Origin of the sequence: Leptolyngbya sp. FACHB-1624 (assembly GCF_047649235.1) — a bacterium.
GTDB classification, from domain to species: Bacteria; Cyanobacteriota; Cyanobacteriia; order Leptolyngbyales; family Leptolyngbyaceae; genus Leptolyngbya; species Leptolyngbya boryana.
In genome coordinates, this window is sequence record NZ_CP180258.1 from 2,534,724 (window position 1) to 2,647,621 (window position 112,898).

115 protein-coding genes and 1 tRNA gene (1 of these 116 only partly in view) are annotated in these 112,898 nt (G+C 46.8%); 56 read left to right on the forward strand and 60 right to left on the reverse strand.

Features of this window, described 5'->3' with window-relative positions; all coding sequences use genetic code 11:
- From ACMUEV_RS11740 to ACMUEV_RS11755, 4 genes are all read left to right on the forward strand, one after another.
- Positions 1-4,812, forward strand: the 3' portion of a protein-coding gene (locus ACMUEV_RS11740; protein WP_190652077.1) for a DUF4347 domain-containing protein. It extends 81 nt beyond the left edge of the window; only the last 4,812 of its 4,893 coding nucleotides appear in the window; the start codon falls outside the window, past its left edge; the stop codon is at positions 4,810-4,812.
- A gap of 280 nt (positions 4,813-5,092) precedes the next feature.
- Positions 5,093-5,488 (forward strand): hypothetical protein, encoded by a 396-nt coding sequence (locus ACMUEV_RS11745; protein ID WP_190652076.1) that lies wholly within the window; start codon positions 5,093-5,095, stop codon positions 5,486-5,488.
- Positions 5,489-5,602: 114 nt separating this feature from the next.
- Positions 5,603-5,998 (forward strand): hypothetical protein, encoded by a 396-nt coding sequence (locus ACMUEV_RS11750; RefSeq protein WP_190652075.1) that lies wholly within the window; start codon positions 5,603-5,605, stop codon positions 5,996-5,998.
- Between the two features lie 115 nt (positions 5,999-6,113).
- The gene (locus ACMUEV_RS11755) at positions 6,114-6,509 is read left to right on the forward strand and encodes a hypothetical protein (RefSeq protein WP_199329568.1); all 396 of its coding nucleotides are present in this window, start codon (positions 6,114-6,116) and stop codon (positions 6,507-6,509) included.
- 351 nt (positions 6,510-6,860) lie between these two features.
- Here ACMUEV_RS11755 and ACMUEV_RS11760 read toward each other — a convergent pair whose 3' ends face one another.
- Both ACMUEV_RS11760 and ACMUEV_RS11765 read right to left on the reverse strand, forming a co-directional pair.
- Positions 6,861-9,638 (reverse strand): hypothetical protein, encoded by a 2,778-nt coding sequence (locus ACMUEV_RS11760; RefSeq protein WP_190652074.1) that lies wholly within the window; start codon positions 9,636-9,638, stop codon positions 6,861-6,863.
- A gap of 400 nt (positions 9,639-10,038) precedes the next feature.
- Positions 10,039-10,614 (reverse strand): HdeD family acid-resistance protein, encoded by a 576-nt coding sequence (locus ACMUEV_RS11765; RefSeq protein ID WP_017288902.1) that lies wholly within the window; start codon positions 10,612-10,614, stop codon positions 10,039-10,041.
- Between the two features lie 189 nt (positions 10,615-10,803).
- Here ACMUEV_RS11765 and ACMUEV_RS11770 point away from each other — a divergent pair, with 189 nt between their 5' ends.
- Entirely contained in the window at positions 10,804-11,172 is a 369-nt protein-coding gene (locus ACMUEV_RS11770) for a response regulator transcription factor (RefSeq protein WP_036044694.1), read from the forward strand.
- A gap of 62 nt (positions 11,173-11,234) precedes the next feature.
- On the opposite strand, the gene ACMUEV_RS11775 is transcribed toward ACMUEV_RS11770, so the two are convergent.
- On the reverse strand, positions 11,235-11,942 hold the full coding sequence (locus ACMUEV_RS11775) for a response regulator (protein WP_017288900.1): 708 nt from the start codon (positions 11,940-11,942) through the stop codon (positions 11,235-11,237).
- A 387-nt stretch (positions 11,943-12,329) separates the two neighbouring features.
- Between ACMUEV_RS11775 and ACMUEV_RS11780 the strand changes: the two genes are divergently transcribed.
- The 3 genes from ACMUEV_RS11780 (at position 12,330) to ACMUEV_RS11790 (ending at position 14,633) form a co-directional block, all read left to right on the forward strand.
- Positions 12,330-12,731 (forward strand): Npun_F0494 family protein, encoded by a 402-nt coding sequence (locus ACMUEV_RS11780; RefSeq protein WP_017288899.1) that lies wholly within the window; start codon positions 12,330-12,332, stop codon positions 12,729-12,731.
- 48 nt (positions 12,732-12,779) lie between these two features.
- Positions 12,780-14,249 carry a cobyric acid synthase CobQ gene (gene cobQ, locus ACMUEV_RS11785; protein ID WP_017288898.1) on the forward strand — a complete coding sequence of 490 codons (1,470 nt, stop codon included), beginning with the start codon at positions 12,780-12,782 and terminating at the stop codon, positions 14,247-14,249.
- A gap of 144 nt (positions 14,250-14,393) precedes the next feature.
- The gene (locus ACMUEV_RS11790) at positions 14,394-14,633 is read left to right on the forward strand and encodes a 2Fe-2S iron-sulfur cluster-binding protein (protein WP_017288897.1); all 240 of its coding nucleotides are present in this window, start codon (positions 14,394-14,396) and stop codon (positions 14,631-14,633) included.
- 107 nt (positions 14,634-14,740) lie between these two features.
- On the opposite strand, the gene ACMUEV_RS11795 is transcribed toward ACMUEV_RS11790, so the two are convergent.
- From ACMUEV_RS11795 to ACMUEV_RS11820, 6 genes are all read right to left on the reverse strand, one after another.
- On the reverse strand, positions 14,741-16,069 hold the full coding sequence (locus ACMUEV_RS11795; protein WP_190652073.1) for a tetratricopeptide repeat protein: 1,329 nt from the start codon (positions 16,067-16,069) through the stop codon (positions 14,741-14,743).
- A gap of 136 nt (positions 16,070-16,205) precedes the next feature.
- Entirely contained in the window at positions 16,206-17,456 is a 1,251-nt protein-coding gene (locus ACMUEV_RS11800; RefSeq protein ID WP_190652072.1) for a glycosyltransferase family 4 protein, read from the reverse strand.
- A gap of 76 nt (positions 17,457-17,532) precedes the next feature.
- Positions 17,533-19,026 (reverse strand): MFS transporter, encoded by a 1,494-nt coding sequence (locus tag ACMUEV_RS11805; RefSeq protein ID WP_415354769.1) that lies wholly within the window; start codon positions 19,024-19,026, stop codon positions 17,533-17,535.
- Positions 19,027-19,058: 32 nt separating this feature from the next.
- On the reverse strand, positions 19,059-19,964 hold the full coding sequence (gene recO / locus ACMUEV_RS11810) for a DNA repair protein RecO (protein WP_017288893.1): 906 nt from the start codon (positions 19,962-19,964) through the stop codon (positions 19,059-19,061).
- Positions 19,965-19,973: 9 nt separating this feature from the next.
- Positions 19,974-20,657 carry a deoxyribose-phosphate aldolase gene (gene deoC / locus ACMUEV_RS11815; protein ID WP_017288892.1) on the reverse strand — a complete coding sequence of 228 codons (684 nt, stop codon included), beginning with the start codon at positions 20,655-20,657 and terminating at the stop codon, positions 19,974-19,976.
- A 114-nt stretch (positions 20,658-20,771) separates the two neighbouring features.
- On the reverse strand, positions 20,772-20,972 hold the full coding sequence (locus ACMUEV_RS11820) for a hypothetical protein (RefSeq protein WP_148664733.1): 201 nt from the start codon (positions 20,970-20,972) through the stop codon (positions 20,772-20,774).
- Positions 20,973-21,509: 537 nt separating this feature from the next.
- Between ACMUEV_RS11820 and ACMUEV_RS11825 the strand changes: the two genes are divergently transcribed.
- Complete coding sequence (locus ACMUEV_RS11825) at positions 21,510-22,472, forward strand: DNA-methyltransferase (RefSeq protein ID WP_017288890.1); 963 nt, start codon at positions 21,510-21,512, stop codon at positions 22,470-22,472.
- 154 nt (positions 22,473-22,626) lie between these two features.
- Complete coding sequence (gene chlP / locus ACMUEV_RS11830; RefSeq protein ID WP_017288889.1) at positions 22,627-23,850, forward strand: geranylgeranyl reductase; 1,224 nt, start codon at positions 22,627-22,629, stop codon at positions 23,848-23,850.
- Here chlP and ACMUEV_RS11835 read toward each other — a convergent pair.
- The 18 genes from ACMUEV_RS11835 to ACMUEV_RS11920 form a co-directional block, all read right to left on the reverse strand.
- Positions 23,839-23,991, reverse strand: coding sequence for a hypothetical protein (locus tag ACMUEV_RS11835; protein ID WP_190652070.1), 153 nt, complete (start codon positions 23,989-23,991; stop codon positions 23,839-23,841). The genes chlP and ACMUEV_RS11835 overlap by 12 nt on opposite strands.
- Positions 23,992-24,131: 140 nt before the next feature.
- Positions 24,132-24,596 (reverse strand): BON domain-containing protein, encoded by a 465-nt coding sequence (locus ACMUEV_RS11840; RefSeq protein ID WP_190652069.1) that lies wholly within the window; start codon positions 24,594-24,596, stop codon positions 24,132-24,134.
- 88 nt (positions 24,597-24,684) lie between these two features.
- Positions 24,685-25,257 carry a signal transduction histidine kinase (STHK), LytS gene (locus ACMUEV_RS11845; protein ID WP_190652068.1) on the reverse strand — a complete coding sequence of 191 codons (573 nt, stop codon included), beginning with the start codon at positions 25,255-25,257 and terminating at the stop codon, positions 24,685-24,687.
- Positions 25,258-25,414: 157 nt separating this feature from the next.
- Positions 25,415-26,326 carry a hypothetical protein gene (locus tag ACMUEV_RS11850; protein WP_190652067.1) on the reverse strand — a complete coding sequence of 304 codons (912 nt, stop codon included), beginning with the start codon at positions 26,324-26,326 and terminating at the stop codon, positions 25,415-25,417.
- 580 nt (positions 26,327-26,906) lie between these two features.
- Positions 26,907-28,004 (reverse strand): site-specific integrase, encoded by a 1,098-nt coding sequence (locus tag ACMUEV_RS11855; RefSeq protein WP_190652066.1) that lies wholly within the window; start codon positions 28,002-28,004, stop codon positions 26,907-26,909.
- Positions 27,964-28,224, reverse strand: a complete 261-nt coding sequence (locus ACMUEV_RS11860) for a DNA-binding protein (protein ID WP_190652065.1) — start codon at positions 28,222-28,224, stop codon at positions 27,964-27,966. The genes ACMUEV_RS11855 and ACMUEV_RS11860 overlap by 41 nt, the downstream gene beginning before the upstream one ends.
- Before the next feature lie 71 nt (positions 28,225-28,295).
- Positions 28,296-31,490 (reverse strand): DUF3854 domain-containing protein, encoded by a 3,195-nt coding sequence (locus ACMUEV_RS11865; RefSeq protein ID WP_190652064.1) that lies wholly within the window; start codon positions 31,488-31,490, stop codon positions 28,296-28,298.
- A 122-nt stretch (positions 31,491-31,612) separates the two neighbouring features.
- Positions 31,613-31,852 (reverse strand): hypothetical protein, encoded by a 240-nt coding sequence (locus ACMUEV_RS11870; RefSeq protein ID WP_190652063.1) that lies wholly within the window; start codon positions 31,850-31,852, stop codon positions 31,613-31,615.
- Between the two features lie 39 nt (positions 31,853-31,891).
- Positions 31,892-32,056 carry a hypothetical protein gene (locus ACMUEV_RS11875; RefSeq protein WP_190652062.1) on the reverse strand — a complete coding sequence of 55 codons (165 nt, stop codon included), beginning with the start codon at positions 32,054-32,056 and terminating at the stop codon, positions 31,892-31,894.
- Positions 32,057-32,456: 400 nt separating this feature from the next.
- Complete coding sequence (locus tag ACMUEV_RS11880) at positions 32,457-32,732, reverse strand: hypothetical protein (protein ID WP_190652061.1); 276 nt, start codon at positions 32,730-32,732, stop codon at positions 32,457-32,459.
- On the reverse strand, positions 32,732-33,778 hold the full coding sequence (locus tag ACMUEV_RS11885; RefSeq protein WP_190652060.1) for a ParM/StbA family protein: 1,047 nt from the start codon (positions 33,776-33,778) through the stop codon (positions 32,732-32,734). The genes ACMUEV_RS11880 and ACMUEV_RS11885 overlap by 1 nt, the downstream gene beginning before the upstream one ends.
- Positions 33,779-34,067: 289 nt before the next feature.
- Complete coding sequence (locus ACMUEV_RS11890) at positions 34,068-35,897, reverse strand: hypothetical protein (RefSeq protein WP_190652059.1); 1,830 nt, start codon at positions 35,895-35,897, stop codon at positions 34,068-34,070.
- Between the two features lie 66 nt (positions 35,898-35,963).
- Entirely contained in the window at positions 35,964-36,815 is an 852-nt protein-coding gene (locus ACMUEV_RS11895; protein WP_190652058.1) for a hypothetical protein, read from the reverse strand.
- An 11-nt stretch (positions 36,816-36,826) separates the two neighbouring features.
- The gene (locus ACMUEV_RS11900; protein WP_190652057.1) at positions 36,827-37,243 is read right to left on the reverse strand and encodes a hypothetical protein; all 417 of its coding nucleotides are present in this window, start codon (positions 37,241-37,243) and stop codon (positions 36,827-36,829) included.
- Entirely contained in the window at positions 37,240-37,392 is a 153-nt protein-coding gene (locus ACMUEV_RS11905; RefSeq protein ID WP_190652056.1) for a hypothetical protein, read from the reverse strand. The genes ACMUEV_RS11900 and ACMUEV_RS11905 overlap by 4 nt, the downstream gene beginning before the upstream one ends.
- A 10-nt stretch (positions 37,393-37,402) precedes the next feature.
- Entirely contained in the window at positions 37,403-37,735 is a 333-nt protein-coding gene (locus ACMUEV_RS11910; RefSeq protein ID WP_190652055.1) for a hypothetical protein, read from the reverse strand.
- Positions 37,736-37,807: 72 nt separating this feature from the next.
- Positions 37,808-38,014 (reverse strand): hypothetical protein, encoded by a 207-nt coding sequence (locus ACMUEV_RS11915; protein WP_190652054.1) that lies wholly within the window; start codon positions 38,012-38,014, stop codon positions 37,808-37,810.
- Positions 38,007-38,204: a hypothetical protein gene (locus ACMUEV_RS11920; protein WP_190652053.1), complete on the reverse strand. Its 198-nt coding sequence runs from the start codon at positions 38,202-38,204 to the stop codon at positions 38,007-38,009. Before ACMUEV_RS11920 ends, ACMUEV_RS11915 begins: the two co-directional genes overlap by 8 nt.
- A gap of 501 nt (positions 38,205-38,705) precedes the next feature.
- Between ACMUEV_RS11920 and ACMUEV_RS11925 the strand changes: the two genes are divergently transcribed.
- Complete coding sequence (locus ACMUEV_RS11925) at positions 38,706-38,957, forward strand: hypothetical protein (protein WP_190652052.1); 252 nt, start codon at positions 38,706-38,708, stop codon at positions 38,955-38,957.
- A 620-nt stretch (positions 38,958-39,577) separates the two neighbouring features.
- Complete coding sequence (locus tag ACMUEV_RS11930; protein WP_190652051.1) at positions 39,578-39,733, forward strand: hypothetical protein; 156 nt, start codon at positions 39,578-39,580, stop codon at positions 39,731-39,733.
- 424 nt (positions 39,734-40,157) lie between these two features.
- Here ACMUEV_RS11930 and ACMUEV_RS11935 read toward each other — a convergent pair whose 3' ends face one another.
- The 3 genes from ACMUEV_RS11935 to ACMUEV_RS11945 all read right to left on the reverse strand — a co-directional run bounded on the left by ACMUEV_RS11935 (position 40,158) and on the right by ACMUEV_RS11945 (position 41,422).
- Positions 40,158-40,355 carry a hypothetical protein gene (locus ACMUEV_RS11935; RefSeq protein WP_190652050.1) on the reverse strand — a complete coding sequence of 66 codons (198 nt, stop codon included), beginning with the start codon at positions 40,353-40,355 and terminating at the stop codon, positions 40,158-40,160.
- 96 nt (positions 40,356-40,451) lie between these two features.
- On the reverse strand, positions 40,452-40,658 hold the full coding sequence (locus tag ACMUEV_RS11940; RefSeq protein WP_190652049.1) for a ribbon-helix-helix protein, CopG family: 207 nt from the start codon (positions 40,656-40,658) through the stop codon (positions 40,452-40,454).
- A 691-nt stretch (positions 40,659-41,349) separates the two neighbouring features.
- Positions 41,350-41,422: transfer RNA gene (locus tag ACMUEV_RS11945), tRNA-His, on the reverse strand.
- A 117-nt stretch (positions 41,423-41,539) separates the two neighbouring features.
- Here ACMUEV_RS11945 and ACMUEV_RS11950 point away from each other — a divergent pair.
- Complete coding sequence (locus ACMUEV_RS11950; RefSeq protein WP_017288884.1) at positions 41,540-41,932, forward strand: DUF4359 domain-containing protein; 393 nt, start codon at positions 41,540-41,542, stop codon at positions 41,930-41,932.
- 16 nt (positions 41,933-41,948) lie between these two features.
- Here the strand turns inward: ACMUEV_RS11950 and ACMUEV_RS11955 are convergent, their stop codons facing one another.
- Positions 41,949-42,314 carry a VanZ family protein gene (locus tag ACMUEV_RS11955; protein ID WP_190652047.1) on the reverse strand — a complete coding sequence of 122 codons (366 nt, stop codon included), beginning with the start codon at positions 42,312-42,314 and terminating at the stop codon, positions 41,949-41,951.
- A 793-nt stretch (positions 42,315-43,107) separates the two neighbouring features.
- Between ACMUEV_RS11955 and ilvC the strand changes: the two genes are divergently transcribed.
- The gene (ilvC, locus tag ACMUEV_RS11960; RefSeq protein ID WP_017288882.1) at positions 43,108-44,103 is read left to right on the forward strand and encodes a ketol-acid reductoisomerase; all 996 of its coding nucleotides are present in this window, start codon (positions 43,108-43,110) and stop codon (positions 44,101-44,103) included.
- A gap of 74 nt (positions 44,104-44,177) precedes the next feature.
- On the opposite strand, the gene ACMUEV_RS11965 is transcribed toward ilvC, so the two are convergent.
- Positions 44,178-44,390, reverse strand: a complete 213-nt coding sequence (locus ACMUEV_RS11965) for a hypothetical protein (RefSeq protein WP_017288881.1) — start codon at positions 44,388-44,390, stop codon at positions 44,178-44,180.
- Between the two features lie 98 nt (positions 44,391-44,488).
- Between ACMUEV_RS11965 and ACMUEV_RS11970 the strand changes: the two genes are divergently transcribed.
- The gene (locus tag ACMUEV_RS11970; protein ID WP_190652046.1) at positions 44,489-45,382 is read left to right on the forward strand and encodes an EndoU domain-containing protein; all 894 of its coding nucleotides are present in this window, start codon (positions 44,489-44,491) and stop codon (positions 45,380-45,382) included.
- Between the two features lie 73 nt (positions 45,383-45,455).
- Here the strand turns inward: ACMUEV_RS11970 and ACMUEV_RS11975 are convergent, their stop codons facing one another.
- Entirely contained in the window at positions 45,456-46,415 is a 960-nt protein-coding gene (locus ACMUEV_RS11975) for a Gfo/Idh/MocA family protein (RefSeq protein WP_017288879.1), read from the reverse strand.
- A gap of 118 nt (positions 46,416-46,533) precedes the next feature.
- Between ACMUEV_RS11975 and ACMUEV_RS11980 the strand changes: the two genes are divergently transcribed.
- Positions 46,534-47,517: a homoserine kinase gene (locus ACMUEV_RS11980; protein WP_190652045.1), complete on the forward strand. Its 984-nt coding sequence runs from the start codon at positions 46,534-46,536 to the stop codon at positions 47,515-47,517.
- A gap of 27 nt (positions 47,518-47,544) precedes the next feature.
- Here ACMUEV_RS11980 and ACMUEV_RS11985 read toward each other — a convergent pair whose 3' ends face one another.
- Positions 47,545-48,018 carry an SAM-dependent methyltransferase gene (locus ACMUEV_RS11985; RefSeq protein WP_017288877.1) on the reverse strand — a complete coding sequence of 158 codons (474 nt, stop codon included), beginning with the start codon at positions 48,016-48,018 and terminating at the stop codon, positions 47,545-47,547.
- Positions 48,019-48,204: 186 nt separating this feature from the next.
- Between ACMUEV_RS11985 and ACMUEV_RS11990 the strand changes: the two genes are divergently transcribed.
- Entirely contained in the window at positions 48,205-49,242 is a 1,038-nt protein-coding gene (locus ACMUEV_RS11990; RefSeq protein WP_190652044.1) for a helix-turn-helix domain-containing protein, read from the forward strand.
- Positions 49,243-49,311: 69 nt separating this feature from the next.
- Here ACMUEV_RS11990 and ACMUEV_RS11995 read toward each other — a convergent pair whose 3' ends face one another.
- Positions 49,312-49,872, reverse strand: a complete 561-nt coding sequence (locus ACMUEV_RS11995) for a zinc ribbon domain-containing protein (protein ID WP_190652043.1) — start codon at positions 49,870-49,872, stop codon at positions 49,312-49,314.
- Between the two features lie 141 nt (positions 49,873-50,013).
- Here ACMUEV_RS11995 and ACMUEV_RS12000 point away from each other — a divergent pair, with 141 nt between their 5' ends.
- The 4 genes from ACMUEV_RS12000 to ACMUEV_RS12015 all read left to right on the forward strand — a co-directional run bounded on the left by ACMUEV_RS12000 (position 50,014) and on the right by ACMUEV_RS12015 (position 53,631).
- On the forward strand, positions 50,014-51,444 hold the full coding sequence (locus ACMUEV_RS12000) for a circularly permuted type 2 ATP-grasp protein (RefSeq protein ID WP_017288874.1): 1,431 nt from the start codon (positions 50,014-50,016) through the stop codon (positions 51,442-51,444).
- A gap of 15 nt (positions 51,445-51,459) precedes the next feature.
- Positions 51,460-52,407, forward strand: coding sequence for an alpha-E domain-containing protein (locus tag ACMUEV_RS12005; RefSeq protein ID WP_017288873.1), 948 nt, complete (start codon positions 51,460-51,462; stop codon positions 52,405-52,407).
- A 99-nt stretch (positions 52,408-52,506) separates the two neighbouring features.
- Positions 52,507-53,124 (forward strand): MotA/TolQ/ExbB proton channel family protein, encoded by a 618-nt coding sequence (locus ACMUEV_RS12010; protein ID WP_017288872.1) that lies wholly within the window; start codon positions 52,507-52,509, stop codon positions 53,122-53,124.
- 105 nt (positions 53,125-53,229) lie between these two features.
- Positions 53,230-53,631, forward strand: a complete 402-nt coding sequence (locus ACMUEV_RS12015; protein WP_017288871.1) for an ExbD/TolR family protein — start codon at positions 53,230-53,232, stop codon at positions 53,629-53,631.
- A 35-nt stretch (positions 53,632-53,666) separates the two neighbouring features.
- On the opposite strand, the gene aqpZ is transcribed toward ACMUEV_RS12015, so the two are convergent.
- On the reverse strand, positions 53,667-54,446 hold the full coding sequence (gene aqpZ, locus ACMUEV_RS12020; RefSeq protein WP_017288870.1) for an aquaporin Z: 780 nt from the start codon (positions 54,444-54,446) through the stop codon (positions 53,667-53,669).
- A gap of 634 nt (positions 54,447-55,080) precedes the next feature.
- Here aqpZ and ACMUEV_RS12025 point away from each other — a divergent pair.
- The 4 genes from ACMUEV_RS12025 to ACMUEV_RS12040 all read left to right on the forward strand — a co-directional run bounded on the left by ACMUEV_RS12025 (position 55,081) and on the right by ACMUEV_RS12040 (position 58,338).
- Positions 55,081-56,511 (forward strand): form I ribulose bisphosphate carboxylase large subunit, encoded by a 1,431-nt coding sequence (locus tag ACMUEV_RS12025; protein ID WP_017288868.1) that lies wholly within the window; start codon positions 55,081-55,083, stop codon positions 56,509-56,511.
- An 86-nt stretch (positions 56,512-56,597) separates the two neighbouring features.
- Positions 56,598-56,978, forward strand: coding sequence for a RuBisCO chaperone RbcX (gene rcbX / locus ACMUEV_RS12030; RefSeq protein ID WP_017288867.1), 381 nt, complete (start codon positions 56,598-56,600; stop codon positions 56,976-56,978).
- Positions 56,979-56,993: 15 nt separating this feature from the next.
- Positions 56,994-57,341, forward strand: coding sequence for a ribulose bisphosphate carboxylase small subunit (locus ACMUEV_RS12035; protein ID WP_017288866.1), 348 nt, complete (start codon positions 56,994-56,996; stop codon positions 57,339-57,341).
- A gap of 181 nt (positions 57,342-57,522) precedes the next feature.
- Positions 57,523-58,338 (forward strand): abortive infection family protein, encoded by an 816-nt coding sequence (locus ACMUEV_RS12040; protein ID WP_190652042.1) that lies wholly within the window; start codon positions 57,523-57,525, stop codon positions 58,336-58,338.
- Between the two features lie 6 nt (positions 58,339-58,344).
- On the opposite strand, the gene ACMUEV_RS12045 is transcribed toward ACMUEV_RS12040, so the two are convergent.
- A complete protein-coding gene (locus tag ACMUEV_RS12045; RefSeq protein ID WP_190652041.1) occupies positions 58,345-58,590 on the reverse strand; it encodes a type II toxin-antitoxin system Phd/YefM family antitoxin in 246 nt (81 codons plus the stop codon).
- Between the two features lie 237 nt (positions 58,591-58,827).
- On the opposite strand from ACMUEV_RS12045, the gene ACMUEV_RS12050 reads away from it, so the two are divergent.
- The 4 genes from ACMUEV_RS12050 (at position 58,828) to ACMUEV_RS12065 (ending at position 62,462) form a co-directional block, all read left to right on the forward strand.
- A complete protein-coding gene (locus ACMUEV_RS12050) occupies positions 58,828-59,397 on the forward strand; it encodes a CDP-alcohol phosphatidyltransferase family protein (protein WP_190652040.1) in 570 nt (189 codons plus the stop codon).
- A gap of 107 nt (positions 59,398-59,504) precedes the next feature.
- Positions 59,505-60,422 carry a response regulator gene (locus ACMUEV_RS12055; protein WP_190652039.1) on the forward strand — a complete coding sequence of 306 codons (918 nt, stop codon included), beginning with the start codon at positions 59,505-59,507 and terminating at the stop codon, positions 60,420-60,422.
- A 93-nt stretch (positions 60,423-60,515) separates the two neighbouring features.
- The gene (ubiE, locus tag ACMUEV_RS12060) at positions 60,516-61,208 is read left to right on the forward strand and encodes a bifunctional demethylmenaquinone methyltransferase/2-methoxy-6-polyprenyl-1,4-benzoquinol methylase UbiE (RefSeq protein WP_190652038.1); all 693 of its coding nucleotides are present in this window, start codon (positions 60,516-60,518) and stop codon (positions 61,206-61,208) included.
- A gap of 24 nt (positions 61,209-61,232) precedes the next feature.
- Entirely contained in the window at positions 61,233-62,462 is a 1,230-nt protein-coding gene (locus ACMUEV_RS12065) for a DUF445 domain-containing protein (RefSeq protein WP_017288859.1), read from the forward strand.
- Here the strand turns inward: ACMUEV_RS12065 and ACMUEV_RS12070 are convergent.
- The 6 genes from ACMUEV_RS12070 to grpE form a co-directional block, all read right to left on the reverse strand.
- A complete protein-coding gene (locus ACMUEV_RS12070; protein ID WP_190652037.1) occupies positions 62,449-63,642 on the reverse strand; it encodes an AAA family ATPase in 1,194 nt (397 codons plus the stop codon). The genes ACMUEV_RS12065 and ACMUEV_RS12070 overlap by 14 nt on opposite strands.
- Before the next feature lie 147 nt (positions 63,643-63,789).
- A complete protein-coding gene (gene rsgA, locus ACMUEV_RS12075; RefSeq protein ID WP_190652036.1) occupies positions 63,790-64,887 on the reverse strand; it encodes a small ribosomal subunit biogenesis GTPase RsgA in 1,098 nt (365 codons plus the stop codon).
- A 4-nt stretch (positions 64,888-64,891) separates the two neighbouring features.
- Positions 64,892-65,125 carry a sulfurtransferase TusA family protein gene (locus ACMUEV_RS12080; RefSeq protein ID WP_017288856.1) on the reverse strand — a complete coding sequence of 78 codons (234 nt, stop codon included), beginning with the start codon at positions 65,123-65,125 and terminating at the stop codon, positions 64,892-64,894.
- The gene (gene dnaJ / locus ACMUEV_RS12085; protein ID WP_017288855.1) at positions 65,122-66,258 is read right to left on the reverse strand and encodes a molecular chaperone DnaJ; all 1,137 of its coding nucleotides are present in this window, start codon (positions 66,256-66,258) and stop codon (positions 65,122-65,124) included. The genes ACMUEV_RS12080 and dnaJ overlap by 4 nt, the downstream gene beginning before the upstream one ends.
- A 96-nt stretch (positions 66,259-66,354) precedes the next feature.
- Positions 66,355-68,304 (reverse strand): molecular chaperone DnaK, encoded by a 1,950-nt coding sequence (gene dnaK, locus ACMUEV_RS12090; protein WP_190652035.1) that lies wholly within the window; start codon positions 68,302-68,304, stop codon positions 66,355-66,357.
- Between the two features lie 184 nt (positions 68,305-68,488).
- The gene (gene grpE / locus ACMUEV_RS12095) at positions 68,489-69,172 is read right to left on the reverse strand and encodes a nucleotide exchange factor GrpE (RefSeq protein ID WP_017288853.1); all 684 of its coding nucleotides are present in this window, start codon (positions 69,170-69,172) and stop codon (positions 68,489-68,491) included.
- A 203-nt stretch (positions 69,173-69,375) separates the two neighbouring features.
- Between grpE and ACMUEV_RS12100 the strand changes: the two genes are divergently transcribed.
- The 4 genes from ACMUEV_RS12100 to ACMUEV_RS12115 all read left to right on the forward strand — a co-directional run bounded on the left by ACMUEV_RS12100 (position 69,376) and on the right by ACMUEV_RS12115 (position 74,562).
- Positions 69,376-71,376, forward strand: coding sequence for a GspE/PulE family protein (locus tag ACMUEV_RS12100; protein ID WP_017288852.1), 2,001 nt, complete (start codon positions 69,376-69,378; stop codon positions 71,374-71,376).
- 59 nt (positions 71,377-71,435) lie between these two features.
- Positions 71,436-72,539, forward strand: coding sequence for a type IV pilus twitching motility protein PilT (locus ACMUEV_RS12105; RefSeq protein ID WP_225885737.1), 1,104 nt, complete (start codon positions 71,436-71,438; stop codon positions 72,537-72,539).
- 111 nt (positions 72,540-72,650) lie between these two features.
- Entirely contained in the window at positions 72,651-73,874 is a 1,224-nt protein-coding gene (locus tag ACMUEV_RS12110) for a type II secretion system F family protein (RefSeq protein ID WP_017288850.1), read from the forward strand.
- Between the two features lie 109 nt (positions 73,875-73,983).
- Positions 73,984-74,562 carry a hypothetical protein gene (locus ACMUEV_RS12115; RefSeq protein WP_190652034.1) on the forward strand — a complete coding sequence of 193 codons (579 nt, stop codon included), beginning with the start codon at positions 73,984-73,986 and terminating at the stop codon, positions 74,560-74,562.
- A gap of 45 nt (positions 74,563-74,607) precedes the next feature.
- Here the strand turns inward: ACMUEV_RS12115 and ACMUEV_RS12120 are convergent, their stop codons facing one another.
- The 3 genes from ACMUEV_RS12120 to ACMUEV_RS12130 are packed head-to-tail and all read right to left on the reverse strand — an operon-like array spanning position 74,608 to position 75,726.
- Positions 74,608-75,087, reverse strand: coding sequence for a ferredoxin (locus ACMUEV_RS12120; RefSeq protein WP_190652033.1), 480 nt, complete (start codon positions 75,085-75,087; stop codon positions 74,608-74,610).
- Positions 75,088-75,474 (reverse strand): DUF1257 domain-containing protein, encoded by a 387-nt coding sequence (locus ACMUEV_RS12125; RefSeq protein ID WP_190652032.1) that lies wholly within the window; start codon positions 75,472-75,474, stop codon positions 75,088-75,090. It abuts the gene before it with no gap.
- 42 nt (positions 75,475-75,516) lie between these two features.
- Positions 75,517-75,726, reverse strand: a complete 210-nt coding sequence (locus ACMUEV_RS12130) for a DUF2997 domain-containing protein (RefSeq protein ID WP_017288846.1) — start codon at positions 75,724-75,726, stop codon at positions 75,517-75,519.
- Positions 75,727-76,125: 399 nt separating this feature from the next.
- Here ACMUEV_RS12130 and ACMUEV_RS12135 point away from each other — a divergent pair, with 399 nt between their 5' ends.
- A complete protein-coding gene (locus ACMUEV_RS12135) occupies positions 76,126-77,985 on the forward strand; it encodes a serine/threonine-protein kinase (protein ID WP_190652031.1) in 1,860 nt (619 codons plus the stop codon).
- Here the strand turns inward: ACMUEV_RS12135 and ACMUEV_RS12140 are convergent.
- The 11 genes from ACMUEV_RS12140 to ACMUEV_RS12190 form a co-directional block, all read right to left on the reverse strand.
- The gene (locus ACMUEV_RS12140; RefSeq protein ID WP_190652030.1) at positions 77,982-79,193 is read right to left on the reverse strand and encodes an ATP-binding protein; all 1,212 of its coding nucleotides are present in this window, start codon (positions 79,191-79,193) and stop codon (positions 77,982-77,984) included. The genes ACMUEV_RS12135 and ACMUEV_RS12140 overlap by 4 nt on opposite strands.
- Before the next feature lie 202 nt (positions 79,194-79,395).
- Entirely contained in the window at positions 79,396-80,007 is a 612-nt protein-coding gene (locus ACMUEV_RS12145; RefSeq protein WP_190652029.1) for a hypothetical protein, read from the reverse strand.
- 78 nt (positions 80,008-80,085) lie between these two features.
- Complete coding sequence (locus ACMUEV_RS12150; RefSeq protein ID WP_017288842.1) at positions 80,086-80,640, reverse strand: thylakoid membrane photosystem I accumulation factor; 555 nt, start codon at positions 80,638-80,640, stop codon at positions 80,086-80,088.
- Positions 80,641-80,697: 57 nt separating this feature from the next.
- A complete protein-coding gene (locus ACMUEV_RS12155) occupies positions 80,698-81,003 on the reverse strand; it encodes a hypothetical protein (protein WP_017288841.1) in 306 nt (101 codons plus the stop codon).
- Between the two features lie 95 nt (positions 81,004-81,098).
- Positions 81,099-82,409: an aminopeptidase P N-terminal domain-containing protein gene (locus ACMUEV_RS12160; protein ID WP_017288840.1), complete on the reverse strand. Its 1,311-nt coding sequence runs from the start codon at positions 82,407-82,409 to the stop codon at positions 81,099-81,101.
- A gap of 79 nt (positions 82,410-82,488) precedes the next feature.
- On the reverse strand, positions 82,489-82,746 hold the full coding sequence (locus ACMUEV_RS12165; RefSeq protein ID WP_026148721.1) for a TIGR03643 family protein: 258 nt from the start codon (positions 82,744-82,746) through the stop codon (positions 82,489-82,491).
- Between the two features lie 333 nt (positions 82,747-83,079).
- The gene (locus ACMUEV_RS12170) at positions 83,080-83,826 is read right to left on the reverse strand and encodes an MBL fold metallo-hydrolase (protein WP_190652028.1); all 747 of its coding nucleotides are present in this window, start codon (positions 83,824-83,826) and stop codon (positions 83,080-83,082) included.
- Between the two features lie 23 nt (positions 83,827-83,849).
- Positions 83,850-84,446 carry an anthranilate synthase component II gene (locus ACMUEV_RS12175; RefSeq protein ID WP_017288837.1) on the reverse strand — a complete coding sequence of 199 codons (597 nt, stop codon included), beginning with the start codon at positions 84,444-84,446 and terminating at the stop codon, positions 83,850-83,852.
- Between the two features lie 54 nt (positions 84,447-84,500).
- Positions 84,501-84,947 (reverse strand): diacylglycerol kinase, encoded by a 447-nt coding sequence (locus tag ACMUEV_RS12180; protein WP_017288836.1) that lies wholly within the window; start codon positions 84,945-84,947, stop codon positions 84,501-84,503.
- Between the two features lie 188 nt (positions 84,948-85,135).
- On the reverse strand, positions 85,136-85,630 hold the full coding sequence (gene ybeY / locus ACMUEV_RS12185) for an rRNA maturation RNase YbeY (protein WP_017288835.1): 495 nt from the start codon (positions 85,628-85,630) through the stop codon (positions 85,136-85,138).
- Positions 85,630-85,902, reverse strand: a complete 273-nt coding sequence (locus ACMUEV_RS12190) for a DUF3285 domain-containing protein (protein WP_017288834.1) — start codon at positions 85,900-85,902, stop codon at positions 85,630-85,632. The genes ybeY and ACMUEV_RS12190 overlap by 1 nt, the downstream gene beginning before the upstream one ends.
- A 21-nt stretch (positions 85,903-85,923) precedes the next feature.
- Between ACMUEV_RS12190 and scpB the strand changes: the two genes are divergently transcribed.
- Positions 85,924-86,562: an SMC-Scp complex subunit ScpB gene (gene scpB / locus ACMUEV_RS12195; protein WP_190652027.1), complete on the forward strand. Its 639-nt coding sequence runs from the start codon at positions 85,924-85,926 to the stop codon at positions 86,560-86,562.
- A gap of 327 nt (positions 86,563-86,889) precedes the next feature.
- On the opposite strand, the gene trxB is transcribed toward scpB, so the two are convergent.
- Positions 86,890-88,257: a thioredoxin-disulfide reductase gene (gene trxB / locus ACMUEV_RS12200; protein ID WP_190652026.1), complete on the reverse strand. Its 1,368-nt coding sequence runs from the start codon at positions 88,255-88,257 to the stop codon at positions 86,890-86,892.
- Positions 88,258-88,430: 173 nt separating this feature from the next.
- Between trxB and sipA the strand changes: the two genes are divergently transcribed.
- The 3 genes from sipA to ACMUEV_RS12215 all read left to right on the forward strand — a co-directional run bounded on the left by sipA (position 88,431) and on the right by ACMUEV_RS12215 (position 90,987).
- Positions 88,431-88,649 carry a regulatory protein SipA gene (sipA, locus tag ACMUEV_RS12205; RefSeq protein WP_017288830.1) on the forward strand — a complete coding sequence of 73 codons (219 nt, stop codon included), beginning with the start codon at positions 88,431-88,433 and terminating at the stop codon, positions 88,647-88,649.
- A 79-nt stretch (positions 88,650-88,728) separates the two neighbouring features.
- The gene (locus ACMUEV_RS12210; protein WP_190652025.1) at positions 88,729-89,679 is read left to right on the forward strand and encodes an AAA family ATPase; all 951 of its coding nucleotides are present in this window, start codon (positions 88,729-88,731) and stop codon (positions 89,677-89,679) included.
- Between the two features lie 3 nt (positions 89,680-89,682).
- On the forward strand, positions 89,683-90,987 hold the full coding sequence (locus ACMUEV_RS12215) for a DUF58 domain-containing protein (protein ID WP_190652024.1): 1,305 nt from the start codon (positions 89,683-89,685) through the stop codon (positions 90,985-90,987).
- Positions 90,988-91,136: 149 nt separating this feature from the next.
- Here the strand turns inward: ACMUEV_RS12215 and ACMUEV_RS12220 are convergent, their stop codons facing one another.
- Positions 91,137-91,535: a response regulator gene (locus ACMUEV_RS12220; RefSeq protein ID WP_017288825.1), complete on the reverse strand. Its 399-nt coding sequence runs from the start codon at positions 91,533-91,535 to the stop codon at positions 91,137-91,139.
- Positions 91,536-91,693: 158 nt separating this feature from the next.
- On the opposite strand from ACMUEV_RS12220, the gene gyrA reads away from it, so the two are divergent.
- From gyrA to ACMUEV_RS12260, 8 genes are all read left to right on the forward strand, one after another.
- Positions 91,694-94,270 carry a DNA gyrase subunit A gene (gyrA, locus tag ACMUEV_RS12225; protein ID WP_190652023.1) on the forward strand — a complete coding sequence of 859 codons (2,577 nt, stop codon included), beginning with the start codon at positions 91,694-91,696 and terminating at the stop codon, positions 94,268-94,270.
- A 453-nt stretch (positions 94,271-94,723) separates the two neighbouring features.
- A complete protein-coding gene (locus tag ACMUEV_RS12230; RefSeq protein ID WP_017288823.1) occupies positions 94,724-95,059 on the forward strand; it encodes a cation:proton antiporter subunit C in 336 nt (111 codons plus the stop codon).
- Positions 95,056-96,483, forward strand: coding sequence for a cation:proton antiporter (locus ACMUEV_RS12235; RefSeq protein ID WP_190652022.1), 1,428 nt, complete (start codon positions 95,056-95,058; stop codon positions 96,481-96,483). Before ACMUEV_RS12230 ends, ACMUEV_RS12235 begins: the two co-directional genes overlap by 4 nt.
- Positions 96,480-96,860: a Na+/H+ antiporter subunit E gene (locus tag ACMUEV_RS12240; RefSeq protein ID WP_017288821.1), complete on the forward strand. Its 381-nt coding sequence runs from the start codon at positions 96,480-96,482 to the stop codon at positions 96,858-96,860. The genes ACMUEV_RS12235 and ACMUEV_RS12240 overlap by 4 nt, the downstream gene beginning before the upstream one ends.
- Complete coding sequence (locus ACMUEV_RS12245; protein WP_017288820.1) at positions 96,857-97,108, forward strand: hypothetical protein; 252 nt, start codon at positions 96,857-96,859, stop codon at positions 97,106-97,108. The genes ACMUEV_RS12240 and ACMUEV_RS12245 overlap by 4 nt, the downstream gene beginning before the upstream one ends.
- Positions 97,105-97,386: a monovalent cation/H(+) antiporter subunit G gene (locus ACMUEV_RS12250; protein WP_017288819.1), complete on the forward strand. Its 282-nt coding sequence runs from the start codon at positions 97,105-97,107 to the stop codon at positions 97,384-97,386. The genes ACMUEV_RS12245 and ACMUEV_RS12250 overlap by 4 nt, the downstream gene beginning before the upstream one ends.
- Complete coding sequence (locus ACMUEV_RS12255) at positions 97,379-97,879, forward strand: DUF4040 domain-containing protein (RefSeq protein WP_017288818.1); 501 nt, start codon at positions 97,379-97,381, stop codon at positions 97,877-97,879. Before ACMUEV_RS12250 ends, ACMUEV_RS12255 begins: the two co-directional genes overlap by 8 nt.
- Positions 97,876-98,532, forward strand: a complete 657-nt coding sequence (locus ACMUEV_RS12260; protein WP_190652021.1) for a Na(+)/H(+) antiporter subunit B — start codon at positions 97,876-97,878, stop codon at positions 98,530-98,532. Before ACMUEV_RS12255 ends, ACMUEV_RS12260 begins: the two co-directional genes overlap by 4 nt.
- 78 nt (positions 98,533-98,610) lie before the next feature.
- Here ACMUEV_RS12260 and ACMUEV_RS12265 read toward each other — a convergent pair whose 3' ends face one another.
- On the reverse strand, positions 98,611-99,249 hold the full coding sequence (locus ACMUEV_RS12265; protein ID WP_017288816.1) for a hypothetical protein: 639 nt from the start codon (positions 99,247-99,249) through the stop codon (positions 98,611-98,613).
- A gap of 1,027 nt (positions 99,250-100,276) precedes the next feature.
- Here ACMUEV_RS12265 and ACMUEV_RS12270 point away from each other — a divergent pair.
- The 10 genes from ACMUEV_RS12270 (at position 100,277) to ACMUEV_RS12315 (ending at position 112,876) form a co-directional block, all read left to right on the forward strand.
- The gene (locus tag ACMUEV_RS12270) at positions 100,277-101,392 is read left to right on the forward strand and encodes a glycosyltransferase family 2 protein (RefSeq protein ID WP_242044524.1); all 1,116 of its coding nucleotides are present in this window, start codon (positions 100,277-100,279) and stop codon (positions 101,390-101,392) included.
- A gap of 97 nt (positions 101,393-101,489) precedes the next feature.
- Positions 101,490-102,707, forward strand: a complete 1,218-nt coding sequence (locus ACMUEV_RS12275; protein ID WP_017288813.1) for a DegT/DnrJ/EryC1/StrS family aminotransferase — start codon at positions 101,490-101,492, stop codon at positions 102,705-102,707.
- 97 nt (positions 102,708-102,804) lie between these two features.
- Positions 102,805-103,860 (forward strand): Gfo/Idh/MocA family protein, encoded by a 1,056-nt coding sequence (locus tag ACMUEV_RS12280; RefSeq protein ID WP_017288812.1) that lies wholly within the window; start codon positions 102,805-102,807, stop codon positions 103,858-103,860.
- A 125-nt stretch (positions 103,861-103,985) separates the two neighbouring features.
- Complete coding sequence (locus ACMUEV_RS12285) at positions 103,986-104,633, forward strand: acyltransferase (protein ID WP_190652020.1); 648 nt, start codon at positions 103,986-103,988, stop codon at positions 104,631-104,633.
- Between the two features lie 49 nt (positions 104,634-104,682).
- Entirely contained in the window at positions 104,683-106,029 is a 1,347-nt protein-coding gene (locus ACMUEV_RS12290; protein ID WP_190652019.1) for an NAD(P)/FAD-dependent oxidoreductase, read from the forward strand.
- Positions 106,030-106,049: 20 nt separating this feature from the next.
- Entirely contained in the window at positions 106,050-107,969 is a 1,920-nt protein-coding gene (locus ACMUEV_RS12295; protein WP_190652018.1) for a hypothetical protein, read from the forward strand.
- 131 nt (positions 107,970-108,100) lie between these two features.
- On the forward strand, positions 108,101-109,096 hold the full coding sequence (locus ACMUEV_RS12300; protein WP_017288808.1) for a class I SAM-dependent methyltransferase: 996 nt from the start codon (positions 108,101-108,103) through the stop codon (positions 109,094-109,096).
- 29 nt (positions 109,097-109,125) lie between these two features.
- Entirely contained in the window at positions 109,126-110,439 is a 1,314-nt protein-coding gene (locus ACMUEV_RS12305) for a protoporphyrinogen/coproporphyrinogen oxidase (RefSeq protein ID WP_190652017.1), read from the forward strand.
- A gap of 10 nt (positions 110,440-110,449) precedes the next feature.
- Positions 110,450-111,430 carry a polysaccharide deacetylase family protein gene (locus tag ACMUEV_RS12310; protein WP_190652016.1) on the forward strand — a complete coding sequence of 327 codons (981 nt, stop codon included), beginning with the start codon at positions 110,450-110,452 and terminating at the stop codon, positions 111,428-111,430.
- A 762-nt stretch (positions 111,431-112,192) separates the two neighbouring features.
- The gene (locus tag ACMUEV_RS12315) at positions 112,193-112,876 is read left to right on the forward strand and encodes a sugar transferase (RefSeq protein WP_081614748.1); all 684 of its coding nucleotides are present in this window, start codon (positions 112,193-112,195) and stop codon (positions 112,874-112,876) included.
- Positions 112,877-112,898: the final 22 nt, after the last annotated feature.

Below are 112,898 nucleotides of genomic sequence, written 5' to 3' on the forward strand. Positions count from 1 at the left end.
GTTCCTGAGGTTTCCAGTCTCGTTGCAGGAGTGAGATCGCAGATTGAAGTGATTTTGCTCGATGGCGATCGCGATGGTATCGTGCAGATCGCTGAAGTGTTAGAGAATCGTAGGCAGATTAAAGCGATTCATCTCATCTCTCATGGAACTCCTGGCGCGATTTTACTAGGCACAGCACAATTGAGTGCTGAAACGATGAGAATTTATGCGCGATCGCTGATGCAGTGGTCGGAAGCATTAAGCGCAGATGCAGAAATTTTAATTTATGGTTGCGAAGTCGCTCAAGGTGCAGAGGCACTTTTGCAACAAATGAGTGAACTGACAGGAGCCACGATCGCGGCTTCTGCGACAAAAACAGGCTGTGCAGAACTTGGAGGAAATTGGGAGTTAGAAGTCAGAACGGGAGAATGTCAGACTGAACTCGCATTTGGGATGGAAGCGCGCGCGCGTTATCGATCGATTCTGGCAAATGATCCTGTTATTGTGACAGGCGCAACCACATACAATGCACCCAGAAATTTGGCAAATGTTGATGGAGTCTTGTACTTCTCAGCAGTGAGTGGCAGTGGAACTGAACTATGGAGAGTTGATCCGGTAACTGGAAATGCAACGCTCGTGAGTGACATTGTTTCAGGCAGTAGCTCCTCTTCTCCCACAAATCTAACCAATGTAAATGGAACGCTCTACTTCTCTGCGACAACTCCCACAAGCGGGCGTGAACTCTGGAAGTTTGACCCTGTAACTGGTACAACATCGATCGTTGGAGATATCAACTTAAACACGGGTAATGCTGATCCTCAAGAATTAATCAATATAGGCGGAACACTGTACTTTTCAGCAACTGATGGTACAGGACGTAAATTGTGGAAGGTTGATCCTACCAATGGACAAGCGCAGCTAGTCACAAATGCAGGTTCTTCTCCTACATCTTTAACCAATGTGAATGGGACACTGTACTTTGCAGCGACAACTAGCACAAATGGAACTGAACTGTGGAAGATTGATCCTGTAACTGGGCTTGCATCACTAGCTGCTGATATTCGACCTGGTACTGGAGGTTCTTCCCTCACAAATCTAACCAATGTCAACGGTCTTCTTTACTTCTCTGCAAGTGGTAACGATGCAAATGGAACTGAGCTATGGAAATTTGATCCCAATAGCGGACAGGCAACTTTAGTCAGCGATATTCGATCAGGTAGCCTTGGTTCCTTGCCAGCTAGCCTAACGGATGTAAATGGAACATTGTACTTTACCGCAGATGATGGCACAAATGGTCGTGAACTATGGAGAGTTGATCCTACAACAGGTCAAGCCTCATTGGTGGCAAACATTAATTCAACAGGTTCTGCTCTCACGAATACTACGACTACCGAACTCATCAATGTAAATGGAACACTGTACTTTACTGCAGATGATGGCACAAATGGTCGTGAACTATGGAAAGTTGATCCTGCAACAGGTCAAGCTTCAATGGTCAGGAATATCAATGCGGGTTCAGCGAGTTCTGATCCGCAGTCTCTAATCAATGTAGATGGAACCTTGTACTTTACAGCAACAAATGGTTCTACTACTGGTCAGAACGGACGAGAACTGTGGAAAGTTGATCCGACAACGGGTCAAGCCGCGCTTGCGAAAGATATTCGGGTGGGGACAAGTGGATCTGGTGCTGCGAACTTGACAAATGTCAATGGAACTCTATACTTCTCGGCAAACGACGGTTCTGGCGATCTCTTATGGAAACTAGAGCCTCCAACTCCGCTCACACTGGATCTCAACGGCGCATCTGCAGGCGTTAACTTCACTGCAACCTTTACCGAAAATGGTGCAGCAACAACGCTTACCAGTTCTACACTCGCAATTACGAATTCTGACACTGAGATCGATCAAGCAACGATTACAATTGCCAATTTCGTTGCAGAAGACGAGCTTCTATTTACCAATCAAAATGGGATTACAGGCAGTTTTACCAATGGTGTCCTTACACTGACTGGAACATCCTCGATCGCGAATTACCAAACTGCGCTCAAATCGATTACTTACCGCAACCTCAGCGACAATCCCAATACGACAAATCGTCAGATTCAGTTTGTCCTATTTGATGACACTCGCTCTAGCCCAGTTGCAACCACAACAGTCAGCATTACTGCACTCAACGACAGTCCAGTTCTTAATGCTCCTACCAGTCAAGGCTTTATCCCTAGCGGATTAACTCCCGTTTCAGGCATTAGTATTAATGATATTGATGCTAACAATGCGATTCCTCTAAATGTGATTGTCTCTGTTGGAACTGGAACTATTTCACTCGGTACAGTCACTGGAATTACTTTTGTCTCAGGTGATGGCAGCGACGATCAGAGCTTTGAGATTCGCGGCAGTCTCAGTGATCTGAATACAGCACTTGCATCTCTATCCTACCGTGCTAATGGTAGCTCGACTGATACACTCTCCATTACAGTCAACGATAACGGAAATGGAGATAACGGAATCACTCCAATTCAGGTCAATCGATCGATTGAACTCAGACCGCCGATCGCACTCGATCTCAATGGCGCAAATCCAGGGATCAATTTTGCGACAAGTTTTACCGAAAACGGCACTGCAACCCTAGCTAGCTCTGGTCTTACAATAACGAGTTCCAACTCTGAGATGACTGGAGCGATCATTACGATCGCGAATTTTGTCGCAGCACAGGACGAGCTTCTCTTTGTTAACCAAAACGGCATCACAGGCAGCTTCAACAATGGTGTTCTTACACTCACTGGAACAACCTCGATCGCAAACTATGAAACTGCGCTCAAATCGATTACTTACCGCAACCTCAGCGACAATCCAAACACGACAAATCGTCAAATTCAGTTCGTTTTATTAGATGGCACGCAAACGAGTCCACCTGCTACGACAACACTGAGTATCACTGCGGTCAATGATGCTCCACTTCTCAGTATTCCTGGAATCCAGAACGTTGCTGAGAATAGTTCAACGGCAATTGCTGGCATTAGTATCAACGATGTCGATGCAAACAATGCGATTCCGCTCACAGTGACGCTCTCTGCTGGAACCGGAACACTCTCGCTTGGTGTCGTTAATGGAATTTCATTCATCGCAGGTGATGGAAGCGACGATCAGAGTTTTCAGATTCGGGGTAGCCTCGACAATCTGAATACAGCACTTGCATCATTATCCTATCGGAGTACTGCTGCTACAGGCGATACGATTTCAGTTACGGTCAATGACAATGGTAATGGCGACAGTGGGACTACAGCCTTTCAGGTCAGTCAATCGATCGTTGTCAATGTTGGAAACAATATCAATGGAACGAATGCTGATGAAACCTTCACACTGACATTGAGAACAGATCAGCTGAATGCGGGGGGAGGGAATGACACTGTTAGTGCTCTATACGAGCGGGTATTGCAAAACGATCGAGTAGATGGTGGTAGCGGTAACGATCGCTTTGTTCTCAGTTTTGGGAATGTGGCTCTTACAGTCAATCCAGCAGATCCCAGTAATCAAATCAGCGGCGTTGCAGGGCTAACTGTTCAAAATTTTGAAGAGTTTGATTTTAGTCAGTATATTGGTGCGATCGCATTTACTGGAACTAGCGCACGCGATTGGTTTATTGGTGGATTTGGTAATGATCGAATAACTGTTGACTATGCTCAAGTGCTGCAAGACGATCAGTTGAATGGGGGCAATGGCAGAGATCGATTTGTGCTCAACAATGGAAGCGCTGCGATTACCGTAGACATGACCAACTCCAACTCACAAATTACGAATGTTCCAGGGTTAGTGATTCGGAACTTTGAAGAATTCGATTTTTCAGGATATGCAGGTGCAATTACTTTTTCTGGTAGTGGCGCTGCTGACTCAGTTTGGGGTGGCTCTGGTAATGACATTCTCAATGGAAACTCTGGCAACGATACCCTCAGTGGTGGAGGTGGAACGAATACTCTAATTGGTGGATTTGGTAATGATACTTATCTTATTCAATCTGCGAGCGATACGATTACTGAACTCGCAAATCAAGGAATTGATTCAGTCATTTCTTCTGTGAGTTATACGCTCTCTGCTGATGTCGAAAATCTAACTTTAACGGGTTCAGTTGCGATCGATGGAACTGGAAATGATCTTGCAAATATTTTGGTTGGAAATGCTGGAAATAACCGCTTAACCGGAGGCGCAGGAAATGACAGGCTCGATGGAAGTTTAGGAGCAGATACACTTATCGGAGGACTTGGCGACGATACTTATGTGGTTGATAATCTTGCTGATGTCATCGTCGAAGCTTTGAATCAAGGAATTGATTCTGTTAACGCTTCAGTCAATTGGATTTTGAGCGATAACGTTGAGAATCTGACCCTGACTGGAAATGCTCAAAACGGTACGGGTAACGCTCTCAACAACCAAATTTTCGGCAATAACGAGAACAATACGTTGATCGGCTTAGCAGGCGCAGACAACTTGCGAGGTAATGCTGGAGCGGACATTCTCATTGGAGGACTGGGCAACGACACGATCGATTTAGGTTTAGATCAAGCGATCGATCTTGTGATCTACGCTGTGGGAGATGGTCAAGATACAGTGACGAACTTCCGGCGGGGAGTCGGTGGCGACCAACTCAGAATTGACAGCGCGATCAATATTGATGTCGTAGACAATGGAGCTACAACATCCTTATACTTGCGAAATCAAGCTTTAGGATTTGGAAAAGGAACACAATTGATGGTTCTGATGAGTACGACTGGCTTTACTCCGAGCAATATTAACCAGAACCTAGCAATTGGGAATCAAGCGACCTTTTTCTTTGCTTAGTAGACCACATTCAGCCTCGTTTCCATTTCAATCAAGCGGGATGATTTGACTCATTCCGCTTGTGCATTTTAAGAGCAAATTACTATTTGAAAATCGCGCTACTTTTCCTGTACGAAAATTGTGTATTTACTCTTAACTGATAAAGTTAAGCATAGTTAGTAATCGTTTAACTTACGTAAGTTTGCTATATAGATTCATTGTTCCTTGTTCAATAATAAGGTCATACAAACTTTGTACGTTATACAAAGTTGGATATGTAAAAGTTAGAGGAGTAGTAGCGATGAGCTTCTTGTCTCGTTCTGCATCGGTTTTAGTTGGCTTAGCTGGTTTAGTAGCAGTTGCTGCTGCACCTGCATCGGCACAAAATGCATCAGTAAGTGGTGCAATTACTCGTACATCTCCCGCTGGTTTCACCACCACGATTTCTGGTGAAATTGTTGCACCTGAAGGAGTATATTTTACTGGACCTTTGACTGTTTCGGGCACAGCTGATGAAGTGAACCCAGTGTTAAATGTCAACGCACCCACTGCAACTTTTCCTGCTGCTGGTGCTCCATCTTTGCTGGAACAAACTGTTGCTACTGAGCTGGATGGTCTCGATCCGACAACCCAAGCTGGACTTGATGCTTATGCTGCGATTCTGAAAGCTGCTGTCGGTGTTGATGGATTGGAGTAATCCTGCCGCTGTAGCTTAGCCATAGCTAGTTCTGGCTCTGACTCTAGTCTTATCAGAATTCCCGATAAAACTGGAACCGTTTAAAGATTTGTAAAAGTTAGAGGAGTAATCACGATGAGTTTCTTATCTCGTTCTGCATCGGTTTTAGTTAGTTTAGCTGGTTTAGTAGCAGTCGCTGCTGCACCTGCATCTGCACAAAATGCATCAGTGAGTGGTGCAATTACTCGTACATCTCCCGCTGGTTTCACCACCACGATTTCTGGTGAAATTGTTGCACCTGAAGGAGTATATTTTACTGGACCTTTGACTGTTACAGGCATAGCTGATGAAGTGAATCCAGTGTTAAATGTCAACGCGAACGTTGCACTTTTTCCTACTGCTGCTGCTCCATCTTTGCTGGAGCAAGTTGTTACTGCCGAGCTGAATGGTCTCGATACGACAACCCAGGCTGGACTTGATGCTTATGCTGCGATTCTGAAAGCTGCTGTCGGTGTTGATGGATTGGAGTAATCCTGACGCTGTAGCTTAGTCATAGACTAGTTCTGGTTCTGACTCTAGTCTTATCAGAATTCCCGATAAGACTGGAACCGTTTCAAGAGTTGTAAAAGTTAGAGGAGTAATCACGATGAGTTTCTTATCTCGTTCTGCATCGGTTTTAGTTAGTTTAGCTGGTTTAGTAGCAGTCGCTGCTGCACCTGCATCTGCACAAAATGCATCGGTGAGTGGTGCAATTACTCGTACATCTCCTGCTGGTTTCACCACCACGATTTCTGGTGAAATTGTTGCACCTGAAGTATTCTTCATTCCCGGTGCATTGACTGTTACGGGTTCAGCTAATGAAGTGAATCCAGCGTTGAGCGTCAATGCACCCATCGTACCTTATGCTGCTCCTGGTGCTCCATCTTTGCTGGAGCAAACTGTTACTGCCGAGCTGAATGGTCTCGATACGACAACTCAGGCTGGGCTTGATGCTTATGCTGCGATTCTGAAGTCTGCTGTTGGTGTTGATGGATTGGAGTAATCCTGCCGCTGTAGCTTAGTCATAGACTAGTTCTGGTTTCGTCCCTACCCCTACTATTCTTTCTATCTAGTAGGTTCTTAATGTGCTATACAATCAACCAACTTTATTGCCTTCGAGCAGTATTGTATAGAATAAATCAGAGATGTAATGATTACATCTCTGATTTTTTATAGGTATAGGATCATTTAGCAAGAATTTGTTCTGTAAGGCTGCAAACTTGGTGCGCTAATTATCTTGAGCTTACAGCACCTATAACTTCAGAACGCTTTGATCGCTTTCTGCTTTTCCGCTTCATGCTTGTTCATATAGCAAAGATGTATCACTCATCTCTCTGCCATATGTGGAATGAGATTAGAACTGATAACCCCCTTCTAAGCGAATTTCAAAATTGTCTCCACTCATCCCTAAACGCGATCGCCAAGCGAAGCCCCGGGTGGAACGATTTCTCAAGATAATGCCATAAGAGAACGCAGATTCTCGACTAACTAGGCTTTCTGTCGATCGATAATTTTGAATATATAAACCCGCTGACCAAATTGCACTCAAGCGTTGGAGTGCCTCGAAGCCCGAGAAAAACTGATCACTGAGTTCGAGCGAAGAACGAAATTCTAAGCCGCTCTTAAATCTAAGTTGTCCCTCAAAGAATCCAGCAGGCTCTACGCGATCGCGACTATAACTCAAGAAAAAGCCTGGTGTAAGAGAGTAGTTCAGATCGTCTTGCTGTCGAGCATAGGTATAGCTCAAGTTCAAATAAGCCGGATTGGAAGAATTTGGCACGCTACTCCAAGACAGTCGAAACGATGGAATCAGATTCACAACTGCTTTCGGCTTTCCATTAGCACCATTGATAACGCGAGTATCAATGTGATTCACCAAGGAGTTTAAGTAAAGTCCAACCGTTGGCTCAGGATCGCCTACATTGTTTGTTGCAACATCAAACGCAGCATCCCCATTCAGGTTAAACCAAACGCCAGAATTGACAGCATAGTTCCATTTTCCTGAAGACCCCGACACCATTGCTTCGACAGCAGGCAGAAAAAGATATCCTTCAAATCGATTCACGCGAGTTTTGCTGCGCCCGATTTGGCTCAATTCAATACGATCGAACGCAATATCCGACGATCGAATCCCAATCGGAACAACAGTGTAATCTGGCGAAGACGACGAGAAATCTTGCACAAACTCTTGACCATCAGGAGATTGAATCACCACTTGTGTTGCAGACGATCGATTTGGTGTCAGTCCAGTTAAGCTCGACGGTACTGGCGTACCAATAAAAGATAATTGACCAAAGTCCCGATTAGAGAGTTCTAATCGGGAAAAATAAGTTTCTCCTGGAATCCAAGTGCTTTCAGTCTGCAAAAAACGAGCAATACGGCGTTGATTGCCGACCCGAATCTGAAAAAGATCAGCATGTCCCGGAGTAATGGTGCTCGGGAACGTGATCGTTCCTGAAATCTGTCTGATTCCACTGGTTGTATTGGCATAGTATAAGCCGCGGTTGAGGCGCTGGTTAATCGCACTTCTCTGATTCGAGGTTGCTTGAGTGACAATGCCAGAAAACGGTTCACGGCGATCGTAGCGATCGCGGCTTTCTTCTAAGCTTTGGGTTAGCTCTTTCGGTCGAACGAAGCTAAAGACTCCTCCCAACAATAAGCCTAAGCTAGAATTCAACGATTGCAGATCATTCACCTTACCCTTTTTCATGGAAAAAGAGATAGAAAAGCCAGGATTTGCAAACACATTCGTATAGGTCGCTTGAGGACGAGTTGCATCGTATTGCAGTAGCGTGCGATTGTGGGGCTGATTCAGCGACAAACGATGCCAAAATCGATCGTCAGCTTCAGTAATTTTCGTGCGTAAAATTTGAGGAGGTCTCTGTCCCAGTGGAATCCAGAATAAGGAATTGAAATATGCTAAATTTCGTTCGCTTAAATTCAAGCTTGGATTGACCAAAATATTGAGTAAATCAAGATTGTCAAACTTTCCCAATTGTCCAATCTTGATTCCAGGCAGAGAACTCATGATTGGGGCTGTGGATTCCCCTTCTCCAGTAACCGGATTTTTCCAGCCAATTCTTGCAGCTTCTAGAGCCGATTGCGGGATTTTTGCACCGACAAATAAGCCTTCTGCTTCAAGGAGCGGTTGTAGATTACTCGTCGGGTATGCCTGAAGAATCAAAGGAGCATTTTCTGGCTCTAAAAACTGAAATAGTGAGCTTCCACCGTTGGCAGTGTTACTAGAGCCAGTTCCAGGAGATGGAGGCGGGGCGATACGAACCGCTGTCGGACTTAGATTTGGATTATTAATGACGACAGGAGCTGCCGCCACTCCGGGTGGATTATTGATTTCACCTGAAATCGTTTGAATTGTAAACTGGCTCGTATCCGTCTTTCCGTACAAATCCCGAAACGGCTGCGGCAAAGACCAAACAGCTTGTAATCCCCAGAGTGCTTGCGTTAATTTAATACGCTGCTCGATTTCAACTATTCTTTCTTGCCCTTGATAGTCAATTCCCGCTTGCCAACCTCGTGTTTCGATCACAACTCGATTCTTCGGCAAGACCCAGTAAAACTGGTCTGACTTGGGAAAGTGCGCAAAGTCAAACTCTCGAATGAGAAGCTGATCATCGCGATATTGAGCATCAATATCTGTATAGTTTTCAGTCTTTGCCGGGGTGAATGAAGTCGTCGATTCAAGCAAGTTACTCGCTGGATTGACCACCCAGGGCAAGCGATTCGAGCTATTCCCGATCGCGTTTAAGATAATCGCATCGAGTAATTTTTTAGAAACGTCTGGATCGGCGATCGCAGGTTTTGGAAGCTCTGGAGGTTTCGGTTCTGGAGGTTTTGATTCTGGAGGTTGAGCGGGTTGCTGAATCTCTGGCGCATCTGGGTCTTTGGGGAGCGGGACAATGATCTCGCTAGGTGTTGGATTAATGGTTTGGGCAATGACTACCGGGTCTGGTGCTAAGTTCTCCTTGGGCAGATTCGATAGAGTCTCGGCTGTACTTTCTATCGGCTTTGTCAAATCGATTTTGAGATTAGAAGCAGCGATCGCGCTTTTTAGAGAGAGAAGATTGATCAGCAGGCTGACGGATATAGAAAGAAAGTACGAATAGCGCTGCATAACTTGATTCAATCAACAGAGAGAACAAAAAAATCCGCTCAATTCCCCATAACCTAAAAGGCTGAGAAGTTTAGCCCAGAAGGTTTCAAGTTAAAACTCGGAAAGCTCCTAGATTTTACGTAGGTACTTACTGAGCTTTACTGAAATGTGAAATCCATTCATATAGTGCTCCGTACATTCAGATCTCGTTAACTGGAGCATCTACGGAATTTATTTGCGTTCGTGAAAAAGTATTTAGCTGTTGTGCGTGTTAATACTTGTTAAAGCTAGTTTGTTGAGAAGCTGATAAAAGTTATTCCTGATTTAGCGTTGCTTATCTGTATAAACAGTGAAGCCGCCGACATCTACAAGACATCGGCGGCTCCAAAAATCAGAATCAATGATTGTTCAGCGAATTGGCTTAAACAGAAGTGGCTGAGCTTTCATCACTCGGTTGCACTGGGGGATTCTGCACTGGGGGATTCAAAGAGAACATGACTCGCGATAAACCACTCGCAGCAACACTCGCACCCACAACGGTTCCCAAGAGCCAAGGTGCATCAAACGGGTATTGCAGCAGAATGTAGATCCCTAAGCCCAACGTGACGATCGCATTTCCGAGTAACCAGAACCAATTCTTTTGCTCACGCAGCTTGAACGCTAAAATCGTTTCAAACGTCCCTTCACTGACTAAGAATCCGCCTAGGAGTAGCGTCAAAGTCAGAACACCCGTCAAGGGCGCGACCAGCAACGTAATCCCGGTTGCAATGTACAAAGCACTCAAGAGAATTTTCCAAATAAACCCACCTTGTTCACGCGTTTGAATTGCATAAACTAACTTAGTAAATCCGGCTGCAATCACAATCAAAGCAAGCCAAGTCTCAGTCACGATCGTCGAAAAGACTGGAGCAGCGATCGCACCTAATCCCAAAGCAATGAGTAACACGCCTATCCAAAGTCCGCTGTTTCTACTTTTTGTCTCAATCGCGGTCGTCATAATTTTTTCTCCGGTTATACAGCCGTAAGAATAGAAAATCGTGACCCGGATTGATAAGCCCCTCAAGACAGAGAGCGAAATCGAAAGATAGATTTCTCTCGAAATCCCTCTAGAGTATGACTGATTGTCAGTAAATAAAAGTAACTATAGGTAGCAAGAAGCACAAAATGTAAAGTGAGGACTCAGGCTGTGTTAAGACGTAAGGTGCGTCGAATCTTAGCAGTTGACGATGTGTTGGACAATCTATTGCTGCTGCAGGTCTTTTTAGAAGCAGAAGGCTTTGAAGTTGAAGTCGCAGAGAGTGGAATTGCAGCTTTGCAGCAGCTTCAGCAAACTTGCCCAGATCTAGTTCTGCTAGATGTCATGATGCCTGGCATGAATGGATTGGAAGTGACTGAGAGAATTCGATCACGCAATTGCACCTTACCAATCTTATTAGTTTCTGCCCACGATAAGACCCAAGTGCAGCCTGGATTAGATGCTGGAGCAAATGGATATGTGCAGAAACCCATTGACTTTCTGACTTTACTAGAGCGGATTAATGCCTTAACCGCATAGCGAAAGAGACGTTCCATCGAAACGTCTCTAAGCGGTAATTCGATTCATCTAGAGGGATTGAACTATTGAACAAGACCTGTTCTCAGTGCCCGCACTGCAACTTGGGTACGATCATCCGCACAAAGCTTATTCAAAATGTTGCGGACATGGGTTTTAACTGTTCCGACAGTGATATAGAGCTTTTCGGCAATTTGCGCATTACTACAGCCATCGACAATCAGCTTGAGGACTTCAAGTTCTCGCTCAGTGAGTGGATAAGCAGGAACTAGATCTTCGTCTGCTAGACGATTAATTGAAATCGTGGCAGGTTCGGGAGAATGTTGATTTGAACTATAAACTTTTTGAGTTTGATGTAGAACAACGCGTGCGATCGCGGGATCAATCCAAGCATTTCCGCCGGCTGTGGTCTGAATCGCCTGCGCCAACTTATCGATGCTGGCATCTTTCATACAATAAGAATCCGCGCCTGCCGCAAACGCAGCTAAGACCGTATCTTCGCTATCCTGCATCGTCATGATCAGAATGCGAGTATTTGGACATTCGCCGGATGCTTGAGCTTGCTTAAATTGCTGAGTCAGCTCAATGCCAGTGAAGTCAGGCAAGCCAATATCTACGATCGCGACATCAGGCTGGGCTGTCTTGACTAACTTCAAGCCTGACTTAGCATCCCGCGCATCACCAATCACCTCAAACCCTTCGCGCTGTTGCAGAGCGGCTCGAATCCCAACACGGGTTAGATCGTGGTCTTCAATCAAAATGACTCGAATCATACCTACCGCCAAGCCTCATTTCTTAATCGTATATTGGACATCACAGACTGTGAGGATTCTACGAATTTCTATCAGTGAAGCAATCTTAAGGCGTATAGAGTAAGTGCCGGATCTATCTTGAGTGGTCTCTCTCCGCAATCGAGGCTCTACCCTTGGAGAGAGAAGCGATCGAAACATTGAGTCAACATCGAATCCTTGAGATTACTGAGTAAAAACTGCAACTTTACCCGGATTCGGCGTTAAACTCTGAGAAAATTTACTAAAGATAGCACGATTTTCTCACTTCGCTGCCATCTAATCTGCAAATGAACAATATTTCTGTCAATAATAGAGGCTGAATCTTTTGTCAGTTCATCAAAGCTTTATCAAACCTAGTCATAATTCCTGATGACCCCTACTACGCCTAACCCTGTCTTTCGTCATCCTCAGAAAACGCTCGATCGTGCTGCTCGTGCAGTTCGGTGTGCGCCTTTTCGACTCAAACTCTATGCTTTGATGCTGGATCAAAGTGTTGCGCTCAGTGCCTTGATTGGCATCCCTGGGACTCGAAATCAATTGACAAAGCGGATGCTTTCTGAACTGAGTGCGGATGGTGAAATGCTCTGGCTGATTCAAGTTGGACTGCTGCGGCGGGAAGTCGATGGGCAAGGACTGACGGATCGGTTTCGCTTGACTCCACTAGGACGGCAACTGGTCTCGCAATGGCAATCCGTCGGTGGGTTTGGCAAGGCAAATTTGCGCGATCGCATTTTGAATACGTTAAACCGTTGGCTGCGCTTGCCCGTTTAGAACACATAATTAGACCCGATACTCGATTCATTCCCCGGAGGTGACCCAATGAAAGCAGTCATGGTTGTAGGAACGACTTCCCATGCAGGCAAATCAATGATCGCAACAGCCTTGTGCCGAATTCTCACACGCAAGGGGTTTCGAGTGGCTCCCTTCAAGGGACAAAACATGGCGCTCAATTCTTATGTCACGGCAAATGGCGGTGAGATTGGCTATGCTCAAGCGGTGCAGGCTTGGGCAGCGGGAATTCAGCCTTGGGTTGAGATGAATCCAATTCTCTTGAAGCCGCAAGGCGATATGACCTCGCAAGTGGTATTAAAAGGGCGAGTGATTGGACGGACAACGGCAGCAGATTATTATGAGCAGTTTTTTGAACCGGGCTGGACGGCGATCGAAGAATCGCTCAGACGCATCTCTGAAGAATTTGATCTCGTCGTCTGTGAAGGGGCAGGGAGTCCAGCTGAAATTAATCTCAAACACCGCGACTTAACGAATATGCGGGTTGCGAAGCATTTAAACGCACCGACGATTCTTGTCGCCGATATCGATCGCGGTGGAGTCTTCGCGCATGTGGTTGGAACTTTGGAATTACTCGATCCAGATGAGCGAGCTTTGATTAAAGGCATTGTCATTAATAAATTTCGCGGACAGCGATCGCTGCTCGATTCGGGCATTGAGTGGCTCGAGCAGAAAACCGGGATTCCGGTGATTGGGGTGATTCCGTGGCTGGATCAAGTGTTTCCGGCAGAAGATTCGTTGTCTTTGTTCGATCGCAGTTCCTCAAACCCGAAAGGCGATTTAACGATCGGGGTCGTTCGTCTGCCGCGGATTTCCAATTTTACGGATTTTGATCCCCTAGAAGCTGAACCCTCAGTGAATGTGAAATATCTGCATCCTAAGCAATCGTTAGGGCATCCGGATGCCGTGATTATTCCAGGATCGAAAACCACGATCGCGGATCTGATCGCACTGCATAAAACTGGAATGGCAGAAGAGATTCAAAACTATGTCGCAGCAGGTGGAACCGTTCTTGGCATCTGTGGCGGTTTCCAAATGCTCGGTAAGATTTTGGCTGACCCGGAAGGCATTGAAGGGCAGGAAGGGCGATATCGCGGCTTAGGATTGCTTCCTCTGAAAACGGTGATTGCAGGTCAGAAAGTGGCGCGTCAGCGGAATGTCACCTCGAATTTTCCTCAAGACGGCTTGCCTGTGTCAGGCTACGAGATTCATCAAGGTCGAACTCGCTTGATTGAATCAGAAGAAGGCACACAAGCGCTGTTTGATGATCCAAACTTGGGAGTGGTCGATGAGTCTCAATCGGTTTGGGGCACGTATTTGCACGGAATTTTCGATAATGGTCCGTGGCGGCGGGCTTGGTTAAATCGTTTGCGGCAACAGCGAGGACTGCGATCGCTACCGACCGGGGTTGCCAACTATCGAGAACAACGGGAAATCATGTTGGATCAATTGGCAGATGCGATCGAGCCGCATCTGAATTTGAAACCGATTTTACCCTAGAAAAAAAACAAGCGCATCAGATACTCTGCATGCGCTCTTATCCCTAACCCTTTCGGTGCAACGTACCCGTTTGTCCTTGATTCATACAGTAGAGGCAAAATCTACTAAACTCGTTAGCGTTTAGATATTCTTTAGAATTTTGTGATGAGTGTTAGCATCCGATTCCTTCCTGATGATGTCACTGTTGATGCAGAAGTTGGTGAACCGCTTTTGCAAGTTGCCGATCGTGCAGGGGTTTCAATCCCGACAGGTTGCCTGATGGGTTCATGCCATGCCTGCGAAGTCGAACTCGATAACGGCGAAACCGTGCGGAGTTGTATCTCTTCGATTCCACCCGGACAAGACTGCATCACGGTCAATCTCTTTTTCGATCCGACTTGGTGACGCAAGTTTGAAATCAAGATGCGGCTTAGTCCCCGAATCTCTGCAAGTTGCGTGACCAATTTGTGCGGATACCCTGCTGGCAAGAACTCTGTGACTTCGGATTTTCTTCAGTGGTCAAGATGAGGCTTCGCGGCTAAAAGATCTAAATTCGAGGCGATCGCCTTTTCAATACGATGCTTGGCATCTGAGAGAGCCGAATTCAATGCGATCGCTTTTTCGAAACTCTCAACTGCTTCTGCATCTCGTCCTGCTCGGCTCAACGAAATCCCGCGACTGTACCAAATCTTGTCGTTCTTCGGATTGAGGCTTAGGGCTGTGTTGTAGCTTGCAATTGCCATCTCACTCTTGCCTAAATGCTCTAGCGCTTTTCCACGTCGATACCAAACCTCATCGACATCGGGATTCAGCGCGATCGCTTGATCAAAACTCTCGATCGCTGCTTCATAGCGGTTAGCTTTTCCCAAGGCGAATCCTCGGCTACTCCATGCCTCGTAAAACCGTGGTTTATATCGAATCGCTTGGTCGTAATGCGCGATCGCCTCCTCATATCGCCCCAATTTCTGGCAAGCTCCGCCCAAGTTGTACCAAGCCTCGTAAAACTCAGGCTTGAGTTTTAATGCTTGCTGATAATCTTCGATGGCTCGCTCATACTGGCAGAGTGCATCGAAGGTATTGCCTCGGTTGTACCAAGCCTCGATTGAATTCGGCTTCAGCGCTAGGGTTTGAGTATAGCTCTCGATCGCACGTTCATGTCGGCCGGCACGATGGAACGCATTTGCCTGGTTGTACCAAACCTCATAAAGGTCAGGACGAATTTCCAGCACTTGTGCATAGCTAGAGAGCGCTTCTTCATATCGTCCTAGCCGATAGTACAGATTCCCTAAATTATAATGAGCCGAAGAAAAATGAGGACGATTGAGCAGGGCTTGGCGATAGCTGTCGATCGCGTCTTCAAATCGGTTCAGTTGGGTGAGAACAATGCCCCGGTTGTACCAAGCCTTTGTATAGTTGGGTCGCCGTTTTAAGGTTTCCTCGTAGCTGTGAAGCGCTTCATACGTTGAGCCTAGTTTCAAGAGCGCATTGGCGCGGTTATACCATGCCTTAAAGTTCGTTGGAAGAAGCCTAATGGCTTGGTCATAACTGGAGATGGCTTCAGCATGGCGATCGAGTTGGGAAAGCGCCATGCCTTGCATATTCCAAGCCGGTTCAAAATCCGATTTGAGTAAGATGGATTCTTTCAAGCTCTCGATCGCTTTGTCGTAGCGTTGCAGCCCATAGAGCGCTTTACCTCGCTCAAACCAAACTTCGGACAGGCTCGGCTGACGCTGTAAAACCTTATCGAATTGAGCGATCGCATCGTCGTAAAGCCCGGCTTTACTCAACCGACGTGCTTGCCGCAGATAGAATTCGACTTGAGGATCAACAGGATCAGGCATGATTCCGAGTAGAGAATTGGAGTGCTCTACTCAGTATTGACATTTCCAGCAGAGAAACACAGCGTCTGCAAGGTTTGCTGAATGCCATGTCCCCTCAATGCTTGCCGTTGATTCTGCTTGCCCACAGGCTCAAATCTTAACTCTCAGGTTCAGGCACGATCGAATCCATCGGATACCGACCTCTGGGAATGTCAAACGCAGTCGGTCGCCAAGGCGATGGAATTTTGTTCAGAACGCTCACTCGACGTTTTCGACGATGTTCATCCAGCAGATCTTCATACAGCGCTTCGACCTGGGCAATATTGCGGCTCAGGGTGTAACGTTCTTCAACTCGTTGCCGCGCTTTTTGCCCCAACATTCTTGTCCAGCTTGAATGATCTCTCAACTGAGGCAGTAAGGCTCGCAACTGAGAAGTCACTCGCTGCGTCTCTAGCACAATTCCCGCTTCGTCTTCTAACACTTCACCATCGGCTCCTGCATCCGTTGCCACACATGCAACTCCGCAAGCCATCGCTTCCAGTAAAGACAGCGATAAGCCCTCAACTAGCGACGGCAGGATAAACACATCTGTGCTGCGCAGAATATTAATGCGATCGCGCTCATCTGCTAAAAAGCCGAGCCATTTAATTCCCTGTTCTTCGCCATAAAACGGAATCAGCGAAGCCGCTAAGGTTCCATGATTGCCCACAATCACGAGCTGGCTATCCTCGCCCATATTTGCCTGTTTCCAAGCTTTGAGCAGCGATTCTACATTCTTCTCCGGTGCAATCCGACCTTGATAGAGAAAGAGCCGTTTCGCGCCAAGTTGAGCTTTGAAAGAAGACGCACCTGGAGAATATCTTTCAATATCAACTCCATTGGGAATCACGGCAATTCGTTCCTGCGGAACGCCCAGTTTAATTAATAAATCCCTTTGAATTCGCGAGAAGATAATGACGCGATCGTACTTGGCAAGCGACGGCGCATACAGCTGATACATCAGATGTTGCGTGCCTGATGTGAAATTGCGAAGTTTGCGATCGAATGCCGGATGAAAGGTTGCAACAAGCGGCAGATTCAACTCCTGGCAAATTTCCGGCAGCATGAAATCTAGCGGAGAAAGCGTCAGCGATGCATGTACGATATCCGGTTTAGGAGAGAGATCCCGCAGAGCTTTTTCTAGAACTTTGGCAGATTTTAGAGTCGGAATTGTATAGATCTGGGATTTATATAAAAATGGAATTTGAATTTCTCTTAAATCCGGAAAATTATCAGGACTGGCTTCCTCCTGGGCAAAGTGGAAAAAACTGACCTGATGTTCCCGGTCTAGCAAAGCATTCGTAACTTCTCGACTGTAGGTAACATTGCCGCAAAATGGCGTTTTCTTGCCAAGCCAAGCGATGTGCATTGTAGTTTGTAATAGAGGCTAGGGAATCAGCGAGGGCGAAGAGTATTAGAAACAACTCGTCTCTAGGTATTAAGGCTTATTCTTCAGTCCCATCGGTGGTATGAGCAATATACCAGGTTAAAGATCCTCCTGCGATCGTCAACGCGGCAAGGGCTAAAAACACAGCCCGTAATCCAAATAGAGTCTCAGAAACTCCCGCTAAGACCAACGGTAGAGATAATGCAATATTCACGGCATTGTTCTGCAATCCGAACACTTTCCCGCGCATGTCTTCTGGCGTTTCTTGCTGAATCGTTGTTTGCATGGGAATGCCAACGAATGCGGCAAAGGCACCCAACGCCGCTAAAAGTCCCAAGGTAATCCAGAGATGAGAATAGAAAAATGCAATCCCAACAAGGGAACCTGCAATTCCAATTGACCCAATTGTGCCGAGTCTCGCATGAGCAAATCGCTGTCCGAAGCTCCCCAGTAACGCGGCTCCTGCTGCCATCCCTACTCCGCCTGCCGCAAGCAAAAATCCAAATTGCGAGGATTTAATTTCAGGCATGACTTCCGCTAAGCGGACGGCTAAGACGGCTAAAGCCGCAAAAATCGAGAACAAAATGACCAACTGGATTAATGCACCTCGAACATGGGCATGATTTTTGAGGAATCGCAGCCCGTCTTTGATATCTTCCCAAACATGAGGTTGTTCTTGAGAGGAAATGTCTTGGGTTTTCTCGTTTGTGTGCATGAGTAAAAGCAGAACACCCGCGATCGCATATCCTCCTCCCACCAACAATTCTTTGCCAAAATCCGTGCCTCCCCCAAACCAACTCGCGACCGTATCCGCTAAGGCTAATAGGGGTTCTCCGACAGCAAAGCCGACAATCACAGATGCCATTGCAGTCGTGGTGTAAAGCGAATTTGCAGAGAGCAGATGCCGCTTTTCTACCACAAGCGGCATGATCGACTGCTCGGCTGGTGCAAAGAACTGGGTCAGCGTTGACACTAAGAATGTAATGCCGAGCAGCAAGCAGAATCCAACGGGTAACCCTTGAAAGGTTGTCCAACCCTTGGTCAGCCAAAGCGCGATCGGCAAGATGAAAACCAGTGCGCCCCTGAGAAGATTAGTCGCGACGAGGACTCCTTTTTTTGACCAGCGATCGACATAAACTCCGGCGATCGAACCAAAGAGGATTGCTGGAATCGTAAAGGCAATCATGATCGACGACACCCAGCCACTAATCGTCTGCCCTTCTGATTGAAATCGACTCGCAATCAGCGCAATCATCAACACCAGATAAACTTTATCGGAAAGTTGAGAAAAGACTTGTCCTGACCAGAGCGTGAGAAACGCGCGATTTTTTAGAACAGGAGCAAATCCTTGTTCTACTTCTTCTGGAGGTTTCGGCTCGACAGGCTTATCTTCTGATATGTATTTCTTAGAACCATTGCCATTTGATTCTGGAGAAAAATTTTCCTTGGGCATCGGCGATCGCCCATTCCCAGTCGGTGGCTGAGAGCGAAACGGTTCCGAACTTGGACGGGAATTCAAGCCGATCGCATCTTTATCTAACGGAGAGGACATGAGAACGTAATCATCAGAAGGGGAGGGTCGCATCATGGTTTCGGCATCGAATCGGGTGCAAAACAACTCTCAATCAGCGCAGCAGATCGAATCGGTTGATCGAAATGATACTGAGCATACTGACGGAGCAACTTTTCTAGGATCAACCAGGTCGTCGTCGGAAACTGGTCAGGTTCAGGAGAGTCAGCTTGGGGAAGCTGTTGAAGGGCGGCCAGTTCAGGGGCGTGAAGCGGCACATTGAGGGAACGCGACGAGAAGAATTTACGGGGGAAATCGGTGACTGTCGTCTGCGACGAAGTTGAGGATTCTACTCGATATTCTCCCACAGGTGACTGGACTCGGTGACGTGGAGCTTGTTCTTCAATAATGCGATCGAGTTCATCAAGTTTGACCACACCGCCAGCGGCTCCACTAAATCCACAGACTGGATCAAGTTGGTCGAAGGCCTCGATTGTGGCTCCCGTCACTGAGCACTGATACACTTGGGGAGCAATTCCCGCGATCGCGAGAAGTTGATAAATCGCGTGAATCAAGCGGGGGAGAACCTCAGAATCCGTGGCTTGCTCAATTCTCCCGAGATGTTCATTGAAGAGATAAAACAAGTCTTCCTGAGGCTGTTCACTTAAAGCTTGCTGCAGCACCAGTTCTGCTAAATATTGTCCTGAAGTTAATTTCTTCAAGTTCCGCGCCAATCCCGGATAAGATTCGAGCGTTTCGGCTTGCGTAATCTTGTCGAGCGATCGACCTTTCGCAAACAGGAGTTGATTGACAACGAACAATCCACTCCGTCCGCCCAATTTAGAATTCTGCTTACGTGCTCCCATTGCCACCGCACGCAGTAGCCCAAACTCTTTCGTCAGAATCGTGACAATCCGATCTGATTCACCGAGAGGCATCGCTTTGAGATTGATCCCGATCGCTTTGTAAGTTCGACTCATGTAGACGGATTAAGACGGGTTCTTATCCAGGGTATCGCGCTGGCGCAGTAACTCAACACCTCGTGAGGTTCCAAGTCGAGTTGCTCCCGCCACGATTAACTCCAAAGCCTGCTCTGCGGTACGGATTCCACCAGAAGCCTTAATTCCGACTCGGTCTTGTGCAATTTCTTTGAGAAGGCGCACATCTGCGACCGTTGCCCCCCCTGTCCAACCTGTACTTGTTTTCAGGAAAGCCGCACCTGCATCTAAACAAATTTCTGCGGCTGTGCGTTTTTCCTGTTCTGTTAAAAGCGACATTTCTAAAATCGTTTTGATCGGACATCCGGTCGCTTCTCGGATTTCAGCGATTTCTCGATGCACAGCGTCGAGGTTCCCAGATTTAAGCCAGCCGATATTAATCACGACATCTAATTCGCTCGCTCCATTTTCGACCGCATCTTGTGCCTCATAAAGTTTGACGTTTGAGGTGTTTGCACCGATCGGAAATCCGATCACCGTTGCGACGCGCGGTTGTTTCGTGTGTAACAGATTGGCGGCTTGCTTAACATGCACAGGCAGGACACAAACCGAGGCGAACCGATAGCGATCGGCTTCTTCACACCACTGCTCGACCTGCACAGGCGTCGCGATCGGGGCAAGCAGCGAATGATCGATAAAGGGCGCAAGGTCAATATCGGAATAAGGTTGAGTCATAACGCACTGTTTTCAGAAAGCACACCTGTTTCAGGATCGCATAAAACAATCCGCAGCTCAGCGAACTGAACTGCGGAACTGAAAGCAAAACATTGAAACATCGAAACTCTTTGGCTAACGGGTTCCTGACCCGCCTGTTCCTTTAGGAGGATCGTTGGGTTCTGGATCGAAGCTGTTCTGTAATGGTTCAGCCAAATGACGGACAGTGGAGTGAATCGAGATGGATGCAACCGGACTTGCATCTTGAACTTGTGCGGATTTTGAACCATTGGTAGATGGACTGCTTTCTGCTCGAACCAGCTTCGAATCATCCATTATCAGTAATACACTCGCAGCCAAAGTTGCCGTCAGTGTAGCCTTTAGAAAAGTACTCATGGGCAGCAACCTATGAAGATAGAGTATCTACGGTGGTGGACTCGCTTCATCATCTTGACCACTATTCTACGTGATCAAAGTAAACGAATCCAGTGTTTACACGGTGGAGTTATTGCTTCTTACATAGGTTGAGCTGAGAAAAAAGTCGATACCTAAGTGATTGTACGCAGATAAAATTATCGATTTTGAACATCATGACAAGTCAACCCTGAAGATAAATGGAAGTGGTTTCTTACCCAATCTGAGTGACAGAAGTTGTCGAACTGAAATTGTGCAATCGTTAGAATGCCCAATTGTCGAAAAAATCTGAATACTGTAATACCTTACCCATTAATTTTTTAAACCGTGTCCGGGGAATTCGCTAAAAACTATTACTTTGGTTAGAGTATTTCTACAAAAGTTCAACTAACAGAGCAGAATGTGCTAAATGACAACCGCAAAAACGATGGTTTTTAAAGGAAACGTTAGGATTCTCTTATGTCAATCGCTAAAAAGCTGAAAGCGAATCGAAATCGTAGCCTAGAACTCACAGATTTAGATCGCGATCGACTCCGACCGCGATTGATTTCTATCGAAAGGCTGAGTTCAGACTTGAGAACCGGAACGATTCAAGCGGATAGCTTAGAGATCGCTACTCTGCTGCCGACTGGATTTGTAGATCTGTTAATTCTCGATCCGCCCTACAATTTGACGAAGAATTTCAATGGCTTCAAGTTTGAGCGTCGTACCGTCGAGGCATATACCGAGTGGCTCGATGCTGCGATCGTTCAGTTCAAGCCTTTGCTGAAACCGACTGCTTCGATCTACATTTGTGGCGATTGGCTGTCTTCTGCTTCGATTTTCACGGTTGCTGCGACTCATTTTATTGTGCGAAATCGCATTACTTGGGAACGTGAGAAGGGGCGAGGAGCCAAAACCAATTGGAAAAATTCCAGCGAAGATATTTGGTTTTGTACGATGTCTCACGAGTACACCTTTAATGTCGAGGCAGTGAAGCAGCGCCGACGGGTGATTGCGCCTTATCGGACTCAGGACGGAACGCCGAAGGATTGGCAAGTGACCGCACAGGGAAATTTTCGCGATACTCATCCCTCGAATTTTTGGACAGATATTACGATTCCGTTTTGGTCAATGCCGGAGAATACCGACCATCCCACTCAAAAAAGTGAAAAATTGATTGCAAAATTAATTCTCGCCAGCTCCAATCCCGGAGATTTTGTCTTTGATCCGTTTCTTGGCAGTGGCACAACTTCAGTCGTCGCAAAGAAATTAGGACGGCACTACTTAGGAATTGAGCAGAATGAAGAATATTGTTTATTCACAGAGCGCCGTTTGGAATTAGCAGAGATTGATCCGAAAATTCAAGGATTGGCAGACGGTGTATTTTGGGAGCGCAATACGTTAAGAGAGCAAGAGATTCGCATCAGTTCTATAGAGTAATTGCAAAGTGTTCAGCATAAGTACATTGATGCACTCGAAACCTTGCGAGAGGAATTGTTAAGCTGTGTTTCAACTTGCGGCACTCCGTAACAGATGAGCAAAACAGGCGTGATACCATTGCTATCGTAGCTTTTAAGAAATTGGGAGAAAACCTTTGACACTCCGGGTTGCAGTTGTAGGCGGCGGACCTGCTGGATCATCCGCAGCAGAAACGTTAGCAAAAGCAGGTATTGAAACCTATTTGATCGAACGCAAGTTAGACAACGTAAAACCCTGTGGCGGGGCTATTCCCCTCTGTATGGTGGCTGAGTTTGACTTGCCAGAAGAAATTATCGATCGTAAAGTTCGCAAGATGAAAATGATTTCCCCGTCTAACGTGGAAGTCAGCATCGGCAGCACTTTAAAAGACGATGAATATATTGGCATGTGCCGTCGCGAAGTCTTAGATGGCTTTTTACGCGATCGCGCAGTGGCTTGTGGCACGAAGCTGATTAACGGCACGATGCACAAGCTGGAATTGCCAACGAGTGCAAACGGGGTTTATACCTTACACTATGCGGATCATTCCGATGGCAACTTAGAAGGAAAAGCGGCAACCCTAGAAGTCGATCTGGTGATCGGCGCGGATGGGGCAAACTCACGCGTCGCAAAAGCGATCGATGCGGGTGATTATAACTATGCGATCGCGTTCCAAGAGCGAATCAGTTTGCCAGACGACAAGATGGCGTATTACGAAGACCTGGCAGAAATGTATGTGGGTGATGATGTCTCTACAGATTTCTACGCTTGGGTGTTTCCGAAATACAACCACGTTGCGGTCGGAACCGGAACGATGTCGCCCAACAAAGCAGACATCAAAAAGCTACAAGCTGGAATTCGTGCCCGTGCGGCGGCAAAGCTGAGAGGCGGTAAGATCATTCGCGTCGAAGCGCATCCAATTCCAGAACATCCCAGACCTCGGCGCGTTGTCGGTCGCGTTGCCCTTGTTGGCGATGCAGCAGGAACCGTAACGAAGTCTTCTGGTGAAGGAATTTACTTCGCTGCGAAGTCAGCGCGGATGTGTGCAGAAACGATCGTTGAATTTTCCGAAAACGGTCGTCGGATTCCCACTGAGGCAGATTTGAAAGTTTATCTCAAGCGGTGGGATAAGCAGTATGGTCTGACCTACAAGGTGTTGGATATTCTGCAAACCGTGTTCTATCGGACTGATGCAACTCGCGAAGCATTCGTCGAAATGTGCTCGGATATCGATGTTCAGAAATTGACCTTCGATAGCTATCTCTACAAAACGGTTGTCCCGGCAAATCCGCTGGTGCAATTAAAGATTACGGCGAAAACAATCGGCAGCTTGATTCGCGGCAATGCGTTAGCGCCTTAAGTTGAGCAAATAAATTGTAAAGAGCGATCGTACAGTGCTGTACGATCGCTCTTTTTTAACGACTTCAACTTGAATCTTTGAGAAGAAGACGATACGCGATCGCATCTTCTCTAACTCTAACTCAACTTTACTGAGTGCCATTTGCTCTTGAGAGCTAGTAACTTTTGCTTATAAATCAGTGGATGTCCTGATTGTACGATTCTCAGCGAATCAGGACATCCATGATTGAGGCTTATGTAATTTTCAAATCCTGTTTACTTGCGATTTGAAAATTGCACACACTACTGCTTTTGAGCAGGAGCAACCTTTGCCGCAACGTTGACTGTCTTAACGCCTTTGATCTCCTTGGATAAAGGCTCAATCTTATTGAGCTGATCTTGAGTTTGTACGGTCCCAGAAACAACGACTGCACCATCTTTCGCTTTAATCGCTAACTGACCATTGGGAATATTCGCTTCCAGCTTGCTGCCGACTTCTCTTGCTAGATCACTATCAGCGCGATCAGTATCTCCGCCCGTTGCATTACTCCGTTGTTCGCGAGCGCGAATATCAGAGTTCAATTGATCTCTTCGCACTTTGCTTGCGGCATCGTTCTGATTATTTTGGGCAGTTTGATTCGTCGGAACTTCCCCAGTCTTCTCAGTCGAATTGGGAGCGCTTTCACTCGTTTTTGATGAATTGCTTTCACAAGCAGCGACTCCAAGTAGGAGAATGCTGCTCAGCGCTAGCGTCATTATCTTTTTCATAGGTTTATTTCTCTAGAATTACAGTCTCAACACAAGTGAGAAAGCATCGTCAAAGCCGCACTAGACCGTAGCTATCTCACCGTCTGTTTTATCGAACCGCAGAAGTCGGAGAAGAGTAAATTTCCCAATCGTGAATGCCTCGATGCTTGAGAATAGATTCAGCCTGGTGAATTTCTGCGTCTGTTCCATCGACAATCACAAGATATTCTCCACGAGTAACGTAATCGTGGTAAACCCGTGCTCGATCTTCTGGAATTCCCAACCCGATGAGTCCACCAAGCAGCCCGCCTGCCGCAGCTCCGATCGCTCCACCTGCCAAGGTCGTTGCGAGTGTTGTTGCTGTCGCGCCTGCTAACAGAATTGGTCCTACACCAGGAATTGCAAGTGTACCCAGTCCAACAAGTAAGCCTGTTAGACCCCCAACTGCGCCGCCTGCTGCTGCGCCTGTCTTCAATCCTTCATCAACATGAGTGGTTTCAGAAAGATCCTGAACATGTGTTTCCCCGATATGACGACTGTCTTCCAATCGATCGGTGTTTCGCCCAATCACCGAGACGCGATCCATCGGAAATCTAGCATCCCGCAATTCAGTTAAAGCCTGTTCTGCTGCTTGAGAAGTGGAAAAGACACCAACGGCTCGTCTATGGTTCATTACAGCCATGTTTTCCTCCTGCTTAATCACATTTTGTAGTTTGTGATACCATCTTCTTGTTTCAAAAGCATTGAGTCGTCACTCGCAAGGGATATGCTTCCGCTTCAGAAGGAGGAACGTTGCATCTTCTCCCCGCACTCTACACAGTGAACGGGAGGAACTGTGCTTAGACTGATGAAGGTCTCACAACTGGAGGACGGGTAGCGGGTCGCTGGAAAACGATCGGTTCACCGTTGAACAAGCCTGTTACGTTTTTATTTGGGTAGGTCTGCTTATTCCAACGGAGGTTGTCGATCGCTTGCTGCTTCGTCCAGTCCGGTTCAAACCCCACTCGCACCCCATTCCAAAACAATTCATACCCCAGCTTTTGTCCGTTGAGCATTCCTTCAACTCGCTTCTCAGGATAAGCTTTCTTGTTGTATTGCAGGTTATTGATTGCCTGTGCAATGCTCCAACTTGGTTCAAAACCGACTCGCACCCCATCCCAAAATAATTCATACCCCAGCTTCCTCCCGTCGAAATAGCCTTCGACCTTTCGGTTGGGATAAGTCTTTTTCGCCAATTCCAGGTGAGTGATTGCATCTTGACGTGACCATTTCGGTTCCGTTGCCACTTGTACACCATCTAAATAATACGCATATCCTTTTTCTCCCAAATGGCGGTCGTCTCCTAAGAAGTGGCCGTCGGGTAAGTTCAAGCTAAACGCTTGTTGTTGAGTCGTGCCGATGCGTTTCACTGCACCTTCCAGTGTGGCAGGTGAGCCAGGTCTAAAACAGCCTTCTACCCGAAAACGACCACTCGGAGCGTTGATTGTGAAAACCGGACACCCGCCTTCAGGCGGCAACAGCGTTCTTTCACTCGTGATGTTATTGGATTGGGCGTAGAGTCCATAAGCAACGGGGGGTTCTTGTATATCGGCGCAGATATTAATGCCGAGCGCTTGAGTACATTGAGCTTGAGGTGCATCTGCTTGTGCAGCTTGAGGTGCTGAGAGTGTCAGGACTGGCACACTGATGCTCAAGAGGGCTGTGGCTTTGAGTACAGCATGACGAAATTGAGATGTTAGAGTGACGCTCATGTGGGAAGCTCCTTTCTTAGAGTCTTGAAAGCCTGAGTTAGAGGGGCTTTCGTAGTTGATGTGTCTAAGTTATTCGGTTTGCTTCCGCGAGTCGATAAGGGTAAATTAAGGAAAGTTAGGGATCTCAGGAATCTCAGTTAAGGTCAATTGTTGTAGAAGTTAAAGGGACACGCGGCTCGCCAGGAAAAAGTCATAGCAAGCGGCGATCGTAACGTCTACTCAATCAAGAAGCTTTCAGACCTAAAAGCGTGAATCGCTTACAGATTTCCATAAAAAATTCGACCCTTTGTCGAACAGAGCAAAGGGCCAAGAGATTGGCTTTGCCCACCTTTGAAAGATTTAATTTTCGGCTCTAGGGAGACTTCAGAAAAGTCTCCATTTGGATTTACTAGAACCAGGAAGGGCGAACGAGGGGACTCGAACCCCCGAGTGGAGGAACCACAATCCAAAATTGATACATATGGCTCTAGTGGTTAAAACGCTGAAAAGCCACCCCTAGACTGACTTTAAGGGCGGCTTAAATATCCTTAACTGTGCCAAATTATGCAGCAATATCTACTGATTTTTGCTCACATCTTGCTCATGGGGGTGATGGTCGGTCAGGGTTGAGCATTGCGCGATCGTATGCGCGTTGATGCACTTCATCAGAAATCCAATGGTGATACTGTTCCGAGTGGACAGCCAGGGAATGCCCCATTTGAATTGCTGCGAGTTCTACGGGCAAGAAGTCGATCGAGCGTACTGCCCAGCAATGCCGCAGATTGTACGGTTGCGAGATTCCGTACCGCTTAAACGCATTCGTCACTCGATTTCCCAAAGCTGAATTTGTTTTCCCCGTGACCTGTGGCAATAGGGAAACGTCCCACAAGTGCCATTTATCCCACCATTCGGGGTAGAGTGCCCAAACCCTTCTAGCGCCCGTCTTGCCGCCTCCGTGAAGGTCGTCAGTCAATGTGAGGACGGGACTATCGCGCAACCGTTCTAGGTCGATATGGAAAAGCTCATGATTTCGTAATCCATAACAAGCCATGACCCCAAAAGCCCATTGCCATCGCTCATGGTCTATACGATCGCGCCATTCGCTGATCTCCTTATCAGATGGCAAGTCTCTCGGGTTCACCCGTTTAGGCGAATAGTCCCCACGTAAATCAGCCGCATTAAATTCAATGCCTGCAAATTTAGCCAACTGCCCTAGTGCCATGCACCGCCGTTGCCGATTGCGCGTGTCTGGAGCCGTCTCAAGGATTGATTGACGCAAGATTTCAGCAGTGAGCGGGATATCCGGAGGCAGTTGCCCAAAGGGTTGTTTGTAGTCGGTTTTCCATGTGGTTTCAGATTTTGGGGTGCGCGATCGACGGTTGAAATATTCGATTTCGTAGCGCTCAATCCATGCTGAAACTGTATCAGATTCAGGCTTCTTGGTTTCTACCCAATCAGACCATTGGAACTCACGACAGGCGATTTGTCCCGATAGTTTGCGCGCTTCTGCTTCTGCGCGTTTTAGCCCTGCCGGATTGTTTTGCAGCCCCAACGAGATGTACTGCCATTTAGGGGAGCCGTCGCCCGTTTTAGTTGGGACTTTTGCTCGCAATGACAGCACAGAACCTTTGCCCCGCGCCTCGATCGTCACGCCAAGGTTAGCCGCTTTTAGACGGGCGTTGACCTGTTCTATCGTCATTTTTCAATGGGTAAGTTTTGCGCTTCTCAGGAGGCATACAAAGCTGTTCTTGGCAGCGATTGACGTGGAATTGCAGCGTAGGTCGTCTTGAGCCATTGGGCGACACATCGCGAACGTGGAAGCCCATTTTGAACATACCCGCCCTATACAAGTCTCTCAATTTTTCGGCAGGCAAATCAAGAGCGATCGCAGCTTCGCCAGTAAACATCCAGGTCTTCATTTGTGGAAATTCTTATATAGGAGTTTGGGGAGAGCGGAGGTAATAACCTACCGCTCTCAGTGGAGAAGAACTTAATCGAGGTGCGGCTGATTCTTCGTGTCGCTATCATCTGCAATTGAGATCGCGACGACATCAATAATTACTGGGGCGCTTTCAGAAGCTGATGGGCTTGCTGGTTGAACCACTGCCCGACGCTCAATTACCGGAATCTCACAAAGTACCTTCTCTTGAAGCCGTGCCCTAGCCGCCTCGATTGCCTTTTCTCGGTACATCCAAGCAACGGCTTGGTCTTCTTGCTTGATGCGGTCTAGGCAAGTTTCGTAGATGCGAGCTTGATTCCCGCGTGTTCCGACCTTTCGAGCGACAAACATCGATAAGCCAATTTTCTTAAGTAGCTTTCCAACGATTTCGATCGGGGTGTGTCGCTTGCGTCCCTTAGAATCCTGGTATTCCTTGGCAATGTTGAAGCCAAAGTAATACCGAAGTTCTTTCGCAAAACTTAGCGCCCATTGTTGAATGTTTAAGCAAAACTCATCAGAGTTTTGAAACTGGCTCCCACGAACAGACAGAGCGAGAATCCCGCTCTGCTTCAGAAGAAAAGCTTTCATGTGTCGCTTGGGTAGCCTGTGGGTGAGTCCCAATTCATTGCCGCAAACCTGAGAAACCAAGTCTAAATCGAGTTCCTTGGATGCCTCTAAATTCTCGATCGCGGCTTGCATTTCCGCGCCCTGTCCTAGATTGCCTTTGGATTTCGTTAGAAGCCAGAAACAGTCTTGATCATCGTCGAAGGCAATACCGGGGTAAGCTTCCCGGTAAATTGTCTTACGCGCTCGAAACTCATCATCTAGGCTGCATTCTGAAGCGATAATCTTTTGGGCATCCTCGATCGACTCGCAAGCTTCAGATCTAGCAATCCTTCGGGCATCCTCAAGATCAATATCCTCTTGAATTTGAGAGAGGTTAGACGCTTCGGTTTTATCGGTTCCCCATTCAACGGACAGTACCGTATGACCAACTTCGCGCAGTACAGAGGTTAAGTACTCTTGAGAAACCGCCTTTTGTGCCCCTCGTAGCGAGACCATCTCGGAGTAATAGTCTTGAGCCGCTAACCGCACCGCCATTTTGCGATCGTCGGTTTCCTCTAGTGCCTCGATTGCGTAGTGGTTAGAGAATGCCGCCCGTTCCCGTTCAAGTCGTTCCTTAACGTTTGCGGGTCTCATTAAGGATTCATCGCCTGATGTCAACACAAACTTGGGAACACAAACGAATCGATCTACTGAAGGACGGTAGCGACCTAACATCTGCATCCAACCGTCAGGGTCAATGGCTCCCACAAAGAAGCCGTAAACCCCATCAAAAGCACCTTCCTGGGTGATCGACACGCCAGTTTTCACACTCGGAGAACAGATCAGGACATCCGGTTGAACCGTCCGAAGAAACTCGTCAGGATCATCGAAAAACTTGATAAAGCGTCCTTCTCTGTTGGTTTCAGAATCGATTCTGATAATTCTTTTTTCTGGGAACTGAAGCGCAATCCTACGGGCGATCTTCTTACTAACAGTTTGCGAGTCAGTGAGGATTAGCTGTTTCTTGGATTCTGCATCGTACAGAAGTTTGAGCATGAAACCGTCTAGGCGACCGTTCCCAAGATCAACATTCCATACTGCATTGTGGCGATGATGCTTGAAATATCGGATATCGTCTGATCCAGAGTACTTTTTGAGCAGTTCTACAGATCGAGGATGGATTTCAGCTTCAGCCGCAACGATCGCGCCATTGAAGCCAGCAGTAAAGCAAATCTCCGAGAACCGATCAAGGATTTCCGGCTGCTTGCTTCCAAGCGTTCCACCTTGAATCAGGTAATCAAGACCTTGATTAACCTCATCTAGGACGATCAGGAGGGGTCGATCTGTAAGGAACCCTTGGGGGATTTTTAGTAGCGAGTTAAAACACACAGCCGCGCCATGACGGGCTGAAATATCTCGACAGAACATGGCGTAGCCCTCGGCAGTCGTTAGGTCGTAGTCGGAACTGTGGGGGATATCCGAGAGTTTCGCGCCTTGCGCTCCAAGACTAAGCAACGGGTCTAGCCGTAGGACGTTTCCGCCGCTCTCAATCCATTGCCGTACCAGCTTATTGATGCCCGTGTAGGACTTACCAGCGCCCATGTTTGCTTCGATCAACGTGATCGAGCCGACTGGGATATCAGACGGCAACTCAGGCAAGTAATCGCCTTGAGTATCACGATCTGGCTCAATTGAGAGTGTTTTCAGCCGTTGGATGATGTTTCGGTACTGCTGAGAGATTCCCGTTACTTTCCATTCGGTAGGTGTCAGGGAGATCTTCATAGTCTGATGGAGCCAATCAGTTCCCATTTTCACCGTCGCATCGTCAATGCCCTTGCCGCACGACTCATGCCATACAGCAATACGGACTTTGCAGCCAAGTCTCTCTAGCGCTGCGGAGAACTTACGAATCTCGCGTGAAACATTTCGTACTGTCTTAGTCTTGCTGTCTTGGTCAAAGACGATCGTGATCTTCCGTCCCTCTGCTGCAAACTCACGGATCAACGGGAAAAGCTCAGTAGTTCCTTTGTAATGCCACATGGACACGCCACGAAGCGAGATCGCAGGGTAGCCTTCCTGGGTGAGTTTGACCGCTTTTTTCCAGCCCTCGGTGATCACAACGGGAATGTTGCAACGTCTCACCCAAAACCAATACGTTTCACCTTCCAAGGGACGTGAACTGTATTTCTCGTAGGTCTTCTCCGCAACTTCATCGGTCACGAAAGGGAGGATCGGATGTCCTTCGGCTCCCTTGGGTGTTTCGTATTTGACTGGCTTTCTTTGCTCAAAGTCAAGCCGGGGGAATCTTGGCTTGAAATATGCAATATCGCCCGTCCCGCCGTTGAGAGTGCAGCCGAAAGTCAGCCAGCCGCCTCGTCTAGCAAATTCGTAAGTCCTGAGTAGATAGCGTGCGTTGGAGTCAACGTAACGGACGGCATTGTGCCGCTTCGTTTGGGCAAACTCGATTATCGGTTCGATCGCCGCGTCTCCTTCAATAATCTGGAAGTTGAGGGAGAGCATCTCATCAGAAATACCGGAGGACTTGATATCGGAAGTCGCCCAGTCTTGCAGCGTTTGAGTCTTGCCGCCGATGTCAGTTTGAGCATATCGAGAGGAGTTACGCCCGAACCCCCGAAACGCAGTAGAATTAGAATTGTTTGAGTCTAAACTATTGACCGATTGAGCAAAAAAGTCTACCATGTGTCGTATACCCGCTATGGGTGATTTGGTTTGATAAGTCGGTCGCTTGCAGGCTGAATCCGACTTAAAGTTTTTGAGAACCGCGTGAAGGTGTCACCCTTCTACGCGGTTTTTTGCTTTGCCTAGGGTTTTCTGCGACGAGACTCAGCGAGACGCGCCCAGTTGTCTAGCTTTTCGCGCTTATCTTGAGTGCTGCAATGCCAGTAGAGAACGGTATCCGGCTCGTTTCCCCACACGCGAGCAGTATCGGACATCTCCCACCGCCGTTTTTCAGCGATAAGTTTTTCGTCTGGCGTTCTGGGCTTGCGTCCGGTTGCTTGAAATCTACGGGCAGCCGTTAATTTTCTCGATCGAGCTGACATGTTAAAATCCTCAAATAATGTGAATTCGCCCCAAGTACCCTAGTTAGGGCTTGGGGTTTTTAGTTGCGACAGATAAATCTCAACCGCTTGATTGACGATCGCATTGCGACTCATGCCGAGGTTGTCTCTAGTCTCGTTCAGCTGAGCGAGTAAGGACTGCTCAAATCGGATTGATGTCGGTGCTTCTCTCACTTGTGCTTGCATGGCAAAAAGCCTCTTAGGTATTACCGAGCTTAGTTAAGCATCGATTCGGTAAAAGTGTATGGATTTTCTGGAATTTTCCAAAAACAAGCCCCTTTCCTGAGTTTTAGGGGCTTCATGGGTTCCCTAGGAATGACTAGGGTGAGAGCAACGATCAAGGCGATGAGGAATGGTCGCCTTGATCGTTGCTCTCGGTGGGAGCCTGAATCTCGGGTAACGGTTTGTCAGATTGTTGTGAGTCCTGCTGACTCTGTTTTAGTTTCTCTCGTCTTCTAGCAACCATTCTCATAATGATTGCCGAGGATTCCGGGGATAGTTTCATTAGAGCTTCCTGCTGTATATGTGAAACGTTCAAAATAAAGCCCTAGACACCCGACGCAGGCGATCTAGGGACTTGCTTTGGCTACCAATCGTTGTCTGGGTTAACCATTTTCTGTTCTGGTTCCGGTCTGCTTGGTAGTGGATTGATTTCGCCTGTCGGTTGCGTTGTGATCTCTTCGTCTGGTTGGGCTTGCTTGAATTTACGATCGCGGGATATTGCCTCGCTGCCATAAATCATCAGGAATTGGATCGACTCCAATAGATGCCCCTCCAGATCGGGATAGTGCCGCCATAAAGAATTGAGAGTCGCTTGTAGCTGATTGGTGATTGTGACGCTGATTCGCTTAGCTGACGGCATTAGAGCGATCCTCCCATGTGCGCGATTTGGTGCATTGCCATTGCTGTTTGAAAGTCAGGCTGATCGATCAGTTCGATTGAATTCTTTTTGCTCCAAGAGTCAATCTGATCCTGACTCAACAGCATACGCATTAATGCCGCTCCACCACCGACCAGAGCAATCTTGGGAATAAGATCGTAATCCTCAGTGGATAGCCGCAACTCAGTCTTGACGCTCACCGCAGCGTCTTCGATACGAGTCTTCAACACTTTCAAGTGAGTCTTGAGCAATGGTTTAAGGTCAATCCCCCGCAGCGTGGTCACACCCTCGCTTAGCCTTGAACTCAACCGCTCTGCGCTTGGGGGAGCCGATGCACCTGATTTCTTCACCGCCGCAAGGAACGATGGGTCATTAAGCAAACCGTTCAGTACAAGATTGCATCCGCCCAGGTCGCCACCCATCACAGGAGCGATCGCAACCTTGCTAGATGCACCGCGATAAGCCGCAAGGATTGTCCCAAATCCGATATCGATCAATCCGTTGAATTTGCGCTCAGACTCCAGCAATACCGCACCCTCAAATGCCGTAGAAACACTAGAGACGGTTGCTCTATAGGTCTTTCCGTTGACAGTAAACCCAGTACAAAGAGTCATTATCTCGCTCTTAATCTGAGTCACTAGAGCATCGCTTGAAAACGGGGAGCTAACAGTTAATCTCATCTCAATATCACTGGACAATGGGCGAGTTTCTGAGATTTTCTGAATAGCTTGTGCGATCACGATCGACAATCCAGCAACCTTATCGCCCGTTCGTAGTGGAGTGCTGACAGTTCCTTGAGTCATCCCGATCGCAGCGTCACCACAAACGTAATGCTTGCCGCTAACTTCAATCACTCCGTCAGTATCGACAGAACGGATCACACTCGGAATCTTGAACGGGCTTAGCGGAATGCCGTTCACACTCACAGCGATCTTTGTTCCAGAGTTGCCCCGGTCGATCGCCATTAGCAAAGAATCCGATGCCGTCGCATCTACTCGCGTTGGGTCTTGAACAGTGGTCAGGTGCATTTGAAAATCTCCATTTTTCTGATGATTGACTTAGAGCATCTATTCGCATCGTAACGCAGCGATTTGATGTCTTTTGATGCTTTTAGCATAGCATCGATTAACTGTAAAGTGCAGCGATTTGATGCTATATAGGTGATTTGTAGAGCGGTCTAATTTTGGTAGCGTGGTAGCATTTCGGTAGCGGTAGCACGGTAGCACTCGGTAGCGGTAGCATCGATGCTACCGAGTGCTACCGTGCTACCGCGCTTTTTTGAGTGCTACTGCTACCGTGCTACTCTGCTACCGCCCCTTAGTTACTGCTAGGAAAAAAGCTTCCGTCATTCTCTAAAATTTCTCCTTCGAGTGTCATTAGCTCTAGGACAAAGCGCACGTCATCTGATGGCATTCCTCGCACTGGCTTACGGCAGCGGTTGACGAAATCTTTTACCTTCATCCCTTGCGGATTTTCCGAGAGAAAGCGTTTAATCTCTGCCCTGATTGCGAGTTCTGACGAGTCAATTTCACCCCCGTCTGGGACGACCTGATCGGTGTGGTAGAAGTCTTCGACCGGGTGTTCCGCCTCGTTTGCACTCAGAACTGACTCAAGAGACTGTCTACGCGATTTTGTTTCTGAACTTGCAGGAACATCTCGAACCAGGTCGGGATAGACCGGGGTGATTCCCCACGAATTTGTAATCGAGTCGAAGAATACGCGCCCGGTTTCGTTCAGTTGCGATTGCGTTGGTTCACCGCTAAAGAAGGTCGATCGATTGGCAATCAAACCTTGATTCGACTTTGCCAGTAACAGCACCCGACGATAAACGTTTCGAGTACCGCCACTGATACCAAAATCATCAGTATTGGGCGATTGACTGACTAGCCAGCCGTACTGTTTAGAACTCCGTCCCATTGAGCAAAGCGCGTTAAAACCTGCCATCAGTCCTTTGAACCACTTCCCGGTCTTTTCTTTCACCGCGAGGGCTTCATCAAAAATCAGAAGCTTCATGGGTGCGCGTGAGTTTTGGAATTCTGCGATGAAGTTATCGATCGCGTCTTGAATCCCCTCCATGTCTTCAGTAGGCGTGAACGGACGAATGGGACATTTCAGCAAGCGATCGCACCTTTTCCAGTAGTCCGCCTCTGTCGGGTCCGACTTCGGATCAATCGCCCAAATCTGGCAGTCAGGGTGAAGCTGTTTGATCCAGCGAGTGGCATACGCGATCGTCAGTCCTTTACCTGCTCCTGGTTGCCCGACGATCAAAGTCGATTGCAGATGTTCAGCGAGTGATTTAGCAATGTCCTCAGAGGCTTGATTTTGAGCCGTAGAAGCGACGGTTTGAATCATTGGTGAGGATTTCACCTCTACCGCATTCAATCGGGTATTCGTCCCAATTGTGGGCACTGCCGCAGGTTGAAATGATGAGATCGCATCTTCGGCTTTGATTGCGCCTGCGCTCTGTAATCCGTACTGAGGGAATCGCTTCGATGCTTCTGGCAGATGGCTTGTATAAATCGCGGGATTGCCCAAAACATCTCGCAATGCTTGGGGATTTGCAAAATAGCTCTGAATTGTACCCGCGAGAAACGCATCAATGAGGAACTGATAGCAAGCCCATCGCTGTGTTGGGTGGACGTGGTTCATTGCACTCAGCAATCCTTCCGGTGAAAAGTGGAGTAATTCATACTCAACCTTTTCGCGATCGCTCAAGTAGGCTGCATCTTCTCGAATTGAATCGCGTTGCCCCTGTATTGCAGTGACATCGTAAGCGTTTCCGGTTTCGGTTGAACTGGACAACTCAACATCACGCTCGGCTTGGGTCTTGCTGGATAGCGGCATGATTTGAACCTTGCCAGTTTGCAACCATTGGGCAAAGACTGCCATCGAATAGGCAACGGCTCCACCTGCGACAACAAGAGAACCTAACGGGTTACTGAGAATGAGTAACGCTCCTCCCCCTGCAATACCTGCAAGCCCTGAAACTTTGCCAACGCCTGCATCAATCTTGGATGTCTTGATCTCATTGCGTAGGGTATGTTTGCGGGTTTCGATGAAATTCAGTGTGTCGCCCATCTCCAGTAAGGTTGCAGGGAGAAGCTGATCATCGTGCATCAGTTGCGGATTAAACTTGCTTAGAGCCATTTGATTTGCCTCACCGGGAAACTTGAATGGAAAAGAGGGGAGTGTGATGGCTCCCCTTTGTCGTATCTATGCAGATTCGGATTTGTTGGCAGAAGATTTTCTAAAGTTCAGGATTTTGGGGAAGCGCTTCGAGTCTCCCTCGGCTTTGATAATGTCCTCATTGGCTTGCCAGAGTGCCACAAACTTCTCTGCGGCAAAGACATTGATGTAAGTCCAGATAGCAGAAGTGACGAAAGCGCTAGGACTAAGCAACATGAACCGATAAAGCGGTGCGACGGCTGATGCAATGTCCACAACATAGGAAGCTCGAACCACACCCGAAATCTGCTTGTGATTCGCTGTACCCGCTTGCTTGTAGGCTTTTGCTTCAATCTTCACCACGTCGATCGCTTCTTTTGGGACATCACCCACTCGGAAATTCTTCACCGATTCATAGTCCTGCTTAGCCTTGGCAACTGACTTCTTACCACGTTGTAAGTTAGCTTGAACGCCTAGAATGACGATCGAGATAATGCCCGTCACGTAGAAGTTAGGATCAGCAAATGCAACGCCGATGTTCTGGATGTTGCCATTGTTGGGCGAGAATGGTTTCGGCATGAATGACGGGTGAGTTTCAGCAATATATGAGCCATCAAAGTTGCCCGTCTTAGAGAAGTGATTGCCGATCGCTAACGCCTGCCAATAAGATTCGGCACTACATAGCCAGAAGTAAATGGCGATGGAACCGAGAAAGATTCGCTGCCCTCCTTTTGGAGCCGTACACCATTTGTAAAGTGCGGCTGGACGGGAGAAGAACCACGCGATCGAGTCAGCAAGCGAACCGAAGATTTCATCGGCAGTCGGTTCAGTGTTGTGATTCGATTTGGGCTGAGTCGAATTTGATTGAGTCGATTGAGGTTGAGAGTTACGCAGTGCCATTGGAATTGCTCCTATTTGAGTAGTGGGTGATCGGGGTTATTGCAGACGGTTGTATCTGGGGTAAATTTGCGATCGCGCCAAATTCCTGCACAACGCTCGAATTTGTCGAAAATCAATCGGGTCTGCGTTGGTTGCGTCTTCCAAAATGGAAGCCCTGGCTTGATTTGCTCTCGTCCGACATCGTTGATAATCAGCCGATGAATGTTCAACTGATCTGCTTTCTGAAATGCGGTAGCCTCTCGGTCTTGCGCGTCTGCCTGCTTCTCTGCAATTTGGGCGCGCTGCTCAATCTCTGCGGTCCGTAGGTCGGTTTGATGCTGCTTACCCGCTCTGAGAAATAACTGACTGCCACCGATTGCAGCGGAGAAGATTAACAGACCTAATCCAAGATTTCGAGAACCTTTGTAAAGCTGTTTGTATAAGCTCACTTCGTCCTCCGTTGCTCGACTTGGGGAATATCAACGCGAAATAGAACGCCCTGATCACGCACCCAGTAGCCAGCGACGAAAGCAAGCAGGACGCAACCAAATACGAAAATCCCGCTCATCATCGATCCATCGTCTTTGTGATAGCTCATGATTTTCTCCCTACTGGATTAGCCAAGCGATTAATGACCAACACTGAATCGGGTCTGTCAGAGTCGATAAGCTTTCCAACGCAAACAGCATTGGGTCGCTTTCCGTCTCGTTTTCCATTGAAGTTTCAACGCCATCACCGATCGCGTCCGAAACGCTCGTCCAGAAATCATCTTGTAGCCCAGATTTCAATCCCCAAGCATGAACCGCCAACACTGCGACCAATGCCGATTGATCGTTCTCAGATAAGCTGCAATTTCCTGCTGCATCCTCAAATCTTTCTGCAAATTCCTTGATTTCGGGCAGGTCGTAATTTCCGCCGAAATAGCCAATAGAGTCAGCCATAATGAAAAAATCCTCAAGTGATTTGTGGGATAATGCCGTCCGATGATTGCGAGTCTGGGGACGGCATTTTGATTAGTTGATCGGCAAGTGGTAGCTTTCACACTTCAACCGCTCGATATCTGTGGGCTTGACGCGCTCCATTTGGCTCATTGGGTGGAAAGTCGCAAACATACGCAACTGTGCGCGATCACCCTGGACCGCCACAATCTGATTACGGGCAAAGGCTGATAGATGCGATGGGCACTCTCGCCATCGGACAAAATCGCCAACTCTAAACATCCGCCGCGCCTCCGGGAAAGTTTTTGCAATTGAGAAATGCAGCGAGTAGCTTAAACGCCAGCGCATACACGTCCTGACCAGCGCCAGGAGTGAAATCTGGATCAATCGATTGAACCGTCTGAACCGCTGGATAATCGCCATTGAGGGCACGTTTAGCGCAGTTGAGAGCGATCGCAGAATAATTAGGCATTTTGGTTTTCCTTGGGTGATTGATTAGCCGAGTCATCGCCTGAGTATCTTGGGATTGCCACAGAGGCAAAAGCGCTTGAGAGTTTCGCTTGATCACGTTAAACAAGGTCACTCACAACTCAATACGCTTAGGTCTTTCTCCTAAGAGGAACACCCACTTAAGGGCTGTAATTTTGAATCTTGGTTGTGTTCAAGGCGGTTGCAATCCCGCTTTAACGTCCTTTACCAGTCACCCCGGACGATTATTTAAGTCTTTCTGTCTACGAGGGGCATCCACTGAGCGAACCCTCCGTCAGGGACTTTCACCCCCGCTCAGGGCTGTCTCTCCCCTCGCACATTTATATGATACATCAAGTGATGTCACTTGCACATCACTTTGACATCATTTGATTCTATGAATATAGACGGGAGCCATAAAATCAAGTGATGTCACATATATACTTATTGATGACTATACGGAGTAAAGTAGAGAAGATGATCGATAATTGATGAGGATTAGATAATGACTGCCTGTAGAGATGGCTTGGTACTGCTAGAAATGCCAAAAGGACAGAGATTCACGTTTACGATCGAGCCTGATTTATACGAGCCGTTACGGATGCAGGCTAAGAAAGAACGGAGATCCATTGGATCTCTGCTTAACTTCCTAGCGTCTAAATACCTGGAAGACCAGCAAGGATTGGAGATTGAAGCGACAATCCAGCACGGCGGAGATCGGAAATCTACTCAGGCTCAAGAGGGAACCGCAGAATGAAACCGTTAAGAACAGTCTGAGCAGTACCGAGTTTGGTGAATGCAAGCTGTCAGAATTGATTGAACTACGGGGGATGGTTTAATGAGTCAGAGATTGAGAGAACTACTAGAGGCAAGAGATCGTAAAGACTTTGGGGAATATCGTCGCCTTACCGCAGGGCAGATCCTTGAGGAGGCGATGAATAATGCTGATCGGATAACTGCCGAATCTGAAGCCAGATCTCTCGGTATCAGCGAGAATGATGCATTACTTCCAAACCAAAAAGACCAGAGGATGAGTCCCAAGAGTGAAACCGCTAACCCCTGCCCAAAACCTGATCGTTGAATTTGCGATCGCAAGTCTGCATTTCCTCAAGGAATGCGCTTAAGAATATCGATGCCAGATCGACGAGTTGACAGAAGACCAGCTAAGAAATTACGCAACATCAGCCCGCGCAAAAAAGTAGCGCCTAAAGAGTCTGCATTTTGTAGACACCTCAACGAATCCCCCAGATCGGCGTGACTGATCTGGGGGATTCGCTTTGGATTGAGTTGATGTCCGGACGGTGAAGCTGACAATCTCCCTTCCTGAAAATCTTGAACCAGACCGCATCATGAATGAGCAGAATTTGAGAAACGCAAATGGGCAATGGACGAATACTTTTTATTGTCGCAGTGCTGATTGGCTCGACCTGGTTAGGTAGCCTCGTCGGTCGCCAGATTGGAAATAAATTGCTTGGGTCGGCATTTGGATTTGGTGTCGGCTGTTATGCCGTCGGAGCCACCAAGAAAAATTAACAAAATCCCCCGGCAAGTAATTATACTTGCCGGGGGATTGTTCTTATGCAACTTTTTGGACACGATCGATAAGTTGAGACGATGGACTCAAGAAAACAATCTCGCGCCTGCATTAGTCCAACTCTGCAAGGGTATCTAAAACGCTGAAACCATTGCTGCGTATAGTTTTCAATACAGTGTTAAGTCCAAAAAGATCAGGCTAATATCTTGAACTTCTGCCTACTAAGCAGCTATCCAAGATCAAAATAGAGGCACAAAACTATTGCTGTATATGAGTTCTGGGTTTCTATTAGTCCGCCCCTGGACTAACCGGACACAGATTGGACTAAATCCAATTATCTCGCTAACAAAGGAAAAGACCGGACACAATTACCCGATCTTGGAAACGTATTAATTAAACCTATGAATCATCTCAAGATGAGACTTAAACAAGAGCGTTGATAATGTCCTGATCGGAGACAGAACTCTCAACCTTTTTCTCTGGCTCTGACTCAATCAAGCTGATCCGCGCGTTAGGAATCTCATGGAACCGCCCACCAACTTGGACGAATACCCGCTGCTTGTTCAGGTCGATCGTGTCGTATGGCAGTCGGTATTGTTTTGGGTTAATTTTCCGTTGCATTGCTTTTTCTCCAGTAAATGATTGAGTTTGCCCCTTTGAGGATGCCCTTAAAGCCCTGTCTAAAAGATTTCGCTTACGTTTGTACGTTTAGGGTTGTTATCGCTCGTTAGGGTCGAGAGGGTACGTTTTGCCGCGCTCTAACTGCTTTTGAGCGATCGCGGAAATCATGCGCCGTTCAGTGTTGAGCAGGGATAGCCCCCGACGAATCAACGCGCTTGTAGTTGTGCCCTCACTGGCTGCAATGAGGTCTAACCGCTCTTTTTCCTGCGGTGACAGCCTGAAAGCAAATGTGACTGTTGCCATTGGGTGTTCTGTTTGGTGACACCTCTAAGGTGTTTTGCGGTGCAATACGAGGGAGAAGGGTTTTCAACAATCTGCTGAAAAGCAATCGCGGCGGGCTTTACCGCATTTATGCGGATAAATGCGGTCGGTTAGGCTGTAGCGTTTTGCAGAAAGTTCTTCAACGCGCGTTTAGGTTCATAGATTGCACTCGGAGCCGTAGAGAACTTTTCCTGATCCATCTGGAGAAAATCTGACGCACCATTCCCCATCCGCCAGCCAAACCCGCAACGGGTGGTGAATGAACTTGCCGTAGATGAAAGCGAGAACCAAGATAACCAGAAGTGAGATCCCAACCCCTTGAACTACTTTCCAAGGTCGGGCTGTCCATTGATTTTCCATTGGAGCAAATATCGAGGGAACGGGCTTAGGATTCCCTGGTAAGAGGAACACAAACCTACATTGCTAAAACCCTCGCCCGAATCCCGTCGCTCCGCTCAAAATCCCTAGATCTAAGTTTGGATAAAACACAAAGAATCACCATCTTGTATCGCTCGATACCGTAGTCGTGGCTTTTTAATGGGCTTAAATTCCCATAAAAAAGCTGTGACTACCGTATCACTCAACACAAAACGGCAACCCATTCTTTTATTCGGTTTTTCCCTGTTCCTTGCTCACATTTTGCTCATGCTTTTGGTGTGAGGGCTAGAACCAGGGCGAACGAGGGGACTCGAACCCCCGAGTGGAGGAACCACAATCCTCTGCCTTAACCACTTGGCTACGCTCGCCATTGCGTTAATGATCATAGCATAAGAAATTAGATAATTTCAAGAATCTGAGAACATGTAGACTTGGTAAAACGTCATAGAAGACCAAATCGTGAATTGTAGCGGGGTGGTGTGAAGATGAAATCCTCTCAGATTCTTTTGGGGACTGTTGGGTTAGCAATGCTGGGAGGTGCAGGATTCATGGCGCTGACTAATCCTGATGAAGCCGCATTTGGAGAATTTGCATTACAGCAAATCAAAGCTGAAGGCTGTCAAAAAGTGCCTCAAATTATTCGCGAGCAGTGCCCGCAGTTTGTTCAAGATAATCAAGCACAGGTTAAAAAATTAATTCTCCAAAGTACCGATCGCCAAAATTTCGGACTATTCAGCATTTATCGTACGAATTTATCCACGCGATCGATTGTGCCGAATTTGCCCATTTTTCTTGACTTGCCTGCGTTTCAGTTGGAAACCGTTGGTATGTTTGGCAAGTTCTACATTTATCAGGCTGAGCAGAGTCGGACTCCATAAACTCGGCTTTGTGGTGTTAGGAACGGCGCTTGTTGCCGTTTTCGGCGAGCTGATACCCTAAGCCAATCCCGAATAAACTCATCACGAGATCGATCGCATCCAGCGTACGATTGGGTGAGAATCCTTGCACTGCTTCTTCAACGATCGTGAATATCGCAAAAAGAAGTGGGAAAATTGGCACCCCATTTCGCAGACGACGATATCCGAAAAGGGAATGTCCGAGATAGGTTGCGATCGCGTAGAGAATGACATGCCCGATCTTATCCAAGTAGGGAATGAAGTCGAGTTGGGTGGGAAGGTTCCCCGTGTAGGCAAGGATGAGAATTGTTAAAAACACGATCGCATAAACCAATGCCGAAACTTTTACAGCTTTAGAAGACATAAACTTGAATGATTGAAATTCAGGTTTAGCTACACTGCGATTTTGTAATTTTCGGACTCAGAGAGTAATCATCGATTTTGCGTCTGCGGAGTCGCAAACAATAGCGTGACAGCCTATGCCAGCATGCCATTACTATTCGTGAAAGGCAACATTAATAATGGAAGAAGTCAAATAAATTTTCCGAGGAGTTTGTGCGATCGCACAAACCAGTAAACCGTGAAATCAACCAAACAATTCGCATCCTCTAAATCTGAAGATTAAAACGATGAATGCAATTGATTAGTGACAAATTGATAGGGAATCGGTTCGTCTGTGAGAGATAGCAGTCCCAAATTGATCGTGAAATATATAGCCTGTTTTGCTCCCTGAATCTCTCAAATTTGGGGGATTTTTAAACTGGGAAATCCTGAAAGTTCTAAGCTCCCCAAAATCGGGTCATTTGAATGAACAGACATATAGAATTCAGAATACTGAGTGACATGATTGATGTAGAGATCTAATCTATATTAAACAGATTTTCCCACCCCATAAATAGGGACGAAAATCGATTTGATTAAGACTCCAGAACCAGATCAATAATGAAAACTGACGGTAGTAGGTAAATTGAGTAAGTCTACTAGAAACCGGGCGATATCCTACCTCACTCTCAACATTCGTGCCTCGGCTCTATTTTTGCCAACTCTATCAGACTTTTAGGAATTCTGAATGATTCCGAATAGTTTCCCAACTTTCTGATAAGATTACTGATTCTGACACCAATTTATTATCTACGACTTGCTGGGAGACTCCTCATATGGCTCGGATGTACTATGACGCTGATGCCAATTTAGATTTACTTGCGGGCAAAACGATCGCGATTATTGGCTACGGCTCTCAAGGGCACGCCCACGCCCTTAACCTCAAAGACAGCGGCATGAACGTCATCGTTGGGCTGTATCCGGGCAGTAAATCAGCGACGAAAGCGAAAGACGCTGGCTTAACGGTTCATAGTGTTGCGGATGCGACAAAGGCTGCGGATTTCATCATGATTTTGCTGCCAGATGAAGTCCAACGTTCCGTTTACACCCATGAAATTGAACCGAATCTGAGCGAAGGCAATGTGCTGGCATTCGCCCACGGTTTTAACATCAACTATGCTCAAATCATCCCACCTGCGAATGTGGATGTGGTCATGGTTGCACCAAAAGGTCCAGGGCATTTGGTGCGTCGCACGTATGAACAAGGTCAAGGTGTGCCTGCCTTGTTTGCCGTGTATCAAGATGCGACAGGTCAAGCACGCGATCGCGCAATGGCATATGCCAAAGGAATTGGCGGCACTCGCGGTGGAATTCTGGAAACGACGTTCCGGGAAGAAACCGAGACTGATCTATTCGGCGAGCAGGTTGTGCTGTGCGGTGGTCTGAGTGCGCTGATCAAAGCTGGATTTGAAACGCTCGTGAATGCAGGATATCAGCCTGAGCTTGCTTACTTTGAGTGTCTACATGAAGTGAAACTGATTGTGGATCTGATTGTAGAAGGTGGATTAGCGACGATGCGTGACAGTATCTCGAATACTGCGGAGTATGGAGATTTGACTCGTGGTCCTCGAATTGTCACCGATGCAACTCGTGCAGAGATGAAGAAGATTCTCGACGAGATTCAGACGGGGCAATTTGCACGAGAATTCGTTCTGGAAAATCAGTCGGGTAAGGCAGGTTTCCATGCAATGCGTCGGCGTGAGGCGGAGCATCCGATCGAAGAGGTTGGAAAGGATCTGCGTGCGATGTTTAGCTGGTTGAAGAAGGCGTAGAAGTAGGGAGTAGGGAGTGGGGAGTAGGGAGATAAAATTTCTAAGGACTCCCTGATTCTTTATGCTCTCATTCCCTACTTCTTCATATTCCGAACCGCGTCTTCAGTCCGCTGGTTCGGATTTGTTTTAGGTTGCCACCGTGGAAAAGCATTGATTAAGAGTTGGTCGATCGCAGTTCGAGCCTGCAAGCTATATTTCCCGATCGCGGATGGCAAAAATCGATCACCACATCCAACGAAAATTAAACTCACTAGCAAGAGCAGTCCAACCGGAATTTTGGAGCGCATAAGAGATTTTTTAGGTAAGTGAGAAACTGGAAGGCGCGTATCATGGTCTACGTTTAGTAGTGCCCAATTTTTGGCATGACATTCGTAGATGGTGAGCGATGAAACAATTTCTCAAAGTTGGGCTAGTAGGCTCTGGACTTCTCTTACTCGGTGTAACAACGGTTTACTCCTCTGCATTGGCTCAATCTAGTCCCCGAATTGAATACCAAGCGAGACAGAAGAAACCCAAGCCAACTCGCGCGATTTCAGCTAGGTCAGCACTTTTGCCATTTTTTGATCAAGAAAATAATCCAGCGCAAGTCGGCATTCCTCGCGATCGCTTAGTAGACATTACTCCGCCTGCACCGCAATTGAATGAGTTCGATCGCAAAGTACTTGCAACTTGCGGAGAGTTTGGTAGCCCGGTTGGAACCGTTAGATTGCGTCGATTGTTTGCAGAATCGCCTGATGTTGTGCAAAGGATTAAAACCGCAGTAGGGGGTGAGATTTTTCCAGGTCGCAGAAGTGATCAGCAGTTTCAAGATGATCTGCTGACGATTTGGTCAAATCGAAAAGGGTTTGAGCATATCTTCTGTGGTGAACTGCGAGGCTCACAGCAGATTGGAGGATTGCATTATGTAGGGCGTTACTGGCAGTTGCAGCAAGCCGGAATTGCAGGACGATTGCCGAATAATGCTCAAGCAGAAGAAGTGGTCGAAGGGAAAATCTATACCTTAGGCGTTGAGGTGCGTCGGGGCAATCAGGTGATCTCTAGAGATGCGAAGAAAGGATATTCCTATGTGAGTAATGCTGAGGAGCTTTTGACAGATGCGACGATCGCGTTTAAAACTTCGCGATCGACTTCGAGTAGTAAGTCCGTTTGTTTGTTTACGGTACGAGATCCAGAAGCAAGGGTTCCCTTTAAAGCGGTGTTTGTGAAAGCGGCACGCGGAATTGTGACATTTTATCCAGATGCAACGCCGAGCCAACGAGAGGCGGCTTGCAATCGCTAGGGAAGTAGGATGTGTTGCAACTTTGCTCGACTTACAGCATCGACAAGAGTTGAACAAAGTTGCAACGAAGTGCTTAATCGATGCGAATCGTTTGTCCGGATTCTGCCGATCGCTGAGCAGCAATCGCAACTTTCAAGGTATACAAACTTTCTTCAGGTTGGACATAGAGGGGCTTGCCGTCTAACAAATAATCTAAAACTGCACTGGTATCTTTGGTAAATAAACCTCGGCGCGCACCAATCTCGATCGGCGTTGCACCTTCAGAATTGATCAACACACCTGAATCGCCCTCAAAGACTAATGCGCCTTGATCACCTTGAACTTCTAGCTTGCGTTCTGCGCTCCATGCTGTTTCACCTTTGCTATATACAACATCCGCAATGACGCCATTCTGAAAGTTCAGTTGCGCCTTACACATACAGCCCAAAAAACGATCGCTCTGTAAGTTCAAATATCGATTCTGACAACTCACAGATTCGACCTGTCCAAAGACGTGAACAAGCCGATGGAGCCGAGACAATGCTCCTACAAGTGGAAACCCGAAGACAGATGGATTGTAAGTCCATTTAGCAGGTGCAGGATGTTGCGGTGTGGCGGTTGCATAGCGGGCATAAAAAGGCGTGCCAATTTGGGAAAGCGATCGCAAAAATGCCTGATGGACTCCCCCGAGTAGTTCAATATGTTCAACATGAAGTAATCGATTCTGAGCACGAGCCGTCTCGATAGCCGTTGTCGCAGATTCAAGATCGATGGCTAAAGGATATTCCACAACTACATGCTTGCCCGATTCGAGCGCCGTTTGAGCGATCGAGCTATGTTCTGAATTCACCCCGCAAATGATCACCAAATCAACAGCACCGAGTAACTCTTGCCAAGCATTAAATGCTTGAGTTTGATGGGTATGTCCGAATTCAGTTGTCTTATCCGCTCGATGTCCAGCTACTCCCACTAACTTCGCGCGATCGTCTTGATTGATAGCTTCTGCCCGCAGTTTTGCGGCATACCCAGTTCCAACTATTCCGACTCGAATCACAGCGATCGCCTTTTGTAATTAAATCTTCATTCTCAAGTTTACGGGTTTCGTATCACATCTAACCGTTAGCGAGGTCGTTCTAGCCCAGTATAGAGGTTGACAAAATCGTTAACAGTTCATGACAGTTGTTTCTTTGCCCGTTCTTTATTCTACGATCGATCCAAGCGCGATCGTGTCTAGGGTGCTGTCGTGCTATGACATTGGAACGGTCAGATCCTGCGAATTTTGGTGCCGTGGTTTAAGTGATGTCTATTTGGTTGAAACCGATCAAGCATCGTATGTGCTGAGAGTTTCCCATTGGGGTTGGCGATCGCAAGCAGATATCGATTTTGAATTAGCGTTGCTCGATTTTCTGCAAAAGAAAGGGATTTCAGTTGCTTATCCCTTGCCTACAACCTCTGGCAAATTGTCAATTGTGATCAAAGCCCCAGAGGGAGATCGCTATGCTGCTTTGTTTATCTATGCGCCTGGTGCAATTCCGCTCGGAGATTTGAGCGTTCGGCAGGCAACGAAATTAGGAGAAACGATCGCAAAAATGCACCAAGCTGGAGAAGCATTTGAATGCAAGTTCGATCGCAAGCCTTTGACGCTGAAGTATTTGCTCGATGAATCCTGGGATGCGATCGCTCCGTTTTTGCAAAGTAGTGATCGGGATTATCTCAAAACTGCAATTTTGCAAATAAAATCAGAGTTGCAGACATTTCCGCGATCGGCTCCTTATTGGGGGATTTGTTGGGGCGATCCGCACAGTGGTAATGCTCATTTTACAGAGACTGATCAACCCACGCTATTTGATTTTGATCAATGTGGATTGGGTTGGCGAGCGTTTGATTTGGGTAAGTTTCGGCAGATTGCGCTCAATACAGGCATTAGCCGTCGAGTTCGAGAGGCATTTTTAGCGGGATATCAATCCGTCATTCCGCTGGAAGCTTTTGAACTGAAAGCAATTTCTGCTTTTACTCAAACGGCTCATATTTGGGTTTGGTCGATTAGTCTAACCTATGCCCTGCGCCACAATTACAGCCGTTTGGACGATTCATTTTTCCGCAAACGAGCCGAGCAGTTGCGCCGGCTTCGATCTCCAGATTGGCAGATGTTTTAAGCTTTCCTGAGAGCAAGGAGGTTTTTATTAGGCTGGAATTGTCCAGAAGTACAAGGTCGATTCTTCTTCGATATCGAGTTTAATCACTTTTTCAGGTAACCAATCCCCCATATCAAAATCGATCGAGACAATCCGCGTTCCCGGTTTAAGCTGCTCAAACAAAGCAGGCCGAAGCCTCAAATTCAGATGTGGCAGAAGATATAGCACGACGATCGAAGCATCTTCAAATCGACTCGTAAACAAATCTGCTTCTTGAAACTTAACGCGATCGCGAATTCCTAACTCATCTGCTTTCGCTTGAGCTTCTTTGACTCGAAGGGGATCAAGGTCGATCCCAACGCCCCGCGCCCCAAACTGTAATGCGGCACTGATCAAAATCCGTCCATCGCCACATCCGAGATCGTAAATTACATCAGAATCATTGACTTGTAAAACTTCGAGCAAAGTTTCGATCGCGGCTTCAGGGGTGGGAATAAACGCAATATCAGGGCGGCGCAGCATAAGTTATACAATCAGAACTCTCCGCCAAAACGCTTTACAGAATTTTAGCTTCCCCATCATACTGAAAAGCGATCGTGATTTTGTACACGGGGCTGAAACACGATACGCTTGACTCAAGCAGCTAGGCTCGATCTAAAGTGCTTTTGTCATGATGCAAGGCTAAAGAAAGTCGTAGGATTTATGGGTATGTCGGCACAAAAAGAACAACTTAAAGCGATCGCAACGCGGCTCAGTCAGGAGCGTCAGAAAAAATCGATGTCGCTCGAAGAAATTGCCGCGAAAACCTACATTCCGCAACGATTACTGATTGCGCTCGAAGATGCAAATCTCGATCGGCTTCCCGAGCCTGTATTCATTCAAGGCTTCATTCGGCGTTTTGCGGATGCGATTGGGCTTGACGGCATCGCACTGTCGAAAGAGTTCACCGTCGATCTTTCCCCCCTGCCTGCTCCAGCGACAGCTTCTCTGATCTCGAATACGATCGAGCCTCAAACCCCGAAGCCAACTGCTCTCAAATCTTCTATCCCCAAAGCGCCTGAGCCTGCTCTCCCCAAAGCATCTGAGCCTGCTGTTCCCAAAGCACCTGAACCTTCCATCCCCAGGGCTGCTGAGCCTCCTCAGGTCGTGCATAGCGAAGCTCCGACTCCACTTCCCACACCCAAAGCTTCTGAACCTGCTGCCATTCGTGATCCTCAGCCTGCTCAAAAACTCGAGCCTACTGCCGTCCGCGACTCCGTTCCTACGCCTCCTCGCATCAGCACCAGTGAGCCACCTGCTCGTCTGCCACTGATTGCTTTAGCGGCTGCAATCGGATTAGGCGTAATCGGCGTTCTCGCTTCAACGTTTGTCAATCGTCAGCCAGAGCGATCGAATCCTAGTGCTGCAACTTCTCCGACTGTACAACCCTCTCAAGCGCCTACACCCGGCAGTTCTGCTCCAGTCGCTTCTACCCCAAGTAGCCCGACTCCTGCCTCACCGTCTCCAGGGGCTGTCAATGTCAAAATGAATATCACTGAGGAAAGCTGGGTAGAAGTCCTCGTTGATGGAACTTCTGTTTACGAAGGCACACTGACAAAAGGAACCCAGAGATCTTGGAGTGGTAAATCTGTCGAGATCAATACGGGAAACGCGGGAGGAGTTTCGCTGTCGTACAACAATGGCGAAGCCAAAGTCATGGGTGCGGCGGGTGATTTAGGGTCTGCAACTTTTCCGCCCACGCCTTGAGCCAGACTTTTGAACATAGCTAGCCATACTATCGCCTTCTAAATTCCTCGGATTCGGGGAATTTAGTTGCTAACTTTTTAGCCTTGTTCCACAGTGCGCACAAAAACGATCGTTCTCTTGCACTTTCGTTCCACATTGCGAACAGAAGTGAGCCGTTGAAGCATTGGCAGATGAAGATGTCTCAGTCTCGAATCGGAGATTCATATTGCCCATGCTCATCTCCATTGGTTCCATTCGCATGGTCATATTGCCCATCCGCAGGGGTTCTAATGGCTTCATTTCTGGCATTTTGGGACTACTAGGAGTCGTGACACGCTGAAACAAAACCTCTTCAGAACCAAGCATCAGCGGCACTTCGCTCAACAGACTAATTCCGTTTGCCTGCAATCGAATGTAAGACGTGCGTTGAGATTCGATCTGCAAAATAAAGCTGGAATGTGATTTAAACAACTTCGGCATACTTGACCAAGCGCCAAGCGAGAGGCTCATTTGCTGGCTTTGTTGCTGCCCAGAACTCTGGCTTGTCCAAGTCAGCACAGTCTGTGTTCCAACATTCTCGATCGTTAACCGTTGTCCGTTTCCCAAATCTGCTGCGTACATCATGAATTGCCAAACTTTGCAGAATTCCATCTCTACCTTGCAATTTCATTCAGAGAATAGATTGACTTCGTTATATTTCTTGATTCCTAAGATGATGGATTTAGTATTCAGCTTTACAGCTTAAGCAGTTCACTCAATCCTATTAATCAGAGAGAACTATGGTGATTTGTTGTGAAGTTAGCAAACTATGATCCTGGACATTTTTACGACGAACTGTTTGATGCGCCGGGGCGTCCTCGTCCAGAAGTGACTCCGCTCATTGACCGGATTAATTCTTTATCGATCGAAGAAATTCAACATCGTCAGCAAGCCGCTCAGATTGCACTATTCAAAATGGGCGTAACTTTCAACGTCTATGGCGATGAGCAAGGCACCGAGAAAATTTTTCCGTTCGATATTCTGCCTCGGACGATCGCGGCTGCAGAATGGCAGATTTTAGAAAAGGGACTGAAGCAGCGAATCGTCGCACTGAATGAGTTTTTAGCCGATGTGTACGGCGACCAAAAGATCATTCAAGATGGCGTGATTCCATCCGAGATTGTGTTTTCTTCGCGAGGCTTTCTCAAGCCCTGTATGGGATTGAAGCCCCCGAAAGGAATTTGGTCACATATTAGCGGAATGGATTTAGTTCGCGATCGCACTGGAGAATGGTACATCCTAGAAGACAATCTCAGATGTCCTTCTGGTGTATCGTATGTGCTTGAAAGTCGGCGGATTATGAAAAGTACACTGCCGCTCGTCTTTAATCGCATGAACATTCAGCCGGTCGAAGAGTACCCAAGCTATTTACTCGAAACGTTGCTGAATCTCGCTCCTGATTACATTGAGAATCCCACTGTTGTACTACTGACCCCAGGCATTTATAACTCTGCTTACTTCGAGCATTCTTACTTAGCTCAGCAGATGGGCGTTGAACTCGTCGAAGGTCGCGATCTTGTGATTGCAGACGGTTACTTGCAAATGAGAACCACGAAGGGATTGAAGCGAGTTGATGTGATTTATCGACGCATTGATGATGAGTTCATTGATCCGTTAGCATTCCGGCCAGACTCGCTGCTGGGAGTTCCGGGACTGATGGATGTTTATCGATCGGGTCGATTAGGCTTAGCCAATGCTTTGGGAACTGGAATTGCAGACGACAAAGTGATTTATGCGTATGTTCCAGAAATGATCCGCTACTATCTCGGCGAAGATGCGATTCTGTCGAATGTTCCAACTTACCTCTGCTGGGAGCCTTCACAATTGAGCTATGTGCTCGCCAACTTAGATAAGCTCGTGGTCAAAGCGGCGAATGAGTCGGGGGGCTATGGCATGTTGATTGGGTCACAATCGACTGAAGCAGAACGAGCAGAATTTGCAGAAAAGATCAAAGCTGCTCCTCGCAATTACATTGCTCAACCGACCCTCTGTTTATCGCGTGTGCCTGCCTTAATGGGCGATGAGTTTGAAGGCTGTCATGTGGATTTACGTCCCTATATTTTGTATGGCGAAGATATCTACATCACGCCAGGAGGCCTGACTCGCGTTGCGTTGAAGCGCGGCTCATTAGTCGTCAACTCGTCGCAAGGCGGCGGATATAAAGATACTTGGGTGGTTAGCTAGCTAGAGGAAAGAACAATGCTAAGTCGAGTTGCAGATTCGATCTACTGGATGAATCGCTATGTTGAGCGTGCTGAGAATATTGCGCGCTTCATTGATGTGAATTTGAATTTATCTCTCGATTCACCGATCGGGGTTGTTCAGCAATGGGAGCCATTGATCCGGACGACTGGAGATTTAGCTATCTTTCAAGAGAAGTATGGAGAAGCAACGGCGGATAATGTGATTCGGTTTTTGACCTTCGATCGCACTTATCCCAACTCCATCATTTCCTGCTTGAATGCTGCCCGTGAGAATGCGCGATCGGTACGTGAAATTATTTCGTCTGAGATGTGGCAACAGATCAATGCGTTCTATCACTTTGTCAATGATGCAGCCGTCGCGGATCGGCTTGATTTTCCTACATTTTTTAGTGAAGTTAAACTTGCAAGCCATCTGTTTGCGGGAGTTGCCAGTGCCACGATGACCCATAGCGAAGGCTGGCATTTTGGACTGATGGGTCGCTGGCTGGAACGAGCCGATAAAACGAGTCGAATTGTCGATGTGAAGTACTTTATTTTGCTTCCTTCGATTCGAGATGTGGGCACAACGTTAGATCAATTGCAGTGGATGGCATTGTTGCGGTCTGCAAGTGCGTATGAGATGTATCGCAAACGTGGCGTGCATCGCATCACCCCAACTTCGGTCGCTGAGTTTTTAGTGCTCGATCGAGAATTTCCGCGATCGATTCGATATTGTATTCGCCAAACTGAGCGATCGCTGCATCAAATCACCGGAACGCCTGAAGGCGCTTGGAATACATCCGTTGAGCGATCGCTCGGAAAACTGCGATCGGATTTAGATTATTTAACGATCGAAGATGTGATGGAATCCGGGCTGCATGAATTCTTAGACAGCTTGCAACAGCGCATGAATGATGTCGGTATTAGACTCTCTGAAACCTTTTTTGCAGTCCAACCTGTATAAATTGAATCAGCGCTCACGCCTCAAACACGCTCCGAAATTCCCACGATCGTACTCAAAGTCGTCGATAATAATGAATCGTCCAAAGATTGCCCATTGCTCATGCCTAACTGGTTTATTGCTGGCGGACTTGTCATGTATCCGCTTCTGCTTTTCTCAATCCTGGCAGTCGCGCTGATTCTAGAGCGAATTCTTTTCTGGGGCAAAGTCTCCCAACGTCATCAAAGAGTGGCACGAGAAGTGCTCAGCGTCTACAAACGCAACCAAATTGCCGCGTTCCAAATGTTAGAAAAGAACGCCGATTTACCGATCGCTAGAATCTTCCTTGCCGCCCTAGAATTAGAGCAAGCTACGCCTGAAGAATTTCGCCTCGCTCTCGAAAGCGCCGGACTCGCAGAGATTCCTTTGCTCAAACGCTTTAATACGGTCTTTGATACGATCGTCGGTCTTTCTCCCCTGCTCGGATTGCTAGGAACTATCACCGGACTGATTAACTCGTTTGCTTCCCTACGGCTTGGAGATGTTGGGGGGACGAATACACTGGGAGTCACAGGCGGGATCAGTGAAGCTCTGATTTCTACTGCTTCGGGTCTGGTTGTCGCCATCTTCACCCTCTTGTTTGCCAATCTGTTCCGAGGTTTGTACGCGCGCCAGATTGCGCTGATTCAAGAGTACGGCGGACAGTTAGAACTTCTCTATCGTCGTCGGCACACTTTCTAAGTCGTGAGTTAATCGATCGCTCGTGATCAGTAGCTCAGTGAAATTAATCAACTGTAGGAAAGGTTGAGCCTGAACCCCACACGATCAAATCCAGGATTTTCTATTATGCGCTTGCCCGAAGACCCAGATCTACCTCCCCAAATCTACCTTGCACCCCTGATCGACGTAATCTTTGCGCTCCTGACATTCTTCATCATGTCTACGCTGTTTCTCACGCGATCGCAAGGCTTACCCGTCGCTCTTCCCAAGGCTGTCACCGCTGAATCTCAAAAAGTTTCTCAAGTCGTGATTACTATCACTCCGAACGGCGAGCTTGCTCTCGATAAAAAACCAATGAATATCAGCACTCTCCCTGCTGCAGTGCGAGAAATTCTTAGCCGAAATCCTAAAGCCGTTGTTGTGATCAATGCCGACGAGAAAGTCCCTCACGGGCAAGTCATTACTGTTATGGATCGGCTGAGATCGATTCCCAACATTCGCCTCGCGATCGCAACTCGCCAACCCTAAAAAAAGCGGAGGCTTTTACCTCCGCTCTCAATTCGTTAAACCATTTCCTCAATCCGCTCCGGCTCATCCGAAGTATGCGCATCCTCAAACAAGGATGAATAGACCCATCCGGCTAAAACTGCGCCGAGTATCGGAGCCACCCAGAATAACCAAACCTGTGCCAACAATTCTCCACCGACAAATACCGCAGGAGCTAGACTCCGTGCTGGATTCACTGAAGTATTGGTGACTGGAATGCTGATCAAATGAATCAAAGTTAACGCAAACCCGATCGCAACAGGCGCAAATCCACTTGCAACTCGTCGATCAGTCACGCCCAAAATGATCAGCAAAAAGAAGAAGGTTAAAAACGCCTCTGCCAAAAAGCAAGCGACTAATCCGTATCCTCCCGGCGAATGTGCGTCAAATCCATTCGTCGCTAAAGGATTCGATCCCGTTAGCGCAAACCCAGGCTTTCCAGACGCAATCAAATACAGAACTCCAGCCCCCACAATTCCGCCTAAAACCTGCGCCACAATGTACGCCAGCAAGTTTTGTCCACCGCGAAACCGCTTCGCCGCAAATAATCCAAACGAAACCGCCGGATTAAAGTGTCCACCTGAAATTCCACCGACCGCGTAAGCCATCGTCAGCACCGTCAACCCGAATGCTAACGACACGCCAACCAAACCAATTCCTAGCGGAAACGTCGTATTCTCACCAATCTTGGCTGTATCTGCTGTATAAGCTGCTGCCAAGACTGCACTTCCGCATCCCCCAAAGACCAGCCATAATGTGCCTAGAAACTCTGCTGCACATCGTTTTAAAAGAGACATAAACTAAGCCTCGCTTTAGTATTCTATAAAACCAAAAAATTGTCTCAGCAGTATATTCATAGTACAAGGGTATAAACTACCGCCGGGATAAAATGATCGCGCTTTGTTGGAACCTAGATGAAACTACGGACATCTCTGCTCAGACGCATCTATTTTTTGGTAAGGCATAATTCTATGGTTTCACGAATCATTCGCTTCTAATTTTTGTAGTTAGTTAAGATTTAGTTCAGATTTTTTATTATAAATTGGGCGATTTTCGGGCAAATCAGAATGCTCATCCTCTTGACAGCGATCGCATTGTCTGAAGCAGATGAGGCAGTTCCAATTTTCTTAAGCTTTAATATGGCAAACGTAATAATTGGACATGTCTGATAACATTTTTTTATCAACGAACATAGATTCTCTAAAGTAAGGCTTATTGAAATCCTGATATGATTCTGAAAGTCTGCGCCTATGCACCGGAATCAGTCGAGATTAAAGAAACTGACTCCAAACATGGGATCATGTTGTGGCAAACTGATCCCCAGTGACTAGGGCAATATGCCAACCAATTCGGTCAGAGGATTTCTCTGGTCACTGTTGGTGATGTCTGCTTATAAGGTTTTCCATCGTTTTTCATTACAGGAAGGGAGATATGTCCTACGCTCAAACCAAAACCCAGTCGAAAGCTGGGTATAAGGCTGGGGTACAAGATTACCGCTTAACGTACTACACCCCAGACTACACGCCTAAAGACACCGATATTTTGGCAGCGTTCCGGGTGACTCCTCAACCTGGCGTTCCGCCCGAAGAAGCTGCTGCTGCTGTTGCTGCTGAATCCTCAACGGGAACATGGACGACCGTTTGGACGGACTTGCTGACCGACCTCGATCGCTACAAAGGACGCTGCTACGATATCGAGCCTGTCCGTGGCGAAGATAGCCAATTCATTGCTTACATTGCATATCCTCTCGACCTGTTTGAAGAAGGATCTGTTACCAACTTGCTGACCTCTTTGGTCGGTAACGTATTCGGGTTCAAAGCGTTGAAAGCGCTGCGCCTCGAAGACCTTCGCATTCCGGTTGCATACTTGAAGACCTTCCAAGGTCCTCCTCACGGGATTCAAGTTGAACGCGACAAAATCAACAAATACGGTCGTCCGATGCTCGGTTGTACGATCAAACCGAAATTGGGTCTGTCCGCTAAGAACTACGGTCGTGCAGTTTACGAATGTCTGCGCGGCGGTTTGGACTTCACCAAAGACGACGAAAACATCAACTCGCAGCCGTTCCAACGTTGGCGCGATCGCTTCTTGTTCGTTGCAGATGCAATCCACAAGGCACAAGCTGAAACCGGCGAAATCAAAGGTCACTACCTGAACGTAACCGCTGCAACCTGCGAAGAAATGCTGAAGCGTGCAGAGTTCGCGAAAGAACTCGAAATGCCGATCATCATGCATGACTTCTTGACCGGTGGTTTCACAGCAAACACCTCCTTGGCTCATTGGTGTCGTGATAACGGCGTTCTGTTGCACATTCACCGCGCAATGCACGCAGTTATCGACCGTCAGAAGAACCATGGTATTCACTTCCGCGTCTTGGCGAAGTGCTTGAGAATGTCTGGTGGTGACCACATTCACACCGGAACCGTCGTTGGTAAGCTCGAAGGTGACAAGGCGATCACCCTTGGTTTCATCGACTTGCTGCGTGAGAACTACATTGAGCGCGATCCTTCCCGTGGTGTTTACTTCACCCAAGACTGGGCTTCCATGCCTGGTGTAATGGCAGTTGCTTCCGGTGGTATCCACGTATGGCACATGCCTGCGCTGGTTGAAATCTTCGGCGACGACTCCGTACTGCAGTTCGGTGGTGGAACCTTGGGTCACCCATGGGGTAACGCACCTGGTGCAACGGCTAACCGTGTTGCGCTTGAAGCTTGCGTCCAAGCTCGTAACGAAGGTCGCGACTTGATGCGTGAAGGTGGAGACATCATCCGTGAAGCTTGCCGTTGGTCGCCTGACTTGGCTGCTGCTTGCGAACTCTGGAAAGAAATCAAGTTCGAGTTTGAAGCTGTTGATACCGTCTGATGAATTTTAGATTGCGGATTTTGGGTTTTAGGCTGCACAATAAGCCAAAACCCAAGATCTAAAATCTATTATTCAAAACTCAACTTATGGATCTGAAGCGAATTGCGAAAGATACGACAAAAACGCTGACAAGCTATTTGACGTATCAGGCTGTCCGGGTTGTTTATGCTCAGCTAGACGAAACTGATCCAAAGAAGGCTTACTGGCTGCACAAGTTTTCTTCCAGAGAAAGCATTACAGACGGTGAAGCATTTATGGAGGCTTTGTTTCGCGAACGTCAGGATTTGGCTTTCCGAATTCTGACGGTGCGAGAGCATCTTGCTGAAGAGATTGCCGATGTGCTGCCGGAAATGCTGCGATCGTCAATGCAGCAAGCGAACATGGAGCAACGCCGCAAACAGCTAGAACGAATGACGCAACTCGATTTGACGACCACAACCGAAGATTCTGATCCTGAACCTAGTTAATTTATTGAGGATTTCATGAAAACTCTCCCTAAAGAGCAGCGTTTTGAAACGTTCTCCTACTTGCCTCCTTTGACCGACGCTCAAATCGCTCGTCAAATCCAATACACGATCGAGAACGGCTTCTTCCCTTGTATCGAGTTCAGCGAGTCGTCTGCTCCTGAGCAGTACTACTGGACAATGTGGAAGTTGCCTTTGTTCAACGCAACTTCTCCTCAAGAAGTTCTGAACGAAGTTCAACAGTGCCGTTCTGAGTACTCGAACTGCTACATCCGCGTCGTAGCATTCGACAACATCAAACAGTGCCAAGTGATGAGCTTCATCGTTCACAAGCCAGGTTCTGGTGGAAGCGGCTACCGCTACTAATTTCTGATTTGTAGATATTTCTACAATTGATTCAGGGAGGTGGATTATCCATCTCCCTTCTTGTCGTTCAAATGGGTTTAAAGAGTATAAAAAGATGTAGCTCTAATCGTGAATTCCACGCCCAGAAAATTTTGGGTTATCATCTGATATCGAGCAATCTCACAAGAGTATCAGATGCAGTATGGCGAGGGAATTGATCAGTAAGAAGACTCGATATGAATTTCAAGAATGGCTTGTCGACTGGACGCTACGGACTATCAGAGAACTATTTGACAGGCACAACGTAAAGTATATATCTCTTTCCGAAGAGAATCTTCCAAGCGGGCAACGCCGCTCCTTAGTTCAGTGCTACTACGCTTCAGTAAATTGGATAGATCCTAAGGATGTGCGTCGAGTTCTTGACGCTTACGAAGACATCTTAATTGAACTATCGCCTGAATCTGAAGGAAAACAACGGCTTATTCGGCATTTAGAGAAAGACGGTTATTTATATGAGAATGGAAAGATTGTCTCGCAGGCGTTGGACGTAGCATTAATTGAAACTATTCCAGCGAGTGGATTGGATACAGAGCATCTATATCTCTACGTTGATAGAATTAACGCGTCAATTGAGACTGATCCATCTCTAGCGATCGGTTCAACAAAAGAACTCATTGAAGCGACACTTAAAACAATCCTAAACGGTCACAAGTTAAATTACGATGATAAGAAAGATGACATACCAAAACTGCTTAAGCAAGTTCAAAAAGCTCTAGAATTGGCTCCTGAGGAAGTAGACGATTCAAAGAAAGGTGCAGAGGTAATTAAGCGAGTTTTAAGCAATCTTGGCTCAGTTGCTGTTGGCATTGCAGAACTCAGAAATCTATACGGTTCTGGTCACGGCAAGGGGCAAAGATCTGTTGGTCTTACATCTCGTCATGCGAAACTTGTGGTTGGTGCAGGGACTACGTTATGTGCGTTCTTGCTAGATACTTACGAACATCACAATACGAAATAGCAGGTTTCAAACTTCATCTCCCCCAAAAGCCGCCAGAATGTCATCTGGTAAGGAATTATTGAAGTCGTCAGAGATGATTAATCTTCCTTGATCCATACCCAAACTCGCTCTACGACACGAATTGGGACTGATTGGAACTAATTTTGCGATCGGAACCCCTTGATCTGAAATTACAATTTCTTCTCCAAGTTCCACGCGGGCTAATAACTCGGAAAGATTCATTTCAGCCTGATGAATGGTTACATTTTCCATTTTTCAGTGTAGTAGTTTATCTGTAATGTTAAATCACAACTTAGGCGATCGCGCTTCGTCTAGATGCAATAGTCACTCGTAATATCACTGGGGTTGCTGGCTCGACGATTCTCTCTATATCTCCTGAGAACTTGAGGAGTGACATGGAAAAAATTGAGATCTGTCACACGATCGCTCAAAGCAACGCCAATTGCTGACTATTTTAATCAGTAAATCTTCATAGAATGGAAGTTGATCGTGATAAAGCCTGCTTACATTCCTGCAATTTTAGTAGGATTGCGATTTGCGATCGCACCTTTTCTTCTCTTAGATGCTCTCGATGGCACAGTTACCAATTGGTTCCTTTTGGGTTATATTCTCGCGATCGTTTCTGATATTTTCGATGGCATTATTGCTCGTAAATTAAAAGTGAGCACCCCTCAACTTCGTCAAGCAGATAGTTGGGCAGACATCTGTTTATTTCTCTGTCTTGCTTTGAGTACCTGGCTCGTTTATCCAACGGTTATTCTTGATTTTAAAATCCCCTTATTAATTGCTGTTGCGGCGCAATTTCTTCTATTTTCAATTAGCTTGATTAAGTTTAGGAAGCTTCCCAGTTTTCACACTTACACCGCAAAGGCTTGGGGATTAGCTTTACTCGTGGCAGCGATCGCACTGTTCGGATTCGGTTATGCTCCGACACTTTGGGGCGCGATCGTCCTCTGTTGGATCAATAGTTTGGAAGAAATTGCCATGACATTCATCCTGCCTGCTTGGACATGTGACGTTTTGAGCATTGTTCATGCGCTCAAATTGCGACATGAATGATTAGAGATCTCATCTAAACCAAAGGTATTTGTTACAAATTCGCTCAAAGTGGCAAGACTAGAAGTACTCAAACTCACTGTTCCCAAGCTGCGAAGGAGTGACGATCGATGGAATATGCAATTCCAGAACTAGAACCGATTAGCCGCCAACTGATGAATCTCGATCGACCCAAAAAAGCGAAAATGCTCGTCGTCGATGATGAACCCGACAACCTCGATCTGCTCTACCGGACATTCCGTCGCGATTTTAACGTCCTGAAAGCAGAAAGCGGCATCCACGCGCTGAAATTGCTCTCCGAAGAAGGCGAAGTCGCTGTGATCATTTCTGACCAACGGATGCCCGAAATGAAAGGAACCGAGTTCCTCAGCCGCACAGTGCCGAACTTCCCCGACACCATGCGGATTATCCTCACAGGGTTTACTGATGTCGAAGATTTAGTCGAAGCCATTAACTCTGGACAAGTTTATAAATACATCACCAAACCTTGGGATCCCAACGAGTTAAAAGCCGTTGTCCAACGAGCAGCCGAAACTTATGAATTATTGAAACAGCGCACAGAAGAACTGCGTCGATCGCAATCGCAAACGGCGCTCTTATCCTCGATTGTTGGAGTCGCCCAAAGCGCAACCAGCGTTGAAAGTACATTAGAGCCAATCGCTACCGCCTTTGGTCAAAACTTCCTTGCCGATCTCTGTACCATTCAATTAATTGAAAATGGTGCATTTACGAATAGTGCAACCTATGGTGCAAGTGGTACCTCCGATATAGCAGCATCTTCATTAGTGAAAGAAGCGATCGCATCTCAAAGTATGCAAGTCGCAACCGAAGCAGAAGATCCCAGTTTCGGCGCACATCTCGTCGTCCCAGTCACACTCCGAGGCGAAGTATTAGCCGTTCTCTGCCTGCAATGGAAACACCCGCAAAGCCTGAGAGAAGACGAACTGCTGCTGCTGCACCTCTCAGCTCAACAAGTGGCATTAGCCATCACTTGTAGCCGCTCCGCTCATATTGCAGTCGCAGTATAGCCAAATCAGCGTTTCTCTAAAATCCCTGTCGCAACTACACCTCTCGAAACTTAAAATTTTAGAGAGACCCATTTTAGAGAAGCGCTTATCTTAATGAATTCTGATCATATTCAAGCTTTATTCGATCGTATTGCTCCCGTCTATGATGAGCTGAATCACGGACTAAGTTTCGGAATGCACCGCATCTGGAAACAGATGACAGTCAAGTGGAGCGGTGCAAAACCCGGAGATACCTGTCTGGATTTGTGCTGCGGAAGTGGCGATCTGGCTCAAATGCTGGCAGAAAAAGCAGGCAGAACCGGACAAGTTTACGGAGTTGATTTCTCAGCGGCTCAGTTAGAGGTCGCACGCGATCGCAGTGAACGCCGCTGCATCAAGCCTCCGATTCACTGGATTCAATCCGATGTCTTAAATCTTCCACTTTCAGACAATCAATTTGACTGCATCACGATGGGCTATGGCTTACGAAACGTGGTTGACATCTTAAGCAGTTTGAAAGAAATCCATCGTGTTCTCAAACCTGGCTCAAAGGCTGCAATTCTCGATATGCACCGTCCTGACAGTGCGTTCGTCAGAACCTTTCAACAGTGGTATCTCGATGAAGTCGTCGTTCCGGCGGCTCAACGCATGGGCTTTACCGAAGAATACGCCTATATCGCGCCCAGTCTTGATAAATTTCCAACGGGTCGCGAGCAAGTTCGCCTTGCCGAGCAAGCAGGTTTTGCAACTGCCACCCATTACCCGATCGCGGGCGGTACGATGGGAGTATTGGTTATTACGAAATGAGGCGATCGCCTCTCCTGAAATCCTGTGGATCTCTCGACGCTCTGGCTATTTGTTGGACCTCCTGTAGTTGGCGGTGTGATTGGCTATTTCACCAATGACATCGCAATTAAGATGCTGTTTCGCCCTTATCGAGCAGTTTATATCGGGCGACGGCGAATTCCGTTTACGCCGGGTTTGATTCCAAGAAATCAAGAACGACTGGCGAAGCGAATCTCTGACACGATTATGGGATCGCTATTAACGCCCGAAGAATTACAAAATTTGGCGCGCCGACTGCTGCAAACAGAACGTGTCCAGGCTGCAATTCTTTGGTTGTTAAAATTATCGATCGAACAACTTCAAGAAAGCAAAGAACAAAAAACTGCAAAAATCTTAGGAAGTATTCTGAGAGATCTATTTGGGCAGTCTTTGCCTCGATTGCTGAAGGTTGTAGCCAGACAAGAAGAATTTCTTGAGGATCAGTTAAATCACATTTTTGATCAAGTCATTTTAGAGTTTCAGCTGAGTGAAGAACAAGCAGAGAAGCTGTCAGAATGGTTAATCGAAATTGTCATTCCACCTGATGTCTTGCGGCAGACATTAATCGATTTTTTGACCGATCGTAATATTCAAGTCATCGACGAAGGCTTCCGAGAAAAAACAAGCGGAACTTATTGGGTTGTTGCTAATTTATTTGGAGTACGGAATACTCTAACTCGTCTGAGAACGTTTTGTTTAGATGAGAAAGAAAATAGCAATGCCGTTCTAGCAGAGTTGACTTTCTCGTTAGGAGTCAAGCAGCGATTTAAAGAATGGCTACAGAATCTATCGTTACAAAATCTTCCTGTTGCAACAGTGAGACAACTTCGCAAAACCATGCGAGATAGTGTTCGTCACTATCTTCAAGATCGTGGCTCAGATGTCTTGCAAGGATTGAGCCAATCTGTCGATTGGGAAAATGTCGCATCTGTTGTTCTGAATCGCTTACAAAACTCAGAAGCAGTTCTTTCTTCTCTAGATCTAGTTAGCGAAGAATTAGCGCTCATTTTAGAGCGTTATTTGGAGAAAGATTTGGAGAAAATTGTCGCTCAAGCAATTCCAATCCTCAATATTGATCAAGTGATCACGGATCGAGTAAAAGCGACTTCTCCTGCTGATTTAGAAGCTGCAATTAATGGAATTGTGCGCAGCGAATTACAAGCGATCGTCAATCTAGGTGGAATTCTAGGGTTAATCATCGGAGCGCTTCAATCTGTTTCTCTTATGATTCGCTAAGCTGATCAGGTGAGGTCAAAATATCTTCTAAAATATCAACAATTCCGCTTCTATTCTCATAGACAAACACGAGATGATCTTTCGCACGAGTCATTGCAGTATAAAGCCCTGCTTGTTCTTCAAATTCCTCGGAAATCTCAGACAGTACGATAATCACAGCATCAAATTCAATACCTTTTGCTGCATTCCAAGAATCAATCAAAACCGACGATCGAGCCGTAAAATTCTTATCCCGTTCTGACGAGGTCATCGGTGCATGATGACTCACGCCTAAGCGAAATAACTCTTTGCTGATTTGAGTTTTTATGGCTCTTGCCTTTTCATCACCTGAATGAAATAGAATTCCGATCGAGGATTTTGCACAACTTTCTAGAGCAGTCTTGACTTGATTTGCAATCTTGATCGCAATTTTTTCTGATTCAATCTGAACTAAAAGAGGAGAAATTCCAGAACTCCGAGATGCTTTCTTTTTCGGTTCAATCAGTTTGTCGATCGACGGACTATTTTCGCGTTTTTCGATTTTAATCTCTGCTTTCGCCAAGGCAGGTTGAATAAACTTCCAAGCCAGTTCTAGAATTTCGGGCGAATTGCGGTAATTGAGATCAAAGATTTGCGATCGTCCTACAACATCAATTCCTAGTTTTGCCCAACTCCAGCCGCTTCTCCGACGATGTTCCTGCCCATATACAGATTGAGTATTGTCATAAACAAAGAATAGAGAATTCGTTTGACGATCGAGAACTTTCAATAACGCTTGAAACCATTCATCATAAAAATCTTGCGCTTCATCAACTAGAATTGCTTGATAATTCAAATCCGATTGATGTGCCAATTCAATCAACTTTTGTCTCGATTCTCTTGCTCGATCAGATACATAGCGATATTGAAAATTTTGAAACGCCCAACGATGGAATGTACTACATTCAACAGGATAAGTTAAGTTTGATTCAATCCATCCTTGCATGTAGCGATTGTAGGAAAGAACAAGAATACGATCAAATTGTTCTTCTACCAATTTCTTCACTCTTTGTTGCAGCACCAAAGATTTACCAGAACCAGCTACACCTCGGATTAAAGAATGCCCTCGAAGATTGAAATTCCTTGCCTGCTTCTGGGTCTCATCTAGCTCTGAAAAAATCGACCTCTGATGCATTGTTTTCTGAAAGTCAATCCACTGCATTCTTTTTCTCTCAAGCATTGCCTTGCCAGAGTGCCCAAGAATTTAATCTCGATCACTTAAAATCAGTCAGCTAGGAAACGAGATGATGCAGTTTATCGAGGGAGACTTCGTATCATCAGTCTGGATTTCAATCTTGAACGAACTCAACTATTCGTCTTCCTCACTTTTCATTAATTTCTCAATGTCTAATTTTCTCAGCGATTGTTGTTGATTTTTGCGCGATTCACGACGGTACTTCTTCGCTTCTAAACGCGGCTCAAACTGAGTTCCTTTTCCTTTCGATTTAAGCTTTAAAGCTTCATCAGGATCAGTTTGCTGATGAACCTGAATTTCATACGCGATCGCATCTTCCAAAAAATCTAAATAGTGCTCATATCGCTCCCAATCCCCGCGCACAGCACATCCAGGTTCATCTCGATGTAAACAATCACTAAACTGACAGCTTTTTCCTGCTAATTTCTGCCGTATCTCTGGAAAATATTGTGCTAATTCCTGGGGCAAACAAAACAAATCAGGCTGATTAAATCCTGGTGTATCTGCTAATAATCCGCCCGTTGGTAACTCAAAGAGTTCGACATGGCGCGTAGTATGCCGACCTTTCTCTAACTTGCCAGAAACAGCATTAACTGGTAAATCAACGCTTGGAATAATCTGATTAATTAAGCTCGACTTTCCAACACCCGATGGACCCGATGCGACTGTAATTTTGTTGTTTAAATACTGCTTTAATTCATCTAAACCAGATTTTTGACGAACGCTAATAAATATTGGGTGATAGCCCCATTCAGCTAGACGTTCTTTCCATCCTTGCTGCTCATCCTGCGAAACTAAATCGCTTTTACTTAACGCCAAGCTAACGGCTAATCCTGTCGATTCAGCCTTCACCAAAAATCGGCTCAATTGATATGGCTCGATCGTGGGAGATGCTAATGCAAAGACGAGCAAAATCTGATCCACATTGGCAATCGGCGGACGGTCTAATTCTGATCGTCTTTGCAAGACTTGAGAAATTGCGCCGCGATCGCCATTCCAATCTGCTTCCTCAATTAAAACCCGATCTCCCACCATCACGCGTTGCCCGATTTTCTTTAACCGAGTGCGTCGAGTACAGAGCAGCAGAGATTTAGGCAGGCTCTTTTGATGAAGCCGTACCCAATAAAAATTAGCTTGAACTGCTAGAACTGTACCTGTTAATGGCTCCTGATCAGGCTGATCCTCTTCCAAAACCTTGTCATCAGAACTCATAAGATCAGCGACGAATTTTGACCGCAAAAAAGCTCGATCGATCTTCGATGCTCTCAACCGTATAGCCTTCCATCGTCAGGCTATCAGGAACTTGCTCGATCGGCTCACCCGGATCAAGCCAAACTTCGAGCAAAGCTCCCTCTGCCATTTGTTCTAATTTCAACTTCGTCCGCACAAAATTGATCGGGCAAGGTGTCCCGCGTAAATCCATTTGTAGTGCTTCTTCTGCTTGACTCATCCGCCAAAAATCTTCCCAATAAAACCTTCAACACCGCCCTTTCCCACACGATCGCCGCGAATCTTTGCAAGTTTCTCCAGCAATTCGCGCTCCTCGGGAGTAATCCGCGTTGGAATATCCACTGACACCGTGATCAAATGATCGCCTCGGCTGACTGGATTTCCAAGTTTAGGAACTCCCTTATTTTCCAAGGTCAGAACTGTTCCTGGCTGTGTGCCTGCTGGAATGGTCAATTCTTCCTCACCATCAACGGTCTTCACCTCAATGCGAGATCCTAAAATTGCCTGCAAGTAGCTGATTTTGACTTCAGACAAGACATTAATGCCATCGCGCTGGAAATCAGGATCGTCGTTGATGAACAAATAAACATACAAGTCACCCGCAGGTCCACTGCGCTGACCCGCATCGCCTTCACCTGAAACTCTCAATCGGGTGCCATTATCCACCCCTGCCGGAATGGTAATTTTCAGTTTCTTCGTTTCTTGGCGCTGTCCGTTTCCGCTACACACTTCGCACTTCTCTTCAATCATCTGCCCTGTTCCATTACAGGTCGGACAAACTGAAACTTGAGTGAAACTCCCGAAGGGGGTACGAGTCGCCCGACGAACTTGACCCGCTCCAGAACAAGTTGTACAAGTTCTGGGACGAGTCCCTGGTTTTGCACCACTGCCATTACAGTTTGTGCAGGTCTCCAAATGGCTAATCCGAATTTCTTTCTCGCCTCCGAAAACCGCTTCTCGGAAGTCTAATTTCAGGTCGAGTCGGAGGTCATCCCCTCGAACCGGGCCGCCTCTTCGTCGAGTCTGTCCGCCGCCTGGAGCACCACCTGAAAATCCGCTAAAGAAACTTTCAAAGATATCCGCGAAACCACCCATGTCGCCGAAATCTTGATAGCCACCAGCAGCACCAGCACCAGAAACACCAGCCTCACCGAAGCGATCGTATCTTGCCCGTGCCTCCGGATCAGAAATCACCTCATAGGCGCGATTGATCTCTTTAAATCGCTCCTCTGCTCCAGGCTCTTTATTCACATCCGGATGATATTTACGGGCGAGACGACGAAAGGCTTGCTTGACTTCTTCCTTGTCTGCATCACGGGAAACGCCAAGAATTTCGTAGTAATCACGAGCCATAGGGTAGAGATTCAGGGGGTAAGAGGGCTAATAAAGGGATATACAAGGCGTTAAGGTAACGGTCTAGACTCCCTATCTTACTACCCTAACGCCGAACTAATCGACTGTTTCATAATCCGCAGTCACGGTTGCATCTGCCTCAAAGGTGAACCCACTCATATCAGCAGAAACGGTGTCATCTTCAAAACTCATCCGAGAACTGGTATCAGTTTCAAAAGGAGAGCTTGCGACAGGTTGAGCATGTTCATAAACTGCTGAACCAATGGTATACAGCAGTTGCTGCAACCCATCAAGATACGATTTCACCTCATCGATACTAACCTTTGGATCGGCGATCGCGCTCCTAAGTTGAACAATTTTCTCATTCGCTTGCGATTTCAAAGTGTCGCTGATGACTTCACCATTCTCTTTGAGAGTCATTTCATAACTGTGATAGAGGCTATCTGCCTGGTTTTTCAATTCAACCAACTGCATTCGCCGACTATCTTCTTCTGCGAAGAGTTCTGACTCTTGACGCATCCGTTCAATCTCACCCTCGCTCAATCCACCCGTATTGGAAATTTCAACGCTCTGAGCGCGCCCTGTCCCTTTGTCAAGCGCTGATACTTTGAGAATGCCATTCGCATCAATTTCAAAGGCAACTTCAATTTGAGGCACGCCTCTCGGTGCAGGTGGAATGCCCGTGAGTTGAAATTTACCTAGGCTCTTATTATCCCGAGCCATTGCCCGTTCACCTTGCAACACATGAATTTCAACGCAGGTTTGTCCATCCGTTGCGGTTGAGAAAACCTGCGTTTTACTGCTGGGAATCGTAGTATTGCGATCGATAATCCGCGTAAAGACTTCCCCCAATGTCTCGATCCCCAACGAAAGCGGCGTGACATCTAACAACAGCAAATCTTTGACTTCTCCACCCAATACGCCCGCCTGAATCGCTGCGCCGAGTGCCACTGCTTCATCTGGATTGACGGAACGGTCAGGAGTCTTGCCGTTGAAAAATTTCTTGAGTGCATCTTGAACGGCCGGAATTCGAGTCGAACCGCCGACGAGGATAATGCGATCTATATCTTCTGTCGTCAGATTCGCATCTTTCAACGCTTGCTCCATCGGATTGAGCGTCGCTTGAATCAACTCGTTTGCCAGCTCTTCAAACTTAGCGCGAGTCAGTTCTGTTTCTAAATGCTTTGGACCCGATTCATCGGCGGTAATAAACGGCAAATTAATCGATGTGCTGAGGGTTCCAGAAAGTTCGATTTTTGCCTTCTCGGCAGCTTCTCTCAGGCGTTGAAGCGCCATCTTGTCATCTGCAAGATTAATTCCTTCTTGTTGTAGGAACGTTTGGCTCAACCAATCTACGATACAAGCATCAAAATCGTCTCCACCCAAATGGTTATTGCCAGAAGTCGCCTTAACTTCAAAAACGCCATCCCCTAACTGCAAAATCGAAACGTCAAACGTTCCACCACCCAGGTCAAAGACCAAAACGCATTGGTCTTGATCTTGTTTCTCTAACCCATACGCAAGTGCAGCCGCAGTTGGCTCGTTAATAATTCTGAGAACTTCTAATCCTGCGATCGTGCCAGCGTCTTTCGTCGCTTGACGCTGAGCATCACTAAAATATGCAGGGACCGTAATCACCGCTTGGGTGACTTCTTCGCCCAGATAATTTTCTGCATCCTGCTTGAGTTTTTGCAGGATCATGGCACTAATTTCTTGAGCTGTGTAATTACGATCGCGAATCCTCACATCTACGGTCGCATCTTTCCCATTGACGCAGTTGTAGGGAACCCGTGAGCGTTCGACCTGTGTATCATCCCATCGCCGACCAATAAACCGTTTGATACTAAATACAGTGTTTTCCGCATTAGTGACAGCTTGTCGCTTTGCCAATTGACCGACTAGGCGATCACCCGCCTTGCCAAATCCGACCATACTTGGCGTGGTTCGCCCGCCCTCAGAATTGGTAATGACTAAGGGCTGACCGCCCTCCAACACAGCTACACAACTGTTGGTTGTTCCTAAGTCGATGCCGATGACTTTTCCCATAACTAGCGCTGCCGAAAGTACGCGAGGTGAACGCAGAACATAAAGTTCTAAGTTAGTTCTCCGTACCATACGGATATCTTTGAACTAACTTTCCGAATGATTCCCTATTGCAGAAATTTTTTAACGCTGCGCTGACAGGCAACCTGATCCAGTCGCTCTATCCTCGGTACTTTCACGAACAGACTTAGCCTTCAGTCTCGGCACTATCGCCATCTTCAGGAGGTGCTGCAACTTTGACCATGGCATGACGCAGAACTTTATCCTCGAGCATGTATCCCCGCATCAGTTCTTCAATCACGGTTCCTTCTGGATGTTCACTGGTCGGTTCGCGCATGACTGCTTCGTGCAGATTCGGATCAAATTCTTTCCCTTCTGCTCGCATTGGTGCAACACCGACTTTCTTCAAGCGATCGACCATATCCTTATAGACACCCTGATAGCTCTTATGGATGTTCGCTTCACCATCAGTTTGCGGCTTAATCTGCGATCGTGCTCGCTCAAAGTTGTCTACAACCGGAAGCAACTCTTTCACGGTGCTGCATTTAATTTGAGTTTCTAACTCTTCTTTTTCGCGCTGAGTGCGACGACGGAAATTCTCAAAATCGGCGGCAATCCGCATGTACTGATTGTTGAGTTCATCTGCTTGCTTTTTCAGACCTTCAATTTCTCGCTCTTTCGCAGCATAATTCGATCGCAATTCCATAAATGCCGCTTCATAATCCGTTTCATCTTCAGATTCAGAAGCTGTTGCAGCAACTTCCGTTTCCACGGCTTCACTCGCTGGCTCAGACGGAGTAGAAGTTGGTTCAGAAGATTCACTGGCTGAAACTTGAGTTTCGTCTACTTGTTGATTTTGTTCGTCGATCATCGTGCGCTAATTCCCCTGTATAGAACGCTGGCTTAAGCAAACTTCTTCCATCCTAGCGAATGAGTCCTCAGATGCCGCACTGCTTACAACCGTTAAGCATCATATCGCACTGCCTTCGGTTTGAAGCTCGATCTCATTCAATCCAAGCGTTCTTCAAAAAACATTTTGGGAATGCTCAATAAGGTGATCTTCGTTCATCCGTTATGACAAACTCTTCTTCTCAGCGGCGCGCCCTTGTTGTTCAAAACAATTTTTCGCCGTTTGGCAATAAATTGATTCAATCTGGCTATGTCAATAACGAGCAAATGCAGCAGGCTCTTATTGAATGTCGAAAGTCAGGTAGACCGCTGACTGCCGTGCTAGAAGCGCTGACCGGGCAGCAACTGTCACCGGATTTGATTCGCCAATATAAACGGCAGCAACTGTTTGAGTTGAAGATTCTTTACGGCGTTGAATCTCTTGATCCTGAACTCAATCAGGTTTCTTCCGCTCAAGTCGGGCAGTTAATCGACACGTTGATTCCAATTGAGCTTTGCCGTCGTTATAATCTCATTCCCCTTTCTCAAAGCGAGACCGATCCACCTTTTGTGCTTGTGGCAATGGTGGATCCCGACAATCTAGCAGCGCAGGATGAATTAAATCGCATCTTACGTCCAAAAGGCATTGGATTGCAGCGATTAGTCATTACGATCGATGATTATCAGCGGCTGATTTCTACCTACATGGATGCTCGGCTTGAGCAGGAGAAGCAGCTTGAAGCCCAATCTAGAGTAGATGTGCGCTCAGATCTCGAAGGGTTAGAATCCCTTGCCGAGCTATCAGAAGATGACAGCGCAGAGATGGATCTCGATGCTGGTGCTGAGGCTGATGCCGCTCCGATCATTGCGCTGGTGAATAAAATTCTGATTAAAGCACTGCAAATGGCAGTCTCTGATATTCACATCGAACCGCAAGAAGAATCTCTCCGCATCCGATTTCGTAAAGATGGAGTCTTACGAGAAGCGTTTGAGCCTTTTCCGAAGAAGATTATCCCCGCAGTTGTGGCACGCTTCAAAATTATTTCTCAACTCGATATCGCAGAACGTCGAGCGCCGCAGGATGGCCGGATTCGCCGGATTTATGACGGTCGCAAAGTAGACTTCCGAGTCAACACACTCCCCAGTCGCTATGGCGAAAAAGTTGTCCTTCGGATTCTAGATAATTCGGCGACACAGCTTGGACTCGATAAGTTGATTACGGACGAAACTTCTTTGAGAATCGTTCAAGAAATGGTGAAACGTCCTTTCGGTCTCATGTTAGTAACTGGCCCCACGGGGTCCGGAAAAACCACAACACTGTACTCAGCTTTGGCTGAACGTAACGAACCTGGAGTCAACATTAGTACGGCTGAAGACCCGATCGAGTATTCTCTCCCTGGAATTACCCAAGTTCAGGTCATCCGGGAAAAAGGGATGGACTTCGCTGCAATTTTGAGAGCGTTCCTACGACAAGATCCGGACGTCATTCTGGTCGGTGAGACCCGCGACAAAGAAACAGCAAAAACCGCGATCGAAGCTGCTCTGACGGGTCACTTGGTTTTGACCACTCTCCACACCAATGATGCCGCAGGTGCGATCGCTCGACTCGATGAAATGGGAGTTGAACCCTTCATGGTGTCCGGCGCATTGCTGGGTGTTGTTGCTCAGCGTTTGGTTCGGAAAGTCTGTGACGAATGCCGAATCCCTTACCAACCTTCCCCCGAAGAACTTGCTCGCTTCGGATTAACCAGTGCGGGTGATGCCCAACTGACGTTATATAAAGCCAACACTTTAAGTCCCCAGGAAATTCAGGAAGCTCGCTCGAAAAATCAACTTTGTCAGAAATGTAGCGGGGTTGGTTATAAAGGACGACTCGGGGTTTATGAAGTGATGCGAGTGACAGAAGCGCTTCAGACCTTAATTACAGAGGGCGCTCCGACTGAACGAATTAAAGAAGTAGCTGTGGAAGAAGGAATGCAAACCCTACTCGCTTACAGCTTGGATCTTGTTCGCAAAGGACTTTGCACGCTTGAAGAAATTGAGCGGGTCACCTTCACTGACACTGGACTCGAAGCCGAACTCAAGGCAAAGCGTAAGACTTCGCTCACCTGCCGGACTTGTGGAGCAGAAATGCAGCAGGATTGGCTCGACTGCCACTATTGCACGACTCCGCGCTTCCAAGATTAATCCTTGACCTTAACTCATTTGCACTCGTTCTTATCTCTTAAGGAGCAACTCACATGGAAATGATGATCGAAGACTTGATGGAACAACTCATCGAAATGGGCGGTTCTGACATGCACCTGACCGCAGGACTGCCGCCTTATTTTCGCATCAGCGGACATCTTCAACCCGTCAGCGATCATGTTCTCAGTGCAGAAGAATGTCAGCGTTTGATTTTCAGTATGCTGAATAACACTCAGCGCAAAACACTAGAGCAAAACTGGGAGCTTGACTGCTCTTATGGTGTGCGCGGATTAGCTCGTTTTCGGGTCAATGTCTACAAAGATCGCGGAACTTACGCTGCATGTCTACGGGCACTCAGTTCCAAAATTCCAAATTTTGAAAAACTGAATCTTCCCGATGTCGTTCGAGAAATGTCCGAAAAGCCAAGAGGATTAATCTTAGTTACAGGTCCTACCGGTTCAGGTAAGACAACGACTTTAGCTGCAATGATTGATTTGATCAACCGCACTCGTGCAGAACATATTTTGACGATCGAAGATCCGATCGAATTTGTATACGAACCTATCAAAAGTTTGGTTCACCAACGCCAGCTTCATGAAGATACAAAGAGCTTTGCAAATGCTCTAAAAGCAGCTCTCCGGGAAGATCCAGATATTATTCTGGTTGGGGAAATGCGGGACTTGGAAACTATCTCACTAGCAATTTCTGCGGCAGAAACAGGTCACTTAGTTTTCGGCACGCTCCATACGAGTTCTGCGGCACAAACCGTTGACCGGATGATTGATGTCTTTCCATCCGAGCGTCAAACGCAAGTGCGGGTGCAGCTTTCCAACTCACTCGTTGCAGTCTTCAGCCAAACGCTGGTGCCGAAGAAGAATCCCAAACCGGGTGAATATGGGCGAGTCATGGCTCAGGAAATTATGATTGTCACCCCTGCGATCGCCAACCTGATTCGTGAAGGGAAAACCGCCCAAATTTACTCAGCAATTCAGACAGGCGGAAAATTGGGAATGCAAACCCTTGAAAAAGTGCTAGCTGATCAATACAAAGCTGGACTAATTACATTTGAAGCCGCCGCCTCTAAAACTTCTCGTCCTGATGAACTTCAGCGCTTAATTGGTGGAGTTCCGAATGGTGCAGCAGGCACAGCAGTGAAGCGCTAACTCAAGTTACTCACACCTTCTACTCAACATCTTAGTGAGAAGGTGATTTTTTAGATCGATCACTTTGCGGAATCCGCATCTTCCATTTTTTCTACCTCTTACCGAAAATCTATGCCAACCTATGTTGCCCGCGTCCGAGACGCTAAAGGAAACGCCAAAAAGGAAAAAATTATCGCGGATTCTCTAAGTGATGCGCGGTCTGCCTTGCGTGAACAAGGACTGTTTGTGCAAGAACTGAAAGAAAACGAAGCCTTTGATATCAATAAGAGCTTTGCCAATTTTCAAACTTCAATGGTTTCTGTCACGGTCAAAGACAGAGCAGTATTTTCGCGTCAGTTTGCAGCACTTGTAAACGCAGGGGTTGCCCTAGTTCGAGGATTAGGTGTATTGGCGGATCAGTGCACCAATCCCAAATTGAAGAAAGCACTGATGGAAATTAGCTCAGATGTTCAGCAAGGGGTCAACCTGTCTGAGGCGATGAGAAAACATCCTCAATGCTTTGATGGCTTATATGTCAGTATGGTGCAAGCTGGGGAAACGGGTGGAGTACTCGATGAAGTGCTCAATCGCTTGGCAAAACTGCTTGAGGATGTTGCCCGCTTGCAGAACCAAATTAAATCAGCGATGAGCTACCCAGTTGTAGTTGGGGTGCTTGCAACACTAATTTTCTTGGGAATGACGATCTTCTTAATCCCAATCTTTGCAAATATCTTTAAACAAATGGGGGGCGATCTGCCAGCATTTACTCAACTCATGCTGGATATCAGTGCTTTTCTAACCAGTCCATCAGCGTTTAGCCTTTTTATTATTGTTCCATCAATGGTTTTCGCGTACAAGCAGTATTACAAAACTCGCGTTGGCCGCGAAACAATGGATCGCTTCTTTTTAAAGATGCCATTATTTGGTGATCTCATTCAGAAAACTGCAACTGCGAGGTTCTGTCGGACTTTTGGGGCATTGACTCGATCGGGCGTTCCAATTTTGACCTGTTTGGAAATTGTCCGGGACACTTCGGGAAATCAGATTGTCGCAAACGCGATTGATGAAGCCCGCAAAGAAATTCAGACAGGCGGCATGATCAGTATTGCGTTACAAAAAGAGCAAGTTTTTCCAGCAATGGCAATTCAAATGATCAGCATTGGTGAGGAAACCGGCGAGATCGACAAAATGCTGATGAAAGTTGCAGATTTTTACGAGGATGAAGTTGAGCAAGCTGTGAAAGCCCTAACAAGCATTATGGAACCGATTATGATTCTGTTTTTGGGCGGCATGGTCGGCAGTATTCTCGTTGCAATGTACTTACCGATGTTTGCCATCTTTGAAAAGCTCGGTTAGTGCGCAATCACATTCCGTTATTTTACAAATTCGGGTCAGATGTATGGGGCACAAGTTCACCGCATCTGACCTTTGTTGTTCATCTATTGTTGATCCCAAAGCCGTCGCAATGTCCGCTCAAAAAGTTCAATACGAAGAATTACTCGCCACATATAGTCATTCCACAGAAGCGATCGAGCTTCTAAAATGCCACCGCGCCTATCTAGAAATGATTCCAAGTATGCGACGGGCAGAGGAGAGTGTGCTTACGATTCCATTGCCGATCGTGCGAATTCGCCATACAACAATGGCAGCCAATGGAACCAACATCACAACGCTTGAATCTCATCTTTTGCCGTGTGAATTAGCAATCTTGATGTGTGATCCAGAGTGGAAAATCAAAACCGGAAAAGAAATCTTTATCTTTATTCATCAACCCGATGAAGATTTTTCTGAGCTGTTAAGTCGTTGGCGACGGACACAAATTGTTTTAGAGAAAGATTATGAGTGGGTGATGCCACCTCGTCACCAGCACATCCTGAATGATGGGGCTGACAAAATATACCCTCTATTTGTCGTCTTTGAAGAGACACCTGAACGGATTATACGCGGCTTGAAAGGCGCGCATCTGCCCTTTACCCTGCAAGGCGCAAGCAATGATCGCTCTGAGTTAGAGGAAGCGTCTGACTCTCTGGCTCCTGAAGAATGACGATTAAAAAACCTTTCAACTTAATGATCAAGAGATTTTTTCAATTCAGCTATCTTGAGTCCTACGTTTGAGTCTTGATTTCTGGTGTCGGCGACTTACCGCAATCATGGCATGGTCAACTGGGAAACCTGCAACTGGAATGACTTGATACTTACGCTCCTCTTCCAGTCGTTTTAACTCAGCGTAATTGACCCAGTGAATACAATCGACAGGACAGGTCTCGATCGCTTCTTGAATGAGTTCTTCAGCGTCCCCGTCTTGGCGAATCACACGCGATCGGCCGTAGTCTGGCTCAATATAGAAAGTATTTCGGGCAACGTGAGCACAATGCTTACAGCCGATGCAAGTAATTTCATCGACGTACACACCCTTTTGTCGGAAAACTCCTCCCAACTCAGGCTCAAAACCTGATCGCCCTTCTGTCTCACGAAGAAACCCACCCAATTCGGGTTCCAGTCCAGACCGTTCGGGGTCAACCCCAGAGGGAGAATTATCACCTTCGGGTAGTTGGAAGGAGTCAGCCATTTACGCGCTCCAGCGTTGTAAAACTAGACGAATCGAACCATCTTCGTTCTTTTGCTGCTCGGCAACCTGGAAGCCTTTGTCAGCGCCTTCATTCACAATTGTGTGATAAGCGTAGCGCTGCGTTACCTTACTCAAGAAACGATCGACGGAGTTATCCAAATTCCAGAACTGAAGGTCGGCAACCAGCTCATATTCGTGACCGTTCCAGGCAAAACCGACATCGTAACCGTTGTTTTGTTCGATCACAACTTCTGCAGATTGAGTCTGACCGCGATATCCCCGAACGTCTCGAGGACCGGTTTTCCAGTCCATTCCTAAATCCGAGAGCGCAGATTGTAAGGAAGTGAGGTTGCGGATTTGAGTTTTGATTTGACTAAAATGTGACATGGCAAATGGTTACGAATCGAATTGTAAGGGGTCTATACGAACTTACCAATCGCTGTACGTTGCTTGGGTCTTTACCGTTTCGGATTGCTGAACCGTTTGGGCAAAGTATTCAGAGGTGCGTTCTTGGGCGATAACTCGACCCAACTGAGCTTCGATCGCAGCAGTGACTTCTTCGCAAGAAGTCCCAATAATTCCGGTTACTTTCTCTTGCACCCGACCGTCTGGATAGATGATGAACTCTAACGTCTCCATGCGCTTTGCCCAATGTCTAGAAGGTACTTAGCAAAATGTCTGGGAATGGAAGGCTTGTCAAACAAAGTCGAAAGTTACTTCTATTCAAAGTTCCAGCAATTTCACTTTAAAACGTTACAGAACTTAGCAGCTAATAAGAGTGGTTTCTGATTATCTGTCAGTTTCGCTTAACTTCCTAAGAGAGTCAAGCCAAAACACCAGTGAAATGCTTTACATAAGTATGCATTTGGTCAACTCATGCCTTCCTCTATCAACGGAGTGATCCCGATAGAAGGCAACCGATTGAAATTTTGCCGTCGCGGTGAGGGGTTTCACCCCATAGGAATAATACCGAAGTCTGAGTAACAATTATTACAGCAAGTCATCCCTTGCGCTGTTTTCAAAGTTGTGCATCCCACTATGGTATCTTCGATCGCATCAGGAACGCTGCTCCGGCAACGGTATTTGATCAAGCAAATCTTAGGTCAAGGCGGATTTGGACGAACCTATTTAGCCGTTGACCAAGAACGGTTTGATGAGCTATGCGTTATTAAGGAATTTACTGTTCCATATCAAGATGACAGCTTAGTGGAGAAAGCGAAAGCACTGTTCCAGCGTGAGGCAAGTACGCTTTATCAAATTCAGCACCCGCAAATTCCTCGGTTTTGGGCAGCATTTGAGAGTGAACAGCGGCTGTTTCTCGTTCAAGATTTTGTGCAAGGGCAAACGTATCGGGATTTATTGCAGGCTCGACGGCAGAACGGAGAAGCATTTTCTCAAGCCGAAATTTTACATTTGCTGAATCATTTATTGCCTGTTCTAGCTTATTTGCACGATCGAGATATTATTCATCGAGATATTTCTCTGGAAAACATCATCTTGAGAGCCGCTGAAGTGCGTGAAAGGGTGATTCCGGCTGTCGTGACACCAACGACGAACCAAAGCTTGCCGATATTAATTGATTTTGGCGCAGTGAAGGAAGCAGCAAGTCATTGGCCGATTATTTCGACGATTACTCGGGTAGGAAAGGTGGGTTATGCTCCTCCCGAGCAGCTACAAACGGGGAATGTTTCTCCACATAGTGACCTCTATGCGTTAGGAGCGACCTGTCTAGTACTCCTGACAGGTCGAGAGCCTCAAAATCTTCTGGATAGCCAGACGTTGGCATGGCAATGGCAGCCTTATAGTCAGATCAGCGATGAGTTGGCATTGATATTTCAGAAAATGCTGTCGCTGCATCCGAGCGATCGCTATCAATCTGCACGCGAAGCATGGGCAGACCTACAGCCCTTGATAGAGGAATCGGTAAAAAGCACCCTACTGAATCCGATGTCACAGCCGCTTCAGTTGATTGAACGAGAGATTGCACCCGCAGCAAGAGATACCAGCTTGAAGCAGGTCACGACGACAATTAGGACGCGATTATCGATGAGCAGCAACACTGAGAATGAGGCTTCGGGTAGGTCAAGATCAGGACTCTCTAGAAGTTCTTCAGTATCTAGAAAGACTTCAACGATGAGCAGATTCGCAGTTCCGACCGCGATCGCAACCAGCCTACTGGTTTCTACAGGAATTGGATTGCATCTGTTTCGGATCACAGATCCCTTACCAAGTACCCAACAGATCAGGACAGCTGCTCCTTTTCGGAATTCCGGAACTGTGAGTAATGGAGAGCCGCAGCGGATTGTCATCCCAGCGGGAGAAATTTCGGCTGTGCTGCAAGGAAACTTACTGGAGCAAACCTCTCAACCCTATACTGTTGAAGCTGCACAGGGGCAGATTATGACTGTGACGGTTGAAGGAACAGGGGTGTTGATGAATTTGCTGCAATCGAATGGGCAGGCAATTGATAGTTCGTCTCATCAGACTCGGAATTGGACAGGTCAGTTGCCAAAGAACGATCGGTATACGATTCAGGTAACAGGAGTAGGCTCATATTCGCTAGATGTGGCAATCACGCCCATTTCGCAATTTATCGATTCAAATATTCAGCATGTTCGATTCCCACGCAACAAGACACAGACAGTAGTCACTGGAAAGCTTCAGCCTAATCAAAGTCGCAAATATTTGTTAAAAGCATCTGGTCGCCAAGTGATGGCAGTACGCGTTCTGAAAGGGAAATCGCTCCTAACAGTTCTTGCACCAAATGGGCAGCGCATTGGCGGCAGTTCGACTGAGTCGCAGAATTGGCAGGGACGTTTGCCCATGGATGGTGAATATACGATCGAAATTATTTCGGACAAGCCAGAAGAATTTGCCCTTGGATTTGAGATTTACTAAACGGCTAGAGTGAGTGGAAGTTGAACCTGCACGGTTGTGCCCTGTCCTACTTTACTCTTGATGTCGATCGTACCGCCCTGTAATTCGACACATTGTTTGACGATCGATAATCCTAAGCCGCCACCTGCGATTGTATCTACGTTTTTCGCACGGTGAAATGGCTCGAAAATTAAGGGTAAATCTTGTTCTGGAATGCCCGCACCTTGATCGCTGACTGTCAACACAACGTGATCGCCAGAGCATTGCACTTTTAAGTTGATCGGTTGGTGTGCAGGAGAAAATTTGAGGGCATTGCTCAAAAGATGATGCAAAATTAAGGTCAGCAATTCTGGATCAAGCATGACCTGAGTGCAATTGCCAACATAGTTCAATTCGATTTCGCCTTGAATATCTGACAGTAAGCTGCTGCAAAATCGATGTAGGTCAAATGTATGCAGCTGCAATTCGATGCCTTCAGCCTCTGTTTTTCGGAACGTAAGCGCATTGGTGAGAATCGTTGTCATTGATCGAACGGCTTCGCGGATTTTTTGGAAATAGCGAGAGCGACGTTCTTCGGAACAGTCTGTTCCTAGTCGTTCTAAAAGTTCGGCAGAGGTCAGGACGATCGCCAATGGAGTCCGAAATTCGTGCGAAGTCGTTGTGATAAACCGAGATTTTAGCTCTTTCAGTTCGTCTAAAGCTTGTGTAACTTCCGTAGCCGATCGTTCACGCTCTTCGATTTCAATCTGAAGCCGCGCGTTGACTAAGGCTAATTCACAAGTGCGTTCCTGGACGAGGCGCTCGAGTTGTTGTTGGTCTTGGTGACGTTGCAGGGCAATTGCGATCGCGCTATACAGTTCACTCGGCTCGATCGGCTTTAATAAAAAGCCAAAAGGCTCAGCTTGTTGGGCTGAATTCAAAGTACTTGCATCGGTATACCCGGTGAGAAATACGACCGGGATTTTCCAGCGATCGTGGATGGTTTGGGCAACTTCAATCCCCGTTTGCTGACCTTTCAGTCCAATATCCATCAAAACGAGATCAGGTGCTGTATTTGCAACAAGAGCCAAAGCAGATTTTGCAGAGTTCGCGATACCTGTAACCGCATAATCTGCAGCTTCTAGGCGTGAGCAAAGATTTAGCGCAACGATGCCTTCATCTTCAATAATGGCGATCTTTTCACCCACCATTTTTTGCTCACCTGCCTGGGTTGAAAGTGATGATTTCACAAGCACATTCTTTCACTAAATTAGGAACTCAATTGATGCACCTAGATGTATAAAATGCTACTTATTATTGAAAAACAGAACTCATTTATGCAGGGTTAAAAGATAGACTATACCCTACATAAAACGTTGGAAAATCATGCTCTGAAGTGTTTATTATTCTAGTCTAATTTCAACAGAAATCTTTTGCATCGAAAATAGCGTGCTATCCAATTGGAACATAGCCAGGTTGCACAGCATGAATGTACTCACTGCCAGATTCGGGAAACCCACGACGGTAGACAGCTTCTTCGGGTTTGCCCCAGCCGAGTTGCAAGATCAGTTCTAGAGTTTCGTCTTTTCCTTGCTGGCTAAGGACAGCCCATTCTGAGCGGTGCAAAATGCGATCGATATCTTTTTGAGCAATCAGCTGGTACAGTTTACCGCTGTTCATACTGAGATAGAGATCTAATTCAGTCGTGAGATTTTGCCAGAATTGCACAATCTTAATTTTCTCGGCTCTGAGAATTGCAAGATCAGAAGGCAGACTGATAAGGTGTTCATGAATTTTGGGGCAAGTACAGGTTTTCCCCTTGATCGTCATCGATGACCAGACGATGCCTGAGACTTGATGCTCGAGCTGGTACTGGTGAATTGCTGTGCGGAAGTCTCGGTAGGCAGTAAATCGCTGAATTCCGTCCGAGTTGACGAAGCGATCAAGCAGGGGATTAATGCCAGAGGGCATTGCCGCAAGATTGAGGCGTTGCCCATTCATGCAGGCGTGCCGCTCTCGTGACAGGATTTGGATCAGTTCCTCAGTGCTATAGATTTGGGGCATCTCAGGCAAAGGGGCTAGGTGTCCTATCCGTCATAGTACCGAGTAAATCTAGAGCCGTGGGCTTTTCTGATCTGATTCTTAAGATTTTGATTGAGGAACGAGTTCGGAATTGATTTCGTTGACTGGGCGACGTTTGAGAATGACCGATTCTGATCGAGGTAGCAAATCAAAGACTTTGCGAAATTCGTCATCGATTTTTTCGTAAGGAATCGAGCCAATTTCGTTGAGGCGCACTTTTCCGTTTTGGTCAAATAAGACAGTTTGAGGAACGAAGCCTTTGTAGTAGTAGCCTGGTTCTTTGGGATCAAATTTGGCTTTGATGGGGAGCGAATCGACTCGAATTGGGAGAATGTCGATGACGCGCCCATAGAAGGCTTGAGTTTGAGAAACGATGTTGGTGTATTGTTTGCAGTCGCTGCTGTCGTCTGTGTAGAACACAAGCAGTGCAGGTTTCTTTTGGTTGAAAGAGTCGGCTAAAGTGACTTTGGGGGGAACGAGTGAGCCATTTCCAGCATAGAGTGCGAAGATCTCGCCATCATATCGATCGTCGGTCAGACTTGCCCAAGCCGGTTGAGCGATCGTAAAACAGACGATGAAAACGGCGATAAAAACAGAGACTAAACGGTTCAACATAAGGGTCAGGAGAAAAAACGTCACTCATATCTCATTGTGACGGAAGACGGGCGCATCTCACTGATCGAGTTTTTCCGGCTTGCGAATGGTGAAAGAAACTTCCTGAGGAAATTTCGGTGTGGAGGATTGCGCGATCGTCGGAGGTGCGCTAGGGATGAGGGGTTCTTCAGGAGGCGGAACAGTGTTGAGCAGATTAAAGGGAAAGCCGGCGCGGCGATCAAAGTTAGATGCGATCGCGAGAAATGCGCCGCCTAAGATAAAAATTGGCAGAGGTAATTTGATCTCGCTTGCCCATTCAAACGCTTGGGAGAAGATGAAAAAAATGACAAAGCAGATCAGTCCAAATTGTGCCGTTGATCCCATGAGTTTCTCTGGTTCACGCTACAGCTTGTTATAGTACACCTGATTTTAATCTTTGTCGCACTGTGTGCGTAGATGCGCTGCACAGTGCGAATTTCTTATCGCTCCATTGCTTCAAGTGATTTCGGAACTGCTGCGGTCAGGATTTCATTGGACGTTTCTGTCACTAAGACATCATCTTCAATCCGAATGCCAATTCCTCGCCAGCGATCGCTAATTTCCGGCTGTCCTTCGAGCGGTTGGAAGTCCTCGCGAATATAAATTCCCGGCTCAACCGTCACGACTTGTCCCGGTTGAAAATTCAACCAGGTTTCTCCGACTTTTCGCGCGCCTGCGTCATGTACATCTAAGCCGAGCCAGTGTCCTGTTCCATGCATGAAAAAGGCTTTGTATTTTTCCTCTTTGATGATTTCTTCGATATCACCTTGTAGTAAGCCTAATTCCAGCAATCCTTCCGTGATGACTCGAACCGATGCATCATGAAATTCATTCCACGGCTTGCCAGGTTTGACTTGTTCGATCGCAGCAAGTTGCGCCTTCAACACCAATTCATACAAAATCCGCTGCTCCTCAGTAAACTGATTGCCGACCGGATAGGTGCGGGTAATGTCTGAGTTGTAATAGTTGTAAGAACAGCCTGCGTCAATGAGTAAAAGCTCGCCGTCTTGCATTTGGCGATCGTTTTCGGTGTAGTGCAGAATGCAAGAATTTTTGCCGGATGCAACGATCGAAGGATAAGCAATGCCTTGCCCACCTCTGAGCCGAAATAAATGCTCCATTTCGGCTTGAATCTCATACTCATACATTCCAGGCTTGCGAATTTTCAGAGCCAGATTATGCGCTTCCGCCGCAATTTCAACCGCCCGCCGCATCTCGGAAAGCTCGTATTCGCTTTTCACTTGTCGCATAGGGTGCAGGGTAAAACTTGGATCTTCGATCGACGTAGGCCCTACTCCATTGCGTTCATATAAAGCGACACAGCGCTGCCAAAGTCTGAGAACGAGATCGTTAAACGTGCGATCTCGTCCAAAGTGATAGTAAAGTTTTTCAGCTTTCGTGACATACTGCCCTAATTTCTCATTGAGTTCAGTAATCGGATAAGCTTCATCCGCTCCATAGAGTTCTTTCGCTGCCTCGACTCCGATGCGATAACCTGTCCAGGTTTCCTTATCTCGATCCTTTGGCTGCACAAATAGAATAAATTTGTGTTCTTCATGCCAGGGTGCAAAGACTGCGACTGCATCAGCTTCGTTGAATCCCGTCAGATAGTAAAAGTCGCTATCTTGGCGGAAATTGTATTCCACATCGTTGTGCATCACTGCCATCGGCGCACTGCGAAAAATTGCTGTGCCGTTACCAATTTTTGCCAAGTAGCGATCGCGTCTTTGCTGAAATTCGGAATGGAGCATGAATCTAGAAGGATGAAGGATAAACGAGTGTTGCCACACAGCTTTTATTTTAGGACGGCTCTCTAATCTGGTACGTCTTCTAGGAGCCTTTCTGATTCTGAGAGCGAAACCGTCCTTCTACAAAATCTCGCTGTTTCAAATGCTTGGTTTTGCGTCCTGTCACTCGTTTCCGCCACATCTCAAAGCTCGATCGCTTCATTTCTCGTCGCATTAGTGCAATCGTCTGTGGCTCATCCAAACCAAATTGCAGTGCGATCGCTTCAAAGGGAGTGCGATCTTCCCATGCCATTTCAAGAATTCTGTCGATTGTTTCGGAGTCTAGGTCTGGTAATTTCACGGCTTTACTCGTTACAAGTGCTACTTACAGTACGAGGGTTTACTGTCACAAAATCTAGTGTAAAAACAAAGTCAAGATTCAGTGATCAGAATTGACTCAAGTTGTCGAGCCATTGAGAATGCCCTCCGAATAGAATTCGGTGCTATACAAACGAAGTTCACCGCTGTGGACTAACCGCGAAAAGGGCTGTTAGTGTGCGAAGGTACACTTTGTTCGTTTAGCCGCGAATTCCATTCGCCAAGGCGCAATGATTTCAGGAAGTCTAACTAAATGGCTCAATCATGCAAGGTGAAAATCCCAGAGTAGATGCGGAGCGCGAACTCCCTAAATTCGTTAGGCGTAAGTCATAACCTGAATCACCGATCCCTCCTTCGGCAAGTTTGCCTTAGTTAAGGAAATTGAGCTTCCGCCCTTTCTTACAGGCGTCCCACTCATCACGCTCAGAAACGCATCCAATCCGCCAATATCACACTGTTCTTTTGCTGCTGCCGTCCGGTAGTACATGGGCACGATGATCTTGGCATTCAGTACCTGCAATGCCTGTTTTGCCTCTTGTGGGTCATACGCTTTCGCTCCGCCCCCAACAGGCAGAAACACGACATCTGGACTGCCAATCAAAATCTTTTGCTCTAACGTGATCGGAGCCGCAGCCCCACCTAAATGCACCACATTCAGACCACCCTGCGACCAACGCCAAGCGATATTACGACCGAATCGTTTTCCACCGACGCGATCGTGATCCATTGCAATTCCCTGCGCTTTGAATCCGTTAATGTCATAGGCACCTGATTCCACTAACAGCTTTGGATTCCCAGGCACAACATCGATCGCACCCTCATCGAGAATTTGGCTACTAATCATAACTAAATCAGCTGCAACCTTCGGTGCGCGATAGCCAGCAGTACAGCCTGCACTTCGGAAAGGATTCACTAAGATGCGCCTTCCACCCCCGGTAAACAGGAAACACATATGACCTAAATACTGCACGGTTAATCCGCCCGACTGTGCTTGCGCTGCAATTGGAACTGCGCCCGCAACCAAGCCCGCACCTGCGTACTGAATAAACTGCCTGCGTTTCATACTCCCTCACACCAAGTTTTGAATTATTGACCTTGAATCGATCGCAAAAAGTTCCGTAACAGTTGCTTGCCAGAACTTGTCAACACGCTTTCTGGATGAAACTGCACCCCTTGAATGTGCGGATACTCGCGATGGCGAACGCCCATAATCGTTTGATCCTCGACCCAAGCCGTAATCTCTAGCACTGCTGGACAACTTGATCGATCAATCACCAGACTATGATACCGAGTTGCGGTCATCGGATTGTCGAGTCCTTCAAACACTCCGGTATCTGTATGCTTCACTTCCGAAGTCTTGCCATGCATTAATACAGGCGCGGATACAATCTCGCCGCCAAAAACTTGCCCGATACTTTGATGTCCCAGACAAACACCTAGAATCGGAGTGTTGGCTCCCAATTGCCGAATGAGTTCCATCGAGATTCCGGCATCTTCAGGTCGTCCGGGTCCGGGTGAAATGACGATCGCATCCGGTTGTAATGCGCGCACTTGATCCAGTGTAATTTGATCGTTGCGATAGACCTGGATGTCAGATGCGATCGCGAATTCTTCGCCCAATTCTCCCAAGTATTGGACGAGGTTATACGTAAAACTGTCGTAATTATCAATGACCAGAATCATGAAAGACTGCCTTGAATCAGTCTTTTCAGTTTCTCAGAAATTCTAGAAAATTACCTACAAGACTAACCAAAGTTTTGGCAATAAAATGCAGCCTGCGACTAAAACTGCTGCGATCGCTGACACTAAAACCGCTGCTGCTGCACAGTCTTTGGCGATTTTTGCGAGTTCGTGATAGGTCTGTTTAACGGTTAAATCGACCACAGATTCTATCGCAGTATTCAATAATTCCATCGCGAGAACTAAGCCGATTGTTAAACCAATCACAGCCAGTTCAACGACGCTGGCATGGAGAAGCAACCCTAATCCGATCGCGATTGATCCCAAACAGACATGAATTCTGAAATTTCGCTGAGTCAGAAATGCATAGCTGACCCCCATCCAGGCATAGCGAAAGCTCGTGAAGAGAGTAGGTGCAACTTGCCAAGCCAGATCCCGTTCAGGTTTGACCAGAGGGACGACTTTGGGACGTTTTGGGGACTGAGTGGGGACTTCTTGAGACATACGCAGACCAGGTGAGAAACCAGTGAAGATACTTTAGCAATACCCTCATGGCGCGGCTATCGCATCAGATCACAGTAAACACAGTATTACAACATTGTTAGGAAAGGTAAAGCTCGACCTGAGAAAATAAATCTGCAAAATACAATTGCTCAGAGAGAATAGTCCTGGGTTGCATTTCTCAACATTTTCTACCGTTTTGCGTCCAATCCCACTGCATTCAGTAAAATCTGCTGCTGATCTAACATTCGTAGCAAACTTGCATCGTCGGGATGATCCCACCCAAGAAGGTGAAGCAGTCCATGCGCAGCAAGCCAAGCCAGTTCCGTTTCTAAATTGTGGGGAGCGGCTTGTCGTTCGGCAGTTTCAACCGAAATGACAATATCCCCTAAATAAAGCGGTTCTGTCTCTAATTCATCAATCTGTGGACAGTCTACCTCTAGGGATGCGAAGGCGAGTACGTCAGTTGGCTGATCTTTGTGGCGATAGTTTTGGTTGAGAGACTGAATTTCGCGATCGTCGGTTAATCGTAAGCTCAGTTCATAATTTTCCTGGGGATGAAGCGGCGCTCCATCGAGTTCAGGTTTTAGGAGATCAAGCCACTGCCGAAACCAAATTTCCCAGGTTTCGGGCTGAATGGACGAGTTTTGAGGACAGCAATCCTGAACGCTTAATTCGACTTGCATTAGCGGGTCAAATAAGAAAGAACGACAAGCGTGCCCAATAAGCCAATCGTGGTGAGGGCAAAGTGAAAAATCGATGTCCCGCGTTTGCGAACCATATTCCGCATTGCCAGTTTGACGTAGCTAGGCTGCGGCTCTTTTGGGGTTTCAGAAATTGGGGTTTCAGAAGTTGGGGTTTCGGGAAGATCCGTCATGAGAACTGATACATGATGAAAGGCAATTTCTAATGTAACAAGTTCAGCGCCTTTGCTGAAGTTTGCTACTCTATTAGTCATTCTTTTTCTGATGCGATTCTCATGACTCGTCTGACCACTACGCTTGAAGCAATTCTTTATCTCAAAGCGCAACCGATGACGATCGCGCAACTCGCTGAATTAGCAGGATTCGATCGGCAAACCACCGAAGAGGGATTGATGGAGTTGATGTCGGATTATGCTCACCGCGACGGGGCACTGGAAATCGCTGAAACAGATTCAGGATATAGTTTGCAACTTCGCGAAACGTATCAGAATTTGATTAATGCGCTGATTCCAGCAGATTTGGGAGTTGGGGCACTGAGAACTTTGGCGGTGATTGCCCTGAAAGGTCCAATCAGCCAAACAGAATTAGTTGAGATTCGGGGATCAGGAGTCTATCAACATATTCCTGAACTGGTGGAATTGGGATTTGTGCGGAAACGGAAAAATTCAGATGGTCGATCGTCGTTAGTACAGGTGACAGATAAGTTCCATCAGTATTTTCAGATTAATCAAGATATTGGGCAGTTGATTCAGAAGAAGCCGAAACCCGAGGAATCTGTTGCGGCAGAGACTGTGGAGGAGGTTTCAGAAGACTCTATCATCGAGGAATCTGTTGCGCCAGAGACCGTGAAGAAAGTTTCAGAGAACTCTGTGCTGGAAGAGCCTAATGAGGTGGAAGTTAGTTCTGTTGGTTGAGATGTGTACGATCGAAGCATCTCTGAGAGGATGTTTGCAACGTATCGTTCATCGCGTTCCCCCGCCCTGGAATGGAATTCCGGGCTAGTTGAACAAAGTCCACTAAAGGGACTAACAGCCAAGCAGAATCAGATCTTCAGTCCCTTTAGTGGACTTAGCACCGTTAGCCTTGGAATTCCATTCCAGGGCGAGCTAGAACGAAGTGAGAAACCTGTTGATACGTTGCAAACATCCTCTAAAGCGAGTTTTGACTTCACCAGACGCAAAAGCTCCGAGTTTTTTGAAAAACCCGGAGCTTTTGAATTTCAGCATTGATATGCCAAGTCTTTAATCGGCGATGTAAGCGGTAATCAATTCGCGATATTGGCTCTTTTGCTTGACACCTTTGACTTCTGCCACCTTGTCTTTATTTTTGAAAAGATGAATAGTCGGAGTTCCCATCACGCCTGCTGCTTCTGCAATTTCGGGATCTTCCTCAATGTCAATTTCGACATAGTGGATTTTGCCATCGAACTCATCGACAACTTTATTCAAAATTGGCTTGAGCGTGTGACAAGGACCACAACTTGGAGAAGCATACTTGACCAAGATTAAGCGATCGCTTTCGTGATACAACTTCCGCAACGCTAAGCCACCGACATGGCGAGTATGTTCCAAACTGAATTCGATCACTTGTTCAGAAGCTGGATGCGCCGTATTTTCTTCGTTGGGAACATCCGCTTCAATGCGCTCAAATTCTTGCACTAAGCCATTGGCGGATAACCAGCGCTCTGCCAACATCGCTGCCATACAGCCCGTTCCTGCAGCGGTAATCGCTTGCCGAAACTCGTGATCTTGCACGTCGCCTGCTGCGTAGACTCCTTCCAAATTGGTTTCGACAGAACCATGCGTTTTGATGTAGCCTACTTCATCGAGTTCGATTTGACCCTTAAACAAAGCTGTATTGGGAGTGTGTCCGATCGCATAGAACAAGCCTTTCGCTTCGATGATGCTTTCTTCGCCTGTTTGACGATTGCGAATTTTTACACCTGTCATGTGCTTCTCATCGCCGACAACATCGATCGCTTCTGAATTCCAGTGAACCGTAATGCGAGGATTGCTCAGGACTCGATCTTGCATCGCTTTTGAAGCGCGCATCACATCGCTTCGCACCAAGAGATTCACATGATCGCCATACTTTGTCAGATAAATTGCTTCCTCGGCAGCAGTATCGCCGCCGCCAATCACCACGAGAGGGACACCTCTAAAGATCGGGGTTGCACCATCACAGATTGCACAAGCCGAAATTCCACGGCTCCAGAATTCATGCTCGCTCGGTAAGCCTAAGCGTTTTGCGGTTGCTCCTGTCGCAATTACGACACTGTGCGCTTCAACCTCTCGCGTTTCGGCGCGAATCTTGAATGGGCGAGTTGAGAAATCAACAGATAAGACATCTTCTGTAACCAGTTCTGCACCCCAACGCTCAGCCTGCGCTTTCATCTGGGTCATGAGTTGCGGGCCAGTGATGCCTTGCGGAAAACCAGGGAAGTTTTCAACTTCAGTTGTCGTCATTAGCTGACCTCCTGGAAGCCCGCCCGCCTGAAAACCTTCAAAAACTAAGGGTTTGAGGTTGGCGCGTCCTGCATAAATCGCTGCCGTATAGCCAGCAGGACCTGAGCCAATAATGACTAAATTTTCGACAGTGGGGTTTGCCATAAGACTTTTACACAAACTCATAACGACTATGAGTAGTATACCCTAAAGTTTGGAAGAAATCGAATAATTTTGTTGGAAAAAGGGGTGGGGAGTAGGGAGTGAGGGAATGGGAAGTAGGATGTCGATCGCTTTAAAGGCTATGCTCGATTGGCAGATATCAGAGATTCGGTGTCATGAAAGAATTTACGATCGGTGCAAAGGTTCGTTTGATTTCTTTGCCGCCTTATTTGAAGTCGGCTGATCCAATGCCGATGCTGCGTCCGGCGGATATTTTGCAGGTCGGGGATGAAGGAACCGTGCTCGATCGCCGACCCGGTGGCTACTGGGGTGTGAGATTCGAGAAAGGAGCATTTCTGCTAGACAGCCAATACCTAGAAGCAAACGCAGAATAACCTCCCCACTCCTCATTAAATTATCCAAACCCAAACTTCCGCACTAAGATGGTTGTGCTCATAGTTACCCCATCCGCCTATGTCCGACCTGCAAACAACTTTTTCTAAACTGAGACAGAGCCTTGATCAGATTGTGGTTGGTCAAAGTGCCCTCATCCAGCAGCTTTTGGTTGCGTTGCTTTCAGGCGGTCATGTGATCTTAGAAGGCGTGCCTGGAACTGGAAAAACATTAACTGTCAAAGTGATGGCGAGGCTAGTGCGATCGCAGTTTCGACGTGTGCAACTCACGCCTGATATTCTGCCTTCTGACATTCTCGGTACGAATATTTTCGACCTCAATACTCGCAGCTTTTTGCTGAAAAAAGGACCCGTTTTTACTGAAATTCTTCTCGCGGATGAAATCAATCGAACTCCGCCGAAGACTCAATCAGCACTGCTCGAAGCAATGGAAGAACAGCAAGTCACCTTAGACGGTGAGAGTTTACCGTTGCCTGATTTCTTCTGGGTAATTGCGACTCAGAACTCGCTGGAATTTGAAGGCACGTATCCGCTGCCAGAGGCACAACTCGATCGCTTTTTATTCAAGTTAATGGCGGTCTATCCAGATCCGGTTGCCGAGAAGAAAATGCTGCTCAATCATCAAGCAGGCTTTCAGGGTAAGCGATTGGATTTAGATAATATTCAGCCCATTGCATCTGTCGAGCAAATTTTGCAGGCGAGACGGGAAATTCGATCGCTCAAAGTCGAAGAGAGTGTTCTGGATTATTTACTCGCAGTAGTTCAAAAGACTCGGCAACATCCAGACTTAGTTTTAGGAGCATCGCCGCGATCGGCGGTCGCGTGGCTCAATGTCAGTAAGGCTCAAGCTTGGCTGTCTGGGCGCAGCTATGTCACACCAGATGACATTAAAGCTGTTGCATCTCCTCTATTGCGTCATCGTCTGATTCTGCGTCCTGAAGCCCAGTTAGACGGGATTGGAGTCGAAGCGGTGATCAATGCTGTCCTCAATCAAGTTGCTGTGCCTCGTTAACTTATGCTGCCTTCACGTCGAACTTACGGATTGTTATTGCTGGGTGGTGCGATCGCGGTCATTGCATTCTTCTTTAATCCCGCTTTGGCGATTTTGGGAATGTTGCTGTTTGACTTGATTGTTTTAGCTTTAACGATTTGGGATGGCTGGCGCGTCAAGCCGCATCGAGTCAAGATCGACCGGCAGGTCGCATCGCGCTTATCAATCGGGCGAGACAACTTAGTCAGTCTCTCGGTTGAAGCAGGCAAGACAACGGCAGATGTGCGGATTTATGACAAATATCCGATCGCATTTGGTATCTCTTCGATGCCTTTAGCGGCAAAGTTATCTCCCAATACTTCGCAACAGCTTTCTTACACGGTTCATCCCAGTGAGAGAGGCGAGTACATTTGGAAAGACATTCAAGTTCGGCAGTTAAGCCCTTGGCGTTTAGCTTGGCACAATTGGCAGATTCCACAAGAACAGAAAGTCGCTGTCTATCCAGATTTGATGGGATTGAGATCGCTCTCAATTCGCCTAACGCTAGAATCGTCTGGCTCAATGCGTCGCGCTCGAAGAATGGGAATTGGAACCGAATTTTCAGAGCTTCGAGAATATGGGATTGGAGATGATCCACGCTTCATTGATTGGAAAGCAACAGCGAGACGCGGACAACCTTTAGTTCGAGTGTTGGAACCAGAACAAGAGCAAACGTTGATTATTTTGCTCGATCGCGGTCGGTTAATGACTTCGCAAGTAAAGGGATTGACGCGATTTGACTGGGGACTGAATGCAACTTTAGCTTTGGCTCTGGCAGGATTGCATCGGGGAGATCGAGTCGGAGTCGGAGTATTCGATCGCCAAGTTCAAACTTGGATTCCACCGGAACGCGGGCAAGCTCATCTCAATCATCTGATTGAGCGGTTGACTCCGATTCAGCCCGAGATACTAGAGCCAGATTATCTCGGTGCAGTGACAACGCTCGTCAATCAACAAACTCGACGCGCTTTAGTCGTCGTCATTACCGATATTGTTGACAATACTGCGTCTTCAGAATTGCTTGCAGCATTGGGAAGATTAACACCGAGATACTTACCTTTCTGTGTCACGTTGCGCGATCCACAGGTTGATCAACAAGCTCATACTGTTACTGATGATTTGCCTTCAACCTATGAAAGGGCAGTGGCATTGGATTTAATCGCTCAAAGACAGATGGCGTTTAGTACGTTGAAACAGCGAGGCGTTTTAGTTTTAGATGCACCTGCGAATCAAATCACGAATGAATTGGTCGATCGCTATCTGCAACTCAAACTCAAGAACCAACTTTAACGGCAATCCCTTGATCAGGTCTTGATCAAGATGCGATCGCTGACACTGTGAATCTTCTAGCCCTAAGCACGATTTTTCAGCAATGTCTTGCCAAAATCGCGCTAAAATAGTACTAATGTATGCAAACCTTTGAGGCAAATGTTATGCCGCTACGCCCCCGGCAGCAGTTCCATAATCTGATCGACAAAGGCTTGATGATCGACGACTGGCTTCGAGATATAGCCATCTGCACCACTTTGTTTGAGGAAATTTTCGCGATCGCCTTCCATGGCGTGAGCGGTTACCAAGATAATCGGCAAGCTTGCAGTCTTCTCATCTGCCTTGAGCAACTGAGTTAGCTGAATCCCATTCATCGCTTTGCCTTGGTACATACTACGAGAAAGAGAGACATCCATGAGGATAATGTCTGCCTCGCCGGACTGGGCAATCTCAATCACTTCATCTACATTTTCAGTATGTTTGACCGCTAGACCTCCGCGTTTTGTCAGAATTTTGGAAAAGACTCTAGCATTTGTCAGATCATCCTCCACAATTAGGACGGTTTGCATATCAAATTCCTCTTACGACAAGATGCTGGATACGGCACAATAAAACGATTGTAAGATAACGCAACTGTATTAGTATTTTCAGGACAGCGATCAAATTAAATCACCGAACCGATCATTTCCGCATATAGTTTGTAAAATTCAGCAGGACAAGTAGGCTCATGGCGCGGACGCGAACTCAATCAGAACAGTTAAACATTCTTCCAAGTGGACAAGTCATCCCGACTGCGTTACATACAGAAATGCAGCAGTCCTATTTGGAATATGCCATGAGCGTCATCGTTGGGCGAGCACTACCCGATGTGCGCGATGGCTTAAAACCTGTCCATCGTCGTATTTTATACGCAATGCATGAATTGGGATTAACTCCCGATCGCCCTTATCGGAAATGCGCCCGTGTCGTCGGGGACGTACTCGGTAAATATCACCCGCATGGCGACCAAGCTGTTTATGATGCGTTAGTTCGATTAGTTCAAGATTTTTCCAGCCGCTATCCGCTACTTGGGGGGCACGGAAACTTCGGCTCCGTTGATAATGATCCGCCTGCGGCAATGCGATATACCGAAACGCGACTCTCCGCGATCGGGAACGAAGCGTTACTCACAGAAATTGGCGAATCAACCGTCGATTTTATTGGGAACTTTGATAATTCACAGCAAGAGCCAACCGTTTTACCTGCCCAACTCCCGATCCTGCTGCTGAATGGGAGTTCAGGAATTGCAGTTGGAATGGCAACGAATATTCCGCCGCATAATATGGGTGAAGTGGTCGAAGGATTGATTGCCTTAATCGATCGACCCACGCTTTCAGATGAAGAACTGCTCAAGTTGATTCCAGGACCCGATTTTCCGACAGGTGGGGAAATCATTGATACGAATGGAATTCGAGAAGCTTACTTAACCGGACGGGGCAGTGTTCCGATTCGGGGAATTGCAAACTTAGAAGAAATTCAAACCGGACGAGGGAAGCATCGTAGAAGTGCGATCGTCATTACCGAATTACCGTATCAGGTCAACAAAGCTGGCTTGATTGAGAAAATTGCCGAATTAGTCAACACTGGCAAAATCGAAGGGATTGGCGATCTGCGCGATGAAAGCGATCGCGAAGGTATTCGCGTCGTGATTGAACTACGTCGCGATGCGAATCCTCAAAAAATTCTCAATTTCCTTTATCGTCAAACCCCCTTACAGAACAATTTCGGAGTAATTTTACTCGCGCTTGAGAACGGACAACCGAAGCAAATGTCCCTCCGACAAATGCTGCAAGCGTTCCTAGACTTCCGCGAAACTACTTTAACGCGGCAATATCGTCATGAATACGATCAAGCCGATAACCAGCTTCATGTGGTCGAAGGTCGCTTAAAAGCGCTGGCGAATCTGGATGATGTAATTGATATTTTAAGAAACGCACCCGATGGAGGAACTGCGAAGATTCAACTGCAAGAGCGCTTAGACTTGAGCGATCGACAAGCAGATGCCATTCTGTCGATGCCACTACGTCGGCTCACCGGAATGGAGCGGCAAAGCTTACAAACCGAATATGATGAGCTGCTGGCAAAAATGGATGAGCTGCACAAGCTGCTCAGCGATCGTAAAGAATTGCTCAAAGCATTGAAGAAAGATCTGCGGGCATTGAAGAAGAAATACGGAGACGATCGTCGCACTAAAATCCTTTCTTCCACTGAAGTTGCAGCGATGGAAGTCAAGGATAAAGATGAAGCGACGACTGCTGCAAAATCGGTCAATTTAGCCTTTGAGTTTGAGGAAGAAGAGCAAGATACCGTTGTAGAAGTAACTCAGCGGGGCTACGTGCGGCGCATGACCCCGAAAACCTACGATCGCTTAAGCAAAACTCGCAATGATGATACCGTCACCAAAGACTTAGAAGACGGAGATGATTTTGCAACTCAAACTGACTTTACAACCACAGGTAAAACGCTGGTTGTCTTTACTCGCAATGGAAAAGCCTTTACGTTGAAAGTCCGAGACATTCCGCAAGCGAATAACAATAAAGCAAAAGGTTCGCCCCTTGTGACGTTGTTACCTCCTGCGGCGCAAGCAGAACCCGATGCGATCGCGGCAACTTTCATGCTGCCGGAAGTTCTAGATGATCAATTTGTCTTACTTCTGACCGAACAAGGCAAGATTAAACGCTTGCCGCTGTCTGAATTTGCGGATATTACCGGGCGAGGCTTAACTGCACTGAAACTCAAAGAAGGGGATCAACTCTTAGCTGCTAACCCAGTTCAAGTGGGTGAGCAGGTGATGTTAGCAACTTCAAGTGGGCGAGTCTTACGCTTTGAAGTCAATGATTTGCAGGTTCCAGTAGCAAGCCGGACTTCTCAAGGTCAAACCGGAATGCGCGTGGGCAAGAAAGAGCGGATTGTTGGATGGGCGATCGCGAACGAAGATGATACCTTCCTGATGATTTCCGAGCAGGGCTATGCAAAACATATGGAAGTCTCAGCGATGCGTCGCGCCAGTACTGGAGAACTTGGAACTCAATCGTTCCATTTCAACAATAAGACTGATTTAGTCGCTGGAATCGTGGCGGTACTGCCTCAAGCATTAGTGTTCTTATTGACAAATGAAAATCACTTAGCGCGGATCGATGTCGATCGTTTAGAACTGAGAGCAAAAGATGAACGCGGCGATCGAGTTGTCAAATTGGCGAAAACAGAACGGATTACCCATGTGAGTCTACCTGTGTTGTTTGGTAGCGAAGAAGAGAACGAATAATCGTCGCTCGATTGAACGCTGCTCCGAATCTCCCGATATTGTTATTCCAACTTGTCCTGGCACGAGTTCGGCAAGTCTTGCTGAACCTGTGCCAGAAGGCTCAATTTGTTGATCGAGATGACACAAACCAGACTCGTCCTGCAAGAGAACAATGGTCAGCAGAGCCGAGTTTGTCTTTTCGGTTTCAGTCGGACTTTATATAGAAAATTTCGAGTTGTTAGGGTCGAATCCACTCAATTATTAAGGACTTGAAGCGAATGAAACCTATGGTAAGGTATGGGGTTTTCTATACTCTTCAAGTTTTTTTTAAGACAGCTATCTCGTAATATCAAATAGAGACGAATCAATCCTTTAATGGATCATCAATATTATTCAATCAATAGTGCAAAGCTACGACTTTTCGCTATTGATCAAATTACGATCGAACACCCTAGTTTTTAACAGGAAAATTTCGTGCTAGAAGCGTGTGTCTTTGCCACAGTTTTGTGCGGTTTTTTTGGCATTATTCTGAAAAAGAATCTTGTCATGAAAATCATTTCAATGGATGTGATGAGTGCAGGGGTGATTGCTTACTATGTCGTGATTGCTGCTCGGCAAGGAACGTTCACACCTATTCTCTCTGGAACAACAGAACGAGCTTTTGCTGATCCAGTTCCTCAAGCTGTGATTTTGACAGGTATTGTGATTGGCTTCTCAATTCAGGCACTCATGCTGGTTGGTGTCATGAAGTTAGCCAAAGAAAATCCAACGTTAGAGAGTCACGAAATTGAAAAACAGAATACACCATGAATATTCTTACACTTGCCTGGATTACATTCCCGTTCTTTCTCGGGTTTGTGATTTATTTAGTACCAAAACTCGATAAACAGCTTTCATTGTTCGGCACATTAGTTTCTGTTGCTTATGCTTTGAAACTATTTACTGAGCCTGCATTAAACCTAAAACTATTAGATAGCTTTGGCGTAGTCTTAACGGTTGATTCGCTAACAGCGTACTTTATTTTAACGAATGCGATCGTCACGATTGCCGTGCTATTTTACTGTTGGCAAACCAGCAAATCAACCTTTTTTTACGCGCAAACGCTGCTCTTACACGCCAGCATTAATGCTGCATTTGTTTGCTCAGATTTTCTCAGCTTATATATTGCGTTAGAAGTCAGCGGAATTGCAGCATTTTTGCTAATTGCTTATCCGAGAACCGATCGCAGTATTTGGGTCGGGTTACGTTATCTGTTTACTAGTAATGTCGCCATGCTGTTCTACCTGATTGGGACAGCTTTGGTTTATAAGGCAGATCATTCTTTCAGTTTTACAGGATTGCAGAATGCACCACCTGAAGCAGTCGCGCTTCTGTTTCTAGGCTTACTGGTCAAAGCAGGAGTATTCATTTCAGGCTTGTGGCTGCCGATGACACATTCTGAAGCAGAAACGCCTGTATCTGCCTTATTGTCCGGAGTCGTGGTCAAGGCAAGCCTCTTAGCTTTGGTGCGATGTGCGTTGATTTTGGATGATATCGATACGATCGTACGAATTTTTGGAGTCGCAACAACGCTTTTAGGAGTGTTTTATGCGGTCTTTGAGAAAGACACGAAACGGATGTTAGCATTTCACACTGTTTCACAATTGGGATTTATTCTGGCAGCACCGGAGGCAGCAGGCTTTTACACGCTCTCGCACGGCTTAGTGAAATCCTCACTATTCTTGCTTGCCGGGAATTTGCCCAGTCGGAACTTTAAGGAATTGCAGACCAAGACGATTTCGACCCCGGTTTGGATTGCGTTGGTGATTGCCAGTCTTTCGATTTCTGGATCGCCTTTGTGGGCAGGATTTGGAGCCAAGGTTTTTACCCTGAAGAATCTACTGCCTTGGCAAGTAATCGCAATGAATGTTTGTGCCGTCGGCACAGCGACCTCTTTTGCAAAATTTATCTTTTTGCCACATGGCAAGACCGAGGAAAAAGTGCGTCCGGGATTGATTGCCGCGATCGTGCTCCTTCTCGGAGGCTTGTTGTTCGCGAATATTGCCTATATCCAAGCTTATACCGTCGAAAACATTGTGAAAGCCTTCGTCACGATTGGCGGGGGATGGTTGGCATATTGGGTGATCTTTCGACGGGCGACGGTCAAACTGCCGCGAATGCTTGAAGAGTTTGAGCACCTAGTCGGCATGATGGGCTTAACCTTGATTCTGTTGTTCTGGATGGCACTCGCATGATTGGACATGTTCTTGTCAGACTCGTTCTCTGGTTCTTGCTCACTGCCGATTTCAGTGCAGCAAATATTGTGATTGGACTCTGTATTGCCTTTCTCTTACCTCGGAGCTATACGGCTCCAGAGACTTTAAGAGAGTGGCTACGATCGCTGAAAAAAATTCTCATGGTGATTCCGGCAGCGTATCAAGAAGCGTTTGAAATTATGCTGCATCCGCACCGCCATGAAACGATAGTGAAAGAACGAGTTCCCGCTCATCGATCGCCACGGATGATTTTTCTCGATATCTTTCTGATTACCTTCACACCGAAAACAATCGTCACGAAACACGATGATAGAGGTTGGTATGAAGTGCATGAAGTGCGGAGGGATGCTTCATGAATATCCTGCTGATTGCAATGCTGATTGCATTGTTAATTCCGCTCTACGAAGCTTGGAAGAATGAAGATATTTGGCAAACGATGCTTGCATTTGCCAGCGTCTCATCCAAGACCGCCATTATTGCTTTAACGATCGCGGTCTTTCGAGACGATTGGATGATTGGCGTTGTTGCTGTGATCATTTTGAGTGTGGGTAACGCTGGCATGATGCTGCTCGCACATATTCTCAAGAGGATGAATGACGGATGATCAATATTCTCAGTGATATTTTGATTGGAGCGGGCATTGTTCTCTGGTTTTGGGGGACATTAGCCTTACCGACTCAGCGATCGGTACTTTACAAACTTCACAGTTTGTCCGTTGCTGACACGCTCGGTTCGATGACGATTATCTTCGGATTGTTTCTGAGGATTCCGAACCGATGGGCATTGTTACTGCTTGCGCTCTTTTGTCTGATGATTTGGAACACCATGTTGGGCTATGTGCTGGCTCACTGTTCGAGTAGTGAGGAACCGGATTATGACTGAGGTAAATATCATTGCCGTGCTCTTGCCAATTGTGGCAGCTATGTTAGTGTTTCAAACAAATCCCTATCATGCACTGATCATTCGCGGCATTTTAGGGGCTATCGCTGCCTTGTTATATGCCGTGTTAGGAGCGGGAGATGTTGGCTTGACAGAAGCATTGATGGGCAGCTTACTGGCAACGATGCTATACGCAGTAGCAGTACGATCGTCATTCGTCATGCGGCTAGGAATTCTTACAGAAGAGAATTTGGAACCAATGATTGAGAATGTGCGATCGATCATGAACAAGCACTATATGCGAGTGGAATTAGTACCCTTTCGCGATCGCCAAGATTTAGATCAAGCATTGATGACGAAAGAAATTCATGCAACTTGTGTGCGCGATTCGGAGAACTATAACACAGTAGTGCGCATCCCACGCCTCTATGAAATTTTACAAAACGAACTAGCATTTCCTCTCGCTCAACTGACTTACAAAGGAGAGAAATCATGAAATGGCTCTACCTTGCAGCCGGATTAGCGCTGTATGTGAAATTTCTTTTTATGCCGAATCCTGCGCCAGAATTGCCGTTTTCGATCGCAGAGACGGTGGTGAAAGAAAGTGGTGTGATTAATGCAGTCTCGGGAATTATTTTTAGAAATCGGCTTTACGACACGATTTTTGAAGTGATTGTGTTTACGATCTCAATTCTCGGGGCGAAGTATCTCTTATCGAATGAGCCGCCCAGTAAAGTGCACCATTTTACGGATCAAGCTTCCATTGTGTTGGCAAGATTAGGAGCGACCATCTGTGCATTGGTCAGTATTGAATTGGGAATCCGAGGGCATCTGAGTCCTGGGGGCGGATTTGCTGCCGGGGTTGCGGGTGGAACAGCGATCGGGCTGATTGCGATTACTTCTTCGCCAGAATGGTTGGAAGCAGTGTATCACAAGTGGAAAGCTGCGATGTGGGAGAAGATTTCGGTTTTGGTGTTCATTGTGTTGGCAGTGATCACGCTAGCTGGCTATGAGTTGCCGCATGGAGAACCGGGAGCTTTGATCAGTGGTGGAGTTTTGCCATTGCTGAATGTTCTAGTCGCGATTAAAGTTGCGCTAGGGTCTTGGGCAGTGGTTTTGCTCTTCATTCGGTATCGGGGATTGTTGTAAGAGTTTACTTTGACCTTCTGTATGCTAGAGAGTTCACGATTCAGGATTGCTAGGTGCGGATTGTGGCTTAAAGGAGAGTTACTCGCGCGCGAATTTCCGCTTATGTAAAGCGGAATTGAGCGTTAAAACGGTACTGAACACAGCTGGATTTTGATGGACTAACACCGCATATGTTGGAGACTGTAAATTGATCCAGATGACCAGTTCTGATGTACTGAATGTCAGCACGATCGGAACTTTGGCGACTGACAGTGCCCAAGCGTTCTGATACGCTTGCAATCGATGTGTTAAAGAAAATGTCTTGACAGCACCAAATAGCTCGTTTTGGTAGCGCATCCCGGTTTGAATTCGCCCCTTGTAGAAGAAAGAAAATTGCTGGGTCGAGCCAAGTTTGATGATCGTAGGAAACTCGGTCGGCAGGATAGGCGAGGTTTGAAAGCCCAAAATTTGCAAAATTCGGCGCTTAATTTCAATGAGATTCGCTGAGTGAGCAGGTGCTTTCTCGAATTGCTGATAGAGTTTCAGCAGCAGTTCAAGTTCTACCGTCTCTGAGCCTTCGGAGTTTAGCTGACATGACCAGTTCGACAGGATTTTATCCAGGCTCATTTCGCTGAGACCCGCCGCTCTAGAATTGGGCATGAATAGCTGCGCGAGATTATCGGTACTTTGGCGTAAGAGTTTCCGAATACAATATTGGGCAAGTGGCGATAACGACATGTCAAATCCAAGACACAATAGAGCGATTTCTCTGAAAATAGTTTGAAAATCGTCGTTGAATGCTAACCATCTCTAGATTGCAAGTCAGAGTGAGTTCACTAAAAGGATTCAAAAACAAAAAACTAGCGCTCAGTTCGTATAGCACAGACGTGCATCAGTCCTGGTTAAATACCTAAAGCGAGACAGATCGAAGTGAAACAGCTTTTTTATAATCTTTCAAATATCTTTTCAGAGGTTGAACCTAGAATGCCCAATCCAAAAATTGAGACGAATTTTCCCCTTGAAAGGACTTCTCATCAATGATGATGAGTTCTAATCGAGTAAGGAAATATTGATTACTTTCTTAAATCTTTAATTTCGTCTGAGTGATCGAGCGCATAACGGAGTTCAGTAGAGAGGTGGTTTTTCGCAAGGTAAGTATCAATGTGATGTTTAAGCTTTAACTCGCTTCTTGTACAGAGGCTAACTAGAAGTAAATATACTCTGCATCTAAGCAGGATAAGCGCTAAACTTACTGCGATCGCTCTAGCTTTGACGAGAGTTTTGATACGAGCCTCTCTGTGTATGTGTCTAGCTCCAAAAAAATAGAGGGGCTACCTTTATTCTACGGAACTTTAGGTTATCCGGATAGTTAGTTATCCCTTGTAGCCAGTGCATCCGTTCAAGCGCAAAATGCGTGCTTGACTTTACTGATTGAATACGTTTACTTATATAGATGGCTCGGTGTGGCACGGTTGAGATGAAATCATTCAATTAAGATATCGTGTTAAGAAAATGTGAATCTGTGTGAATCTGTACTGCTCGTATTGAAAACGGCAGAAGAGAGAAGTTAGGTAGAGAGACTAGAAAAGCTAGGCACTGAGAATTGAGGACGTTTCGGTTAGGTTTCGAGAAAAAGATTGCCTACGCGGGTAGAAGATTTAAGCGATATTGCTTTTCTAGCACCTGAATGCTTTTAAAAGTTTTTAGCTGATGAGATCAGACTGCATCTAGTCTGCATCAATCATTTGTCTATAGGTGTGTTCCAATGCAAGAACAATTTTCACCTGTGCGATCGACTCGGCACAGCCCATATTCGATTGTGCCTTCATCCGATCAAAAGCCACTCGTTTCATTGATTGCTCCCGCATTTAATGAAGCACTGATTCTGCAAGATAACCTGTCTTTTCTCTGCGACTACATGCGATCGCTAGAGTCGGAGTATGACTGGGAAATTGTGATTGTGAATGATGGCAGTCGCGATGAAACGGGTCGGTTAGCTCAAGAATTTGCCCGCACCCACTCAAATGTCCGAGTGCTTCATCATCGCGTCAATCGAGGACTCGGACAAGCATTAAAGACCGGGTTTAGCGGCGCAAAAGGGGACTATGTCGTCGTCGTTGATCTGGATCTGAGCTATTGTCCTGAGCATATCGGCTTGCTGCTGAAAAAGATTCAGGACACTCAAGCTGGTGTTGTCGTTGCTTCACCTTATATGAGTGGAGGACGAGTTTCAAATGTCCCTTGGTTACGGCGTGAGTTAAGTGTGTGGGCAAATCGATTTTTATCGATCGCAGCGAAGCGCAACTTATCGACGTTGACTGGAATGGTTCGGGTTTATGATGCGGAATTTCTGCGATCGCTGAATCTGCGCTCAAATGGCATGGAAATCAATCCTGAATTGATTCACAAAGCCTTTTTACTTGGAACAAAAGTAGAAGAGATTCCCGCTCATTTGAATTGGAGAACGCAGAAAAGCCAGCCAAAACAGCAGCAGCGCAAATCGAGCCTGAGTTCGAGTGCTAAGTTGCTTCGGCATACGTGGGAAATCTTTTTCTCAGGCTTTCTACTGCGCCCTGTGATATTTTTTATCGCCCCAAGCTTGCTCTTTTTTCTGATGTCGCTTTATGCCAATGCTTGGGTACTGATTCATTGCTTCACGCAATATCAGCGCTTAGCGCAACAGACTCGTTTCCCAGATGCGACGGAAGCAGTGGCATTAGCATTCACCCATGCTCCACACACCTTTTTTATTGGTGGAACGACGTTAATGCTGGCAATTCAGCTTTTTAGTTTAGGCATTGTATCGGTACAGAATAAGAGCTATTTTGAAGAGCTTTTCTATCTCAATACCGCGATTTATAAGCGCAATTCCGAACAGTAGAGTTTTGAAAATATTTGCAGTTCCAAGGCTTGTGTAGAAAGCCTTCTCAGCTTTGTGCTGAGTCCGTGGAATTGCTTGCAGTACAGGAGAAAAACACATGGTACAAGCACCGAAACAACAAACTCGTTTAGTCCTACCCTCTGACCAAGAAGCGAGCGGTCGGACATTAGGCGAAGAAGAAATTGCATTGGTGTCGGAAGCAATTCGCAGCGGAACATTGACAAGTACGAAAGGAACCTTTGTTAAAACGCTAGAAAAGCGGTTTGCAGAGATGCTAGGCGTGAAGTATGCTTATGCCTGCTCTTCCGGTTCAGGCGCAGTCCATACTGCGATCGCAGCAATTGATCCAGAGCCAGGTGATGAGATTATCACGACTTCAATCACGGATATGGGTGCTTTGACCCCCATTCTGTATCAAGGTGCGATTCCGGTCTTTGCAGATGTTGATCCGCAAACTTGGAACGTCACGGCTGAAACGATCGAGAAATGCATCAGCGATCGCACGAAAGCAATTATTGTGACGCACTTGTTTGGGAATCCTTGTGACATGACTGCGATCATGGAATTAGCAGAGTCTCGTGGCATTCCTGTGATCGAAGATTGTGCCCAAGCTTTTCTCGCCACTCATGCTGACAAGCCTGTAGGAACCATTGGTAAGATTGGTTGCTTTAGTTTGCAGCAAGGTAAGCACATCACGACAGGTGAAGGTGGAATTGTCACCACGAACGATGATGCTCTAGCACGTCGAATGTTCTTGTTTATCAATAAAGCATTTGGCTATGGCGATCCGAATCCTGATCACTATTTCATTGCCTTGAATGGGCGGATGTGTGAACTTCAAGGCGCAGTTGCAGTCGCACAGTTGTCGAAGCTTTGGGGCTGTGTGGAACATCGGCGAATTGCAGCGAAGAAGATGACACAAAAGCTGCAAGGCTTGGCAGGAATTGAAACACCCTACTGCGATGAGCGCAATACGCATGTGTTCTGGAAGTACTGCTTGCGGGTCGATAGCAAGGTCGTGCCAGATGGTGCAGTCGGTTTAGCGAAGAAACTCAAAGAGCGTGGAATTTTCTCAGCTCCTCGATACATTCAGAAACCTGCGTTTCAGTGCATGATTTTTGAGCAACAGCGGACGTTTGGGAATTCGCGCTTTCCGTTTACTTTGGCACGTCCTGAGGCGGTGGATTATAGCCCTGAGAAGTTTCCGGGAACATTTGCAGGCTTAGAAGCAGTACTAGTACTGCCCTGGAATGAGGCTTATACCGACGAGCATATTGACTACATTGCGAATGCAATTCATGAGTCGTTAGCTTAGATCATCCGAGAAAAGTACGCGGTAGAGCCATTGGAACCGTGGTGAATCAAATTTGCCACGGATCAATACACATCAGTAGCTGTGAAGAGGAAATGTCATGACTGAGAAGCTGAAGTTTGGATTGATTGGAGCAGGTGGAATTGCACAGGCTTATGCACAGGCGTTTGAAAAATCTACGATCGCGCAACTCGTCGCCGTTGTTGATGTTCGACCCGAGGCAGCACAGGCACTTGCAGAACGATTGAACTGCCAGAGCTTTGATAGCTATCAGACGATGGCGGAAAGCTTGGAACTCGATGCAGTGATTATCTGTACACCTCCTGTGACGCACCGGGATATTTCCGTCTACTTCTTAGATCGCAAGATTCATGTGCTGTGTGAGAAGCCGCTGAGTGTTGATGTGAACAGTGCGATCGAGATGGTCGATACTGCGGCGCGCAACGGCGTAATTTTGACGATGGCATCGAAGTTCCGCTATGTCGAAGATGTGATCCGGGCAAAGAGCTTAGTCATGTCGGGCGTTTTAGGCGAGATTGTTTTGTTTGAGAATGCGTTTACTTCGCGGGTGGATATGTCCTCGCGTTGGAACTCGAAGCCTGCGATTAGTGGCGGGGGCGTGTTAATTGATAACGGAACCCACTCGATCGATATTATGCGCTACTTCTTGGGCGCTCTAGCTGAAGTCCAGGTGATCGAAGGAAAACGCATTCAGAGCTTGGATGTAGAAGATACCGTGAGAATCTTTGCGAAGAGTGCGAGCGGCGTTGTGGGTAACGTGGATCTGTCCTGGAGTATCAACAAAGAGTTGGATAGCTACATTCGGATCTACGGTTCTCAAGGAACGATTTCGATCGGTTGGAAAGAGTCGAAGTATCGTCAATCTTCTAGTCCTGAGTGGATCAAGTTTGGCAACGGATACGACAAGGTTCAAGCATTTACGAGCCAAATCGAGAACTTCTCGAAAGCGATTTTGGGACAAGAAGCTTTGTTGATCACTCCGCAAGACAGTATTGCGTCTGTAGAAGTGATCGAAGCGGCTTACAAGTCGATGAATCAAACTCAGTGGACAGGTGTATCTTACGACTCGCTGAAGGTGCTAGGCTTCGCGACTGCGCCGACCAATGGCGATAAAGCGTTTGCTAGCGCATCGTAAGGGTTGGGGTTTGGCTGTTCAACCCGCAAAGAGAGTGAATTTCAAACCTGCGGGTTGAACAAAGTTTAACCGAGACTATCGAGCCTACTGTGCGTGGATTTAGTTTAAAAATCTAGAACGAGTCTATGAATCTGCAAATCAATTCTAGTAGCCCTTCTGTGCGTATTCATCCAACGGCGATCGTGGAAGCGAATGTTTCGATCGGAGCGCGGAGTTCAGTCTGGGACAATGTTCATATTCGCTTTGACACTGAGATTGGCGAAGAATGCATCATTGGTGAAAAAACCTATATTGCTTATGGTGTGAAGATTGGCGATCGCGTCAAGATCAATGCCTTTGTGTATATCTGCAATGCAGTCACGATCGAAGATGGAGTGATGATTAGTGCAGGAACGGTGTTCACCAATGACCGTTTTCCCAGAGCGACGACCTCTGATCTCAAACACCTGCGTCCCTCTGATCCAGATGAGCATACTTTACCAACCCTTGTGAAAGCAGGAGCCACGATCGGAGCAAATTGCACGATCGGAAATGATTTGTCGATCGGACGGTTCGCAATGGTTGGTATGGGATCGCTAGTCACAAAATCCGTTCCAGATTTCCATTTAGCGATCGGACATCCTGCTCGCTCAGTAGGCGCTGTGTGCCGATGCGGTCAGCTATTGACGCGCTTCCCAGCCGATCTTAAGACGTTTCACGCAGATATTGATTGTCCGACCTGTGGACTTCAGTATGCAATTCGCGAAGGGGTCGTTGAAGAATTGACACCTTAGTTCTCCCCACTCCCCACTCCCCACATTCATTCACCTACCCAAGATACTCATGTCAGTTTCATCACAACGATGGGCGATCGTAGGCGGTGGCATCCTCGGCATGACCCTCGCACTCCGTCTCGCTCAGCAAGGTAAGCAAGTTACTTTATACGAAAGTGCTCATCAATTTGGTGGGCTGGCAAGTGCTTGGCGATTAGGCAACATCCTTTGGGATCGGCACTATCATGTCACATTGCTCTCGGATACTCATGTTCGATCGCTACTGACAGAGCTAGGCTTAGAACAAGACATGCAATGGGTCGAAACCAAAACAGGATTCTTCACCGATGGCAAGCTCTATTCGATGTCGAATACGCTGGAATTTCTGAGCTTTCCAGCATTACGATTCATCGATAAGTTGCGATTAGGCTTCACGATCTGGTATGCCTCAAAGGTCAAAAACTGGAAAAAACTAGAAAAGATTCCCGTCGCAACTTGGTTGAGAAAACTATCGGGCGATCGCACATTTGAAAAAATTTGGTTGCCGCTTCTGCGATCGAAGCTCGGTGAAAATTATCACATTGCTTCTGCTTCATTCATTTGGGCGATCATTGCTCGCATGTATGCCGCGCGACGAACAGGCTTGAAAAAAGAAATGTTCGGCTATCTGCCAGGCGGATATGCACGATTGCTCTCTCGATTCGTTGAAGTGCTTTCAGAACACAATGTTGAGCTGAAAGTTGGACATCGAGTGAGCCAAGTGATTCGCAAGCAAGGACAAGTCCAACTTGAATTTACCAACGGACAGACAGAACACTTCGATGAAGTGGTGCTGACGATGGCATCTCCGATCGCGGCTCAAGTCTGCAAAGGGCTTTCTGCGATGGAATACGACTTACTCAGAAACGTTGAGTATCAAGGCATTATCTGTGCGTCCCTGTTGCTGAAAAAGCCCTTAGCATCTTACTACGTCACGAATATTACAGATACCTGGGTTCCGTTTACAGGCGTCATTGAAATGTCCGCTCTTGTCGATCGCTCAGAATTTGATCAGCGATCGCTCGTTTACTTACCGAAGTATGTCTCTAGCAATGATCCCGCATTTGGATTAACAGATGAAGAGATTCAAGAAGAGTTTATTCAAACGCTGGTCTTGATGTATCCAAAGTTCGATCGCAATGATGTGGTAGCTTTCCGAGTCTCGCGTGTGCGGCAGGTCTTTGCGATTTCAACCTTGAACTATTCGGAAAAGTTACCGCCGATGCATACTTCTGTTCCAGGCGTACACATCATTAACTCTGCTCATATTCCGAATGGAACCTTGAATGTGAATGAGACAGTGCTGCTAGCTGAAAAATCTGCCGTGGAATTGCTCACCCGCTCTCGACAGTTCGCAATCGATGCCGTTCGAGCCTAATCCTCACACCGAAAGTTGCAATGAAAACAACGCCTGTGCTTGCAAAGCAATCTCAATCGATGACTCAAATCCATCGCTTGGCGATCGTCGCGATCGCGCTTTTAGTCATGCTGCCGATGCTGTTTTACGGCGTGTACGATGCCCATGACTTACCTGCATTTCATCTGCGTTGGGCAAAACAGTTTTCGGATCAATTCTGGTCTGGAGAACTATATCCCCGTTGGTTGCTCAATTTGAATGGAGGATTAGGCAGTCCAACTTTTTTCTTTTATAGCCCAGTGCCCTACTATTTCACAAGCTTACTGCGTCCATTGGTCTGGATGGCTGATCCGCTAGGGTGGCATCAGTTGAGCTTTGGCGCATTACTGGGACTCGCTGCATCGGGGATCACGGCTTATCTGTGGTTGCAGTGTTTGGTTCCAGCTAGAGCCGCGTTCATTGCAGCAATTTTTTATGTGATTGCACCTTATCATTTAGCAGTCGATCTGTATGTTCGATTTGCTTATGCAGAATTTTGGAGCTTTGTCTGGCTACCGTTGATTCTATATTTCACGCATAAATTGGCTCAGGGTCAGAAAAAAGCAGCGATTGGATTCACGATCGCGCAAGCGCTCTTGATCATGACGCATTTGCCCACTTTTCTGATTTTCTCACCTGTCCCATTTCTTTATCTGCTTTGGTACGGAAAGCAGCGAGTCAAAATTGCGATCGCTTTCAGCATCGCCTTTATCTTGGCAGTCGGATTAGCTGCAATCTACTGGTTTCCAGCGATGACAACCAAAGATTTCATTATCCTTAAGGCTGATCCGACTCAGTACGAGTTTTACGACTACACAACAAACTTCTTATTTGCAGAGAGCATTCGGCAGAATTTCCAGGGCGTGATTTCATTTCTAGGAATCTCAAGTGTTCTGATGCTTGTGCTGGCAGCGACGACATTCTTCATCGCAAATCGGCTGAATTCGACACGGCATTCTAGCTTGTTTTGGATCGCGATCGCGCTGGTTTCATGCTGGATGTGCCTCCCTCAAAGTAACTGGGTCTGGCAATTAATCCCACCGCTACAGATCATCGAAGCCCCTTGGCGATTTAATACAATTTTGACGCTTGCGACAACGGCTTTAGTTGGATTGGCAGCGACCTCTGTTCAGCCTGCTCGACTGAACCTCAAAACAATTTTAAGTGCGGTGCTCCTTCTTGGAATTGGCGCAGGATTAGCATTTCTAAGTTTGCTGCCTGTACGAGAAATGTTCTTCACTTGGACTGCAGCAAACAAAGTACTGCTCATTGTGATTGTGACTTTGTGTACGATCGCAACAACATTTGTTCTATACTGGACGCGCCTTGTCAGTTCTAAACTCGCCACAATCAGTCTGTTGTTAACGATCGTATTGCTCTTTTCTAGCAGCGTAGTCATGAAACGATCGCTCTATCCTATTCTCAATCTAAAATCAGAGCTTGAGATTCAGCGAGATGCCGTCTTACATCGCCCAAAATGGGTTCCTGCATCGCTTTATACAACAGATAATCTGCGAAAACTAATTGATGAGAAATTTGGCTCTGCGGTGACGATCGAAGCACAAGATCGAGTCAATGCTTCGATCTGGAAACCCAGGTTTCTAACTTTACAAACCAGTTTAGAAACTGAACAATGGTTGACGCTGAGACAGTTCTACTATCCAGCTTGGATCGCTAAAACTAACTCTCTTTCTCTCCCAATACAGCCCTCTCCAGAGGGACTGCTACAAATTAAGGTTCCGCCGGGTCAACATACGATCGCGGTGCAGCTAGAAACCCTGCCTCAAGAACGGATTGGCATTGTTCTGAGCTTTGGCGCTGGAGGTCTACTAATGGCTTGGTTCGCTTTGTTTAATCGACGAATTCAGAAATTGCTCATTGCAAAACGCTCAGGTCTGCATTTCAAATCTTCGGCTTCCTAAGTCGGTCGTTTCACCTCAAGCTTACAGGTCGTCAATTCTCATAAAATTGCGTGCAAGATGATAGCCACGATCGATCATTGAGAAGCCCCGCAAGCGCTCCTTTCTTCAGTTCAATAGCTCTCTTATAGATCATGAAAGATTTATCTGATACCTTTCCTCAACCTTATGGCGCGCCCTGCCGTGCTGATGGAACTGCTCCCCTCGCGATGACACGGGTGAAGTGCTGTATTTGCGATGTCGATGATGCAAGTGCTGTAGCAGTTGGAGAAGATTTCGAGTATCGTACTAGCCCCGATACGTTTCTAGCTGTGCAGTGTCGTGGCTGTGGATTGGTCTATCTCAATCCGCGCCCTGACATCAGCGAACTCGATCGCATTTACCCGCGTGACTATCATGCGTATGAATTCTCGGCTGAGCGATTTGGCTTTGTCTACCGGGTGCGGCAGCGATTAGAAGCAAAGCGATTGCTGTCAGCTTGCAAAGGACTAGGCAAAGATGCTCGAATCATTGATGTCGGCTGTGGGGATGGCTTTCATCTACGCTTACTGCGTGATTTTGGACAGCCCACTTGGAGGCTTGAAGGAATTGAACCGAGCGATCTCGCAGTCAAAGCAGGAATGAATGAAGGACTGGAGATTCATTCAGGCATGGTTCAGGACTTAGACTTGCCCAAAAATAGCTATGATTTAGCTTTCATGATCGCCACGATCGAGCATGTCGATCATCCCGCTGAAGTGCTCGCTGCTGTGCGATCGCTCCTCAAGCCGGGCGGTCGAATTGTCATTGTGACCGACAACACCGATACATTGGATTTCAAACTCTCAAAAGCCCGCCACTGGGGCGGCTATCATTTTCCGCGACACTGGAATTTGTTTAATTCAACCAATTTAAGAATGCTGGCGCAGAAAGTTGATCTCGAAGTCGCTCAGATGACCACGATCGTGTCGCCAGTCAATTGGGTCTATTCGATTCGGAATGCGCTCGTCGATTGGAACGCACCCAAATGGCTCATCAATCAATTCAGCTTGCAATCTACCCTCTCGCTCGGTGTGTTTACGATTTTCGACATGATTCATCAACGGATGGGTCATGGAGCTTTGCTGAGAGCCGTGTTGAGAAAGCCTTGATAAGCTGATTTAATTCCTCCCTGAACCTTATGAACACTGAAATTAAACCTGTCGTGATCGTCGGCGGTGGGCTAGCTGGTTTGACTGCCGCTTGGGCACTTCGACAACACAACATTCCTGTGAAACTCTATGAGGCAGGCAAGCAGATTGCTGGACTAGCAGGCAGCTTTCACGATCCCGATGGTTTTACTTATGACTTTGGCGCACATTTTGTCACCAATCGACTCGCTGCCGCGATCGGCGTAGGTGCGCTGTGCCGAAACGTGCGCTACTATGGCGAAACTGTCTACCTCAAAGGTCGTAACTACACATATCCATTTGGTTTACTGCAAAATCCTCGCTATGTTGCCAGCGGGATCGCCAGCAAATTGAAGCGGCATCAGCCGAAAAATGCAGCCGAATGGTATCGTGCTGAGTATGGTCAAACTTTAGCCAATGAAGTCGCGATTCCATTAACTGAAGCTTGGTCAGGCGCTGCGGCTGAAGATTTAGCAACGTCTGTTGGCGATAAGCTGCAAGCCGGAATTGCTCAGAGCATCGTCCATAAGCTGATGGCTCGCTTCACTCAGCGCGCTGTCACCAATGGATACAGCCATGACATGCCTGAAAATCCGCATGTTTGGCACGTTTATCCTAAAGGTGGACTCGGCTTATTGTGTCAAAAGCTAGCCGAAGATCTTCAAGATTGCATTCAGCTTGAGTCTCCAGTAGAAGCAATTCTCGTTGAGAATGAGCAAGCAGTCGGAGTTCGAGTCAAAGGGATAGAGCAGCCTGCTTCTGCTGTGATTAGTACGGCACCTTGTCATATTTTAGCCAAACTGGTTCAAGGCTCGGATGCGGTCAAGCCTCTATCGAGCTTCAAGTACCGTCCGATGGTTTTTGTGAATTTGCGCTTGCATGGTCGTGGCTTGCTCTCTGATACAGTCGTTTGGACTCCAGAACGCGACTATTTCTTCTTTCGCTTAACCGAGACACCTTTATCCATGCCGTGGCTCGCTCCTGAAGGAAAAACACTGATCACCGCAGATATCGGCTGTGAAATCGGCGATGAGATTTGGCAGATGTCAGACGAAGAATTGGGAGAGCGCTGTATCGAACATTTGCGTGAAATCATTCCAGATGCGCGGCAGCGATATTTTGGCTGTCGGGTGTTGAAAACTCCGATCGCTTATCCAGTTTTCTTGAGCCAGTATGAGGAGCATCGTCAGCGACTCGCCCACTCCACAGGGATTTCAGGACTCTACAGTATTGGGCGCAATGGAGAATTCGCCCATTTACTCATGGAGGACATCTACTGGCGCACAACCTCGAAAATGCGTCAACTTGCAGCGAACTTGAATTAGTGTGAACCCTATGAAACAGCGTAGAAAACCGATCGCGAGCTTATCGCTTGATCTGGATAATCAATGGTCTTACATGAAAACTCACGGAGATGAGGGCTGGGAGTCTTTTCCATCCTATTTAAATCTTCTGATCCCGCGAGTACTGGAGTTTTTGGATCAGCGGGATCTGAAAATTACGTTCTTCATTGTTGGACAGGATGCTGCGCTAGAAAAAAACACAGCAGCATTAAAAGCGATCGCCGATCACGGTCATGAAGTTGGAAACCATTCGTTTCTGCATGAACCTTGGTTGCATCTGTACACCGAAGAGCAGATTAATACAGAACTCGCGATCGCAGAACGGCACATCGAGCAGGCGACCGGACAGCGTCCTATCTGTTTTCGAGGTCCTGGCTTTAGCTTGTCTCGAACTGTGCTGCAAGTGCTCGCGAGACGAGGATATCTCTGTGATGCTTCAACGTTTCCAACCTTCTTAGGGCCGTTGGCACGAGCTTACTATTTTATGACCAGTAAGCTCAGTAAAGAAGAACTCGAAAAGCGCAAGCAACTGTTTGGGAAATTTCAAGATGGATTGCGCCCGCTCAAGCCGTATCGCTTGAGAATGGATGCGGGCAGTTTAGTCGAGCTTCCAGTCACGACAATGCCTGTGTTTAAGGTTCCAATTCATGCTAGCTATATTCTGTATCTGGGCGTGTTTTCTCCGATGCTGGCAATGTTGTATTTCCGATGCGCGATCGCGCTTTGTAAATTGTTTCGAGTCCAGCCTTCCATCTTGCTGCATCCTTTAGATTTCATGGGCTGTGATGATTTGCCGGAACTCGCTTTCTTTCCAGCAATGAATCTGCCGAGCTATAAGAAAGTAGCAATGATGAGCAAAATTATTCGGGTCTTAACTGATAATTTTACAGTGCTCACAATCTCACAACATGCTCGGCAAATGGCAAAAGCAGAGGACATTCCGGTGATGCATCCGAGCGCGATCGCGCTGTAATCAGCGCGATCCCTCGGGGTGATAGATGTTGATCTCCCTAGTCGTCTTCAAGCGATAAATCTGATGGGTAGATCACTGCTGATCTGTCCCACTGCTCCTCATTTTTTTAGCTTTCATACAACTGCGATCGATACTCGAACTACTGTCGATCGCAGTTCTCTGTGTGTTCAACTTCACGAAACTGACTTGAATGTAAAAAGATCCTATGTAATCGCACATTCCCAGCAACAGCTATTGCTCTCAATAGATATACATGATAGAAATTAAGGGTGCTGCAGATTTTCAGTGTTATTCCACTAGACAAATTTGCAAAAACTTGCATTCAACCTGATGTCGCCCTTTTCGGCTTCATAAACCAGCAATTCACTCAGCTAAATTACTGAGGATCTGGATTGGAACCCTCAGAAGAATGTCCAAAATACTCTCTTGATTGACTTGTCATCCTATATGCAATTGCAAATCGAACACGTGTGTTCCCGTCCGACTCGGCAGACCTGTGTGATCTGCTCTAACCTTTTTCAACCTATCCTCGCCAGGGTAGTTGTCTACACCGAAGATGAAGCACATGGCGATCTCTGTCCAACCTGCTTATCTCAAGGATCAAGCTTTGTCAGAACCCGTTTAAATCTTGCTTTAAACCCCTCACAAGCCTCATCCTCTCAGCTTACAGCGTAGATATTGTGCTCCTCAGTATGGGCGCAGCTAATTGCCATTCCTGCATCACCTGCGAACTACTGCACCATTGAAAAAGGAAAAGCAGAAATGAACTTCCCCGAAGCGTCTGAATTACAGTCTATTCAGTTGTCTCCCGACTTAACGCTCCCCCGCTCCATCACGTTTCATCCCTCCACACAATCCGGGCTGAAGCGGAGTATTGATGTCCTAGGAAGCTTAGTTGGGCTACTGATGCTATCCATCCTCTTTGTTCCGATTGCGATCGCGATCAAGCTCGATAGTCCTGGCACAATCTTTTACAAGCAAACGCGTTGTGGATTGGGCGGGCGAACCTTCGAGATCCGCAAGTTTCGATCCATGGTGGACAATGCCGAAGTCCTAAAACACCAGATTAAAAACGAAGGAAGTAATCTCCTCTTCAAAAACGAAAACGATCCCAGAATTACAAAAGTAGGACGTTTTTTGCGCCGAACGAGCTTAGATGAGCTGCCACAGCTTTGGAATGTGCTGATGGGAGAGATGAGCTTAGTTGGAACTCGCCCCCCCACGTTAGATGAAGTCGCTCATTACAACAATCGGCATTGGCGACGCTTAGAAGTCAAACCTGGATTAACTGGAGAGTGGCAGGTGAGCGGTCGCTCTAAGATTAAAGATTTTGAGCAGGTTGTAGACTTGGATTTGAGGTACCAAGAACGGTGGAATGTGGGGTATGACCTGCTGATCATTCTGAAAACGCTGAAAGTTGTGTTGGGTCGAGAAGGAGCTTACTAGCTCACCCATGCTCGTTTTGTCC

What these genes read in the sequence shown, in the direction of transcription:
- ACMUEV_RS11745 (WP_190652076.1), top strand. Translation starts at nt 5,093, where the DNA reads ATGAGCTTCTTGTCTCGTTCTGCATCGGTTTTAGTTGGCTTAGCTGGT.
- ACMUEV_RS11750 (WP_190652075.1), top strand. Translation starts at nt 5,603, where the DNA reads ATGAGTTTCTTATCTCGTTCTGCATCGGTTTTAGTTAGTTTAGCTGGT.
- ACMUEV_RS11755 (WP_199329568.1), top strand. Translation starts at nt 6,114, where the DNA reads ATGAGTTTCTTATCTCGTTCTGCATCGGTTTTAGTTAGTTTAGCTGGT.
- ACMUEV_RS11760 (WP_190652074.1), bottom strand. Translation starts at nt 9,638, where the DNA reads ATGCAGCGCTATTCGTACTTTCTTTCTATATCCGTCAGCCTGCTGATC.
- ACMUEV_RS11765 (WP_017288902.1), bottom strand. Translation starts at nt 10,614, where the DNA reads ATGACGACCGCGATTGAGACAAAAAGTAGAAACAGCGGACTTTGGATA.
- ACMUEV_RS11775 (WP_017288900.1), bottom strand. Translation starts at nt 11,942, where the DNA reads ATGATTCGAGTCATTTTGATTGAAGACCACGATCTAACCCGTGTTGGG.
- ACMUEV_RS11780 (WP_017288899.1), top strand. Translation starts at nt 12,330, where the DNA reads ATGACCCCTACTACGCCTAACCCTGTCTTTCGTCATCCTCAGAAAACG.
- cobQ (WP_017288898.1), top strand. Translation starts at nt 12,780, where the DNA reads ATGAAAGCAGTCATGGTTGTAGGAACGACTTCCCATGCAGGCAAATCA.
- ACMUEV_RS11790 (WP_017288897.1), top strand. Translation starts at nt 14,394, where the DNA reads ATGAGTGTTAGCATCCGATTCCTTCCTGATGATGTCACTGTTGATGCA.
- ACMUEV_RS11795 (WP_190652073.1), bottom strand. Translation starts at nt 16,069, where the DNA reads ATGCCTGATCCTGTTGATCCTCAAGTCGAATTCTATCTGCGGCAAGCA.
- ACMUEV_RS11800 (WP_190652072.1), bottom strand. Translation starts at nt 17,456, where the DNA reads ATGCACATCGCTTGGCTTGGCAAGAAAACGCCATTTTGCGGCAATGTT.
- ACMUEV_RS11805 (WP_415354769.1), bottom strand. Translation starts at nt 19,026, where the DNA reads ATGTCCTCTCCGTTAGATAAAGATGCGATCGGCTTGAATTCCCGTCCA.
- recO (WP_017288893.1), bottom strand. Translation starts at nt 19,964, where the DNA reads ATGAGTCGAACTTACAAAGCGATCGGGATCAATCTCAAAGCGATGCCT.
- deoC (WP_017288892.1), bottom strand. Translation starts at nt 20,657, where the DNA reads ATGACTCAACCTTATTCCGATATTGACCTTGCGCCCTTTATCGATCAT.
- ACMUEV_RS11820 (WP_148664733.1), bottom strand. Translation starts at nt 20,972, where the DNA reads ATGGATGATTCGAAGCTGGTTCGAGCAGAAAGCAGTCCATCTACCAAT.
- ACMUEV_RS11825 (WP_017288890.1), top strand. Translation starts at nt 21,510, where the DNA reads ATGTCAATCGCTAAAAAGCTGAAAGCGAATCGAAATCGTAGCCTAGAA.
- ACMUEV_RS11835 (WP_190652070.1), bottom strand. Translation starts at nt 23,991, where the DNA reads ATGGCACTCAGTAAAGTTGAGTTAGAGTTAGAGAAGATGCGATCGCGT.
- ACMUEV_RS11840 (WP_190652069.1), bottom strand. Translation starts at nt 24,596, where the DNA reads ATGAAAAAGATAATGACGCTAGCGCTGAGCAGCATTCTCCTACTTGGA.
- ACMUEV_RS11845 (WP_190652068.1), bottom strand. Translation starts at nt 25,257, where the DNA reads ATGGCTGTAATGAACCATAGACGAGCCGTTGGTGTCTTTTCCACTTCT.
- ACMUEV_RS11850 (WP_190652067.1), bottom strand. Translation starts at nt 26,326, where the DNA reads ATGAGCGTCACTCTAACATCTCAATTTCGTCATGCTGTACTCAAAGCC.
- ACMUEV_RS11855 (WP_190652066.1), bottom strand. Translation starts at nt 28,004, where the DNA reads ATGACGATAGAACAGGTCAACGCCCGTCTAAAAGCGGCTAACCTTGGC.
- ACMUEV_RS11860 (WP_190652065.1), bottom strand. Translation starts at nt 28,224, where the DNA reads ATGAAGACCTGGATGTTTACTGGCGAAGCTGCGATCGCTCTTGATTTG.
- ACMUEV_RS11865 (WP_190652064.1), bottom strand. Translation starts at nt 31,490, where the DNA reads ATGGTAGACTTTTTTGCTCAATCGGTCAATAGTTTAGACTCAAACAAT.
- ACMUEV_RS11870 (WP_190652063.1), bottom strand. Translation starts at nt 31,852, where the DNA reads ATGTCAGCTCGATCGAGAAAATTAACGGCTGCCCGTAGATTTCAAGCA.
- ACMUEV_RS11875 (WP_190652062.1), bottom strand. Translation starts at nt 32,056, where the DNA reads ATGCAAGCACAAGTGAGAGAAGCACCGACATCAATCCGATTTGAGCAG.
- ACMUEV_RS11880 (WP_190652061.1), bottom strand. Translation starts at nt 32,732, where the DNA reads ATGCCGTCAGCTAAGCGAATCAGCGTCACAATCACCAATCAGCTACAA.
- ACMUEV_RS11885 (WP_190652060.1), bottom strand. Translation starts at nt 33,778, where the DNA reads ATGCACCTGACCACTGTTCAAGACCCAACGCGAGTAGATGCGACGGCA.
- ACMUEV_RS11890 (WP_190652059.1), bottom strand. Translation starts at nt 35,897, where the DNA reads ATGGCTCTAAGCAAGTTTAATCCGCAACTGATGCACGATGATCAGCTT.
- ACMUEV_RS11895 (WP_190652058.1), bottom strand. Translation starts at nt 36,815, where the DNA reads ATGGCACTGCGTAACTCTCAACCTCAATCGACTCAATCAAATTCGACT.
- ACMUEV_RS11905 (WP_190652056.1), bottom strand. Translation starts at nt 37,392, where the DNA reads ATGAGCTATCACAAAGACGATGGATCGATGATGAGCGGGATTTTCGTA.
- ACMUEV_RS11910 (WP_190652055.1), bottom strand. Translation starts at nt 37,735, where the DNA reads ATGGCTGACTCTATTGGCTATTTCGGCGGAAATTACGACCTGCCCGAA.
- ACMUEV_RS11915 (WP_190652054.1), bottom strand. Translation starts at nt 38,014, where the DNA reads ATGTTTAGAGTTGGCGATTTTGTCCGATGGCGAGAGTGCCCATCGCAT.
- ACMUEV_RS11920 (WP_190652053.1), bottom strand. Translation starts at nt 38,204, where the DNA reads ATGCCTAATTATTCTGCGATCGCTCTCAACTGCGCTAAACGTGCCCTC.
- ACMUEV_RS11925 (WP_190652052.1), top strand. Translation starts at nt 38,706, where the DNA reads ATGACTGCCTGTAGAGATGGCTTGGTACTGCTAGAAATGCCAAAAGGA.
- ACMUEV_RS11930 (WP_190652051.1), top strand. Translation starts at nt 39,578, where the DNA reads ATGGGCAATGGACGAATACTTTTTATTGTCGCAGTGCTGATTGGCTCG.
- ACMUEV_RS11935 (WP_190652050.1), bottom strand. Translation starts at nt 40,355, where the DNA reads ATGCAACGGAAAATTAACCCAAAACAATACCGACTGCCATACGACACG.
- ACMUEV_RS11940 (WP_190652049.1), bottom strand. Translation starts at nt 40,658, where the DNA reads ATGGCAACAGTCACATTTGCTTTCAGGCTGTCACCGCAGGAAAAAGAG.
- ACMUEV_RS11950 (WP_017288884.1), top strand. Translation starts at nt 41,540, where the DNA reads ATGAAATCCTCTCAGATTCTTTTGGGGACTGTTGGGTTAGCAATGCTG.
- ACMUEV_RS11955 (WP_190652047.1), bottom strand. Translation starts at nt 42,314, where the DNA reads ATGTCTTCTAAAGCTGTAAAAGTTTCGGCATTGGTTTATGCGATCGTG.
- ilvC (WP_017288882.1), top strand. Translation starts at nt 43,108, where the DNA reads ATGGCTCGGATGTACTATGACGCTGATGCCAATTTAGATTTACTTGCG.
- ACMUEV_RS11965 (WP_017288881.1), bottom strand. Translation starts at nt 44,390, where the DNA reads ATGCGCTCCAAAATTCCGGTTGGACTGCTCTTGCTAGTGAGTTTAATT.
- ACMUEV_RS11970 (WP_190652046.1), top strand. Translation starts at nt 44,489, where the DNA reads ATGAAACAATTTCTCAAAGTTGGGCTAGTAGGCTCTGGACTTCTCTTA.
- ACMUEV_RS11980 (WP_190652045.1), top strand. Translation starts at nt 46,534, where the DNA reads ATGACAGTTGTTTCTTTGCCCGTTCTTTATTCTACGATCGATCCAAGC.
- ACMUEV_RS11985 (WP_017288877.1), bottom strand. Translation starts at nt 48,018, where the DNA reads ATGCTGCGCCGCCCTGATATTGCGTTTATTCCCACCCCTGAAGCCGCG.
- ACMUEV_RS11990 (WP_190652044.1), top strand. Translation starts at nt 48,205, where the DNA reads ATGTCGGCACAAAAAGAACAACTTAAAGCGATCGCAACGCGGCTCAGT.
- ACMUEV_RS11995 (WP_190652043.1), bottom strand. Translation starts at nt 49,872, where the DNA reads ATGGAATTCTGCAAAGTTTGGCAATTCATGATGTACGCAGCAGATTTG.
- ACMUEV_RS12005 (WP_017288873.1), top strand. Translation starts at nt 51,460, where the DNA reads ATGCTAAGTCGAGTTGCAGATTCGATCTACTGGATGAATCGCTATGTT.
- ACMUEV_RS12010 (WP_017288872.1), top strand. Translation starts at nt 52,507, where the DNA reads ATGCCTAACTGGTTTATTGCTGGCGGACTTGTCATGTATCCGCTTCTG.
- ACMUEV_RS12015 (WP_017288871.1), top strand. Translation starts at nt 53,230, where the DNA reads ATGCGCTTGCCCGAAGACCCAGATCTACCTCCCCAAATCTACCTTGCA.
- aqpZ (WP_017288870.1), bottom strand. Translation starts at nt 54,446, where the DNA reads ATGTCTCTTTTAAAACGATGTGCAGCAGAGTTTCTAGGCACATTATGG.
- ACMUEV_RS12025 (WP_017288868.1), top strand. Translation starts at nt 55,081, where the DNA reads ATGTCCTACGCTCAAACCAAAACCCAGTCGAAAGCTGGGTATAAGGCT.
- rcbX (WP_017288867.1), top strand. Translation starts at nt 56,598, where the DNA reads ATGGATCTGAAGCGAATTGCGAAAGATACGACAAAAACGCTGACAAGC.
- ACMUEV_RS12035 (WP_017288866.1), top strand. Translation starts at nt 56,994, where the DNA reads ATGAAAACTCTCCCTAAAGAGCAGCGTTTTGAAACGTTCTCCTACTTG.
- ACMUEV_RS12040 (WP_190652042.1), top strand. Translation starts at nt 57,523, where the DNA reads ATGGCGAGGGAATTGATCAGTAAGAAGACTCGATATGAATTTCAAGAA.
- ACMUEV_RS12045 (WP_190652041.1), bottom strand. Translation starts at nt 58,590, where the DNA reads ATGGAAAATGTAACCATTCATCAGGCTGAAATGAATCTTTCCGAGTTA.
- ACMUEV_RS12055 (WP_190652039.1), top strand. Translation starts at nt 59,505, where the DNA reads ATGGAATATGCAATTCCAGAACTAGAACCGATTAGCCGCCAACTGATG.
- ubiE (WP_190652038.1), top strand. Translation starts at nt 60,516, where the DNA reads ATGAATTCTGATCATATTCAAGCTTTATTCGATCGTATTGCTCCCGTC.
- ACMUEV_RS12070 (WP_190652037.1), bottom strand. Translation starts at nt 63,642, where the DNA reads ATGCAGTGGATTGACTTTCAGAAAACAATGCATCAGAGGTCGATTTTT.
- rsgA (WP_190652036.1), bottom strand. Translation starts at nt 64,887, where the DNA reads ATGAGTTCTGATGACAAGGTTTTGGAAGAGGATCAGCCTGATCAGGAG.
- ACMUEV_RS12080 (WP_017288856.1), bottom strand. Translation starts at nt 65,125, where the DNA reads ATGAGTCAAGCAGAAGAAGCACTACAAATGGATTTACGCGGGACACCT.
- dnaJ (WP_017288855.1), bottom strand. Translation starts at nt 66,258, where the DNA reads ATGGCTCGTGATTACTACGAAATTCTTGGCGTTTCCCGTGATGCAGAC.
- dnaK (WP_190652035.1), bottom strand. Translation starts at nt 68,304, where the DNA reads ATGGGAAAAGTCATCGGCATCGACTTAGGAACAACCAACAGTTGTGTA.
- grpE (WP_017288853.1), bottom strand. Translation starts at nt 69,172, where the DNA reads ATGATCGACGAACAAAATCAACAAGTAGACGAAACTCAAGTTTCAGCC.
- ACMUEV_RS12100 (WP_017288852.1), top strand. Translation starts at nt 69,376, where the DNA reads ATGACAAACTCTTCTTCTCAGCGGCGCGCCCTTGTTGTTCAAAACAAT.
- ACMUEV_RS12105 (WP_225885737.1), top strand. Translation starts at nt 71,436, where the DNA reads ATGATGATCGAAGACTTGATGGAACAACTCATCGAAATGGGCGGTTCT.
- ACMUEV_RS12110 (WP_017288850.1), top strand. Translation starts at nt 72,651, where the DNA reads ATGCCAACCTATGTTGCCCGCGTCCGAGACGCTAAAGGAAACGCCAAA.
- ACMUEV_RS12115 (WP_190652034.1), top strand. Translation starts at nt 73,984, where the DNA reads ATGTCCGCTCAAAAAGTTCAATACGAAGAATTACTCGCCACATATAGT.
- ACMUEV_RS12120 (WP_190652033.1), bottom strand. Translation starts at nt 75,087, where the DNA reads ATGGCTGACTCCTTCCAACTACCCGAAGGTGATAATTCTCCCTCTGGG.
- ACMUEV_RS12125 (WP_190652032.1), bottom strand. Translation starts at nt 75,474, where the DNA reads ATGTCACATTTTAGTCAAATCAAAACTCAAATCCGCAACCTCACTTCC.
- ACMUEV_RS12130 (WP_017288846.1), bottom strand. Translation starts at nt 75,726, where the DNA reads ATGGAGACGTTAGAGTTCATCATCTATCCAGACGGTCGGGTGCAAGAG.
- ACMUEV_RS12135 (WP_190652031.1), top strand. Translation starts at nt 76,126, where the DNA reads ATGGTATCTTCGATCGCATCAGGAACGCTGCTCCGGCAACGGTATTTG.
- ACMUEV_RS12145 (WP_190652029.1), bottom strand. Translation starts at nt 80,007, where the DNA reads ATGCCCCAAATCTATAGCACTGAGGAACTGATCCAAATCCTGTCACGA.
- ACMUEV_RS12150 (WP_017288842.1), bottom strand. Translation starts at nt 80,640, where the DNA reads ATGTTGAACCGTTTAGTCTCTGTTTTTATCGCCGTTTTCATCGTCTGT.
- ACMUEV_RS12155 (WP_017288841.1), bottom strand. Translation starts at nt 81,003, where the DNA reads ATGGGATCAACGGCACAATTTGGACTGATCTGCTTTGTCATTTTTTTC.
- ACMUEV_RS12160 (WP_017288840.1), bottom strand. Translation starts at nt 82,409, where the DNA reads ATGCTCCATTCCGAATTTCAGCAAAGACGCGATCGCTACTTGGCAAAA.
- ACMUEV_RS12170 (WP_190652028.1), bottom strand. Translation starts at nt 83,826, where the DNA reads ATGAAACGCAGGCAGTTTATTCAGTACGCAGGTGCGGGCTTGGTTGCG.
- ACMUEV_RS12175 (WP_017288837.1), bottom strand. Translation starts at nt 84,446, where the DNA reads ATGATTCTGGTCATTGATAATTACGACAGTTTTACGTATAACCTCGTC.
- ACMUEV_RS12180 (WP_017288836.1), bottom strand. Translation starts at nt 84,947, where the DNA reads ATGTCTCAAGAAGTCCCCACTCAGTCCCCAAAACGTCCCAAAGTCGTC.
- ybeY (WP_017288835.1), bottom strand. Translation starts at nt 85,630, where the DNA reads ATGCAAGTCGAATTAAGCGTTCAGGATTGCTGTCCTCAAAACTCGTCC.
- ACMUEV_RS12190 (WP_017288834.1), bottom strand. Translation starts at nt 85,902, where the DNA reads ATGACTAATAGAGTAGCAAACTTCAGCAAAGGCGCTGAACTTGTTACA.
- scpB (WP_190652027.1), top strand. Translation starts at nt 85,924, where the DNA reads ATGACTCGTCTGACCACTACGCTTGAAGCAATTCTTTATCTCAAAGCG.
- trxB (WP_190652026.1), bottom strand. Translation starts at nt 88,257, where the DNA reads ATGGCAAACCCCACTGTCGAAAATTTAGTCATTATTGGCTCAGGTCCT.
- sipA (WP_017288830.1), top strand. Translation starts at nt 88,431, where the DNA reads ATGAAAGAATTTACGATCGGTGCAAAGGTTCGTTTGATTTCTTTGCCG.
- ACMUEV_RS12210 (WP_190652025.1), top strand. Translation starts at nt 88,729, where the DNA reads ATGTCCGACCTGCAAACAACTTTTTCTAAACTGAGACAGAGCCTTGAT.
- ACMUEV_RS12215 (WP_190652024.1), top strand. Translation starts at nt 89,683, where the DNA reads ATGCTGCCTTCACGTCGAACTTACGGATTGTTATTGCTGGGTGGTGCG.
- ACMUEV_RS12220 (WP_017288825.1), bottom strand. Translation starts at nt 91,535, where the DNA reads ATGCAAACCGTCCTAATTGTGGAGGATGATCTGACAAATGCTAGAGTC.
- gyrA (WP_190652023.1), top strand. Translation starts at nt 91,694, where the DNA reads ATGGCGCGGACGCGAACTCAATCAGAACAGTTAAACATTCTTCCAAGT.
- ACMUEV_RS12235 (WP_190652022.1), top strand. Translation starts at nt 95,056, where the DNA reads ATGAATATTCTTACACTTGCCTGGATTACATTCCCGTTCTTTCTCGGG.
- ACMUEV_RS12240 (WP_017288821.1), top strand. Translation starts at nt 96,480, where the DNA reads ATGATTGGACATGTTCTTGTCAGACTCGTTCTCTGGTTCTTGCTCACT.
- ACMUEV_RS12245 (WP_017288820.1), top strand. Translation starts at nt 96,857, where the DNA reads ATGAATATCCTGCTGATTGCAATGCTGATTGCATTGTTAATTCCGCTC.
- ACMUEV_RS12250 (WP_017288819.1), top strand. Translation starts at nt 97,105, where the DNA reads ATGATCAATATTCTCAGTGATATTTTGATTGGAGCGGGCATTGTTCTC.
- ACMUEV_RS12255 (WP_017288818.1), top strand. Translation starts at nt 97,379, where the DNA reads ATGACTGAGGTAAATATCATTGCCGTGCTCTTGCCAATTGTGGCAGCT.
- ACMUEV_RS12260 (WP_190652021.1), top strand. Translation starts at nt 97,876, where the DNA reads ATGAAATGGCTCTACCTTGCAGCCGGATTAGCGCTGTATGTGAAATTT.
- ACMUEV_RS12265 (WP_017288816.1), bottom strand. Translation starts at nt 99,249, where the DNA reads ATGTCGTTATCGCCACTTGCCCAATATTGTATTCGGAAACTCTTACGC.
- ACMUEV_RS12270 (WP_242044524.1), top strand. Translation starts at nt 100,277, where the DNA reads ATGCAAGAACAATTTTCACCTGTGCGATCGACTCGGCACAGCCCATAT.
- ACMUEV_RS12275 (WP_017288813.1), top strand. Translation starts at nt 101,490, where the DNA reads ATGGTACAAGCACCGAAACAACAAACTCGTTTAGTCCTACCCTCTGAC.
- ACMUEV_RS12280 (WP_017288812.1), top strand. Translation starts at nt 102,805, where the DNA reads ATGACTGAGAAGCTGAAGTTTGGATTGATTGGAGCAGGTGGAATTGCA.
- ACMUEV_RS12285 (WP_190652020.1), top strand. Translation starts at nt 103,986, where the DNA reads ATGAATCTGCAAATCAATTCTAGTAGCCCTTCTGTGCGTATTCATCCA.
- ACMUEV_RS12290 (WP_190652019.1), top strand. Translation starts at nt 104,683, where the DNA reads ATGTCAGTTTCATCACAACGATGGGCGATCGTAGGCGGTGGCATCCTC.
- ACMUEV_RS12295 (WP_190652018.1), top strand. Translation starts at nt 106,050, where the DNA reads ATGAAAACAACGCCTGTGCTTGCAAAGCAATCTCAATCGATGACTCAA.
- ACMUEV_RS12300 (WP_017288808.1), top strand. Translation starts at nt 108,101, where the DNA reads ATGAAAGATTTATCTGATACCTTTCCTCAACCTTATGGCGCGCCCTGC.
- ACMUEV_RS12305 (WP_190652017.1), top strand. Translation starts at nt 109,126, where the DNA reads ATGAACACTGAAATTAAACCTGTCGTGATCGTCGGCGGTGGGCTAGCT.
- ACMUEV_RS12310 (WP_190652016.1), top strand. Translation starts at nt 110,450, where the DNA reads ATGAAACAGCGTAGAAAACCGATCGCGAGCTTATCGCTTGATCTGGAT.
- ACMUEV_RS12315 (WP_081614748.1), top strand. Translation starts at nt 112,193, where the DNA reads ATGAACTTCCCCGAAGCGTCTGAATTACAGTCTATTCAGTTGTCTCCC.